Genomic DNA, 113,672 nt, shown 5'->3' with positions numbered 1-113,672 from the left:
TCCATGTCCGGCTCGTTGCGGGCTGCCACGACTTCCTGGCGGGCCGCATCGAGCGCAATGGTCTGCACGGCGATCGCGAGTTCGCGGCCACGCTTGCGTTTCTCCCCCACGCTTTCATTGCGGAGGCTGCCATCGAGCAGTTCAGCATGCAAGCGGGTCATTTTTTCCTTGACCAGCGCCACCTTTTCGGGTGGCAGCTCCTTCATGAGCTCGTTGTCCTTCAGCGCCGCGATAGCCGCCTGCTGCGCGCGTCCGGCCAGGACCCGGGCGGCGTCGCGTTCTTCCGAACCGTCCCCGGAAGCCTTGAGGACCCGCATCAGCCACGGAAGTGTCAGCCCCGGGAGCACCAGGGTGGCCAGCAGGACCGCGCAGGCGATCACGATCGGCTGGCCCTGGGCCGGGAACGGACTGCAGTCCTCCAGCGTCAGCGGGAGAGCCAGGGCCAGCGCAAGGGTGGCCAGGCCGCGCATACCGCACCAGGTGAGGATCAGGACTTCCTTGGCGGAGGTGGGGCGCAGCGAATCCCTCTTGGTGCGCGACAGGCCGGACATCATGGCCAGCCAGGCGAACCGGACCGCGAACGCCAGCACGCAGATCACGACGGCGGTGCCGATCATGTCGAATATGCCGGTGCCTTCGTCCCGGATAACCTGCCGCACTTCCAGTCCCACCAGGCCGAAGGCCAGCCCGGTGACCAGCAGTTCGACCACGTCCCAGAAGGCCGTCCGGGTGACCCTTTCGGCGGCATCCTGCGGCCTGGAGTGGCGCTGCATCTCCAGGGCGGTGATGACGACGGCGATCACACCGGAGGCGTGCACCTCTTCGGCCAGGATATAGGCGGCGAACGGCACCACGAGGGTGACGGCGCTGCGGGCCACCATGGACTGCACGAGCCGGGTGATCAGGCTGGTGAGCCAACCCATGCCGATGCCCACCACGACGGCGGTCGCGGCGCCAAGCGCAAACTGCAGGACAACGCCGGGGCCGATCTTCGTGCCGGAGACCGTGGCGGCCACCGCGGCCTGGAAGATGACGATGGCGGCCGCGTCGTTGAAGAGGCCTTCGCTTTGCAGCACGGTGATGAGCCGGCGCGGCATATGGACGCGCCCGGCGATCGATTCCACGGCCACCGGATCGGGCGGAGCCACCATGGCGCCCAGTGCGATGGCGGCGGGGATGCCGATACTCGGGATCATGAGCCAGGCCGCGCCGGCGACCACACCGTCGAGACAACACGAGGGCGACGGCCAGCATCAGCAGGCTGCGCCAGCGGACCCTGAAGACAGCCCACGAACTGCGCTGCGCGGTGGCGAAGAGCAGCGGGGGCAGGAAGATGGGGAGGATCAGCTCCGGCGAGATCTCCATCTCCGGAAACCCCGGAATGAAGGTCAGCGAAGCTGCCAGGATCAGCATCAGGACCGGGAATGGCAGCCGCAGCCTGTCCCCCACACCCACAGCCACCACCGTGGCCAGCAGCAGTCCTATGATGAGTGCCAGCTGGTCCATAAGCTCACTTTCCCCAGAAGTCATCGCGGCCGCCATGCGTTCCGGATGCGTCGACCGCCCCCGCCACTTTATCGGGAAGCAGGCCGGACCTTACCGGGGGCCGGAAGCAGCCCTGAGCTAGGCCAAGGCCTCCAAGGCCGCCGCGATGGGCAGGCTGCCGTCGCGGAATTCGATGGTGCGGCCAATGCTTACCTTCAGCCCGAGGACTGCGGCCGCGACGAGCGCGACATTGGCGCGCGCGGTGCCGGTGCCGTCGGAGGTGTCGGCCGGGTTGACGTCGATCAGGCCATTGCCGGGGCCGTCGGTGAGCGAGCCGGGGCCCAGGATGGTCCAGTCCAGGCTGGTGCCGCGGAGGTAGGCGTCCGCGGCGGCTTTGGCCTCGGCATAGGCGTAGAAACCGTTGTCCTGGGGGACACCGTGGTCCGGCCCTGCGCCGAGGTAGGACACCATGATGTAGCGTCCGACGCCGGACTGGCCCGCCGCGTCCATCGAACGGATAGCCGCGTCGCGGTCCACCGCGTAGGTTCGCTCCGGGCTTCCGCCGCCGGCGCCCGCGGACCACACCACGGCGTCGTGGTTCCGCAGGGCCTCGGCGATCTCAGCCGTCGTCGAGTTCTCAACGTCCAGGACATCCGGCGTTGCGCCGGTGGCCGCGACGTCGGCCGTATGGTCCGGGTTGCGGAAGAAGGACGTGACGTCCTGCCCGTCCGCCGCGAGGATCCTGGACAGTTCCAAAGCCACTTTTCCGTGGCCGCCGATGATTGCGGTTCGTGTCATGGGCCCATTCTGTCCCACTTCGCCCACGCTTGACCGGCAAACTCCTTCGCGGGAGTCCTACATTGCCAGCCGTCCAGCCGTTCAGGCGGCAGTCCAGGGACTAGTCAGGAGCCGGGGCAACCCAGTATTTCTGCACCTTGGCTGCCGCCGTCCTCAACTGTTCACCGGTCACGATGATGGATTCCTCCTTCATGCCGATGTCATCCCATTGCGCAACCACGCGCGTGTCCCCGGCCAGTGGCAGCGGCCAGAGCCAGAACTTGGTTGACGCGGAGACCTCGTCGTCACTGCCCGTTCCGCCGCCGCCGCCCGACATCATCAAGACGGGCCCGGTCACCTGTTCCGTGCCGTCAAACATCCCCGGGTACAACTGGGTCGTCGTCGCCTTCCGTCCATCGGGAAAGGCGACACCGAATCGAAGGGCACCGCCGCGGCCGTTTTCCGAATCCAGTCTGTAGCGGCCCCGGTTGAAGCACTGATCAGTGACCATGCTCCAGTCGCGGTCCGACTCGGTCCCCCGGCGGACAGACCAGACAACCTCGATCAGACAGCCCGTGGAAAAGACCTCGAGACTCTTCGCGGCCATGACCATTTCTGCGGACCGATGAATGAACTGCCCCAAGGAGACAACAACGGGTAGCTCATCCGATGGCGGGCCCGCCCAGACGGGCGGCACGTGCTTTGGCGGGCGTGGCCTGTCGGGCCGTTCCGGAAGATCATCAAAGAAGGACATTCCATCATCCTCGCACCACCGTCAACACCGGCCCCCTCCGCCGCAAGGGGCCTGAATGGTGCGCGGGCGGGGAAGGGCATACGTATGTGTCAGGCCCGGCGCCAGCAGTATGATGCGGCCATGAGGGAGAACGTCCTGGTGGCTGGAGCAGCGGCCCTTCTTATGCTCGCTTTGTCCTCGTGTGCGACGACGCCGCCGTCGACCGTGACAGCGGCGACGCCCGTGCCGACGGCTACAGCGGCAGTCGAGCGGGCGACACCGTGTCACGGCGCCTATGTTTCAGATGTCGACGCAAGCGTCCCGGGCATGGACACAAGCGTGCCGGGAGAGGCGACACCTGAAGCGGCTGCCGTGGCGTGGTCCACGTCGGTAGCCGCGCCTTCCGGCGCCCCCACCGTGGGATGGAAAGCAACCGACGAGTGGACGGTGCACAGTGGTGACTGGACCGTCGGTGTAAGCCGTACCGTTTCCGGCGGCTGGATTGTTTCAGGTTTGGGGTGCGGAGCCCCTCAGGGCTGACGCTATCCGGCATGACCCCTGCCGTGACCGGGCGCCCGGGGGTCAATGACGAAGAACTGCTGTGCCATGGTCCAGAGGTTGGTGGTGGTCCAGTAGATCAGGACGCCGATGGGGAAAATGATGCCACCGACGCCGAAGACCACCGGCAGGATGTAGAGCATCATCTTCTGCTGGCGCATGAACGGGCTGGCCGCGGCCTCCTCGGACAGGTTCCTGGCCATGATCTGCTTCTGCGTGATGAACTGCGATGCCGTCATGGCAACGACCATCAGGACGGTCAGCACCGTGACCGCAACAGAATCACCGCCGCCACCGTGAAGCAGGGACGCGGACAGCGGGGCGCCGAAAATGCTGGATTCGTTGAACTGCACCACTTGGTCGTGGCTCATCGCACCGATGCCCTGGCCCCTATCGGCCGCCGTCGTAATACCTGATAGCACGGTGAAGAGTGCGAAGAAGAACGGCGTCTGGATCAGCATCGGCAGGCAGGCCGAAAACGGATTGGTGCCGTGCTTCTTGTACAGGGCCATCTGTTCCTGCGCCATGGCCTGCCTGGACAGCTGGTCGGTCTTGCCCTTGTACTCGTCCTGGAGCTTCTTCAGGTCAGGCTGCAGGAGCCCCATGCGGCGCTGGGCTTCGATCTGCTTCACGAACACGGGAATCAGGCCGGCCCGGATGACCAGCACCAGCCCGATGATGGACAGGGTCCACGTCCAGCCGTTGGCAGCGGGCAGGCCGACGACGCCCAGACCCTCATGGAAGCCCACCATGATGGCGGACACAACCCACCTGAACGGAAACATGACTGTTTCAAAGAACTCCATACGATATCGCCATTCGTCGGTGCCGCAAAGCTACGGCGAAACGAGGCACTTGTCACGCGCTGGTGTTGCGGGATGTGAACTCTCCTTGCCGGGCGTCTCATACCTGGTGCCCGGGGACCCGGATGATGCGGCGCTGGGTTGCAGCAGCGATAGCTGCGGTGCGGTTGTCCACGCCGAGCTTGCCGTAGATGTGCACCAGGTGGGTTTTCACGGTTGCCTCGGAGATGAAGATCTGTTTTGCGATGGCGCGGTTGGACAGCCCGGTCGCCAGCAATTCGAGCAATTGGACTTCCCGCGGGGTGAGCGCGGCGGCGGGATTGCTGATCCGGTTCATGAGCAGGGCCGCTATTTTGGGAGCCAGGGCAGTCTGGCCCGCGGCGGCTGCCAGCACGGCCTGCCGGATCTGTTCGGGCGGTGCGTCCTTAGGCATGTAGCCGCTGGCGCCTGCCTCCACGGCGGCCAGGATGTCCGCATCCGTGTCGTATGTGGTCAGGATCAGGACCGGCGGGGCCGCTTCCAGCAGCCTGATCTGCGAGGTCGCGGTGACTCCGTCCATGCCGGCGCCCATTTGCAGGTCCATGAGCACGACATCCACCGGGTCGCCAAGGGTTTGTAACCGCTTGAGTTCCTTGAGTGCTGCGTCGCCGTCGGCTGCTTCGGCTGCTACTGAGATGCCATCGAATTCGGTGAGCATGGCCCGCAGCCCGGCCCTGACCACGGGATGGTCATCAACCAGCAGAATGCGGATGTCGTTCATTGTTCTTCCCTCTCAGGCACGTCGTCCAGGGGCAGACGGATGGCCACGACCGTACCCTCCCCGGGGGCTGATTCGAGTTCGAGAGAGCCTTTGAGCGCCGTCACCCGTTCCTGCAATGACCGCAGCCCGAAACCGCTCCCGTCCGTCCGGGCATCCATCTGGGCGGCCAACCCGGCGGGGTCAAAGCCGACACCGTCATCATAGATATCCATGGAGACTTCACTGCCCAGGAAAGCGGCGGTCACGACGGCGTTGCTGGCGTTGGCGTGGTCTCTGACGTTGGCGAGGCTGGCCTGGGCGGCTCGGAGCAGCGTCACCCGGTACGGTTGCGGCAGCTCGGCGGGGTCGCCGTCGAGTTCAAACCGGCATCGCAGCCCGACGCCCCGGGCCGCGTGTGTCGTGGATTTCCCGGGCCAGCCGTTCGCGCTCGGCCAGCACGCCGGCGTCGTGCTGGGATTCTGCCAGCTCCGCACGGGTCCGGCGGAGTTCATCGGCTGCACGGCGCTGGTTCTCCGCCTCGCGGTAGAGCGCGAGGTAGGCAAGCCCGGTGACGACAGAGAAGGCCGCACCGAACAGGGGACCTAGGACCACCGCCAGATGCGGGACGGTCAGTCCGCTGGCAGCCCACTGGGCGGCAATCACCGCCGCCGTCATGAACGCGATGGTCAGCAGTGCAATCCGTCGCCGAAGCAAGTGCTGGTGCAGGAAGAAGAGGGGGAATGCCAGCCAGGCGAAGTCGGAACTTCCGGCCAGAAGGACGGCCCACAGGGCGGTGACGAGTCCCAGCCACAGGAAACCGTAGCGGCGCGGATCGAAACCCGTGCTGCCGGCGGCGAAGCGCTTTTCCAGGATGGTGCCGGTCAGGTAAACCCCGGCCAGAACAAGCGCGGTCCCGGCCAAGGCATACCGCAGTGGGTCCCCGCCACCGGATACCAGCAGCCTCAGAACAGCCACACCCAGCAGGGCGGCGAAGCCGACGTGCAGCGTCACTCTCAGGACGCGCAGGATCGCAACGGAGGGCGCAGCGTCCAGGCCGCTGAGCGCGTCTCCGGGTCCGTTGAGACCGGCCTCGTCCGGGGGTCGGAGTGGTTCCGTGGCAGGCATTGGATCAGCTTATGCGTGCCCGTCCCCGGCGGGATCAACCAATTGGTTGACCCGGGGATCAACCATTCTTCCCCCGCGTATCAACCAACTGCGCGATGGCGCCGGCACCGGCCCGCGGAAGAGTGGACAAAAGAGCCTTTCGGCCGCCGCGCGTCACCCAATGAAAGAAGAACAAACGTGTTCCTTGCTATCCGCGATATCCGCTTTGCCAAGGGCAGGTTCGCCCTGATGGGCGGCGTCGTTGCCCTGATCACCCTGCTGCTCGTCATGCTCTCGGGGCTGACGGCCGGCCTGGGCGACCAGTCGACCTCGGCCATTGACAAACTCGGCGCCGTCAACGGCAGCGACGTCGACTCCAAGGCAGTGGACAGCATCGTCTTCGGCGCCCCCGGCGCCAACGAGCCCAAGGCCTCCTTCACCGAAAGCGAAATCACCGCCGCGCAGGTCCACAGCTGGAAGAACCGGGCCGGCGTACGAAACGCCGAAGCCCTGGGCATCAGCCAGACCCGCTTCCAGGCCGTGGCCGCAGGCAGCGGCGCGGCCACCGGCACCACCAACGTCGCGGTCTTCGGCGTCGCACCGGACGGCCAGATGGCACCCTCACACGTCACCGCCGACACCGTCGTGATCGGCAAAACGGTGGCCAAGGCCCTCTCCCTGAACACTGGAGACAGGGCCAGCGTCGGAGGAACCGAACTGACCGTCAGCGCCGTGGTCGAGGACCAGTGGTACTCCCACACCAGTGTCGTCTGGACCGCGCTTCCTACCTGGTCCAAACTCGCCCACCTGACCGACCCGGAGCAGCTCGGAACCGTCGCCGCCATCACCTACAAGGACAGCGCCACCGTTGACGAGGCCGCTGCCAACGTCGCAGCCCACACCGTGAGCGCTTCGCGCACCGGATCCTTCCAGGCACTGGGCTCCTATAAGAGCGAGAACGGTTCCCTGACGCTGATGCAGGCCTTCCTTTACGGCATCTCCGCCCTGGTCATCGTGGCCTTCCTTACCGTATGGACCGTCCAGCGGACCCGCGACATCGCTGTCCTGAAGGCCATGGGAGCCTCCGGCAGTTACGTCCTGCGCGACGCCATCACCCAGGCCGCGATCGTCCTGCTGGCCGGGGCTGGAATCGGCGGCGGGATCGGCATCCTCGGCGGCATCTTCGCAGCCCAGGCAGCCCCCTTCCTGGTCAACCCCGCAACGACAGTCCTGCCCATCCTCGGAATCATCGCCCTCGGCCTGGCCGGTGCGGCACTGGCCGTCCGCCGCGTCACCAAGGTCGACGCCCTGATCGCCCTGGGCGGGAACTAAAACCCACGGCAGCGAGCCGGTCCCGTCCGCGGCCGCGTCACAGATTCCGCCTGAGCACATTCTGAAAAGGAAGTAACACCATGTCCTCCACCCCCAGCCCCCTGAACCTCGTCAACGTCACCCTCGAATACCCGGACGGGGATGGAACCATCAAGGCCCTGGACGCCGTGAACCTCACCGTGCAGGCCGGCCAGATGATCTCCCTCGTCGGACCCTCCGGGTCCGGAAAATCCAGTCTTCTGGCCGCGGCCGCCACCCTCGTCCACCCCACCCATGGACTGGTGATCATCGACGGCACCGACGCCACCGGGCTTGGCGACAAGGCCCTCACCGCGCTGCGGCGGGAGAAGATCGGCATCATTTTCCAGCAGCCCAACCTGCTCGCGTCCCTGACCGCCGCCGAACAACTCATCATCGGCGACCACCTGCGCGGAAAACCCCTCAAGGCTGCCCGGTCAAAGGCCGTCGAACTCCTCGACGTTGTCGGGCTCAGCTCCAGCGCCGACAAACGCCCGCACCAGCTGTCCGGCGGCCAGCGCCAGAGGGTCAATATCGCCCGCGCCCTGATGGGCGATCCCAAGGTCCTGCTCGTGGACGAACCAACCGCAGCCCTGGACCACGAACGCAGCGACTCCATCGTCCGGCTCCTGGGCCGCGTCACCGATGACTTCATGGTCGCCACCGTCATGGTCACCCACGACACCGAATTCGTCCCACTGACCGACTCGGTCGCCACCATGCGCGACGGTAAGCTCACCGCCCCCGTGCTGACGACGGTCTGATACCCAGCATCCCCGCTGACGTCGTCAGTAACGGCGGCCCGTCAGCCCGCGGGCCCGTCCCTGAAGACTTCCGCCCCTCTCCCCCATTAACCCAAGGACCACCTCTCATGAAAAAGATCTATTACGCCTCCCTCTCCTACATGATCGCCGGCCTGGCGTCCGGGCTGTTCTACCGTGAATTCACCAAAGCCAACGACTTCACCGGCGACACCCAGCTTTCCCTGGTCCACACCCACCTCCTGGCCATGGGCATGCTGTTCTTCCTCGCCGTCCTGGCACTGGACAAGCTCTTCAACCTCTCCGGCCTGCGCGTGTTCAACGTGTTCTTCTGGACCTACAACGCCGGCCTGGCCCTCACCGCGGCCATGATGGTCCTCAGCGGCATCCTCACCGTCCAGGGCATCACCCCGTCAGCCGCGATCGCAGGCATCTCCGGGCTGGGCCACATCGGCCTCACCGCCGGCCTGATTCTCCTGTTCATCACCCTCGGCAAGCGCGTCTCCGGCAAAGAAACCGCCGAAGCCGAACTCACCCGGGCCAACTGACCCCACTGACCCTAAGTCGGCAGATATGATCCTGAACCTGGAAGCGCCGGCCGCCGGCACGCGGAAACGATGGATCGGCCCCGCTGTACTGGCCGCCGGGCTGTCCATGATCGTCATCGACGGCACCATGGTCGGTGTTTCGCTGCCGGCCATCATCGCGGACCTGAAACTGGACCTCTCCGACGCCCAAAGGGTGAACAGCCTTTACTACGTGGTTTTCGCGGCCCTGCTGCTGACCGCGGGAAGGCTCGGGGACCGCATCGGCGATGGCGGTATTTTCCACCGCGTGTTCCAGGACGGCTTTCATGACACCCATCAGGTAGCCCTCATAGGCGGCGAAGAGTGGTTTGCCGTGGACGGTGAGCAGGGACGGGTGAGGACGCCGGCTACCAAGCCGGCGGGCCAACCCTGGCGAACACGGGCACGGGCGGCGGGGCAGTCAACTTCCCCAACGGATCGGTGTCATCGTCGTCCGCATTCGGGATGCTGCTCGCAAGCCCACTGGCAATACAGCTTGCCGCGCCAAGCATTCAGCTGAGCGGCCTTCCCGCCATCAGCGGAGCAACACCCAACCTCTATCTTGATGGATCGAGCAACCTGAAGCGGATCATCTAGCGGTCCGTGTTGAACTGCGTGCACAGGTTCCGGCTGGCGTAGGTGGCGGCCGCCGTTGCGTTGTCGATATCCACTAGGCCCGGACCCGCCGTAGTCCCAATTTCCGACCGATTCTTACCCTCTGCGAAGAGCGTGCAGGAAGCGCCGCCGTCCTCCAGAAGCACCTCGTCCGACGGTATGTCCCCACGCCAGACCTTCTTCACGCCTTCAAGGTATTTCCTCTGCGCGGACTCGTCATTGAATTCCGGAGCTACGGACGCAGCGGGGGAGGGTGCAACGAGCAGCGGGCCGATCGGTTCCGAGGCCTCGGCGCTCACGGTCTCTGCAGATGACGACTCGCTTGCTGCCGGGGCGGGCTCCGCGAGCAGCGGGCCGATCGGTTCCGAGGCCTCGGCGCTCGCGGTCTCTGCAGGCGCCGTTTCGCTTGTTGCCGGTTCGGTTGTTGCCGTTTCGGTTGCCGCCCGTTCGGTTGCCGCCGGTGCTGAGCACCCAGTGATTCCGAGCAGAGCAACAAGAACGAGTCCCCCAAGTTTTCCCATGCCGAGAGTGTAGCGGCTGGATCCACGAATTAACACATCACGCCCAGGAGGCACCCATGCCGATAATCTCTGGCACGCTGCGGGAGCATTGCCGTCAAGCACACTGGCGGCGCGGCCGTTCGTGCGGGTAAAACCTCTTCATCGCTGGCCGTAGCCGTCCACCCGGTCCGCGGCAATACAGCCGGAGCCTCCATCGCGGCGGCCGGCAGAACCGCATTGTGAATGTGCGAACCGGCCGCGCCCGCGGAGTCGTAGGTAACCGACCCCGCGTGCAGGTGCGACCCGACAGCACCCGAGGAATCGTGGGGGAGCCGAGACCACCTCCCCCACGATAACCAGGAGTACGACCAGAAAAGTGGACGAGAGACGAAATCCCATAGGCCGCCCCACCAGGAACGCTGCACCCGGCGGCCTGCTGCGGCCAGCCCGGTGCCTGCCACCGGCCGGCACCGCGAGGAGGGAGATCAGCGAAGTGCGGCGCGGCCGGAAAGGAGCAACCGGGCGCCCATGACGCGAGTGCCTCCCCGGGGACCGGGTCACGGAGAGGGGGATCGGTGCTACGCAACGATCCATCTGCGCTCCTTGCGGCACTGGTCTTAGGTGACAAGACAGACGCTAGGCAAAGCAACTTGGGAAAACCTTGGATCGGCGGCGTCGACGCTGAGATTGCGCGCAGTGACGCGAAATTGGTCGTAGGGCATCCCGGAGGAACGCGCGGACCCAATCCCGCAGCTTTTTCACTGCTGTAACCAAAAGGCTCCGAGTGTCACTCCTGGTGCGAAAACTAGGCACTTTCCGAGCTCGGGTCGTCTTATCATCGCGTCCCGTATCGGCACGTGCTCTACGTTCAGTGCTCACATAGTGATCGCGTTCGGCTGAACACCCGTGGAAGTTCCGTATATTCCTCGATCCAGTTCTTCGGCGTCGCGAGCGCGATCTTCACCAATATTTCCAGCGGCGGTGAGTCCCTCATCGAACCGCTCGCGTCGTAGGCGCTGTCACGTCATTTCGGGGGGCCGGCGATGTAGTAGCCGGAGACGTCGGCGATGAAGTGGGTCGTTCCCGAGGAGCGGTTGAAGAGCGTGACCTTTCCGTCCGCACCTACGGGAACGGTCACCGAGTTCGGGACAGTCTGGCCCGTGGCGAAGTTCAAGTTGGAAGCATTCGGGCGCGCAGTGCCGGCGTAAGCGGCAGCGAAGCCGAAGGAACGGGGCTCGGTCACAGTGAGGTTGAACGTCACGGCCGAGACCTTCGCCGGGATCCCGCTCACGCCGCCGACCTGGAAGGACACCGTCGAGTCAGCACCGACCGCGGCGCGGCTGCGGGTATCCAACGCCCGGAACGGTGCTGTGGGCTTGAACGCACCAGCCGCCGTCGGGGTGCCCGCAATGTAATAACCGGAGACATCGGCGATGAAGTGTGTGGTACCCGAGGAGCGGTTGAAGAGCGTGACCTTCCCGTCCGCACCTACGGGAACGGTCACCGAGTTCGGGACAGTCTGGCCCGTGGCGAAGTTCAAGTTGGAGGCGTTCGGGCGCGCAGCGCCGGAGGCGTAGGCGGCGGCGAAGCCGAAGGACCGGGGCTCGGTCACGGTGAGGTTGAACGTCACGGCCGAGACATTCGCCGGGATCCCGTTCGCCCCGCCGACCTGGAAGGACACCGACGAGTCAGCACCGACCGCGGCGCGGCTGCGGGTATCCAACGCCCGGAACGGTGCTGTGGGCTTGAACGCACCAGCCGCCGTCGGGGTGCCCGCAATGTAATAACCGGAGACGTCGGCGATGAAGTGGGTGGTGCCTGAGGAGCGGTTGAAGAGCGTGACCTTCCCGTCCGCACCTACGGGAACGGTCACCGAGTTCGGGACAGTCTGGCCCCTGGCGAAGTTCAAGTTGGAAGCGTTCGGGCGCGCAGCGCCGGAGGCGTACGCGGCAGCGAAGCCGAAGGACCGGGGCTCGGTCACAGTGAGGTTGAACGTCACGGCAGAGACATTCGCCGGGATCCCGCTCACGCCGCCGACCTGGAAGGACACCGACGAGTCAGCACCGACCGCGGAACCGGTACGGGTATCCAACGCCCGGAACGGCGCTATTGGAATTTGTGTCCCTGGTTCAGCCTCAGAACCTGCCGTAATCCTGATCGTCGAGGCGACGCTGGGCACCCCGTTGGCGTCCATTGCGAAGAGCATATAGCTGCCCGGCACCAGCACGCCGCGGTCCGCCGGCAACGTCAGCGACGCGGTGTTGCCCGACACCGAGGTTGCGGTCAGCGGGATCCGCCGCTGGTCGGTGTTCACGGTGTGGGTCACGGTGCTCATCCGCATCAGGGAGAAGTTGGTGACGGGCGCTTTGGTGGTCACCGCGATCCTGCTGCCGGTCGCGGCGGTGGCCGGTGCGGTCACAATCGTCGGCCGGGTGCGTGCACTGCCGTCGGCGTTCAGCAGGTAGGGCGGCGTGAAAATCTGTCCGTCCAGATGGTTTGTCGTGCAGGTGTTGCACAGCCCGCCACCGCCGACGAAGACCCGGCCATCGGGAAGCAGCATGCCGACGCTGTGATACGTCCGGGGGATAGCCATCGGGGCCAGCGTGGTCCACTTTCCGGTTGCCGGGTTCCAGATTTCCGGAGCCATCCTGGCGCCGGTGTCGGTGAACACAACTGGTGTGGCCTGTCCTCCGACCACGAGCACCTGCCCGTCGGGCAGCGCGACCCCGCTCGCGTACGACCGGGTGACGGCCATGTCTGCGGTCCGGGCCACCTTCACACCGTTGTTGATGTCGATAGTGTAAGCCCGAGCCGTAGCCGGGACTCTGTCGTAGGCGGTCGAGCCGCCTACGGTCATAATCTTTCCGACGTCGTACATCACGGCGTCGCCGTTCATCGCGTCCGGGCTATCTGCGCGCAGACCGGCCGAGGTGATGCTGCCCTTGCCGGTGGTGGAGATCCAGTTCATCTGGCGGCTCGGCCCGGCGTGGAACACCCGGCCACCGGGGGCGGCAAACAACCAAGCGTGATTGTCGGAACGGTATCCGCCGCGGGGATCGTCGGTCAGGATGTTGTCCACCAGGACATTCGGCAGCGTTCGCCAGCCGCCGGCGGCGGACCACACCTCGCCGTTCTTGTTGCCGATACCGCCCGACCACGACCCGCCGATGGTGAACACCTCACCGGTGGAGGTGGTCACGTTGCTCTGGTAGCCCCGGGCGATCTTCATGTCCGGCCCCGAGGTCCAGGCGTTCGTCGCAGGGTTGTACAGGGTAGTTTTGGCGCTGTCGCCGCCGCCGCTGATCAGGATCCTCCCGTCCGGCAGCAGCGAAACCCCGGGGCAGAACATGTCATGACCGGTGTTGACCCTTTGGGCCGGGCTCACCGCACCGGTGGTGAGGTCCATGATGGAAATCTGGGTATAGCCCTTGTCAACGCCGTAGGCGACCGGCGAATAGGCGGACCAGGCCAGCAGCCGGTTGCCGGGCAACAGCGCCGCCGCGACCGGGACGATCGGGAAGCCGATCGTGGGACCCCAGGACCCCAGCGACGGGCCGGACAGCTGGGCGGTAGGAGCCGCGGTTTGCCCGGCGAGCAGGTTGATCTCGGCGGCAGGGGGTGCGGTTTGCCCGGCGAGCAGGTTGATCTCGGCGGCACTGCTCCACGGACCGCGGTTGCCGGCCTCAGCGGTCGCGGTCAGCCGGACGTACCGGGCGCTGACCGCAGTGAAGGTCACCGTCTTCTCCGCACTGCTGTCCGCCCAGGTCCCGTGAGCCACCGGGGCACTCCAGGTGGTGCCGTCGGCGCTCACCAGGATCTCGAAGCTGCCGACCCGCCCGTTCGCGAGGTCAGTACGCGGGAGATAGCGCAGCCCCGAGATGCTTCGTGTCGCCTTGGTGTCGATCGTGATGCTGTGCGCCAGCGGTGCCGCCGGCGCCGGGGACCACCTGCTGTGCCACATCGTGGCAGCACTGCCGTCGAGTACATTACTGGCGCGGCCGTTCGTGCGGGTAACCTCTTCATCGCTGGCCGTAGCCGTCCACCCGGTCCGCGGCAATGCAGCCGGAGCGGCCTCCATCGCGGCGGCTGGCAGCGCCGCATTGTGAATGTGCGAACCGGCCTCGATGGCCGTGTCGTCTGGGATTGCCCCCCTGTGCAGGAGCGACCCGGCAGCACCCAAAGCATCGCGCGGAGCCGAGACTACCTCCCCTACGAAGACCAGGAGTATCACCAAAAATGTGAAGGAGAGACTAAATCCGAGGGGCCTCCTCACCCTGAACGCTCGGCCAGGCGGTCCGCCCCGGCCGGCCCGGTGCGCGCCAGCGGCCGGCACCTGGAGGAAGGGCCTAATCAGCTGGGTGCAGCACAACCGAAAAATATCTGGAGCGAAGGCAAGCGATGATTGCCGCATTCCGGCGGGAGTTCTTGCGCCAGAAACCACCGACCAGCCAGTAGGCGGCAGCCTATGGCGAGCGCTGCCATGGTGGGCGCCGCTCATGGGGAAGTGACCCAATGTGCTATCCAACCAGCCATCTGCGTCTCCTTGCGGCAAGAGAACCCCGAATTAAGACAGACGCTAGGCCGAGCAGCATGGAGAAACCTTGGGCGGGCAAAAGCGGGTCTTGCGCCGAGTGCCGGGCACAAGGACGCTGCCGCCCGAACGCAGAAAAACCCCCGGAATCTCAAGGATTCCGGGGGTCTTGCCTGTAGCGGTGGGGAGGCTCGATCTCCCGACCTCACGATTATGAGTCGTGCGCTCTAACCAACTGAGCTACACCGCCACAAATGAGGAAAACCTGCGCTAAGCCGGTCAAAACCGCCTTGACACAGGCCCTCATTCAGAGCCCCCCACCGGAATCGATCCGGTGACCTCGTTCTTACCAAGAACGCGCTCTACCACTGAGCTAGGGGGGCAACGAGTAAATACTCTACCGGAAGATTGCCCGCTCAACAAATCGGCTCCCGGGCCGGACCGGACCCGCCGAAAACAGCGGATATCCGGGGCCCCAGGGGCCTCCGGTCGGCCTCCGGACGGCCCAGGAACGGACCCGGGAACGCCCTCCGGGGCGGATGTGACGAAGCGAACTTTTAAGCAAGGACGGGCCGGCTGGAAGCCGGCCCGTCCTCAGTTCACCTTAGAAGCAGTGCTTACCACTTGTTCCGGGGCTTGAAGCCACCTTCGGTACGCGGCTTGCGGGAGTCGGAGCCGACTCCACGTTCGGCGCGGTCGCTGAAGGAGCGTCCGCCACGGTCGGCGGAGGACCGCTCGCCGTCGGTCTTGCGGAATTCGCGCTTGAAGCCGCCGTTGCCCTTGAAGTTGCCGCCACGGTCGCTGCCGCCGGAGAAGCCACCGCGGTCGCCGCCGCGGCTGCCGCCCTGGTAGCCACCGCGGTCGCTCGCTGGTGAACGGCCCTTGTCCAGCTCGAGGTGGATCAGCTCGCCGCCGATCCGGGTGCGGGACAGTGCCTTCAGCTGGTCGGAGCTCAGGTCCGCCGGGAGCTCCACGAGGGAGTGGTCCGCACGGATGTCGATGCCGCCGATCTGGGCCGAGGAAATGCCGCCTTCGTTGGCAATGGCGCCAACGATGGAACCCGGCATGACGCGCTGGCGGCGTCCGACGGCGATCCGGTAGGTCGCGTTCCCCTCCGTCAGGGTGCGGGTCGGGCCACGTGAGCCGAAGCCGTCCTTGGCGCGCTCGCGCTTCTGGAATTCAGGAGCGGCGGGCAGTTCCTTGACCAGGAGCGGCTGACCGCCCTGGGCCATGACGGCCAGTGCGGCCGCGATCTCCGACGCCGGAACGTTGTGCTCTTCCTCGTAGGAGGAGATGAGGTCACGGAAGGCTGCGACATCCTCGGACTCGAGCGTCTCCGTGATGCGCTCGGCGAACTTGCCCAGGCGCAGCGTGTTGACGGTTTCGGCGGTGGGCAGGTGCATCTGCTCCACCGGCTGGCGGGTTGCCTTCTCGATGGAACGCAGCAGGTACTTCTCCCGCGGCGTCATGAACAGGATCGCGTCGCCGGAACGTCCTGCACGGCCGGTGCGGCCGATGCGGTGGACGTAGGACTCGGTGTCGTGCGGGATGTCGTAGTTGACCACGTGGCTGACGCGCTCAACGTCCAGGCCGCGGGCCGCGACGTCGGTAGCGACGAGGATGTCGATCTTGCCGTCGCGCAGGGCCTCGACCGTGCGCTCACGCTGCTGCTGCGGGATGTCGCCGTTGATGGCGGCAGCCTGGAAGCCGCGGGACCGCAGCTTGTCGGCGAGGTCCTCGGTGGCCATCTTGGTCCGCACGAAGGCGATGACGCCCTCGAACTCTTCGACCTCAAGGATGCGGGTCAGCGCGTCCAGCTTGTGCGGGCCCATGACCTGCAGGTAGCGCTGGCGGGTGTTGGCGCCCGTAGTGGTCTTGGACTTGACCTGGACCTCGGCCGGGTTGTTCAGGTACTGCTTGGACAGCCGGCGGATCTGGCTCGGCATCGTGGCGGAGAACAGCGCAACCTGGCGGCCCTCGGGGGTCTGCTGGAAGATCTGCTCGACGTCTTCGGCGAAGCCCATGCGGAGCATCTCGTCAGCCTCATCCAGCACCAGGTACTGGAGTTCGGACAGGTCGAGGGAACCCTTGGCGATGTGGTCGATGACGCGGCCGGGGGTACCGACAACAACCTGGGCGCCGCGGCGCAGACCGGCCAGCTGGGGACCGTAGGCGGAGCCGCCGTACACCGGGAGGACGGTGAAGTCATCGATGTGCTTGGCATAGGAAGTGAAGGCCTCGGCAACCTGGAGCGCGAGCTCGCGGGTGGGAGCCAGCACCAGGGCCTGGGTCTTGCGGGACGGGCCGTTGAGGTCGTGGAGCTCGGCCAGGCGGGAGAGTGCCGGTACTGCGAATGCTGCAGTCTTACCGGTACCGGTCTGGGCCAGGCCCACGACGTCGCGGCCTTCGAGCAGCAGCGGGATGGTTGCTGCCTGGATCGGGGACGGCTTCTCGTAGCCGACGTCCTGCAGGGCAGCGAGGACACGGCCGTCGATGCCGAGATCGACGAACTTGACGCCTTCATCTTCGGTGTCTTCGTCCCTGGCCGGAGCGGCCTTGGTCTCGGTGGCCTCTTCGGCAACAGGAGCCTCGGCGACAGCAGCTTCGGCAACAGGAGCTTCGGTGAAGGCAGGAGCCTCGGCAACAGCCGGAGCCTCCGTGAAGGCAGGAGCCTCGGTGAATACCGGGGCGGACTCGGCTGCGGGGGCAGCCGTTTCAGAAGTCTCGACGTCGCTCTGAACGGTTTCGGTGTCGACGGAGTTGTTCTGATTTTCGGGCATAGGTGAAATTTCCTCATCCATAGGGGCCAGGCGGCACAACCCGAGGTGAGCGGAGCCGCAGTACGCGTGACCAAAAGCGTGCCGGGCATACTTTGACCGGCCGGTCACATAGAAGTCCGGCGCTTTCGCAATCCCGTGGCAGGACTTCCCGCTGCATCTCTTGGCTGCTATCCCAGCAGTCTGTACAGCGTTTTCTTTAGCCGGCTCTCCCTATGAAAATGCCCGCATCACAATTTGCGGGCCCCAACACTTGCCAGTCCTGCCTCAAGAATTGGGCAGGAATAAGGGATTTCCGGAGTGGGGGATATTTCAAGTGTAGGGCATTGATCCGCGCAAGGGTAACCCGGGAGGCCGACGGCGGCGGTGAGCTTGCCCACATAGGCCGCCTGGCGCGGGCGTCCGGGACGGTCCGTCAGACGCCCAGCCGGCGCTGCAGCCGTTCAAATTCCTCGTGGTACTCGGGCTGGAGCCGGATCTGGCGGTCGGCGTCCGCGTCCCGCAGGGCCTCCATGTCCTCCACCGTAGGATCGCTGAACCACTTGCCGATCGTCACCCCGTGCGTCGGGACGAAGATCCGGTGGATGTGGTCCCCGGCCTGGATGCTCCCGGTGCGGACCACCCGGAGATAGGTGCCCACCCTGCCGGCCTCGCCGAATCTCTTGACCCACTCAGGCTCGTGCATCCGCCGCTGGAAGGTCGCGCAGGGCACGCGGGGCGAGGTCACCTCCACCTCGACGTCCAGTCCGATCTTCCAGCGTTCGCCGATGATGGCGTTGGTTGCATCGATTCCGGCGATGCGGAGATTCTCGCCAAAGATACCCGGCGGCAGCTCGCGCTGTAGCTCCTCCGCCCAGTAGTCTGCATCCTCCTGGGAGTAGGCGTAGAGCGCCTGATCCTCGCCGCCGTGGTGGACACGGCTGGCCTGGATATCCCCGTGCAGGCCGAGCTTGTGCACCCGGACAGGCCCGTCCACGGGTCGTTTGTCGATCGCGGTCACGCCGACGCTGCCGGGGTCAGTCAGCAGCTGGTGTACCCGGCAGACGGCAAGCAGAGATGCGGTGTCCATGCCACCAGTGTAGGCCTGCGCCCAGTGGCCGGTCCCGATCGCAGACAAGGGCAGCACTTTCCGTCGCCCCGGATCGGGAAGCCGGTTAGGCTGACGTCGGGAAGTCTTCCGCGGACAGGTACGTCCTGCGGGCATACGTAAGGGGGACGATTTGGGCAGGGATGAGCACCCGGACGAGCCGCGGCAGGACCGGAAGCAGCCCCCGTGGCAGGTCCCGCAGCCGGAACTGCGGCCCGAGCTGCAGAACCCTCCCGGTCAGCCCGCGCAGCCGGGACTTCCCGAGGACCCAACCCCGCCCGGCGCCGTCTTTGACCCCTTCGCCCGGGAACGGGAACGGGAACGCGAGCTGGCGGGCGCGGCGGCGCGGAAGAAACGATCGCAGCGCCGCACCGTCGTCGTCGGGCTGGGCGTCACGGCGCTCCTGGCCGGCACGATCACCGCCATGGTGGCCAGCAACGAGGCCGAGGCCGAGTACGCCCAGGTGTGCTTCAACGATGACACCGGCGAGCGCGTCGATGACACGCAGTGCGACAACAGCAGCACGGACGGCCGCAGCTCCGGCATCTATGCCTGGTACTTTTACTCCCGTGGCGCCAGCGTCCCCGGTGTGGGCCAGAACCGGGCAGGCTACCCCAGTTACACGAGGACTGTCCCGTCCGGGGCGAAGACGTCCACGGGGTACAGCTCCAAGGGCGGCACCGTCAGCCGGGGCGGCTTCGGCAGCAGCTCCAAGGGCGGAAGCACGGGAGGCTAGGGATGAAACGACTGATCTCCGCGCCGAGGCCGGACTGGAAAGAGCGGATCGAACAGCAGGGCCTGGTCTTTTCCACCACCGCGCTGCCCGACGGCACAAATGTCGAGTACTGGCACGAGGCCGCCTACTACGAATTCACCATGGACGAGGTGGAAACCCTTGAACAGACCGCCGAGGACATGCACCGCATGTGCCTTGAAGCCGCGAAGTTCCTCGCCACCGGAGCCATGGGCGCCATCGGGATCGGGCCGCAGGCACTGGAACTGGCGGCCGAATCACTGCAGGCCGGTGACGTGGACGTCTACGGCCGCTTCGACTTCGTCTACGACGGCCAGGGCGGGCCGGCCAAGATGCTCGAATACAACGCCGACACCCCCACGGGGCTCATTGAGGCCGCCGTCGCCCAGTGGTTCTGGCTGCAGGACGTCTTTCCCGAAAAGGACCAGTGGAACGGCATCCATGAGGCTCTGATCCGGCAATGGAAGAAGCTGCAGTACCGCACGGGCATGAGCACTCTCCACGTCGCCCATTCCGAGGCCGAGCAATCCGGTGAGGACTGGATGACGGCGGCCTACATGCGGGACGTCGCGAGCCAGGCCGGCTGGACCACCATCGGGATCAACATGTCCGACATCGGCTGGGACCCTAACCTCAACCGCTTCGTGGACCTGGACAACTTTATGATCAGCACCTTGTTCAAGCTCTACCCCTGGGAACTGATGATGAAGGAGCCGTTCGGGCACCGGCTGCTCCAGCGCGCCCACAATCCGCGCTGGGTGGAACCGGCCTGGAAGATGCTCCTCTCCAACAAGGCCCTGCTCGCGGCGCTCTGGCACCTCTACCCGGACCACCCCAACCTGCTGCCGGCATACCTGGACGGCCCCGGCCCGCTCAAGGAATGGGTGGCCAAACCGCTGCACGGCCGGGAAGGGGACAACATCAAAATCCACGCCGCAGGCATCAACCTGGAACAGCCCGGCGGCTACGGCCGGGAAGGCTGGTGCTACCAGCAGTTCCACGCCCTGCCCGATTTCGAAGGCAACCGCCCGGTGCTGGGGCTGTGGGTGGTCGACGGCGAATCCGTCGGCTGCGGCATCCGCGAATCCGACGGCCCCATTACCGACTACTTCTGCCGCTTCGTGCCGAACACCATCGACGCTCCGGCCCCCCTCTCCCCGGCCTCGAACCAGACTCACTCCAGCAAGGCAGGTATCGCCCTATGAACCCGGTGACACTATGAACACAGAGACGACGACGACGGCGGCCGGCGGCCCCGGGGGTCCGGCGGCCGTTCCCGCCAAGGGACTGCGCGCCGGGATCCTGGACCTCGGAGACTCCGTCATGCTGGGGCTGGCCTCCACCGCGCCGGTCTATTCGCTCGCGGCGACCCTGGGCCTGATCGTGGCCGTGAACGGCAATTACACTCCCTTGATCCTGCTGCTGGGCTTCGTGCCCGTGCTCTTCATCGCCTACGCCTTCCGTGAGCTCAACAGCGCCATGCCGGACTGCGGGACCACGTTCATCTGGGCCCGCCGGGCCTTCGGTCCGTGGGCCGGCTGGCTGGGCGGCTGGGGCGTGGCCCTGGCCGGCGTCGTGGTCCTGGCGAACCTTGCCCAGGTCGCCGGGCAGTACCTGTGGCTGCTGATCGGCGACGGTTCCCTGGCCGGAAACAGCCTCGTGGTCACCGCCACCGGCGTACTGTTCATCGTCTTCATGACCCTCGTGAACTACCGCGGCATCCGCCTGGGGGAGCATGTCCAGCGGGTTCTGACCTACGTGCAGTATGTCCCGCTGGGCATCTTCGCTGCCGCGATAATTTTTCGGATCGCGGGCGGCGCGCCCGGCGGGGCCACAACCGGCCAGGCCTTCGACCCCGAGTGGTTCAACCCGGCGGGCGCCTTCGCCGATCCGGGCGCCGTGGTGCACGGGCGCCCTGCTGGCACTTTTCATCTACTGGGGCTGGGACACCTGCCTCGCGGTGAACGAGGAGACGGAGAACCCCTCCACGACGCCCGGCCGCGGCGCCGTCATTTCGGCGTTTGTCCTCGTGGCGATCTACGTCTCCGTGGCCCTGCTGGTGATGATGTATGCCTCGGTGGGCACGGACGGGATCGGGCTGGGCAACGAGGCCAACCAGAGCGACGTCTTCCTCGCGATGAAGGACGTGGTGCTCGGTCCCTGGGGCTGGCTGATCGTCGTCGCCGTCCTGGCGTCGGTGCTGTCCTCGACGCAGACCACCATCCTTCCCACGGCCCGCGGCACCCTGTCCATGGGCGTGCACGGGGCACTGCCGCCGAAGTTCGGCGACGTCCACCCGCGCAACCAGACACCCGGATTCTCCACCCAGGTCATGGGCGCCGCGGCCGTTGCCTACTACGTGCTGATGAGCATCCTGAGCGAGAACCTGCTTGCCGACTCGATCAGCTCGATCAGCTTGTTCATCGCCTTCTACTACGCCCTGACCGGCTTCGCCTGCGTGTGGTACTTCCGCGCGACGCTGCGCAGTTCGGTCCGCAATCTCGGGTTCCGCGGCATCCTGCCCCTGCTCGGCGCACTCATGCTGACCGCGGCATTCTTCGTCTCGGCCGTGCAGATGTGGGATCCGGGGTACGGCGACACGCAGATCTTCGGCGTCGGCGGGGCCTTCGTCAGCGGCGTGGCTCTGCTGGCGCTGGGCGTCGTGCTGGCGGCCGTGTGCCGTTTCGCCCCGTCCACGCGGGACTACTTCCTGCAGCAGATGCCCGCGCCGGCCCGGATGTAGTCCGGGAGTACGGCTGCGGCCGTAGGATGCTGGCATGAGCCGTCCTTCTGAAGTTCCCGACGTTTCCGATGTCCTGGCGATCGATTCCCTGCTGAGCGCCGGGGAACTGGCGGTACGGGAGAAGGTCCGTGATTTCACCAACCAGCGGATCCGTCCGGGCATCGCGCGCTGGTATGACGAGGGTGTCTTCCCGCTGGAGCTGGCCCCGGAACTGGGCGAACTCGGCGTCCTCGGCATGCATCTGGAGGGTTACGGCTGCCCCGGCCGCACCGCCGTCGAATACGGCCTGGCCGCAATGGAACTGGAAGCGGGCGATTCCGGCATCCGCACCTTCGTGTCCGTGCAGGGTTCCCTCGCCATGACCGCCATCCACAAGTGGGGTTCCGAGGAGCAGAAGCAGGAGTGGCTCCCCCGGATGGCCGCCGGCGAACTGATCGGCAGCTTCGCACTGACCGAACCCGCCGCCGGCTCGGACCCCGCCTCGATGACGACTTTCGCCCGACGGGACAGCACGGGCGAGGACGCCGGCTGGATCGTGGACGGGGCCAAACGCTGGATCGGGCTCGCCTCAGTGGCGGACGTGCTGGTGGTCTGGGCGATGACAGACGACGGCGTCCGCGGCTTCCTGGTCCCTTCCGGAACCCCCGGCGTCACCGCGACACCGATCGGACAGAAGCTCTCGATGCGGGCCTCCATCCAGTGCGATATCACGTTCGACGGCGTCCGGCTGGGCCCGGAGGCGCTGCTGCCGGCGGCCCGCGGCCTTCGCGGCCCGTTCACCTGCCTCAACGAGGCGCGGTACGGGATCGCGTGGGGCGCGATGGGCGCGGCCCGGGATTCCTACGAGGCGGCGCTGAAGTATTCGCAGGAGCGGCTGCAGTTCGGCAAGCCCCTCGCCGGCTACCAGCTGACGCAGGAGAAGCTGGTCAATATGCTGCTGGAAATCCAGAAGGGCACGCTGCTGGCGCTGCAGCTCGGCCGGCTCAAGGACGGCGGACAGCTGCGGCCCGAGCAGATCTCACTGGGCAAACTGAACAATGTGCGCGAGGCGATAGCGATTGCCCGCGAGGCCCGCACCATTCTGGGCGCGAACGGGATCACCCTGGACTACTCCCCGCTGCGGCACGCCGCGAACCTCGAGTCGGTGCGCACCTACGAGGGCACCGACGAGGTCCACACCCTGGTCCTGGGCCAGCACATCACCGGGCTCGCCGCCTTCCGCTAAGACTGCCCGCGAGGGTCAAGCGCGGCTAGGCCGGGACCAGGACGGCTTCCCGCTTGCCGGCGTCCTTGCGGATGGTCGCGCTGATGACGGCGGCGATGGTGCACATCGCGGCGGCCCCGAACCAGGCGTAGGTGTACTGGCCCGTGGCGTCCCGGATGGCGCCTGCCGCCAGCGCCGCGGCGGCCGCCCCGAGCTGGTGGGCGGCGAACACCCAGCCGAACACCACGCTGCCGTCGGCTCCGAACACCTGGCGGCAGATCGCGGCGGTCGGCGGTACGGTGGCCACCCAGTCCAGGCCGTAGATCACCACGAACACGATCATGCTGGGCTGCACCGTGGCGCTGAGCAGCAGGGGAAGCACCAGCAGGCCGATCCCGCGGAACTGGTAGTACACCGCGAGCAGGATCCGCGGGTTGTACCGGTCGGTGAGCCAGCCGGAGGCGATGGTCCCGAGGATGTCGAAGATCCCGACGACGGCCAGCAAGCCTGCCGCGGTGGTTTCGGCCATGCCGTGATCGTGCGCGGAAGGGATGAAGTGTGTGCCGATCAGCCCGTTCGTCGTGGCGCCGCAGATGGCGAACCCGGCGACGAGGGCCCAGAAGGTCCGGACCTTGCTGGCCCGCTTGAGCGCCTGCAGTGCCCGCACGGCGGCGTTCCGGCGCGGTTCCGCGGGCTCCGCCGGGATTTCCGGCTCTTCCGTAGATGGTTCCCCGGCGTCTGGTTCCCCGGCGGCTTCCGACTCGGCACCGTAAGGCAGCACGCCGGCGTCGGCCGGTGAGTTCTTGAGGAATTTCAGCACGAGCGGGACGACGGCCAGCGCGCCCGCGGCGATCAGCAGCGAGGCCTGGCGCCAGCCCGGGTCCTGGGCGAGCATGGCGATGAAGGGCAGGAAGACCAGCTGCCCGGCGGCGCTGCCAGCAGTGAGGATGCCGATCACCAGGCCGCGGCTCTTGGCGAACCAGGTGTTGGCGATCGTGGCGGCGAAGACCAGTGCCATGGAACCCGTACCCAGCCCGATCAGCAGCCCCCAGGTGAGCAGGATCTGCCAGGACTGGTTGACCAGGACGGTCAGGGCGCTGCCGGCCCCGATCAGCACGAGCGCCACGGACGTGACGGCGCGGATGCCGAAGCGTTCCATCAGGGCCGCGGCGAACGGTGCCGTGAGGCCGAAGAGCACGAGGTTGATGCTGACGGCGGAGGAGAGCACCGTGGTGGACCAGCCGAATTCGTTCTGCAGCGGCACCATCATCACCCCGGGCGCGGCCCGGAAGCCCGCGGCGCCGACCAGCGCGAGGAAAGCGACCGCCGCGACGATCCAGGCCGGGTGCAGCCGCCGCTTGGGGACCTGCCGGGGGCGTTGCCGAGGGGTGGTTTTGGGCGCGCTCATGCCGCGGTTCCGTTCTGGGAGGGGGCCTTGAGGGACGTGACCGGGGTGGAGGTGGCGAGGGGTACGGGCTCGGTGGTGCGGGTGAGGCTGTGCCAGCTGGTGTTGTCCGCCGTGAGCCGTTCCCCGCAGGCCGTGCACGTGTCGGCGGAGGAGGTGCGGGCCCCGCAGCCCGAATGGATAACGAACATGTGGGCCTGCTCGGACGGCGCGGGGAGATGCTTTTCGGCCCAGAGAACGACGGCGTTGAGCACCGGCAGTGCGTCTTCGCCTTTGGCGGTGAGGACGTACTCCTGGCGGGTGCGGCCGCCGTCGTCGTAGGGCCGGCGGGTGAGCAGCCCGGCGCCGACGAGCGCCGAGAGGCGTTTGGTCAGCACGGAATCCGCCGCCCCCAGCCGCGCCTTGATGGCGTCGAAGCGGCCGTTGCCGAAGAAGATCTCACGAAGGACCAGCATGCCCCAGGGGTCGCCCAGGATGTCCAGGCCGCGGGCCATGCTGCAGTTCCGCGCGGACCAGTCGGATCGAAGTGCCATGCCGAAACCCTAGCTGACTACGTTCAAGAAAGCTAGACCCGAAGCCGAACGGACACGTCGCGCCCGACTTTTCCCGATTCGCGGGCGCGAACTGCCCGCTCGGGGTGGCGTGGGGAGGGGTGGCGTGGGGATGGGCGGGGAGGGGTGGGAGCGGCCGTGTCTACTGCGCCTGGCGCAGGGGTGTCCGGGAGGGCCGGTAGGCCAGCGCCCAGTAGGCCAGCATGGCGATGCCGCAGACCACGCCCAAGCTCGCGACGATGAGCTGCCACTGGGTCTGCGGATCCTTGCCCCACTCCTGCGCGCCGGCCATCACCGAAAGGTACTTGGGCGTCAGGTAGAACGCGACGGCGGTGGCGGCGACGATGATCCAGCCGGCCAGCCGCATCTTCCCGTCCCGGGACGGCACCCGGTGGATCGCGAAGCCCATCGACGGCAGCGCCACGGCCATCCAGACCCAGTGGTGGGACCAGGACACGGGGCTGACCAACAGCATCAGCACAGCAGTGGCGGACACGGCCACGAAGTTCTCGTCCGCGTCCACCGCCCACTTGACCACCAGCGCTGCCACCGCGGCCAGGGCCAGGGAGACCACCAGCCACAGGACGCTGGTCACGCCGGAGTCGGGCAGGCCCAGATGCAGCAGCAGGCCCTTGACGGAGAGGTTATCCACGTAGGCCGGTCCGCCGATCCGCCCGGTGTCCGGCAGGATCTTGGTCCAGAACGTGACCGAGGCCGTCGGCAGCAGGGCCCAGGCCGCCGCGATGGAGCCGAAGAAGCCGGCGGCCATCCAGCCGAGCGCCTTGAAGTCGCGGCGGACCAGGAAGTACAGCCCGAACGCGAGCGGGGTCAGCTTGATCCCGGCCGCAATGCCGATCAGCAGCCCGGCAGGCCAGCGGATTTCCCCGGCCCGGACCTTTCCGTGCAACGCGAAGTCGGCCAGGATCAGGCCCATCAGGATGATGTTGATCTGGCCGAAGTCGAAGGTGTCCCGCCAGGGTCCCAGCAGCAGGATCGCCGCGGTGCCGGCGAGAGCCATGGCCCGGAAGCGCCAGTCGGCCACCGCGTCCCGCCAGCGGCCGAGGCGGAAGTAGTGCCGTGCCAGCCACGCGGAGACAATCGCGGCGCCTAGCAGCGCCGTGGTGATGAAGACCAGGCTGCCCGCGTCCTGGCCGAGCGAGGCGAGCGCCGCGAACAGGAGCGCGGCGAACGGCGGATAGGTGAACGGCAGCCCGTCCCGCGGGGCATAGAGCTCGTTGACGCCGGTCTCGCCGGTCTGCAGCACCCGGCTGCCGCCGTAGAAGTAGACCTCGAAGTCGTTCATCAGCGGGGTGTAGGCGCTGTACAGCACCACCAGGGCGGCGACGACGGCGAGCGCGCCGGCCGCCGTCGCGAGCCAGCCGCGGGTGGTTGAGGACTTGGCCCTGGCGGTGGTGGTCACTGCTTGCTAGCTGCCTGACTCGAGGCCGGCGAGGGCCTGCTCGAGGTCGGCGATGAGGTCCTCGACGTCCTCGATGCCGCAGGAGAGGCGGATCAGGTTGACCGGGACCGCCAGCTCCGTGCCCTTGACCGAGGCGTGCGTCATTTCGGACGGGTAGTTCATGAGGGACTCGATGCCGCCGAGGGACTCGGCGAGGGTGAACACGGAGGTCGATTCGGCCACCTTGCGTGCCGCCGCCTCGCCGCCCTTGAACTGCACCGAGATCATGCCGCCGAACTTCTTCATCTGCTTTTTGGCCAGCTCGTGGCCGGGGTGCGAGGGCAGGCCCGGGTACAGCACGGCTTCCACCTCGGGGCGCTGCAGCAGCCACTCGGCCACGGCCTGGGCGTTGTCGCTGTGCCGGTCCATCCGGACGCCCAGGGTCTTGAGGCCGCGGGTGGTGAGGAAGGCGTCCATCGGGCCGGACACGGCGCCGACGGCGAACTGCACGAAGCCGATTTTCTCGGCCAGTTCCGCGTCGTTGACAATGATCGCGCCGCCGACGACGTCGGAGTGCCCGCCGATGTACTTGGTGGTCGAGTGCACCACGACGTCGGCGCCGAGGGCCAGCGGGGTCTGCAGGTACGGCGAGGCGAAGGTGTTGTCCACCACGAGGAGGGCGCCGGCGTCGTGTGCCAGCTTGGCGAGGGCCTCGATGTCGGTGATTTTCATCATCGGGTTCGACGGTGTCTCCACCCACACGAGCCGGGTCTTGCCGCCGTCGGATCCGCCCGCAGCAATGGCCTTGGCCACGGCGTCGAGATCGGACATGTCCACCGGGGTGTTGCCGATGCCCCACTCCCCCAGGACCCGGCTGATCAGCCGGTAGGTGCCGCCGTAGGCGTCGTTGCCGAGCACGATGTGGTCGCCCGGCCGGGTCAGGGCGCGGATCATCGAGTCCTCGGCGGCGAGGCCGGAGCTGAAGGAGAACGCGGAGGTCCCGCCTTCCAGCGCGGCCAGCTGTTCCTGCAGCGAGTCACGGGTGGGGTTGGTGCCCCGGCCGTATTCGTAGCCGGCGCGCAGCACGCCGATCGCCTCCTGGGCGTAGGTGGAGGAGAAGTGGACCGGCGGCACGACGGCGCCGGTGCGCGGCTCGAAGGCCTGGCCGGCATGCACGGCGCGGGTGTTGAAGCCTGTGTTTTTGGAGGCGGTGCTTTTTGAGGACGAGTTTTCTGCCAAAGACATGTGCGGTCCTTTCGGCCGGTGTCCGGGGCGCCCGGGAAGGGCGGGTCCGGGCTCCGGTTCAGTTGCGGAGGTCAGTTGCTGCGGTCAGTTGCTGAGGTAGGCGAGGAGGTCGTGGCGGGTCAGGATCCCCACCGGAGCGCCGACGAAGGTCACCATCAGGGTGTCGGTGTCGGAAAGGAGCTCGCGGGCCGTCGAGATCGATTCGAGCGAACCGATCACGGGCAGCCGCGGTTCCATGTGTTCGGAAATCTTGTCCGTCAGCTTCGCCTCGCCGCGGAAAAGCTTGGCCGTGAGGGTGCGTTCGTCGACGGCGCCGAGCACCTCGCCCATCACCACCGGCGGCTCCTGGGACAGCACGGGGATGTGCGAGACGCCGTACTCGTTCATGATGTTGATGACGTCGCGCACGGTCTCGTTGGGGTGGATATGCACCAGGTCCGGCAGTTCGCCGGTCTTGGACTTGAGGACTTCCCCCACGGAGGCTTCGTCGCCGCTGGCGAGGAAGCCGTAGGAGCGCATCCACTGGTCGTTGAAGATCTTGGCCAGGTAGCCCCGGCCGGAGTCCGGCAGGATCACGACCACGACGGCATCGTCCGGCAGGTCCTTGGCGACCTCCAAGGCGGCGACGACGGCCATGCCGGAGGAGCCGCCCACCAGCAGGCCTTCCTCGCGGGCCAGCCGGCGCGTCATCGCGAAGGAATCGGCGTCGCTGACGGCGATGACGGCGTCCGGAACGGATTTGTCGTAGTTGGCGGGCCACATGTCCTCGCCGACGCCCTCGACGAAGTACGGCCGGCCGGTGCCGCCGGAGTAGACCGAACCCGCCGGGTCGGCGCCGATGATCCTGACCACGCCGCCGTCGGCCGCGGGACGCGCGGCGGAGATTTCCTTCAGGTACCGGCCGGTGCCGGTGATCGTGCCTCCGGTGCCGGCGCCGATCACGCAATGCGTCACCCGGCCGTCGGTGTCCTGCCAGATTTCCGGGCCGGTGGATTCGTAGTGGCTGGCCGGGGCCGCCGGGTTGGAGAACTGGTCCGGCTTATACGCTCCGGGAATCTCCGTGACCAGCCGGTCCGAGACGCTGTAGTAGCTTTGCGGGCTGTCAGGGGGGACGGACGTCGGCGTGACCACTACTTCGGCGCCGTAGGCCTGAAGCACGGCCCGCTTGTCCTCGCCGACCTTGTCCGGGACCACGAAGATGCACCGGTAGCCCTTCTGCTGGGCCACGAGCGCCAGGCCGACGCCGGTGTTGCCGGAAGTAGGTTCCACGATGGTGCCGCCGGGCAGGAGCTTGCCGGTGCGTTCGGCTTCCTCGATCATCTTCACCGCGATGCGGTCCTTGATGGAACCGCCGGGGTTCAGGTATTCCAGCTTCACCAGGACCGTGGCCCCGATGCCGTCGGTAACGTGGTGCAGCTTGACGAGCGGCGTATTGCCGATGAGGTCCAGAACGGACTGGGCGTACTTCATAGGTACAAAGTTACCGTCTCCCCGGCCGCAGGCACGTTGCCGGCACTTCGCCGGCGGTCCCGCGGGCCGCGGGTGCGAGGATTGGGCGGTGACGAGCCGGCGCTGGCTGAAGAGAGTGAGAAGCTATCTGCTCCCCGTCGGCATGCTGCTGACCGGGGTCGCTGCGTTGGTTTCCGGCCTGTTGCCGGTGCTGGCGTTCCAGGAGCTGGCTGCCCGGACCGTGCCCGTGCTCGCGTTTGTGGTGGCCATGTCGCTCGTGACCGAGCTGGTCGACGACGCCGGGCTGTTCCGGGTGGTCACGGAGCGTCTCGCGGCGCTGGGCCGGGGCCGCGTGCTCCTGCTCTGGCTCCTCGTGATCGCACTCGCCACCGTGTCCACAGTGTTCCTGTCCCTGGACACGACGGCGGTGCTGGTGACACCCGTCGTCGTGCTGCTGGCCGTCCACGCCCGGATCCCGCCGCTGCCGTTCGCGCTGACCACCATCTGGTTGGCCAACACCGCGTCGTTGCTCCTGCCCGTGTCCAACCTGACCAACCTCCTGGCCCAGGACCGGCTCCGGCTCAGTCCGGCCGGGTTCGCCGGACTGGTCTGGGCCCCGGCGCTCGTGGGCATCCTGGTCCCGCTGGGGCTGCTTTGGCTGGCTTTCCGGAAGGACCTCCGCGGCCGCTACGGCCCGCAGCCGGTCCACAAAGTCCGGGACCGGGTGCTGCTGTATTCGGCGGCGGGCGTGATGCTGCTCCTGCTTCCGGCCCTGATCTCCGGTGTTCCGGTCCAGATTCCGGCCATCGCCGCTGCGGTGGTCCTGCTGCTGCTGTTCCTGTGGCGCCGCCGTTCCGCGCTTCGCTGGTCGATGATCCCCTGGCGGCCGCTCATGCTCACTGCGGGACTGTTCATGGTGGTGGAGGCCCTGCACGCGCACGGACTGACGCGTTTCCTCTCGGGCATCGCCGGATCCGGGGAACGCCTGCCGGCGCTGCTGCAGCTGGCCGCACTGGGCGCGGGTGCCTCGAACGCGGTCAACAATCTCCCTGCCTATCTGGCGCTGGAACCGGTGGGCGGCTCCCCGGCACGGCTCGCAGCCCTGCTGATCGGGGTCAACCTCGGGCCGCTCGTGACACCGTGGGCGTCCCTGGCGACGCTGCTCTGGCACGAGCGGCTCCGCACGCTCAACGTCGAGATCCGCTGGGGCGGCTTCGCCCTGGCCGGCCTCGCCGCCGTCGTGCTCACGGTGCCGCTGGCGGTCCTGGCGCTCTGGCTCGTGACGGGGATGCGCTGAGTCCCTCAGGCGCCGGGCGCGAGCAGCCCGCCCGGCACGGGCATCAGGCGCCGATGTCGTTCCCGGCGGCAGCGGTGCCGGCGGTGGAGGCAGCGCCGCCTTCAGGCACGGCGTTCTGCCAGAGGCCGACGATGTTGCCTTCGGTGTCCTTGAAGTAGGCAGACCACCCCATACTGCCCACTTCCTGCCGCGGCATGACCGTGCTTCCGCCCAGGGCATTGATCGACTCCAGCGCGGCGTCGATGTCGTCGACGTCCACAGTCACCACGGGAGAGGTGACGGTTCCTTGACGGCGGAACATGCCGCCGTTGATGGAGCCCGGAACGGAAGGCATGCCTGATTCGTCCGTCGGCGTTGTCTGGATCATGGTGTAGCTCAGCTCCGGCATCGGATTTACGGTCCACCCGAACGCCGAGCTGTAGAACTTCCCCGCGCGGACTTCGTCGTCGGCGGGGATCTCGAAGTGCACTACTCCTCGGGCCATTACGCTCACCTGATATTCCAAAGTTGGCCAGAAAGGCCAGGCGCGGGCGGTCCGCGCCACAACCGGAGTCTAATACCGGGCACCCGCGGAGTTAAGAGCCCTTTGGCCCACGCCGCCTGCCCGCGGATCCGGTGCCTGTCAGTCGTTCATGGGAACATGTTTGAATGACCATCGCAGACGTCCCCGCGGGCTTTGCCGCCGCGGCGGACGCTTCGTCGCGGTGGCATCCGGGCGGTCCTTTCGACCTGATGCAGACCCTCGGCACGCTCCTGCGAGGCCACGGCGATCCCTCCATCCGCACCGCCCCGGACGGGGTCTGGCTGGCGTTTACGACGCCGTCCGGTCCGGCCACGCTTCGTCTCAGCGGCGCCGGCCCGCGGGCGGACCCGGCCGTCGATGTGCAGGCCTGGGGTCCCGGCGCCGTCGATGCCGTAGATTCCGTACCGCGCATGTTGGGGCGCGACGACGACTGGTCCGCCTTTGATGAGCCCGCTTTCCACGCCACGCTGCCCCTGATGGTGGTTGAAGCCCGACGGCGGAACCGGGCCGTGCGGCTGCCCGCCACCGGCCGAATGATCGACTCGCTCGTGCCGACGATCCTGGAGCAGAAGGTCACTGTCATCGAGGCCCGCCGCGGGTACCGCTACCTGATGCACCGCTTCGGAACCCCCGCCCCCGGGGCCGGCACCGTCGCGCCCGCCAACTTGCTGGTCCAGCCAACGGCCGGGCAGTGGCTGCGCATTCCGTCCTGGGAGTGGCACAAGGCCGGCGTGGGGCCGCAGCGCTCGGCGGCCGTCATGCGGGCGCTGCGTTCCGCCGCCGCGCTGGAACGTCTCGCGGCCCTGCCGGCGGCGGAAGCGGGCGCGAAGCTGCAGACCATCCCCGGAATCGGGGCCTGGACCGCGGCCGAGGTGGTGCAGCGGACGCACGGCTGCCCGGATTCCATCGCTGTGGGCGACTACCATCTGGCGGCCTATGTGGGCGCGGCGCTGACCGGGCGCAGGACGGACGACGCCGGCATGCTGCGGCTGCTCGCGCCGTGGTCCGGCCACCGGCAGCGGGTGGTCCGGATGATCGGGTTGAGCGGCTTCCGGAAACCGACCTTCGGCCCGCGGATGACCATCCAGGACCACCGCGGCCACTGACGGCCGGCAGTCCCTACCCTCACAGCGGTGCTACAGGCCCAGTCTGGCCACGGCTTCCTGGCGCATGTCCACCTTACGGATCTTGCCGGAAACGGTCATCGGGAAGCTCTCGCGGACGTCGACGTACCGCGGGATCTTGTAATGCGCGAGCTTGCCGCGGCAGAACTCCGCCAAGGCGGCCGCGTCCAGCGGCGCTGCCCCGGGCTTCAGGATCACGCAGGCCATCAGCTCCTCGCCGTACCTGGCATCCGGGACACCGATCACCTGCACGTCCTGGATGTCCGGGTGGGTGTAGAGGAACTCCTCGATTTCACGCGGGTAGATGTTCTCGCCGCCGCGGATCACCAGGTCCTTGATCCGGCCCTCGATCACGAGGTAGCCGTCCTCGTCCATCCGGGCCAGGTCACCGGTGTGCATCCACCCTTCGGCGTCGATGGCCTCGGCGGTCTTGTCCGGCTGGTTCCAGTACCCCTTCATGACGGAGTAGCCGCGGGTGCAGAGCTCGCCGATCCCGCCGCGCTGCAGCACTTCCCCGGTCACCGGGTCCACGATCCGGTTTTCGAGCTGCGGCATGGTCCGTCCCACGGTCTCGGTGCGCTGGGCCATGGTGTCCACGCTCCGGGTCATGGTGGATACCGGGGAGGTCTCGGTCATGCCGTAACAGATGGCCACGTCCACCATGTTCATCTCCGAACTGACTCGGTTCATCACCTCGATGGGGCACAGCGACCCGGCCATCACACCGGTGCGCAGGGTGGAGAGGTCATAGGAGGCGAAGTCGGGCAGCGCCAGCTCGGCGATGAACATCGTGGGCACGCCATAGAGCGAGGTTCCGCCGAAGTCCTGCACGGCCTCGAGGGCCGCTGCGGGCGAGAATCCGCGTCCCGGGATGATGGCGGCGCCGCCGTGGCTGAGGGTGGCCAGGTTCCCGATCACCATGCCGAAGCAGTGGTAGAAGGGCACCGGGAGGACGACGCGGTCGTGCTCGGTGTAGTCCAGCAGTTCGCCGATCGAGTAGCCGTTGTTGAGGATGTTGTGATGCGTGAGCGTGGCCCCCTTGGGGAAACCCGTGGTTCCGGAGGTGTACTGCAGATTGATGGCGTCGTGCGGGTCCAGTTCCGCCATACGCGCCTTCAGGGCCGAATGCGCGACGTCGTCAGCCCGCTTGAGCAGCTCCGCGTAGGTCCGCTCCGCCTCGCTTTCCGGGATGCCGGCGGTGAGCCCGGCCAGTCCGGCGTCGGGCAGGAAGACCAGCTCACGCAGTTCGGGGCATTCGGCCAGCGCCTGCCGGGCCATGCCGGTGTAGTCGCTGTTCCGGTCCGACGGTGCCGCGACCAGCATGCGCATGCCGTTCTGCTTGACTACGAACTCCAGCTCGTGGCTGCGGTAGGCGGGGTTCACGTTGACCAGGATTGCCCCGACCTTCGCCGTCGCGTACTGCAGGATGGTCCATTCGGCGCAGTTCGGGCTCCAGATGCCCACCCGCTCGCCCGTGGCCACGCCGAGGGCCAGCAGCGCGCGGCCGACGCGGTCGACGTCGTCGTTCAGTTTGGTGTAGCTCCACCGTCGCGCTTCCTCACCCGGCACCGCGGCGGCCTCGATCAGGGCGTCGTGGAAGGGAAACCTCGCGACGATCCGTTCGAAATTCTGGCCGATGGTTTCCTCGAGCAGCGGGACGTCAGTGTCCCCGGCTGTGTAAGCAAGCATGGTGTGACGCTACCAACAGACCGGCGGCAAAAGAAGAGCGATGCTTGGAAGTCCTACGAAATGTTCCGGCGTGGATGCCACGGCCCGGTATTGTGAAAAGCATGAGTGCACCCGTTGACCTTCAGGCCATTTTCATCCCCAACGACGGCGAGTTCTTCCGCGTGAAGCTCGCGCTGGAAATCGCGATTGACGAGGTGGTGGCCGAACCGGGCTGCATCCGTTACGAGCTCACCGAGGCCAGCAACGACAAGCTGGTGCTGACGGAACAGTGGGCCTCGCAGGCCGACCTGGACACCCACTCCAAGGGCACCGCGGTCCAGGACCTCAACGAGTCCCTCAGCGCCCTGCTGGCCGAGCCTGTCAGGCTCGAGCGGCTCTAGCTAGCAGGGGCGCCCGGAAACCACGGAGCGGTGGTCGTCGCGCAGGCTGACGGCGACGACGATGACGTGGTGATCCCGAAGCTTCGTCGTTGGAGTAGTACTGGAAGGGTCCTAACTGAGGGGTGCTCAACCCGCTAGTGGTGTGTCTCAGTTTTGCTTGACGGTTTGGAGTGCGACGCGGCCGCGGGCGACTTTTTCGAGGATGGATTCCGCTGTCGCCGTCCACACCAAGGGCTTGGGCTCATCGTTGTGGGCGGCGAGGTATCCCTCGATCGCCGTGATCAGGTCCGGGACTGAGTGGAACGCTCCGCGCCGCAGGGCCTTGTCCGTCAGTTCCCGGAACCACCGCTCGACCAGGTTCAGCCAGGACGAGGAGGTGGGCGTGAAATGCAGGTGGAACCGGGGATGTTTCTCCAGCCAGGCCTTCACGTTGGCATGTTTGTGTGTCGCGTAGTTGTCCAGTATCAGGTGCACCTCCAGTCCGTCCGGGACTTCCCTCTCGAGTGTCTTCAGGAACGTCAGGAACTCGTTGTGCCGGTGTTTGGGCAGACAGGAACCGATGACCTTGCCGGTGGCCACATCGAGGGCGGCGAACAGGGTGGTCGTGCCGTTGCGCTTGTAGTCATGGGTCATCGTTTCGCCCCGGCCCTTCTTCATCGGCAGTGACGGCTGGGTCCGGTCCAGGGCCTGGATCGAGGACTTCTCATCCATGCACAACACGATCGCCTGCTCCGGCGGGTTCAGATACAGGCCCACCACATCGATGAGTTTCTCCTCGAACCGCGGATCGGTGGAAAGCTTGAACGCCTCCACCCGGTGCGGCTTCAGCCCCCGCGCGGCCCAGATCCGCTGCACCTGCGCCGGGGACACCCCGACCTTCGCGGCCATGGTCCGCACCGACCAGTGCGTATGCCCTTCCGGCCTGGAGTTCCGCGTCAGCTCAACGATCTCATCGATCTTCGACTGCGGAATCGAGGGCTTACGGCCCCGCCCGGCACGGACCTTCCCCAGCTTCGCCAGGCCCTCATCCTCGAACCGGGCCCGCCACGCACGCACCGTCCCCGGGCTTGTCCCGGCGACCTTCGCGATCGATTCATTGGCCGGCCCCTCCGCGGCCAACAACAAGACCTGTGCCCGCTGCACCTCACGATGGGACGCCGTCTGCGATTTCGACAGCACCTCCAACGCGGCACGCTGACCATCGGAGACCACCAAAGCAGGAGCTGGATTCGACATACCCCCAGTTTAACCCAGCACTCATAGACTATTTTGGAGACACACCACTAGCTTGACCTAACCAGCGTGAACGGACGGCGACGACCAGTTGCCGCCGGCGCCGCCCTAAAATGTCGGTGCCTCCTGAGATGCTTTCGGTATGGATAGCAGAACAGCCTGGAGTGCGGAAAGCAGGGAGGCCCTGGCGGCCGTCGCCGCGTCCGCTGCTGTGCTTGCTGCCTTCACCGGCGCCGGCGCGGACCGCACTGATCCGCCCGGCGCCGATCCGCTGCGAAACGCCGATCCGCTGCGGAATCTGGCGGATGCCTGCCTGGACGGTCTCGCCGAGGTGGCCCGGCTGGAAGCCCGGACCGCCGCGCTGAAGGTCAGGCTGGCCGCCGAATACGTGCAGGCAACCAGGGCCCTGGCCTCACCCGCGGCGTCCCCGCAGGAACACACCGCCCAGGAGATGGCCCTGGTCGCGGAGGTCGCCTGTGTCCTGACCGTCAGCGAACGGACCGCCGGAGCCCTCCTGTCCGAATGCCAGGCCCTGACGACGGCGCTGCCGCTGACCCTGACGGCCCTTCAGGCCGGGACGATCTCCTGGCAGCACGCCCGGATCATCGTCGACGAAACCAGCAGCCTGGATCCCGCCGGAGCGGCCGCGCTGGAAGCCCACTTCCTGGACCCCGGCGCCTCCAACCCCGCCCGCGGGTGCCGGGCCGGGGACCTCGTCCCGTCCCGGTTCCGCGCCAAAGCACGCGCCTGGCGGGAACGCCACCACCTGGTCAGCATCGAAAAACGCCACACCAAAAGCGCCGAGGACCGCCGGGTCGAATACATCCCGGACCGGGACGGCATGGCCTGGCTCTCCGCCTACCTCCCGGCAGACACCGCCGCAGGGATCTGGGAACGGACCACCGCCGCCGCCCGCGCCCTCCAGGGCCCGGCCGAGGCCCGGCCCCTGGCCCAGCTCCGCGCCGACACCACCGCCACCTGGCTCCTCACCAGCCACACCACCGGCACCGGCACCACCAGCGGCGGAACGGCCGGCGGCGGAACCGGCACGGGCGGGGGTGTGGCCGGGGGCGTGGCCGGGGGTGTCCCGTCCCCGCGGGCGCAGGTCCTGATCACCGTCCCGGTCCTGTCCCTCCTGGGCGCCACCGACGAACCAGCCACCCTGGACGGGTACGGGCCGATCCCGCCGTCGATGGCCCGCCGCCTGATCGCCGACGGCGCCGACTCCTTCCACCGCGTCCTGACCGACCCCCGCGACGGCGCACCCCTGGAAATCGGACGGACCAGCTACCGCGTCACGAAGGCCCAGCGTCAATGGCTCCGGCTCCGCGACGGCAAGTGCCCCTTCCCCGGCTGCAGCAACCACTCCCTGGACAACGAAGCAGACCACCTCCTGGCCTGGGCCGACGGAGGCAACACCGGCATCTCCAACCTCGGCCAGCCCTGCCCCAGACACCACCGCCTCAAACACAGCTCCGCCTGGACACCAACCGAAGCCAGCAAAGACAACCCACCAGGGTGGACCGCACCCTCAGGCCGGCACCACCCCAGCGAACACCAGGACTGGGAACCACCCCGCTGGCCACACCACACCCGACCACAGACCCAGGCCCGGACCCAGGCACGGACACCGGCCCGGACCAAGGCCTGCCCGCGGATCCAGGACACCATCCGGACCCGGCGCCAACCGGGCACCCCGGCCCGGACCCCGGCCAGGACCCCTGCCCGGATCCCGAACCGGAACTGCCCCCGGACCCCTTCCCGGACTGGCACCAATTCACGGCCTGGGACTCATTCACAGCCTGGCACCAGTTCCCCGCCGCAGACACGGACGATCCGGGCTGGCCAGCACCCCTCGACGACCCCTTCCCGGAATGGCTCCCGTTCCGGACGGCCTCGGACAGCGCCTAGCGTTCCTTGGGTCAGTAGCGGTTTGGCTGCTTGATGCTGCCAGGCCATAGGGATTGATCATTCCGCGTGGTTCGCACCGTTTTCCGGATGGAAGATGATTGCGGGTTCCAAGGATTTTCAGAGGAGCTTGAAGGGTCCCGAACCACCGTGCGACGGACCCATAGATTGTCAAGCCCTATAGATTGTCAAGCGGTGGTGAGATCGGTCGTCGTTGAAGACTTCACGAGCTGTGAAGCGTTTAGGGCAGCGGAGAACATCTTTCTTGGACAGGCCATCCGCGGTACGCCGGGCGAGATAGTCGATGGTTCGCGGATCGTAACGGAGCCGGCAGACCGCCATCAGGTGCAGGGCACGGTTGGCTTGGGTCACCGCCGCAGCGGAGGCGCATCCGGTGTGTCTTCCCTGAAATGACAGGAACGGGAGCAGCCCCGCAGAGTGTGGCAATGCGGCCTCGGAACCAAGCCGGTCAGGGTTCTGGCCGGCAGTGACAAAAAACTGGGTTGCGTGCCCGGGGCCGATGCCCAGCCGCGATAGGAGTGCCGGAGCGGGCTGTGCAACGCGAGGGTCGAGCTGGGTGTCGAGGGCGACGATCTCCTCACCCAGAGTATGGATCCGCCAGGAGAGGCTGCGCAGTGTCACCTTCGTGCCGTCGATGATCGTGGCGGCGGTGACGGCGCTCCAGCGGATCGAGGGCTGCCACCAGCCTCGCGCGTCTTGCCGTGCTCGGACGCAGCCGAAGCCCGATTACTATTCGGCGACGGAATCCAGCGGGTCCGGGCGTGGGCCTTCGATCGTCCCGCCGCGGCCCTCAGACATCAACGCCGCCCGGCGGACGCCCGTTCGACACCAGCCGCCTAGGCCTCGGGGATCTGGGTGCCGTCCTGCTGGTTTGCGCCGGCGGCAGTCTCGGCCTGCGAGCGGGCCACATGGGCGTGGACTTCTTCCATGTCCAGTGCCTTGACCGCGTCGACGACCTGCTCGAGCTGCTGGGCATTCAGGGCGCCGGGCTGGGAGAACACCAGCACCTTTTCGCGGAAGGCCATCAGCGTGGGGATGGACGTGATGCCTGCCTCGGCGGCGAGCTGCTGCTCGGCCTCGGTGTCAACCTTGGTGAAGACCACGTCCGGGTGCTTCTCGGAAATTGCTGAGTAGGTCGGGCCAAACTGCTTGCAGGGGCCACACCATTCTGCCCAGAAATCGACGAGGACAATGTCGTTGCCCTCGACGGTCGACGCGAACTGTTCACCTGTAATGTCTACGGTAGCCATGGGTCAACGGTACGCGAGCAGCCGCGCCTTGTCCCCCGTATTTCGCTGATGGCTCAGCGCGCGACGCCGGGGATGTGACGTCGGAGTCAAACCCAGGCGTGCGGCGCGGGACGGCGGGCGCCGGGCAGCGCGTTGGTTTCCCGCCATTCGTGGATCCATTCCGGCAGCTCGAGATCCGCCGGCGGCTCGCCGAACTCGCGCAGGATCTCCTCCTGGCTGACCGGCTTTCCTTTGCTGACCAGCCGGGTGGCGATGTAGGCGCGCGCATAGATTTCGCCGTCCACCACCATCCGCTGCTCGAAGTAGATGGCCTTCGCGTCGAGGCCGATGATCTTCGTTTCGATGGTGTACTGCTGCCAGAGCTGCAGCGAACGGCGGAAGGCGATGGTCTCCCCCGCAGCCACCGGACTCCAGCCGCGCCGGCGCATGGCCTTCCAGGTTCCGCTGCGGGCCATGAGATCGAAGCGGCCCAGATCCATCAGGGAGAAGTACATGCCGTTGTTGACATGCATGGCGATGTCAATGTCCGTGGGCAGGACCCGGAGGGGCAGGGATGAGGTGTCCCAGATGCTCAACGGGGTTCGCCGCGACGATGTGAACAGGAGGGCCAGGGTGCGGAGCAGCAGATGCATGCTCATCATGTTACCCACGAGTAACAACAGTGCCAAGGTCCTCCCGCAAGGTCCCCCGGTGTTGTCCGCTGTCAGGAAGCGGTCAGTGTCCACGGCCACCACTTGCCAGCCAGTCCGTTCACAACGGCGGCGACACCCCGCCCCGGCGTACTAGCCTTGCCGGATGGCGAACGAACTCTCAATCCGGCCCGCAGTTCCAGATGACGCACGGAGCATAGCCCTGGTGCACATCCAGGCCTGGCGCGAGAGCTACGCCCATCTGCTGCCGGCGGACATCCTGGCCGGCCTCGATCATGGCGCGCGGGAGAAGATGTGGCGGACCCTCATCGCAGCCGGCACTCCGGACGTCTGGGTCGCCAGCGACGGGGCGGAGATCATCGGCTGGGCCTCCGCCAGCGCCGGACGCGACGCCGACGCCCCCCGGCCGCTCGAGCTCGAAGGGATCTACGTGCTCGCCAGCCACTATGGATCCGGGGCGGGACAGTCGCTTCTGGACACCGCCGCGGGCGGCCGACCCGCCTATTTATGGGTCGCGGCGGACAACCCCCGCGCCTTCGCCTTCTACCGGCGCAATGGTTTCGTCCCGGACGGCGCAACCACGACGGCGGAGCTGGCCGGGGTTCCGGTGCGGATCATGCGCATGGTGCGGTAGCCGGCGGACGCGACTTCCCGCCCTGCCCTGCACTGCCCTGCCCTGCCCTGCCCTGCCCTCAGTACAGGATGCGCTGGTACAGGATGTGGTCCTGCCAGGCGCCGGCAATCTTGAGGTAAGCCGGCGCCATTCCGATTTCCTCAAAGCCGGAGCGCTTCAGGATCTTCTGCGACGCGGCATTGTGCTGCAGGGTCGCGGCCTGGAGCCGGTGCAGTCCCAGCTCCGTCTGCGCTGCGCCGACGGCGTACGCCACGGCCGCAGAGCCTATCCCGCGCGCGTTGTAGTCCTTGTCCACCCAATACCCCAGGTGTGCGCTGAGGAACGGGCCCCGGACAACACCGCTCAGCGTCATCACGCCGACGATGCGTCCGCCGTCCAGCAGGACCCACGGGACATCGGAACCGGCGATGAACATCGCCAGCTTGGACTCGATGTTGGCCGCCTGCCCTGCCACGGTGAAGAATTCCTCGGACCGCCGCGGCTCCCAGGGGGCCAGATGTTCCCGGTTGCGCCGATACGCGGCGCTCAGGCGCTCGGCGTCGGACACGTGCAGCACCCTCACGTGGACGCTGCCCGCCAGGGTTGTGCCGGATCCGAGAGTTTCCATGTCCTCAAGTAAAGCAAAGCCGGCAGGCGCCGGCGGCACTGGCAGAACCTTCCACTCCGGCCAACAAAGTGCCACAGTCGAAACATGAACAGGCAAGTCGACGGTCTGCTCCTGGAACTGAATCCAGTATTCAGCGCACCGCCGGAGCGGATCTTCGCCCTGCTGACAGAGCCGGACGGACTCGCCAGCTGGTGGGGTCCGCACGGCTTCACGCTGCCCGAAGCCCGGCTCGACCTCACGGTGGGCGGCCGCTACCGCTTCACCATGAAACCGGCCGACGGCGATCCCTTCCATCTCTCGGGAAGGTTCCTTGAGATCACTCCTCCACGCCGCCTCGCCTACACGTTCAACTGGGAGGAGCCAACGCCGGACGACCGGGAAACCACCGCCACGCTCACCCTCGACGTGGAGGGCTCCGTCACCCGCGTGGCGCTCTGGCACGGCCTCTTCGCCACCGAGGAGCGGCTCGCGCTGCACCGGGACGGCTGGTCGGAGAGCTTCCAGAAGCTGCGCCGGGTCCTTGAGTCACACGGCTAGGGCTCGCCGGCCCCGGGTTCACGATTCGGTGGCGGACACTTCGAGAATCGTTTCCAGACCGTCCTCGTCGTCCCACTGCTCCCCCACGGCCTGGAATCCGTACTGGTCCAGCAGCCGCCGGGAAGGAAGGTTGTCCGGGCGCACCGAGGCACGGACGACGGCGACTTCAGGGTGGCGATTTGCCGTCTCCAGCAAGATCACGAGGGCCCCGCGGGCGTAGCCCCGGCGGCGGTGCGCGGGATCGATCGAATAGCCGATCTCGACCATGCCGGCGTCGTCCGGCGGCCCGTGGTATCCGGCCCGCCCCACCACCTTGCCGGAGACCGAATCGATCAAGAGCCGCGTCACCCATGCCGCATCGGCAGGACTGCGGGCAATCTGGTCCCGCCGCATGCGCCAGACGCCGACGCATTCGGGGCCCGCGAGGTAGGGCGTGAGTTCCAGGGCGGCCGCGGCGCGGGCGGCGTCCAGGTCGCCGTCGGCGAGCGCGTCCAGCACCGCCGGGGCCACTTGCTCGAGTGCCAGGCCGGCGGCCGCTGCGGTCCCGGATGTCCACGGATCTTGCGTCATTCCCATCCGGCCATCATGGCAGAGAGCCCCCGTGCGTGCGGAGCGCTCAGCCGCCGGCCTTGAGCTTCCGCCAGCCGCCGGCCCGGTTGTTGGCGATGATCTGCCGGAACATCTCGATCAGGGCCGGAGCGTTGATGGCTTCGCCCTGCCGGAAGGCCACGGTGCGCGCGGTCTTGTTGTCATGCCCGGCGGTGATGATGCCCTCCGGGTCGGGGACGATTCCGCCGTCGTACATGAACACGTTGACGTGGTCCTTGGCGGCCAGCAAGGCGCAGATGTTGCCGTCCAGGACGAAGTACGGCTGCGTGGTGCGCTTGATGGTCTCCAGCACGTCGGGGTCGGCGGCATGGACCAGTTCACGGACCTCGCGGCAGATCGGCTGCTGCCAGCCGGGCAGTGCCGCAATGAAGGCGTCAACGCGCGGATCGGTGGCCGCCAGCTGCTCAGGCTGCATCGTCGTCATCCCCGTTGGTGTCCGTCCCCCGGACAATCACGCTTTCGACGCCGGGCAGGTCCATCAGGTGCGGAACGAGATTGCGTAAGGGATGGTGCCCAAAGAACCGGACATCCATCGAGACCATCGGCCTGTGCTCATCGCCGGTCCGCCGCGTGCGCAGGATCGAGGAGCTGAAACCCATGGTGGTGGCGATTTCGAGCAGCTGACGCAAGACCCCTTGGCCATCGGCATAGCTGATGTGCAGTACCCGGTTCCGGTCCACCGTGGGGATCTTTCGGACCGCAGGCGCAACGAGGAACAGCGTGATGAGGTGGAAGATGGTCAGCGCCAGGGCAAGGGAAACCATGCCCGCACCGCAGGCCATGCCAACAGCGGCGGCCACCCAGATGGTGGCGGCCGTGGTGAGGCCCCGGACGACGTCCCGGCCTTTGAAGATGACTCCGGCGCCGAGGAAGCCGATGCCGCTGACGATCTGCGCGGCAATCCGGGACGGGTCCATGGTCACGCCGGGGTCAAGGACGTAGGCGAAGCCGTAGGCCGAGACGAGCGTAAATGCACATGATCCAAGGCCCACGAGGACATGGGTGCGGTAGCCGGCGCTTTTCTGCCTGACCTGCCGTTCGATGCCGATCAGGGAGGTCAGGACGAAGGTGGCGAGCAGAAGCAGGAGTTCCACCAGGCTTGTCTCGGTGAAAAGTCCCAACATTCCGACCATGAGGTGCCCTTCCTGGCCGGGCAAGCAAGCAGGCCCGGCCGGTAGCAACTGCGTTACCGCCGACTCTAGCAACGTCCGCCCAGGGACACCGACATGTCCACCCGCTTCGACGAATTGCCGCCGCCGGGGTTTCACCCGGGATGAGGCTCCCCGGGCAACTCCCCGGCACCGAACCGTTCAAACGAGGCACTCTGCTGGGCCAGCCTGCGCATGGCCAACAGAACCGGCTCCACCAGCACGGTTCCAAGGACCACGTATCGCATCGCAGCCTCCGGCGAGTCCGTGGGAACACTTCCCACGTCGGCATCCGCGACGTCGCGCATGGCCTGCGCATAACGGTCCAGCACCGGCAGCGGCAGATCGAATCCGGCGCTGGAGAGTCCGGCCAGAGCCTCCACCAGGGCGGCCTGGGTATTGCGGTCGCAGGCCTGCTCCCCCCAGCCCCAGCGGCGCAGCAGCTCTTGCGCCGGCGCGAGGTCGACGTCGTCCGGCGCCGGGCGGGTGACCGCGCGGTGGGCCAGGCCGAGCGGGTCGTGCCCGGACTCCGGGGGGTTGTCGACGCCCAGAAGCAGTTCGCGGGCGGCGGCGACACTCAGTCCTGCCGTGCCGACGAGCGCGCGGATCAGCTTCAGCCGGCGGACATGCGAGTCGTCGTACCGCGCCTGGGTGGCCGAAGTCAGCACCCCCTCGTGGAGCAACTTCTCCCGGAGGTAGTACTTGATGGTCGCCACCGGAACGCCCGTGGCCGCCGCCAGCTGTGAAATACGCAACCGATCCTCCTTGACTTAGATAGTACTACTCCCCATTATTGGGGAGTATCAGTATCCAGTGAGGAGAAAAGTATGACACGCATGAATGCAGGCCGATTCACGCACCGCCATTCCGGTGAGCTGGTGGTCTTCCTGATCGGAATGAGAATCAACCGCCCCTGGCGTCCGGACCTGTGGCTACCGGTGTTCTTCGCCATGCCCAGGATGCTGGCCGAACTCCTGCGCGAACCCGGGTCCGGTCTGCTGGGTTTTCGTTTCACCGTTGGCGCAAGCGGTCCTGTGATCGTGCAGTACTGGAATTCGGCGGACAAACTGTATGCCTATGCGAGTGCACCGGCGTCGGAGCACAAGCCGGCGTGGACGGACTTCAACCGCCGGGCACGGAAGTCCCCCGGCGCCGTCGGCATCTGGCATGAAACCTTCCAGGTGAGCCGGGCCGAGAGCATGTATGTCTCGATGCCGGCGCAGGGACTGGGACAAGCCACCGAGCTGGTGCCGGTAGGGCCGCGGGGCGATCGGGCCAAGGACCGGCTGGCAGGCGCGCAGTAGGCTTCCGGCGGCACCGGATCGGTGCTTGGATGGAGGCGAGTGGCGGCGGTCCCGAGGAGGATTCCGTGGAAGATCCCTATGATCTTGAACGCTTCATCACCGCCCAGGACGAGGGCGGGACCTATCTTCAGGCCGTGTCGGAGCTTTCTGGGGGCTTCAAGCGCAGCCATTGGATGTGGTTCATCTTCCCCCAGCTTGCAGGCCTTGGGCACAGCCCGACTGCCAGGAGATATGCCATCTCCGGGCTGGACGAGGCGAAAGCCTACCTCCGCCATCCGGTGCTGGGTCCGCGCCTGATCGGAAATGCCGGGGCAGTGGCCGGCATCGCCGGACGTACCGCCGGGCAGATCTTCGGAAGCACGGACGAGCGGAAACTGCGCTCGTCGATGACCTTGTTCCTGCGGGCAGACCCGAAGGAACCCGTTTTCCAGCGGATTCTCGACCAGTACTTCGAGGGACTGCCCGATGCCTCCACAGACCAGCTCCTCGGTCGGCTTGGGTAAGGGCGGGCTAGACCGCTCACCGCCAGCGCGGTGATCATGCGTTCCATCCGCGCGAGGCCGTCCCGGAGTCGTCGACGGCGATCAGGGCGCCGGCCGCGCGGCCTCCGGAGGCGGACTACCCGATTCTGGCCGATCCGGAGCTGCCGCCCGTGCAGCCGCTTCGATCCTGGCGCGGTGCCCGGCCCACTCGGCAGGGGTCCGTTGCGAGAGGTTGGGATCACCCGGACCGCCGCAGGAGGTTCCGGGTCTCGCCGTCGGACGTGCGTTCGGTCATGACAACAGCATGGCGAGCCGCCGACGACGGGCCTGGGGCCATAGTCCCCCGGACTTTCAGGCGCCTTTCGGCGAGGACAAGTATCGACGGCTGGGCCGATACGGAGGAGGATTAAAGGGCAGTCACCAGAAGGAGGTCAGTGATGTGCTACCAGTACAACAGGGATTTCCGGCGGGACGTCCAGAAGGATGCCGCAAAGGAACCTGAAGTGCGCCCGGAGCCCCGGGTGGAAGCGAAGGACTTCAAGTTCTGGGCCTTCCCCCGCCGCAGCCGGGAATTCACGGTCGAGGAGCCGGCGATGGCTGACCGGACCAGTGAGAAGGTCTAGCCCCAGGAAGACCAGGGAAGGCTCCTCAGCGAGGGGCCTTCCGCTTGTGCCAGCCCTTGGAATGCGGGCGCGCCAAGTGCGGGAGACTGGAAGTCCCGATTACGAAGGCAGGATCCACATTGATCAATCTCCAGCAGGACGCCGATGGCTTCATCCGTATGAACCGGCACTTTCCTGGCAGCACCATCATTTCCATTACTTTCAGCGATGGGTCCTCGGAGGAATTCTTCGGCCATCAGCTCAACAAGGTCTATGACGAGGCACTGGCCGTCTACCGGGCCGAGAACCACCTGGATGCGAAGGGATTCTCGCGGGCCCCCAAGAAGACAGTCCATCCCGCGAACAAAATCGAGTTCGTTCCCGTTCATCCCGGAATGGCCAAGGAGACGCCGCAGACCCATTGACAGGGGCCCGATTAGCTGATCTACAACCAAATGGCTGTAGATCAGTTAAGTAATGCAGAGCTCGCCCGCCTGTTCCAGGCGTTCGCCGATGCGACGCGGCGGGACATTGTCGCGCGGGTGACTCCAAAATCACCTGAACTGCTCCGAGCGGCATACGCAGGGGGCTGAAAGCGGCACAGCGGAAGGAATGTCCCGGCGGGCAAGACTTCGCCCTGAGCTATGACGGACCTGAGCTATGACGGAATTGTTGGGCGGGCCAGCGCCTTGGCCTGTGGTCTGGTCTATTGCCCGGGGGCCCGGTAGGACGGTGTCTTCTTGGCTGCTTTATCGAGATCCTCCGGCGTCATGAGCGGTTTCAGATGCAGGTTCACGGAGCCCGTCGAATTGATCATGAGCGACAAGGCGGCGGCGTCGGCCTGTTCCGGGATGTCAAAGACCCCCAGGACGTCGGTCTCCCCGAAGGCGTAGTAGAAACTTTCGAGCGAGCCTCCTACGGATTTGAGGGCTTCGACAACCGCTTCACGGCGCTTTGTGCCGCCTTCGCGCATGAGGCCCTTAATTCCGTCGCCCACATAGTTCGCTTCAAACAGATATTTGGTCATAGCGTTTCCTGTCCCGTGATGTCCAGGACGTAGGCATCCGAAGATGTGCCCAGCACACATTGAGGGAAGGTCCCGGAGTAGGTCCCCGGAGTGGGGCTGTGCGCACATCGTAGGCCGTCCTCGCCGCCCTGACAACAGTTGCCAGCGAGCCCCCAGCAACAGTGAGCACGGTTTGAAGAGCCTTTGCCGGGCGAGCCCAAGAGCTGCCCCAACCAGACTGAACTTGCCGGCGTCCTGTCACCCCCGAATACTGACAGGACGCCATTGCCGGATTGGCATACGCGCTATTTCGCGGCAGGGACACCCAGGGCTGCCGCGTTTGTGGCGGCGCTTCGGCGGATCTCTTTGACCTTGTCGATCTGCGGGGCGATTTCCTGCATGCGGGTTGTCAGATATTTGTCCAGGACTTTGTCCAGCGCGGCGTGGAACCCGGCCTTATCCCGGCAGACAGCGTCGGTGACGGCGATCTTGATCTCCTCCTGGCCCCCGGCGCGTTTTCCGGCGTCGGTGGCCTGCTGGGTATTGGCGTAGGAGGGGTATGGGGTTTCGTTCATGCAGGCTTTCCAGTCCTGATCGGCTTTGGCTAGTCCAGGGTCGCGGCTGGCGGAGTCGGTGGCGGGGTAGAACGAGTTGTACGCGATGCCGGTGGCGAGCATGTAGTTTTCGGGACTGCCGTAGATCTGTGTCGTGGCTTCCCCACGGCACCCGCCCGAGGACGTCCCCTTGCCTTGCACCGTGGTCATTGGTGCGGTTCCGGCGGGGCCGGTGAGTGCGTTGTTAAAGGCCGGATCGGCGAACAGCCTGCCGTCTGCCGAATCCGGTGCCGGCTCGTGCGGCCCTTGTGGGCCGCTGCTGGCGTATCCTCTGGCTTTGGCAGCCTCGACCGTGAGCCGCTTGGATCCGATGGCTTCGTTGAGGTCCAGTGTCAGGTCCCACCGGGGCGGCGTGTAGTCGAAGCCGGCCCTGGCCATGCAGAGCCGGATGGCTTCCTGCATGCCCTGTTCGGCGACCGGATCGTCCTTGGCATAGGCCTCGGCCTGCCGGACGCTCCCTGCGACGGGCTCCGCTGACGGGGCGATCGGGCCGGCCGGGATGGCGGCCGCGGCGAGCGCGGCGCCGGTGCCGAGGACCAGCACGGCAGCGCCGAAGATCTTCCTCTTATTCATGTTGGCTCCTCAGGTTGTTTTGGGCATTGCGGTGGCGACCTTCCCTCTGGGAAAGCCTCTTTGGTTCGAGCGGTTGTTCGGGTGTTAGTTGAGTACGTTGTTTTCGTAGGCGAAGGCAACGATTTGGATCCGGTTCTTGAGTTTGAGTTTCGCCAGGATGCTGCCGACGTGTGACTTCACAGTGGCCTCGCTGAGCACCAGTGACGCGGCGATCTCGGCGTTTCCCAGCCCTTTGGCAGTCAGGAGAAACACGTCGCGTTCCCGCCCCGAGAGGTTTACCAGCGCGCCGTCGTTCCCGGTTGAAGGCGTGGTGTAGTCCCGCAGGAGTTCGTTGGTGAGGGCCGGGGCGATGACCGAGTGGCCCGAGTGAACCGTTCGGATGGCGGCCAGCAGGAAGTCCGGGGTGGTGTCCTTGGTCAGGAAACCGGCGGCACCGGCCTGAATTGCACGGACGACGGCTTCGTCATGCTGGATGGTCGTCAGGACAATGATCTTGGTTGAATTCCCGGCGGGGGTTTCCAGGATCTTCCTCGTGGCGGTGATTCCGTCCATGGCGGGCATCCGAATGTCCATCAGGAGCACATCAGGACGCGTCTCCAGCGCGAGTTTGACGGCGGACTCCCCGCTGACGGCTTCGCCGACGAGATCCATGTCCGGCTGGCTGCGCAGGATCATTTTGAGTCCGGCGCTGAACAGCGGCTGGTCATCGGCCAGGGCAATCCGGATTGGTACGGCGGTCATGGCGTAGCTCCTTCCAAAGCGCGGAGTCGCGGCTCTTTCGGGGCAGCCCCACGGTGCTGGTCACGGTGCTGGTCAGGGTGCTGGTCAGGACCTGCCGATGGGAGGAACGCCATAACTTCGAAGGTCTCTTCGCCCCGGACCGTTTCGACCCAGCCGCCCGCGGCTGCGGCCCGGGCTTTCATTCCTGCTATCCCTCTGCCCGACGTCGGGGCCTCCGGCTGCGCTGCCGGGCTGTTGAAGAGCGAGGAGCGGACACGGAGTTCAAGGGTCGTTGCAGTCCACACCAGATGCAGGCGTGTGCCCTTGCCCCGGTCCGCGTGCTTGAAGGCATTCGTCAGGCTCTCCTGCGCCAGTCGGTAGACCGTCAGGTGCTGCAGGGGGGTCAGGTGCCAGGGCTGGCCCGTCGTTTCGATCTGGACCGGCATGCCGCTCGAACTCAGACGGCCGGCGAGAATTACCAGGTTCTCGACTCTTTGCCCCGGCTGCTCGGTGATTTCAGTGGAGAAGCCTTCGATCAGCCGGCGCGTTTCGACTAATGCGGTCCTCGCAGCTTCGGCGATGACCGTGGAGGCTTCCTCGACGGACTCCGGTTCGGTACGGTGGATGAAGCGAATTCCATCGGCCTGGGCCACGATGACTGTCAGCGAATGAGCCAGGACATCATGAAGTTCCCTGGCGATTCTATTGCGTTCCTGTTCGAGGGCCAGTTCAGTCGCCGTTTCCCGCAGTCGGGCCTCCGCCGCGAGCTGGGCCTTACGGCTTCTCGAGACGTTGTTTACGGCCACACCAACGGCCCAGGCCGCGAGGTTCAACGCGGCGAACGCCCCGAAGATCAGAAAAGCGTACGTGAGGGTTCGCAGCAGTCCCCTGCCGTATAGCTGGTTGCCGAAGATGAAATTGATCCAGGTCTGGTCGGTAAACCAATTGGCGGTCGTGATGCCGGCAAATATGAGAGCCGCTGCAGGAAGGATCCAACGGTTCCGGGTTTTCCAGCCGATCACCGCGAAGAAGATCACGACGGGAACAGCTGCGTAACTCAGAACTCCCGATAGAAGCACCAGTGGGACGACCTTGAAGGTCTGCAGGACCAGAGCGACGAAAACCAACCCCAGGGCAGCTAAAGGCAGGATCTCGGCGACGGCGACACCGGTCAGGAGCGCCAGTAACAATGCACTGTTCTGGTCGAAATGCCGCTGTTCCAGGATCAGAAGTGTGCCCAGAAGCAGCATGGCCGTGGCCGGTGCGGCGAGGAGCCTCAGATGCGTGATCGTCTTGAACATGCTTTCACCCTAAGCGGGCCTTCACGCCGCTGCAGCGCATTTCCCGTGAGTTCCAACCCGATGATGAAGAAGTTCCCCCGGACGGATGACACGTCAGCCACGAGTTGACCACCCGACGGCGCTTCACCCGGAACGTCGTCACGACTTCGAGACCGTTTCTTCACATGGTCCCGAGCAAAACCGTCCCGTGGGCCGTCGCCGCACACCCTGCAGCAGGCAAAAGAAAGAGCCTCCGGAACCTGTTGGTTCCGGAGGCTCTTCCAAGGGTGGCAGATGAGGGATTCGAACCCCCGTAGGCGTTGCCAGCTGATTTACAGTCAGCCCCCTTTGGCCGCTCGGGTAATCTGCCGAACTTCAAGAGAAGATCACTCGCGGCTTCCGGCTTCAGAACGCCTGTTTCCAGTCCGTTCCGCTTCCAGCAACCGCGGGCAAGACAACTTTACAGAACTTCCGCCTAAGAATCGAATCGGCGGACTGTGGCGCCAAAGAGCCCGGAAAATCAGGCTTCCCCAAGGATACGGCCGGCAAGTTTAGACTCGAACTTCGCAGCTTGCTCCTCCGTGATCTGGTTCAGCTGCACGGCCCGTGCCAGATCGGCGTGGACGCCGTCCAGCCTCGAAGAGGCATCCGCGGCCGGGCTGAAGATGATCGAGGCCGCCAGCGTTGCGGCCGCCACGGACGTCGCGGCCGTGGCGAAACCGCCTGCGGCGGCTGCGGTGGAGCGGATGACATAGTGGACGGCCTTGTTCTGCATGAGCTGTACCTTTCGAGCGACTCTTTCAACTCCTGCAACTCTGCCACCCAAAACTTCGTTCCGGCCCTGACTCAGCTTTGAGCGGACTGTGAACAGGGACAACGCACCGCCGAGCTTCACATCAGGGGCATCCGTACTAGGCTGGATTGCAGACACTAGGGCCCTTCACGGGCACCCCCCAACCATCAGGAGGACAGTCATGGCAGGCGAATCCACATTCGACGTCGTCAGCAAGGTAGACAAGCAGGAAGTCGCCAACGCGCTGAACCAGGCCCAGAAGGAACTCGTCCAGCGCTACGACTTCAAGGGCGTCGGCGCCGAGGTCGATTTCAGCGGCGAGAAGATCCTGATGAAGGCCAATTCTGAAGAGCGTGTACTGGCCGTCTTGGACGTGCTGCAGTCCAAGCTCATCCGCCGCGGCATTTCACTCAAATCCCTCGACACCGGCGAGCCCTACGCCTCCGGCAAGGAGTTCCGGCTGGAGGCCTCCATCAAGGAGGGTATTGCCCAGGACCTGGCCAAGAAGATCAACAAGCTCATCCGCGACGAAGCGCCCAAGTCAGTCAAGTCCCAGATCCAGGGCGACGAACTGCGCGTGACCTCCAAGTCCCGGGATGACCTTCAGGAAACCATGAACCTGCTGAAAGGCTTCGACGAGGCCGACCTGCAGTTCGTGAACTTCCGCAGCTAGCACGACGACGCGCAAGGCGCCTTGCGACGCGCAAAAGGGCTGACGACACAGGGACTACCGGTATCGTCGGCCCTTTTGCGCGTCGCCATCCTTTTTCCGTGTCGGTGAACGTCCGACGGCGGCGCCCTGCGTTCCCGAATTGCTAGTCGCGCTGTTGGCCGGCCATCCGCTCCAGGCGTCCGATCCGCTCACTCATCGGCGGGTGCGTCGAGAACAGCTTCGCCATGCCGCCGCCGCGGAACGGGTTGGCGATCATGAGGTGCGAGGCGTTGACCAGCCGCTGGTCCGGCGGCAGCGGCGCAAGCTGTACGCCCTGCTCAATCTTGCGCAGAGCGGAGGCGAGCGCCAGCGGGTCCCCGGTCAGAGCGGAACCGTCCTCATCGGCGTCGAACTCCCGGGTGCGGGAGATCGCCATCTGGATCAGCGACGCGGCAAACGGGGCCAGCAGCGCCATGGCGATCATGGCGAGCGGGTTCCCGTTGCGCCGGTCCCCGCCGCCGAAGAACAGCAGCATCTGCCCCACCGAGGTGATGACGCCGGCGACGGCGGCCGCCACCGAGGCGGTCAGGATGTCCCGGTTGTAGACGTGCATCAGCTCGTGGCCCAGCACTCCGCGGAGTTCCCGGGCATCGAGCAGCCGGAGGATTCCCTCGGTGCAGCACACCGCCGCGTTCTGCGGGTTCCGGCCTGTGGCGAAGGCGTTCGGGGCCATCGTGGGCGAGAGGTAGATCCGCGGCATCGGCTGCTGGGCGCTGGCGGAGAGCTCCCGGACAATCTGGTAGAGCTGCGGCGCCTCGGCCTCCGTTACCGGATACGCCTGCATCGCCCGGATGGCGATCTTGTCACTGTTCCAGTACCCGTAGGCCGTGGTGCCCACACCGATCAGGGCCATGATCCAGATGGGAGCGGCACTCCGGGTTCCGGCGCCCATCAGGGCACCGAGCCCGAGCAGCACCGCCCACAACACGCCGAACAGGGCCGCGGTTTTCAGTCCGTTGTGATGCTGATGCACTGTTCCTCCCACGCCGTGCTCCCGGCTGTGGCGTTCCGGGAACTACCTCTACAGGAAAACGAACTGCTACGGGACGGGGTTCCGTGCGTCGTACTTCAGGAAGCCCGACTGCAAGTGCGCCACCGTCCATGCCACCGCGATGCACAGAATACCGCCCAGCAGCAGGACCCAGCCTTCAGTCAAGAGTTTAGTCCCGCCGCCTGCGAGCATGTCCCCCACCCGGGGGCCACCGGCCACGACGACGACGAACACGCCTTGCAGCCGTCCGCGCAGGTGGTCCGGGGTGGACGCCTGAAGGATGGTAGTGCGGAAGACAGCGCTGATCGAGTCGGCGATGCCGGCCAGTGCGCAGCACAGCGCCGCGGGCAGCAGCCACACCGTCACGCCGTCGTCACCGGAGCGGCCGGCGAGCACCACCACGAGGCCGAAGCCGGCAATCGACGCGCCCCAGCCCATTACGGACCATACGACGGCGGCCCCCTGCCGGCGCACCGCTCCCAGCGGCCCGGAGAACAGCCCGGACAGGAACGCGCCGACGGCGGTCGAGGCCAGCAGGATGCCCACCGTGGCTTCGCCGCCGCCGATCATCAGGGCTCCGATGGCGGGCAGCAACGCCCGGGGCTGGGCGAAGATCATGGCCACGAGGTCGATCATGAAGGTCATCCGCAGGTTCGGCCGTGTGCCCAGGAAGCGGAAGCCCTCGACGACGGACCGCAGTCCCGCCGGACGGGCGTGCTCCCCCGGCGGCATGGGCGGCAGCTTGAGCAGCGCCCAGAATGCGAAGGCGAAGCTGACGACGTCAATCGAGTACGTCCAGGCGAAGCCGATCCAGGCCACCAGCACACCGGCCAGCAGCGGCCCGGCCGTCATGGTCAGCCCGAAGCTCATCATGCTCAGGGCGTTCGCGGCGGGCAGCAGTTCTTTGCGGACCAGTACCGGGATGATGGCGCTCCGGGCCGGCTGGTTGATGGCCTGCGCGCCGCTCTGCACGGCAACCAGGACGTAGAGCAGCCAGACGTTCCCCAGCTGCAGCCAGGCCTGGAGCGCCAGGCAGACGGTGGTCAGCCAGAGCACCGAGGACGCCAGCAGTGCAACCTTGCGGCGGTCATGCGCGTCCGCGATCGAGCCTCCGAGCAGGCCGCCCAACACCAGCGGGACCAGCGCAAAAATGCTCAGCAGGCCCACATAGAGGCTGTCCTGCGTGAGGCGGTAGACCTCCAGGCTGACGGCCACCAGGGTCAGCTGGCTGCCCAGGGCCGAAACGGCTGAGCCCAGCCACAGGCGGCGGAAGGCCGGACTTTCGCGCAAGGGCGTCATGTCCGCCAGAAATTTCCCCACCCGGTCACTCTAATAGTGCGGGAGCGCTGCGCCGTGGCGCCGGCTTTGTGCCGCCCCGCGCGTCATCAGAGGCGTCACAAGAGCTGTCGTAAGCCATGCCTTATTGTGAACCAATCATAATAAGTGCTTGAATGGGGGTATGACGGATTCAGCGGGCACTCACGATGCATGGGCTGCCGCCCTGCGTGCCCATGGCCGCCGGGTGACCAAGCAGCGCCTGGCCGTACTCGCCGCCGTCGAACACCATCCGCACTCCCGCGCGGAGAGCATCCTTGCCGCCGCCCGCCAGGAACTGCCCGAGTTGACGGCCCAGTCCGTCTACGTGGTCCTGGGTGACCTGACGGATCTGCAGATGCTGCGCCGCTTCGAGCCCCCGCACTCCCCCGCCCTGTATGAGACACGCGTGGGGGACAACCACCACCACGCCGTCTGCATCGGCTGCGGCCGCGTCGAGGACGTGGACTGCGCCGTGGGCCATGCGCCGTGCCTCACCCCGCACTGGGACGAGGGCGCCAAGCCGATGACCATCCAGATCGCTGACGTGATGTACCAGGGCATCTGCCAGGACTGCCAGCGCACCCAAAAACTTCCCTCCGATCGAACCTAAGAAAACCCAACCAGAAGGAGAAAGATGACTGCGAACATTTCTGCGCCCGTCTCACCCGTATCCGCCCCAGCCCGGTCGACGACGCAGTCGGGCGCACCGGTCGCGTCCGATGCCCATTCCCAGACGACCGGCGCCGACGGCGCCATCATCCTGACCGACCACTACCTGATCGAGAAGCTCGCCCAGTTCAACCGCGAGCGTGTGCCGGAGCGCGTCGTGCACGCCAAGGGCGGTGGCGCGTTCGGTACCTTCACGACCACCGAAGACGTCTCGAAGTACACCAAGGCTGCCCTCTTCCAGCCGGGCGTCGAGACGGACATGCTCATCCGCTTCTCCTCCGTCGCCGGCGAAGCAGGCTCCCCGGACACCTGGCGCGACCCCCGCGGTTTCGCCGTGAAGTTCTACACCACCGAGGGCAACTACGACCTCGTCGGCAACAACACCCCGGTGTTCTTCATCCGCGACGGCATCAAGTTCCCCGACTTCATCCACTCGCAGAAGCGCCTCCCGGGCACGCACCTGCGTGACGCCGACATGCAGTGGGACTTCTGGACCCTCTCCCCCGAGTCCGCGCACCAGGTCACCTGGCTCATGGGTGACCGCGGCCTGCCCGCCTCCTGGCGCGAAATGCAGGGCTACGGCTCGCACACCTACCAGTGGATCAACGCCGCGGGCGAGCGTTTCTGGGTCAAGTACCACTTCAAGTCCAACCAGGGCGTCAAGTCCATGACGGGCGACGAGGCCGAGGCTCTGGCCGGCGCGGACGGGGACTTCTACATCCGCGACCTGCAGGAGAACATCGCCGACGGCAACTTCCCGTCCTGGGACCTGCACGTTCAGGTCATGCCGTACGAGGATGCCAAGACGTACCGCTTCAACCCGTTCGACCTCACGAAGGTGTGGCCGCACTCGGACTACCCGCTGATCAAGGTGGGCACCATGGAGCTGAACAAGAACCCGGAGAACTACTTCGCGCAGATCGAACAGGCCACCTTCGCGCCGTCGAACTTCGTGCCGGGCATCGCGGCTTCGCCGGACAAGATGCTGCAGGCCCGCATCTTCTCCTACGCGGACGCCCACCGCTACCGCGTCGGCACCAACCACGCCCAGCTCCCGGTGAACCTGCCGAAGAGCCAGGTCAACAACTACAGCCAGGACGGCGCGGGGCGTTACCACTTCAACGCCCCCTCGGTTCCGGTCTACACCCCGAACTCCCTCGGCGGCCCGGCTGCCGTGGAGCCGCAGAATGCGGCTGGCGGCTGGGAGAACGACGGCGCGCTGACGCTCTCCGCGCACTCCCTGCACGCTGAGGACGGCGACTTCGGCCAGGCTGGCACGCTGTACCGCGAGGTGTTCAACGACGGCGAGAAGGCCCGCCTGCTCGAGACCGTCACGGGCGCCGTCAGCGGCGTCAAGAACGCAGACATCAAGGAACGCGCCATCCAGTACTGGACGAACGTCGATGCCGAGTTCGGCGCCAAGCTGCGCGCCAACCTGGGTGCGGTAGGGGCAGGCGTTGTCACCTCGGACGCCGAGGCAGCCAACAAGATCGGCTAACTCCCGGTTACGTCTGCTGGACAAACAACACACCCCGTCGCGGATATCCGCGGCGGGGTGTGTTGTTCTTTCCACATACGCGGGCCCCCTCGCCATGACGCCGGGCGAGTCCCTAGGATTCATGCATGACCCCATTCGAAGGCATCCCGGATGCCGCCTTCCGGTTCTATGCCGATCTCGAACACAACAACAACCGCGACTGGTGGCTGACCCACAAGGCAATTTACGACGCCGCAGTGAAAGGGCCGCTGACCGTGCTGCTCGCGGAGCTGGAGCCGGCCTTCGGTGAGGCGAAGCTCTTCCGGCCAAACCGGGACATCCGGTTTTCCCTGGACAAATCGCCCTACAAGACCGCGCAGGGGGGATTCGCGTCGACTGCGGAGGGCGTGGGCTTCTACATCCAGCTCAGCGCTGACGGCCTTCTCATCGGAGGAGGCTGCCACACCCACACGCCGGCGCAGCTGGCACGCTTTCGCAACGCCGTCGATGCCGAGGCCAGCGGCGGAGTCCTGCAGGGGGTTGAGTCGGCCGGCTTCGCGGTAGAGGGCGAGAGCCTCAAAACTGTCCCGAGGGGTTTCGACAAAGACCATCCAAGGGCAGAGCTGCTTAAGCACAAGTCACTCACGGCGGGCGTAAACGTGGGCCAACCCGGCTGGCTCTCCACACCAGATGCAGCCCACGAAGTGGCCCGGCGCTGGGAGGAGCTACGGCCCCTGGTGGAGTGGATCGGCCGTTACGCCGCGCCCTGACGCGAGCCGCTATTGGCGTCAGACGTGCTGGGGGTCTCAGACGTGCTGAGGTCAATGTCCCGCACGGCCAAACGCCGAAATCGCCGGAGCCGTGCTAATTCGCCGGAAAGTTCCCTGGCGAATTCGCACGTCTCCGGCGACTTCGCTTTGCCGGGACCGGCTACTCCCCGATCAGGAGCGGCTGAGCGCGTCTTCGTCGTCGTCGGCTGCCTTCTCGGCATCCGCGCCGGCAGCCCTCTCGGACGGGCGGTTGACCGATGCCTTGGCCTCGGCGAACTTCTCGTTCAGCCGGGAGTGCCGCTGGCCGTAGGAGAAGTAGATGATGACACCGATCACGAGCCAGACGGCGAAGAAGATCCAGGTCTCCACCGCGAGGTTCGTCATGAGGTAGAGGCAGAGCACTGCGGAGACAATCGGGAGCACCTTGCCGAACGGCACGCGGAATGCCGGCTTCAGGTCCGGGCGCTTCTTCCGCAGCACCAGGATGCCCAGGCTGACGGTGACGAACGCGGACAGCGTGCCGATGTTAATCATTTCTTCGAGCAGGTCCACGTTTGTCAGCCCTGCTACCACCGCCACCGCGGCGCCGCAGATGATCTGGAGGCGGACAGGCGTCGCGCGGATGGTGCTGGTCCTGGACAAGGAACGCGGCAGCAGGCCGTCTCGGCTCATGGCCAGGACAACGCGGGAGAGGCCCATCAGGAGCACCATGATCACCGTGGTCAGGCCCACGAGCGACCCAAAGGCGATGACCTTGGCCGCGTCGGTGTTACCGACGGCCTCGAAGGCCGTGGTCAGGGTCGGGTTCTCGGCTTCAGCCAGCTTGGTATAGGACACCATGCCGGTCAGGGCCAGGGAGACCAGGATGTAGAGCACGGTCACGACGGCGAGGCCGCCGAAGATGCCGCGGGGCAGCGTCTTCTGCGGGTTCTTGACCTCTTCGGCCGAGGTGGCGACGACGTCGAAGCCGATAAAGGCGAAGAAGACCAGGGCGGCGCCGGCGAAGATGCCCATCGTTCCGTACTGTTCGGGAGCGGCTCCGGTGAGGAAGCCGAAGAAGGACTGCTTGAGGACGTCTGCCGTTCCGGTACCGCCAGTCGGTTCCGAGGCGGGCACGAACGGGGCGTAGTTCTCGAACTTCACGTAGCTGAAGCCCACAACAATGACGAAGAGCACGACGGCGATCTTGATCAATGTGAAGACGTTGCCAACGCGGGCCGATAGCTTGGTCCCGAGGACCAGCAGCACGGTGAACACCGCGACGATCAGGAAGGCGCCCCAGTAGAGGTCCACCCCGCCGAGGGAGATGGACGGCGGAATGTCGACGCCCATCAGAGCGAACACCTTGCTCAGGTAGATGCCCCAGTACTTGGCGATCACGGCGGCGGCGGTGAACAGTTCAAGGATCAGGTTCCAGCCGATGATCCAGGCGAGCAACTCGCCCATGGTGGCGTAGGTGAACACATACGCGGAGCCCGCCACCGGGATGGCGGTGGCGAACTCGGCGTAGCACATGATCGCGAGCGCGCAGGTGACAGCGGCGATGGCGAAGGAAATGGTCACCGCCGGTCCAGAGAAATTCGCGGCAGCCTTGGCCCCGACCGAGAAGATACCGGCGCCGACGGCAACGGCGACACCCATGATCATCAGGTCCCAGGAGCTGAGCGAACGCTTCAGCTTGCGTCCGGGTTCATCGGCGTCAGACATCGACTGCTCGATGGATTTGGTCCGGAATAAGTTCATTGGAAAGTCCACAATTTCGGTAGCTTGTTGGAAACAGACCTATCCAGATTAGTGTCCATCCACTGGACGGCCATTTTTGTCCCACATACTGAGACGAAAGGGGTCTGTGCAGGTCTCCCTGCACAGACCCCTTTCGGATCCGTCCTCCGGTTTAGACCGGCCAATCCATCAAAGTGGACCGGATCAGGAACCGCTTACCTTCGGGCGACTCCACCGAGAAACCGCTCCCCCGGCCCGGGACCACGTCCACGGTCAGGTGCGTGTGGCTCCAGTAGTTGAACTGCTCCTTGGACATCCAGAACTCCACCGGCTGGGGCCGAAGCCCATCCGAAATGTCGAACAGACCCAGCAGTACGTCCGAGTCCCCGGTAATCCCCTGCCGGATAACACATCGGCGAGGAACCGTCGCAGCAGCCGCCGGACTGATGGAACATCAGCGGTCCGTGCTGGATCCACATTTTGAGCAGAAGTTCCACCGCCTCCGGTGTGAGCGCCACCCGGGAGAAGTCCTCACCGGGGCGGGTCACGGCGGCGTCGAGCTTTGTCTCTGGCATCAGTGCCCTTTCTTGATCAGTACTTGATAACCACGCGGCCGTCGATCTTGGCGTGCTTCATTTCGTCAAGAACAGCATTCACTTCGGGGAGTTCCCGCGTGGAGACCGTGGGATGGATCTTGCCCTGGGCATAGAATTCCAGGGCTTCCTGCAGGTCCTGCCGGGTTCCCACAATGGAACCGCGGACTGTCAGGCCCTTGAGCACAATCTCAAAGATCGGCGCCGGGAAGTCACCCGGCGGCAGGCCGTTGAACACAATCGTTCCGCCGCGGCGGGCCATCCCGATCGCCTGGCCGAATGCTGACGGGTGCACAGCTGTGACCAGGACTCCATGGCAACCTCCGGTTTCGCGCTGGATGACTTCGGCGGGATCCGCGTGCAGGGCATTGACGGTCAGCTCCGCACCATGCTTCTTGGCCAGGGCGAGCTTGTCATCTGCAATATCCACCGCAGCAACTCGGAGGCCCATGGCAACCGCGTACTGGACGGCGATGTGGCCGAGTCCGCCGATGCCCGAGATGGTGACCCACTGGCCGGGCCGGGCCTCGGTCATTTTGAGTCCCTTGTAGACGGTCACTCCGGCGCAGAGCACCGGGGCCACCTCCACGGGGTCCGAGCCAGCCGGGATCCTGGCCGCGAAGCGCGTGTCCACCAACATGTACTCGCCAAAGGAGCCGTTAACGCTGTAGCCGGCGTTCTGCTGCGCTTCGCAAAGGGTTTCCCAACCGGTGCGGCAGTACTGGCAATCGCCGCAGGCGGACCAGAGCCACGCATTGCCGACGAGGTCTCCGAGGGCCAGGTCCGTGACACCCTCACCGAGGGCTACGACCTCGCCGACTCCTTCGTGGCCGGGGATAAAAGGCGGGGTCGGCTTCACCGGCCAGTCGCCTTCCGCGGCGTGGAGGTCTGTGTGGCAGACGCCGGTGGTCAGTACCTTCACGAGTGCCTCGCCGCGTCCCGGCACTGGAACGGGGAGGGTCTGGATCTGCAGGTCCTTGCCGAATTCGGTTACTACTGCGGCTTGCATTGTCGTCGTCATTGTCGTCGTCATGGCGAAATCCTTGCGTCATCAAGCTTGAGTGTGGCGATAGGGCGTGTACAGTGAGCCGGCGTCCGCCCGCGCTGGTGTGCAAATGGTACGGGCGGGACGGACCACTCCTTGATCCGCCCCGCCCTGTTTGGTGCGGCTTAGAAGAAGCCGAGCTTGTTCTCGTTGTAGCTGACCAGGAGGTTCTTGGTCTGCTGGTAGTGGTCCAGCATCATGGAGTGGTTTTCGCGTCCGATGCCGGAGGACTTGTAGCCGCCGAACGCAGCCCCTGCGGGGTAGGCGTGGTAGTTGTTGACCCACACCCGGCCGGCCTGGATCTCGCGGCCCGCCCGGTAGGCGACGTTGCCGTTGCGGGACCAGACGCCGGCACCCAGCCCGTAGAGGGTGTCGTTGGCGATGCCCATGGCGTCGTTGTAGTCGCTGAAGCGGGTCACGGAGACCACCGGGCCGAAGATCTCCTCCTGGAAGATCCGCATCTTGTTGTGGCCCTCGAAGATGGTCGGCTGGACGTAGTACCCGCCGGCGAGGTCTCCGGTCATTTCGGCACGGGAGCCGCCGGTGAGTACCTTGGCACCCTCCTGCTTTCCGATGTCGATGTAGGAGAGGATCTTTTCCAGCTGGTCGTTGGAGGCCTGGGCGCCGAGCTGCGTCTCCGTGTCCAGCGGGTTGCCCTGGATGATCTTCTCCACCCGGGCCACGGCATCGGCCATGAAGGAATCGTAGATGCCCTCCTGGACCAAGGCGCGGGACGGGCAGGTGCAGACTTCACCCTGGTTGAAGGCAAAGAGCGTGAAGCCCTCCTGGGCCTTGTCGTAGAACGCGTCATTGGTGTCCGCGACGTCGTTGAAGAAGATGTTCGGGCTCTTGCCGCCGAGCTCCAGGGTGACCGGGATCAGGTTCTGGCTGGCGTACTGGCTGATCAGGCGGCCCGTGGAGGTTTCACCGGTGAAGGCGATCTTGCGGATGCGGGGGCTGGAGGCAAGCGGCTTGCCCGCCTCGACGCCGAAGCCGTTGACGACGTTGAGGACGCCGGCTGGCAGCAGGTCGCCGATGAGTTCCATCAGCACCAGGATCGAGGACGGCGTCTGCTCGGCCGGCTTCAGGACGACGGCGTTGCCGGCGGCGAGGGCCGGTGCGAGCTTCCAGACGGCCATCAGGATCGGAAAGTTCCAAGGGATGATCTGCCCTACGACGCCGAGCGGCTCGTGGTAGTGGTAAGCGGTTGTGTCGTCGTCGAGCTGTGACAACCGGCCTTCCTGGGCGCGGACGGCGGACGCGAAGTAGCGGAAGTGGTCCGCGGCGAGGGGGATGTCGGCGTTGAGGGTCTCGCGGATCGGCTTGCCGTTGTCCCAGGACTCGGCGACGGCGAGCATCTCGGTGTTCTCGTCGATCCGGTCGGCGATCTTGTTCAGGATCGCGGCGCGCTCGGCGACGGAGGTCTTGCCCCAGGACGGTGCGATCTTGTGGGCGGCGTCCAGCGCCAGCTCGATGTCCTCGGCGGTGCCGCGGGCAACCTCGCAGAACGCCTTTCCGGTCACGGGGGTGATGTTTTCGAAGTACTGGCCCTTGACCGGGGCAACCCACTCTCCGCCGATCCAGTTCTCGTAGCGGTCCTTGAAGGTGACCTTCGAGCCCTCGGTACCGGGCTGGGCGTAAACAGTCATTGCTAGCTCCTTTGCTGTGCAAGATGGTGGCGGCCTGGTAGTGGCCGTCGCCGTTGCACCCAGCGTAGGAGCCGGGAGGTTGCAGTCAGGTTGCAACCGAAGTGATCCGGGTCACGCAGCACCCTCAGGCGCTGAGTTCGCTGTCCAACCGTTCCAGATCGGCGACGACGGCGGCCCGCTTGGGTGAGCGTGGCGGCAGCAGCCTCAGCGCCGCGCTGCGGACCTCGACGTCGTCCCTCGCCTCCGGCAGCCCGGCGTATTTCAGCAGCGATTCGGCGCTGCCGTCGGTCAGCACAGCCTCCCGCAGCAGGGAGGACACCCGGTTCCGCAGTTCGGCAATGCCCGGCGCTTCCGAGCGCGGCAGCACGGCACCGCGGTAGATCTCCAGCGCGATCCGGTGGGCGCCGCGCTGCAGGCAGTTGAGGACCTGTCCGGAGTCCGGCACCAGATCCATCGGCAACCGGTAGGGCCGGGATTCCGGAACCGCGTCCGGGTTGAGCTGCTGGAGGACCTTGCGCAGGCGCACCATCTCGGCCCGCAGCGTCATGGTGGAGGCCTCCCCGGGGTACAACAGGGTGCAGAGTTCCTCAGCGTTGAGCCCTTCGGGGTGGGTGCTGAGCAGTGCCAGGATTTCGCTGTGCCGCCCGGACAGGGCCACGGTGCGGCCATCGATGCTGAGCAGGGCCTGGTCCCGGCCGAGGAGCTGGAGGCTGTTGCGGTACAGGCTTCCGGCTCCCTTCTCCGGGCCGTCCTTCGACGAGGCGGACGCCGGGCTCCGCCGTCGGGACGGCGAGGACTGCCGGGCTGCGGCCGCCTGGAGGCGTTCCACCCGCAGATGAGCCTGCGCCGCGGCAACGGTCGCCTCGACGAGGGACAGGGTGTGCGGCGCGACGGCGGACTCGGTCCCGGTGATGTCGACGACGCCCAACAGGGCACCGGAATCGGGATCATGGAACGGCACGGCCGTACAGCTCCACGGGTGCACCGAGCGCTTGTAGTGTTCGGCGCCGGAGATCTGGATGCCGCGGCCGAGGGCCAGAGCGGTCCCCGGCGCGCTGGTGCCCACCGTGGCCTCGGACCAGTCGGCACCCGGGACGAACATCATGCCCTCGGCCCGGCGCCGCATGGCGGCGTCGCCTTCGACCCAGAGCAGCCGGCCCACCTCGTCGCCCACGGCCACCAGCATCCCGCTGTCGTGGCTCGGCAGGACCAGGAGCTTGTGGATCACCGGCATGATGGCAGCCAGCGGATGCTGCCGCCGGTACTCTTCGAGTTCGTCGCGGTCCATGGCCAGCGGGGCCTCAGGATTGTCCGGGTTGGCGTGCAACTGCGCCGAGCGCCGCCACGAGTCCTGGATCAGGCTGCTCAGTCCGGGGAGCTGCAGGTCTTCCGGGAACACGAGCCCCCTGGAGTCCAGCTGCTCATGGCCGGCGCTGGCATACTGCTGGCGCAGCTCCGCGGTGACTCCACCTACTGGATGGATCCGAGCTGCCGGATGGACCACTTTCCTCATTGAACTCCCACCTGACGGGCGCGACGGCGTGCTTGAAGCAGCCGCGTCCGGCCCAGTCTAGTGGGCGTGTCCGCTGCCCGCCAGAGCCGGAGCCGGAGCCCGACGACAAGGATGCCCGGGGTGCCTGGCCTGCAGCCCCCTCGTCACACCTGGCATCGAGGACACCGGCACCGGCGTGCAGCGGGACTAACTGCGGGAGATCTCGACCATGTCCTCGCGGGGCACCACCTTGACGCGTTCCCGCACGATGCCGCTGGCGTCCTCCGAACTGGACCACTCCTCGCCCAGCGCCAGTTCGTGGGCGTCGAGCTTGATCCAGCCTTCCCACGTCGTATACTCGATGCCCCGCTCCTCGAGGAGATCGATGATGGCCTGCGGGTCCGGGTTCTGCGCCGGCGGCAGGGTCAGCCGGTCCTCGAGCAGGAAGCCGATGGTCTCGAGCGCGTCGCCCTTGGTGTGGCCAATCAGGCCCACGGGTCCGCGCTTAATCCAGCCGGTGGCGTAGATCCCGGGGACCGGATTGCCCTCGGCGTCGAGCACGCGCCCGCCCTCGTTGGGGATGACGCCGCGGCGCGCGTCGTATTCCAGTTCGTCCAGCGGCGAGCCGTGGTAGCCGATCGCCCGGTAGACGGCCTGGACCGGGTAGTCGAGGAATTCGCCCGTGCCCTTGACGCTGCCGGTGCCGTCCAGCTGCATCCGCTCGAACTTGATGCCGGCCACCTTGCCGGGGTTGGCGGCGTCGTCGTAGATCTCGACCGGACTGTGCAGGAAATGCAGGTGCAGCCGGCGGGAGGACGGCTCCTCGGCCTCGGCGTGCTCCTCGACGAGCCAGTTCGTCAGCGTGTTGACCATGGTGCGGATCTGGTTGTTGCTGCGGATGGCCTCGTCGGAGGTTTCGTCGAACTCGAAGTCCTCCGGGTACAGGACGATGTCCACATCCCTGGCGTGGCTGAGTTCGCGCAGTTCCAGCGGGGTGAACTTCACCTGGGCCGGCCCGCGGCGGCCGAACACATGCACGTCGGTGACCGGGGAATTCTTGAGGGCCTGGTACACGTTGTCCGGGATCTCGGTGACGAGCAGTTCGTCCGCGTGCTTGACCAGCATGCGGGCCACGTCCAGGGCCACGTTGCCGTTGCCGATCACCGCGATTTCCTTGGCGTCCAGCGACCACTCGCGGGACACATCCGGGTGTCCGTCGTACCAGGAAACGAAGTCAGCCCCGCCGAAGGAGCCCTCGAGCTCGATGCCGGGGATATCGAGCTCCGCGTCCTTGATGGCCCCGGTGGAGAAGATCACGGCGTCGTAGAAGGCGCGGAAGTCGTGCAGGGTCAGGTCGTGGCCGTAGGTGACGTTGCCGAGGAAGCGGATGTCCCCGCGGTCCAGGACCTTGTGCAGGGCGTTGACGATGCCCTTGATCCGGGGATGGTCCGGGGCCACGCCGTAGCGGATCAGCCCGTACGGCGCCGGGTACGCCTCGAAGAGGTCGATGCTGACCTCGAAATCGCCGTCCTTGACTTCATTGGACTTCGTCAGGATGTCCGCGGCGTAGACGCCGGGCCGGTCCCGCGCCGACAATCGCAACGCGGAGCGGACGTTTGGACGTGGTTTCGGCCGGGTTGGACAACGGGAGCCCTTCTGAGTCTTAGCGGCAGCGCCGGTTGATGCAGCGCACAATCCCCTATTCTAAATGTCCGCAGGAACCCGTGGGGCCCTCCGTGACTGAGATCGCAGGGATCCGCGCCCTCCGCGGGAATAAAAGGCAGGAATAGGGGCACGGCAGGTGGTGTTATTGATCTTGTGCCTAAACCCGACGGATCCTCCTCCCCAACCACGCTGACCGCCCCGGGTGCGCCAGCACCCTCGGGAAGCCCGTCGCCGCAGCAACCGGCGGCGCTCAAGGCCGTGGACAAGGACACGACGGCGGGCGTCCTGTTCGGGATCGGCGCTTACGGGCTGTGGGGGCTGCTCCCGCTGTATTTCTTCGTGCTGGCACCGGCCGGCGCTGTCGAGATCGTGGCCAACCGTGTGGTGTGGTCGCTGCTTTTCTGCACCCTGCTGGTCACGATCACCCGGTCCTGGCGGGTACTCGGAGCCGCTTTCCGGAATCGCACGGTGATCGGCCCGCTCTCCATCGCGGCCGGGCTGATCGCGGTGAACTGGCTGACCTACACTTACGGCGTGACCACCGGCCAGGCCGTGGAAGCCTCGCTGGGCTACTTCATCAATCCGCTGGTCTCCGTGCTGCTGGGCGTCTTCGTCCTGAAGGAGAAGCTGCGCCGGCTGCAGTGGGCCGCCGTCGTGATCGGCTTCATAGCCGTCGGCGTCCTGACGGTCTCCTACGGGAAGCTGCCGTGGATTGCCTTGACCCTGGCGCTGAGCTTCGGCCTCTACGGCTTCGTCAAGAAGCGGGTGGGACCGCGTGCGGATGCGATCACCAGCCTCACCGTCGAGACCATCGTGCTGGCTCCGCTCGCCGCCGCCACCATGATCTTCCTCGGTGTCAGCGGAGCCGCGACGCTCGGCACCCATGGCGCCGGTCACTTCTGGCTGCTCGCGGCGTCGGGCATCATTACCGCAGTGCCGCTGCTGTTCTTCGGCGCCTCCGCCCGCCGCCTGCCCATGACCACGATCGGCCTGCTCCAGTACTTTGCCCCGGTCCTGCAGTTCATCGTGGCGCTGGCCGTTTTCCAGGAAACCATGACCACGGACCGCTGGATCGGTTTCGGCGTCGTCTGGCTTGCGCTGCTGGTGCTCACCGTGGACATGCTGCGGACCGCACGGAAGAATTCCGTCATCCGGAAGCTGGCCCGGGCTCGGGCCGCCGCCTGAGCCCCAGCACACCCCCCGCACACCCCACACAACCCCGCACACCCCCGGCGAACGTACATTTCGCACCCCGTTTTGGCTGAAAACCGGGCCTGAAGTGTCCGTTCGCGCAGTTGGGGTTCGCGCAGGGGTGGTTGGTCAGAGCTCCGGGCTGGCATCGACCCCTTCGTAGTCCCGCGGGACCACCACCATCGGAACCGGCAGGGCGCGCAGCACCTTGTTGGCGGTGCTGCCGATGAAGAGCTTGTGCTTTTCCGCCAGCCGGGACGAGCCCACGATCATGATCTCGCCGTCGTCCCACTCAAGGTCGTCGATCGCTTCCTCGATGGTCCTGCCGTGCGCGACTTCAACGTTCACGGGGTGCCCGGCTGGGAGCCGGTGGGAGGCGTCGGTGAGGACGGTGTTGGCGTGGATATGGGCAGCGTTGATGTTCTCGCCGCTGTCTCCTTCGGCGTCGAGCTCCACAAGAGAGACAAGCCGCAGCGGGACGCCGCGGCGTTCTGCGGATTTGATCGCGGCGCCGATGGCAGCCTCCGCGCCGGTGCGCTGGCCCACCGCGAGGGTCAGCCGCGTGATGGGCTCCGTGCGCCGGTAGCCGCGCGGCGCCAGTGCCACCGGCACAGGCGAGGCATGGAGCAGGGCGTTGGCCACACTTCCCACGCTGTACCGCTTGAACAGGCCGTTGCTCGCCGCGCCCACCACGATCAGGCCTGCCTTGTACTCCACTGCCGCATCAATCAGGCCCGCCGCGAACGACTCCGCCGGAAGGTCGTGGAACCGGGCCTCCAGCCCCTCCGGTACCAGGGACAGTCCTTCGCGCTCCACGCTGAGCACTTTCTGTTCAGCGGCGTCGACGCGGCTTCTCTCCAGACTCGGGGCGAGGGAGGGGGCACGCCGGTCCACCACATGAACCAGATCAAGGTCCGCCCCCAGGGCACGGGCCATGGCCGAGGCCAGGGCGACGGCGTCGGCCCCGCGTTCGTTGGGTGTATAGCCGACTACGTATCGCATGTATGAACCCCTTATGGGTCTGGGCAGAAGCCAGCTTTGCTCCGGGGATTCCGGGCGACGTCGGCCGGTCTCTGCGTTCCTGCAGTGGTAGGAACGACTCTAGCCCAGCGGCGCGGAATAGCCCGTGATAATTCGTGACTTTTGGCCCTGAGCAGGGGAATCTTCCACGCCTAGGCTGGAATGGTCGAGGGGAGCCCGCCGTGGGTGCGATCAGAGCGCAGAAAACCGCAGCAAGGAACGTCGGATTGGGGTTGCTGGCACTGCTGCTGACTCTCACAGCCTGTACCCCGTCCACACCACCACCCGGCGGAAGCAGCCAGGCCACGGGCTCCGCCTCGGCATCGTCTGCCGCCGCACCGTCTGCCGCGGCACCGTCCGCGACCGCCAGCGTGCCGGGCGACACCGACGAAACCGGGCCGCCGCAGACCGGCGATAAGGTGATTTCCTCCAAGATCGCCCTCGACTGGTCCTGGCCAGGCCCGGGACGGCCCTTCAAGGCCACGCATGAGAACCCGGTGCCGATTTCTCCGCCGCCAGCGGCCCCGCTGCCCACGCTCGCCGCGATCGGGGCAGGCCAGCATCCGGCGGAGACTCCGCCCTTCGACCAGCTCAGCTTCCGGTTTAGCGGCGGTTTCCCCAGCTACGACGTTGTGTTTGTTCCCGAACTGCTCGCCGACGGCAGCGGACTGCCCGTCCCGCTGCCGGGCACCGGCGCGATCCTCCGGGTCGTCTTCCGCGGCGCCCAGGCGCACACGGCGGACGGCACGGCGAGCACTGTCAAGAGCGCTCCGGCGCCCAACATCGGCTACAAGGCCCTCACCAGCTACGCCCCGGCCGGCGACTTCGAAGGCGTGCTCAGCTACGGAATCGGTGTGGGCCGTCCGATGGGAACCGTTCCGGAAACCAAGGTGCGCGTATACGAGGTCGAAAAGATCGAACAAGGGCAGCACCTGTATGTCGTGGCAATCCAGCTGGACTCCACGCAGTGGAAATAGCAGCAGTGGTGATAACAGAGTGTAAATAACACCGCGGGAATAACACCGCGAGATAGCAGAAGAGCCGCGGACCCAAAGCTGGTCCGCGGCTCGGCTGCTATTTCCGGCCTGTCAGGCGTTGGCCTTGATGGCCGCGGCCAGGACGTCGAGTCCGTCCAGCAGCAGCTCGTCACTGATGACCAGCGGGGGCAGCAGCCGGATGACGTTGCCGTAGGTGCCGCAGGTGAGGATGATGACACCCTCCTTGAGGCAGGCGGCGGCGACGGCCTTGGTCAGCTCCGGGTTCGGTTCCTTCGAGCCGGCCTGGACCAGTTCGATCGCGAGCATGGCGCCGCGGCCGCGGACGTCCCCGATCACGGACTGCTCGACGGCGAGCTCGCGCAGCTTGCCGAGGGCGATCTCCTCGATGCGCCGGGCGCGGCCGTTGAGGTCGTACTGCTCCATCGAGCCGATCGAGGCCAGTGCCGCGGCGCACGCCACCGGGTTGCCGCCGTACGTGCCGCCGAGGCCGCCCGGGTGGACGGCGTCGAGGAGGTCGGCGCGGCCGGTGATGGCGGACAGCGGCATGCCGCCGGCGATGCCCTTGGCCATGGTGATGATGTCCGGGACGACGCCCTCGTGGTTCACGGCGAACCATTCACCGGTTCGGCAGAAGCCGGACTGGACCTCATCGGCGATGAAGACGATGCCCTTGTCCTTGGCCCAGGCCGCGAGCGCCGGCAGGAAACCCTCGGCCGGGACAATGAAGCCGCCCTCGCCCTGGATGGGTTCGATGATGATCGCGGCCACCTGCTCGCCGCCGATCTGCTTCTCGATCATGGTGATGGCGCGCTTGGCGGCCTCGGCGCCGGTGATCTCCGGGTTTTCCTCGCGGAACGGGTAGCTCATCGGCATGCGGTAGACCTCGGGGGCGAACGGGCCGAAGTTGGTCTTGTACGGCATGGCCTTGGCGGTCAGCGCCATGGTCAGGTTGGTGCGGCCGTGGTAGGCGTGGTCGAACGCGACGACGGCGTTGCGGCCGGTGGCCAGGCGGGCCACCTTGACGGCGTTTTCCACGGCCTCGGCACCGGAGTTGAAGAGCACAGTTCGCTTCTCGTGGTCGCCCGGGGTGAGGCGGTTCAGCTGCTCGGCGACGGCGACATAGCCTTCGTACGGCGTGACCATGAAGCAGGTGTGGGTGAAGTGCTCCACGGCCTCCTTGACGGCGCCGACGACGGCCGGATCCGAGGCGCCGACGCTCGTCACGGCGATGCCGGAGCCGAGGTCGATGAAGGAGTTGCCGTCGACGTCGTGGATGATTCCGCCGTCGGCGTCGGCGACGAACACGGGAACGCTGGATGCGACGCCGGCGGCCACGACGGCCTTGCGGCGCTCGGTCAGGGCGAGGGACTTGGGGCCCGGGAAATCTGCCTGGACGCGGCGTTTCTGCTCAAGACGGTAGGTGATGTCATGTGCGGTGGTGGTCATGGGAAAGCCTTTCTAAGCGTGCGGGTTAGGCGCCTAAGTTATGCATCGGGGTTAGGCATCTGGGTCATGCGATTGGGTCATGCGACTGGGTTACGCGACTGAGTTATGCATCAAGTGCGGACATGACGTGCTTGATGCGGGTGTAGTCCTCGACGCCGTACATGGACAGGTCCTTGCCGTAGCCGGACTGCTTGAAGCCTCCGTGCGGCATTTCGGCGGTGAGCAGGATGTGGGTGTTAATCCAGACGGCACCGAAGTCCAGGTCGCGGCTGACGCGCATGGCCGTACCGTGGTCGGTGGTCCAGACGCTCGAGGCCAGGGCGTACTCGACGTCGTTGGCCAGCTCGATGGCCTCTTCCTCCGTGCTGAACTTCTGCACGGTGATGACGGGTCCGAAGGTTTCCTTCTGGACGATGTCGTCACTCTGCTTGGCCCCGGTGACGATGGTGGGCTCGAAGAAGAAGCCCTTGTCACCGGCGCGGTGGCCGCCGGTCTCGATCTTGCAGTTTGCCGGCAGGTGCTCGATCACCGAGGTCACGGCGTTGAAGTGGTTGACGTTATTCAGCGGGCCGAAGTAGTTGTCCTCGTCGTTCTGCGAGCCGGTGTGCAGGGTCTTGGTGTGTTCCACCATGGCTGCCACGACGTCGTCGTGCACTTCGTCCTGGACCAGCACGCGGGTGATTGCGGTGCAGTCCTGGCCGGCGTTGAAGAAGGCGAATTCGGCGATGGCCGCGGCGCTCTTCTTGATGTCCGCGTCCTTGAAGACGATGGCAGGGGCTTTGCCGCCGAGCTCCAGGTGCGCGCGCTTGAGACCCTTGGCGGCACCGGAGGCGACGGCGATGCCGGCGCGGACGGAGCCGGTGATGGAGACGAGTCCGGGGACCTTGTGGTCCACCATCATGGCGCCGGTCTCGCCGGTGCCGAGGACGACGTTGAGCACACCGGCCGGGAAGATCCCGCCGGCGAGGCGGGCCAGAACCAGGGTGGACTCGGGGGTGGTGTCCGAGGGCTTGAGCACCACGGTGTTGCCAGCCGCCAGGGCGGGGCCGATCTTCCAGACGGCCATCAGGAACGGGTAGTTCCACGGCGCCACCTGGGCCACCACGCCGATCGGCTCGCGCCGGACGTAGGAGGTGTGGCCCTCGAAGTACTCCCCGGCGGACTTGCCTTCCATGATGCGTGCGGCTCCGGCAAAGAAGCGCAGCTGGTCCGCGCCGGCGGCAACCTCCTCGGAGGCGATCAGGGAGCGGACCTGCCCGGTGTTGCGGTGCTGGGCCTCCACGAGCTCGTCGCTGTGCGCCTCCACGGCGTCGGCCAGCTTGAGCAACATGAGCTGGCGCTGCCCCGGCGTCGTGTGCTTCCAGCTCTTGAAGGCATCCCTCGCGGCGGTCATGGCGGCGTCGACGTCGGTCTGCACCGAGACGGGTGACTTCGCCACCACGTCACCGTTCGTGGGATTGACGATGTCCAGCATGCCGGTGCCGGCGGGCGTGACAAATTCGCCGTTGATGAAGTTCTGCAAGGTTTGAACCACGGTGTACAACCTCTTTCGCGCTGAAGGGCCCTAATTAGACTGCTCCGAGCCTATGCCAGGCCTGCGGGGCTGGGAATAGTCACCTGCACACCGTTGCCGCGATACTTTAGTGCGCTTGACCAGCCCCCGGCTATCCTGAATCCATGGCCATTTCACTTGCTGCCCTGCTGGGGGTTCCGTCCCTCAAACTGACCAAGGCGGGCCTCGCGGAAACCACCTCGCACCAGGACATCCTCTGGGTCGCCGTCACGGAACAGGAGGACCCGCAGCGGTTCCTCAACGGCGGCGAACTCGTCCTCACCACCGGCATGCGGCTCCGGAGCGCCCCGGACCAGCGCCGCTTCGTCCGTCAGGTCCAGCGGGCTGGTGCCGTGGGGATCGGCTTCGGAATCGGCCTGACGCACGACGACGTGCCGCCGGCCCTGATCGCCGAGGCCAACCGCTGGGGCCTGCCCGTCGTCGAGGTCCCCTACGAGACGCCCTTCATCGCCATCGGCAAGCTCGTGGCCGACGCCCAGTCCGCGGACCACTACTCCAAGCTCGAGCGGCTCATCGCCGGGCACCAGATCCTCGCCCGGGCCCTCCTCACCGGCGGCGGCCTCGCCGAACTGCTGAAGCACCTCGGTTCCATGCTGCGGACCGAGATTGTGCTGACCCAGTTCACCGCCCAGCTCTACAACAGTGTGGCGGGCAATCCCGCCCCCAGCACCGACGGCTGGGCCTCCTACCCCATCCCGACCGGCCGCCGCGATGCGTGCACCCTCTGGATCAAACAGCCCTTCGAGGACTCCGGCATTGTGGGCTACGCCCAGAACCTGATCAGCGTCGAGCTCAATAACATGGTCAAGCAGCGCCAGTCGCAGCGCGCCCTCGCCGGGCAGGTCCTCGAGGACGTGATCCACGGAACCCTGGATTCCAGCGAAGCCACCCGCCGGCTCGCCGGTATAGGCATCAACAGCACCCGCAAGAATGTGGTGCTGCTCGCCGAGTCGGCGGCGCACCACAAACAGCTCGGAAGCTCCTCACTGCCGCAGCCGCTGGACAAGGCGGTGAGCGCCGTCGTCGGGAAGGACCTGATCGCGGTGATCCCCGACGACGGCAGCGGCGCCAGCGGGCTGGCCCGCAGCCTCAGCGATCATCTGGCCGAAGCCGGCCTGCATGCCACGATCGGGATCGGCGGGTCGTACACAAAACCCAACGGGCTGCGCTGGAGCTATTTCGAAGCCCGCGACGCCGCCAGCCACGGCCTGCCCGTCAACGAACCCGAGCGGCTCAGCCTGACCTCGCTGCTGCTGGCCAGCGAGGATGTTCCGCTGGCGGATATGGCGAACGAGTCGCTGAATCCGCTTCGCAGCTTCGACGCCACGCACGGGGCCGAGCTCATGACCACACTAGAAAGTTACCTCAACAACAACGGCTCGGTAGCCGCCGTCGCCGAGGACCTCACGCTGCACCGGAACACCGTCCGTTACCGGCTGGCCCAGATCACCGAGCTCACCGGCTATGACCCTGCCCAGACGGCGGACCGTGTGCAGTTGTGGCTGGCGCTCGCCGTACAGCGGCTGAGCGCACGCCACCCGCACTGACAAACATCCCCATCCCGATTGGCCGTGGACACCGGTGCAACGGCTGTCCCTGGCCGAGATATTTACCACTTAAATCCGGATCTCAAACATCAAACGTCTAACCTTTAGGTATGGCTAGCAACACGGCGGAGTCCGCCCACCCCGAGACAGCACCCTCCCCCGGCACGGTCCGCGGGCGGCAGCGCGGCGTGGCGGTGGCCGGCGTCGTCGCGATCGTGCTGATCGGGCTCAACCTGCGGGCCGGCATCACCGGGGCGGCTGCCCTGCTTCACGACCTGCAGGCAGTGCTGGGCTACGGACCGCTGATCGGTGCCATCATCCCGTCGATCCCTACGCTGTGTTTCGCGGTGGCCGGCGCCGCCACGTCCTGGCTGACCCGGCAACTCGGACTCGAAAAGGCCATCCTGCTCTCCCTCGTGATGCTGGCCGCAGGACTGGTACTGCGGGGCATCCCGTCCACCGGAATGCTGCTCGCCGGCACTGTGGTGGGCATGTCGGGGCTGGCCGTGTGCAACGTGGCGATGCCGTCCTTCATCAGGGTGCACTTCGCGGACCGCACGTCCCTCATGACCGCCCTTTACACCGTGACCATGACCACGGGCGCCACGGTCACAGCCGTACTGATCGTCCCCGTGGCGCAGGCGCTCGGATCGCCCTCCGCGGGCGTAGGATCCATCGGCTTCATGGCCCTGTTCGCCTGCCTCGGCTTCCTCCCGATTGCAGTGCATGCCCACCGGAATGCGTCCGCCGTCAAGGCCGCCCGGGTTTCCCCCTGGCCCCTGCTGCGCACCCGGACCGGAGCACTGATCACCCTCGGCTTCACGGTCCAGGCACTCCTGGCCTACGCCATCATGAGCTGGTTCCCGTACATGCTCGTGACAATGGGGATGACCGCTTCCGCGAGCGGGCTCATGTTCGGGCTGATGCAGCTCGTCTCCGTCCCCGCCGGCATGGTGCTGGTGGCAATCGGATCCCGCCCGCGCAGGCTGCGGGGCGCGTTCCATCTGGCCACCGTGACTATGGCGCTCGGCGTCCTGGCGATGCTGGTCCTGCCGGTCGACTGGGCGCCCCTGACGGCGGTACTGCTCGGCTTCGGGCTCGGCATCTTCCCGCTGGTCATGGTGATGATCAGCCGCAGCGGCCGCACCACCGAGGAGACCACGGCACTGTCCACCGTGGCCCAGTCCGCCGGGTATCTGCTGGCCACCCTCGGGCCCTTCGGCATGGGCCTGCTGCACAGCGCCACCGGCTCCTGGACACTGCCGTTGATCCTGCTGCTGGCTGTGGCCCTCGGCCAGATCGCCGTCGGCCAGCTCCTCACGGACCGGCCCAAAACTCCGCAGTCCGCCGAAAGGACTCCGCGATGACCCTCACCGCTTCGCACCGGCCCCCGCTGGTGGACGAAATCACCGCCAAGCTGCGGGCGCTGATCCACTCGGGCGAGTGGCCGCTGCAGCAGCGCATCCCGGCGGAACCGGAACTGACGGCTGCCTTCGGCGTCTCCCGCGGCACCCTGCGCGAGGCCATCAAGGCGCTGGCCCACAGCGGAATGCTTGAGGTCCGCCGCGGGGACGGCACCTACGTTCGGGCCACCAGCGAGATTGCCGGTGCCACGCAGCGCCTGTATCTGGACCACTCCCAAGTGCACATCCTCGAGGTCCGGGTGGGCCTGGACACCCAAGCGGCCCGGCTCGCCGCCCGCCATGCGACGGCCGACGCCGTCACCGCCATGCGCGAGCTGCTCGCCGCTCGCCGCGTTGCCTGGCTGGCCGAGGACTACCCCGCCTGGGCCCGTGCCGAATGGGACTTCCACGTGCTGGTGGCACAGGCCTCGGCGAATCCCCTGCTGCATGAGCTGTACGTCAGCTTCGGCGTCGTATTCCACAATGATCTCCTCCGGCAGCAGCGCCGGGGAGGCTTCAACGGCCTGCCGCATGAAGGCCACGGCGAACTGGTGGAGGCGATCGCAGTCCGGAACGAGGCGGCCGCCGTCGAAAGCGTCACCCGGAACCTGAATTCCTGCGCGGACTGGCTCCGGGAGTAGCTGCCTAGGGTTTCTCCAAGGTCGCCGGATGATGCTCAGTCCCAGCGGTACGCCCCCGACCCAGACCTGCTGGCGGACGGCAATATTATCGGCCTCGTCAACGCCGAATCAGACGGCCGGCTCCTGCGCCCAGCAGCAGGGGCCCGGCACGACAAAGGCCTCCGGGCCGGAACCGACGTTCCGTCCGGAGGCCTTTGTGTTGCTCCAACGATCAGCGCGCGAGACCCTTGAAGGCGTTCCTGGGGCGCTGCATTTCGCCGTGCTTGGCGCCGAGCAGAGCACCCAACCGGCGGCCTCATTGTCTGCACGGCTGACTGGGGAAATATTGACCGGCGGGACGGCGGGCTGAATGTCAGATCACGAAACTGCCATCGGAGAAGCTGCCGACGCCGCCGAGGCGGCGTCCAACAGCACCGTGCTCGACGTCGTCGCGCGTTCGGGTTTTGCTGTGATGGCGCTGCTTCATATCGTGATCGGGGCCATCGCCGTCGCCCTGGTCCTGGGCGCCCCGGGCCAGGCCGAACCGACCGGCGCCATCGAACAGCTCGCGGCCAACGCCTGGGGTCCAGCCGTGATGTGGGCGGCGTGCATCGCCTGCGCCGGGCTCTCGCTCTGGCAGCTGAGCGAAGCGACCCTGCGGGCCCGCCATCTCCCGCGGGGCGAACGGCTGGGCAAGCTCCTTTCCTCCGGCTTCCTCAGCATCGCGTACGGCAGCGTCGGGCTGAGTTTCGCCGGCTTTGCGCTCGGCAACCGCGGCGATTCGGGTGACTCGACCCGGGATTTCAGCACCGCGCTGGTGCAGAGCCCGTTCGGGGTTCCGCTCCTGATCGGCCTCGGGCTGACCATCATCGGGATCGGGGTGTACTTCATCGTCAAGGGTGTCGGAAAGAAGTTCAAGGATGAGCTGCACCACTTCGAAGGGACGCACCGCGGACACCTGGTCAGTGCCCTCGGCGTGGCCGGCCACATTGCCAAGGGCGTGGCGCTGATCCTGACCGGGCTGTTGTTCGTCATCGCGGCGGCGACCAACAATCCCGGCTCGTCCACGGGGCTGGACGGCAGCCTGAAGGCCCTGTTGGGGCACCCCTTCGGCCCGTACCTGCTCCTGGCGATCGGGGCGGGGTTTATTGCCTACGGGGCATTCGCGCTGATCCGGGCTCGTTTCGGCCGGATGTAGCGGCGTCTCATCCTGCGTAGCTTCGGGCTAGCTCACGGCCTTCCGCAGCGGAACCACATCGCCTTCCTGGTACAGCAGGGCGCGGATCTCGGACTCGGCGGAATCCAGCCGTTTCGGGTCAATCGTCTCCCCCGCCGCGAAGTGGTCCAGCAACCGCGGGTCCACATAGCTTTTCCGGGCGATCGACGGCGTGTTGCCCAGGACCGCGGCCGCGTCCTGCATGGCGCGGCTCAGCGCACTTTTCCGGGCCGAGACTTTCGCCTGCGGGCCGCTCTGCGCCAGGCTGACGGCTGCCGCCGCCGTCCCCCGCAGGGTGCGGAAGTCCTTCGCGGTGAAGTCCTCCCCGGTGCGCTCCTTGACATACTCGTTGATGTCCGCGCTCGACACCGGGTGCCAGCTGCGGCCGTCCTTGTAGGCCAGCAACCGGGCGTTCCCGCCGCGCCGCTTGAGGAGCCTCACGACGGCGGCGAGGTCGGCGTCGTCGATCCGTGACTCCCAGGTCTTGCCGCTCTTGGCCGGAAAACTGAGCCTGAGCTCGTCCTTGCGGACCTTGACGTGGGCGCAGAGCATGGTGGCGAGGCCGCGGCTGCCGTTTTCGTTGGTGTAACGCTCCGAGCCGACCCGCAGCGATCCGCTGTCGAGCATCCGAAAGGCGGCCGCCAGTACCCGCTCGCGGCTCAGCCCTTCGGAGCGCAGGTCCATGGTCACCAGGCGGCGGGCGGCCGGCTCGGCCAGCTGGAGCGAACGGTCGAACTTCAGCCGGTCCTTCCGTTCGCGCCAGCTCGGATGGTAGATGTACTGCCGCCGGCCCACCGCGTCGACTCCCGTGGCCTGGATGTGCCCGTTGTCGTACGGGGCAATCCAGACGTCCGTCCAAGCCGGCGGGATCCCGATGCTCTCCAGCCGGTCCCGCACCGCACGGAGGCAGCGTCGACCCGCCCAGGTCCTTGTAGCTGAACCCGGTCCCGGCGGAGACCCTGCGGTAGCCGCGGCCGGACGCGTTGCTGTGACGGAGCCTCATGACGATAAGCCTACTGACCACCGGCGGTGAATGGGCAAGCGCGGCGTTTAGACCTCGACGGCGGCGCCGCGTGAGATCTCCACCATGTCCTCGCGCGGGACGACCTTGATCCGCTCGCGCTGCACGGGGACACCGTGCGAATCGCCGGCCGAAGTGGCCTTCTCGCCCAGGGCCCGCTCGTGCTCGTCCAGAGCCAGCCAGCCTTCCCAGCTGGTGTACTGCACGCCGCGGTTCGCGAGGAGTTCGACGACGGCTTCCGGAGCGGGCGCCGCGGCCAGCGGCAGGTTTTCCCGGTCTTCCAGCAGGTACGTCACGGTTTCCAGGGCGTCGCCCTTGGTGTGGCCGATCAGGCCCACCGGTCCGCGCTTGATCCAGCCGGTGGCGTAGATGCCCGGCACGTGGGAGCCGGAGCCGTCCAGGACCCGCCCGCCGTCGTTCGGGACAACTCCGTTGCTGTGGTCGAACTCGATCTCGGGCAGCGAGGAGCCGAAGTAGCCGATTGCGCGGTAGACGGCTTGGACCGGGTAATCAACAAACTCGCCGGTGCCGCAGGCGTTGCCCGTGCCGTCCAGTTCGGTGCGCTCGAACTTGATGCCGGCGACGCGGCCGGGGGCCTCGGCGTCGTCGTACACCTCAACGGGGCTGTGCAGGAAGTGCAGGTGCAGGCGACGGGAGGCGGTGAGCTCGGAGAGGTCCTCGGGCTGTTCGGCGATCCAGTTGGTCAGGGTGCCCACCATGGTCTTGGTCTGGTTGTTGCTCTGGATCTGGCGGTCCGATTCGGCGTCGAACTCGAAGTCCTCGGCGTAGAGGATGATGTCGACGTCCTTGGAGTGGGACAGTTCGCGCAGTTCCAGCGGGGTGAACTTCACCTGGGCCGGCCCGCGGCGGCCGAACACATGCACGTCGGTGACCGGGGAGGACTTCAGCCCGGCGTAGACGTTGTCGGGGATCTCGGAGACCAGGAGGTCGTCTGCGTGCTTGGAGAGCATGCGGGCCACGTCCAGGGCCACGTTGCCGTTGCCGATCACGGCGACTTCCTTGGCGTCCAGCGGCCATTCGCGGGATACGTCCGGGTGGCCGTCGTACCAGGAGACGAAGTCGGCGCCGCCGTAGGAGCTCTCGAGTTCGATGCCCGGGATGTTCAGGTCCGCGTCCTTGATGGCGCCGGTGGCGAAGATGACGGCGTCGTAGTGGGTGCGAAGGTCCTCCATCGAGAGGTCCGTTCCGTAGTCGACGTTGCCGAAGAATCTGATATCTCCCCGGTCCAGGACTTTGTGCAGCGCGTTGACGATGCCCTTGATGCGCGGGTGGTCCGGGGCCACGCCGTAGCGGATCAGGCCGTAGGGCGCCGGGTAGCGGTCGAAGAGGTCGATGCTCACGGTGAGCTCGCCGCTCCTGACGGCCTCGCTCTTGGTGAGGATGTCCGCGGCGTAGACTCCGGCGGGGCCGGAACCGACGACGGCGACGCGCAGCGGGCGGGCGGCGGTTCCTACGGGGGTGCTGATTGACACGGCTGTGTTCCTTTTGTTCGTTCCGTCCCAACTGGCTCGCATTTGTTGTCGTTTTGACGGCTCAGAACGACAACAACTGCCAGCTAGTTGGGCGGTGGGGCTTGGGCTGGGGCGGGCTATAGGGACAGGACGCGGGGGCTGTTCGGGGTGATGGTGCTGTAGTCGGCGGTCTTGAAGTGCGACGGCGCGAACGGGCTGACGCGGACCACGTCACCGAACACGATCACCGCGGGATTCGCGACGCCGGCGGCCTCCGCCTGGTCCGCGATGGTCTCCAGTGTTCCGATGGTCACCCGCTGGTTCGGCAGGTAGCCATTCTCTACGATGCCAACAGGCGTCTCCGGAGGCAAACCGGCGCGGGCCAGGGAGGCCGCGGAATCGCGCAGCTGGCCCACGCCCATGAGCAGGACCACGGTGTGGTCGGCGCGGGCGGGAACCTCTGAGAGTTCCTCGTGGCCGGTGACCACGCTGAAGCCTTTGGCGAGCCCGCGGTGCGTGACCGGGATGCCGGCGGCGGCCGGGACGGAGATGGCCGAGGTGACTCCGGGAACCACTTCGACCTCGACGCCGTGCTGCCGGCAGAATTCGGCTTCCTCGCCGCCGCGGCCCAAGACGTACGGGTCCCCGCCCTTGAGCCGGACCACGCGGTGGCCCTGCTGGGCTTCGTCGACCAGGATCCGGTTGATCTCGGACTGCGGGACGGGATGGTGGCCGGGGGTTTTGCCGACCTCGATGACGCGGACGTCGGGGGCCAGCTCGTTGAGGAGTTCACGCGGTCCGAGGCGGTCCGCCACGACGACGTCGGCCTGGCCCAGGAGCCGGCGGCCGCGGACGGTGATGAGCCCGGTATCGCCGGGGCCGCCGCCCACAAGGGCCACGGAGCCGGTGGCTGCACCTGTGCCGGAAACACGGTGCCGGCGCAGCGGCAGGTCGCCGGTTTCCAGGGCGGTGGCCACGGCGTCGCGCAGGGCCATGGCGCGGCGCGGGTCTCCGCCGGCGTTCACGGCGATCTTCACGTCATCCACCACCGCGACGGCGGGGGTCCAGGCGGCGGAGGACTCGTGGTCGGAGGCGTTGACGCACCAGATGCGCTGGGACTCGGAGTCAGCGGAGACTTGGGCATCCACCGCGGAGTCGCCGGTGGCGGTCTGGACGAACCAGACGCCGTCGACGTCGGACGGGCGGTAGGTGCGCGGCTCCCAGGCGAGGAGGCCGGCGTCGGCAAGTTCGGCCAGGGCCGGGCTGGCCAGGGGGGCGACGACGGTGACTCGGGCGCCAGCGTCGAGCAGTCCCTTGGCGCGGCGTGCGGCGACGGGGCCGCCGCCTACGACGAGCACGGGGCGGCCGAGAAGGCGCAGCGCCGTGGGGTAAATGTCCTGAATTGCCATGCATCGACGATAGGGCGGTGTCCCAGGGCGGAACAACGGTGCGGAAACACCCGTTCACGCAAGGTAACGCCGCGTCACATAGCTGGGGGCAGCTCCGGGGGCACCCTGGGTAGCGGTCCGGGGGCACTTTGACGGCCGAAGCACCACTTCGAGCTCAAATGACGGTGTGTCCGTGTCAATATGCCCCCGGACGGCAGGACCGCACGCCTGTGCCTACTTCACCGCGATGAGTTCGACCAGTTTGATGTCGGGATCCTTGGCGAGCAGGGACGGGCCATGCTCGCCGAGGGCTGCCGGGATGGCCCCGTTGAGGTGGGCCTGCCGGTCCTCCTCGGTGTCGAAGGTGTCGAAAATGCCGAAGGTGTTCTCGTTGACCCGGAACGCGTACCAGGTCCGCGTACCGGGCTCAGTCAGAACGATCTCCCGGCCGCCGTTGAGGAAGTCCCAGACCTCCTGCTCCTTACCCACTTTGGCCTCGACCAGTGCCAGCAGTCCGAATTTTGGTGCCACGGTTGTCTCCTCAGATTTGGGATGGATCGGCCGCACACCGGCCGGTAGGCGTGAGTCTAGGCCGGTCCCGGGGACCCGACAAGGAGTCCCGGGAGAGCTCCTCCCAAACGCAGCAGAGCCCGACGGCGGTAGTCGCCGTCGGGCTCTGCTGTCGGGTTGCGCCGGGGCGCCTAGCGGGTGCTGCCGGCGAGGAGGCCGCGGCGGCGCAGCAGCCGCTTTTCAATCGGTGCGAAGACGAGCAGTTCGATCAGGATGCCGACGGCGAGGATCAGCAGGATCGCGGACATCACGATGGTCATGTCGGACAGGTCCCGGCCCTGGTTCAGCATGGAGCCCAGGCCAAAGCCGATGGAGCCGCCGACCGCGATGATCTCCGCCGCCATGAGGGAGCGCCAGGAGAAGGCCCAGCCCTGCTTGAGTCCGCCCAGGTAGCCGGGCAACGCGGCCGGGAGGATGATCTGCAGCGCCAGCTGCAGCCGGGAGGCGCCCAGGACCGTGCCGACGCTGCGGTACTGCGGCGGGATCTGGTCCACACCGGAGATCAGCCCGTTGATGATCGAGGGGATGGCGCCCATGAACACCACGAAGTACACCGTGGCGTCGGTCAGGCCGAACCAGATGATGGCCGCCGGCACCCACGCCACGGAGGGCAGCACCTGGAGGCCCGAGATCAGAGGGCCGAAGGCGCGGCGCAGCGGGGCGACCTGGGCCAGCAGGAGCCCCACCGGGGTCGCGATGGCCACGCTGATCAGGAAGCCCACGAGTCCGCGCTGCAGCGAGGTCCAGACGGCCTCCTGCAGCTTGCCTTCGCCCCACAGGGTTCCCAGCTGGCCAAGGACATCCAGCGGACCGGGCACAAGGTCCTGCCGCTTGATCCCCAGCGACACATACCCCTGCCAGACGATCAGCAGGACCACAAGCGCGGCGACAGGAAGCAGGACCCGGCTCCAGTCGATGCGGGCCTTGCCGACCGCGTCGGACTGCAGTGAATCCAGCCCCGCCTCGAGCTCCCGCAGGTCGGCAGGGCCGGTGGAGGACCGGGTGAGGGCGGCGTGGACCTTGCGGGTCCCGGGGTCCGAGCCCGGGATGAGGGACGTCTCGACCGGCTCGGCGGCCTGCGCATAGTGGGACAGAAACTTATTTGGCATGGCGGCGGATCTCCTCGCGTAGCCGGGCGGTAATGACGCCGGTGAGCTGGCCGGCCAGTCCGGCGTCGGTGCGGTGTTCTTCGCTGACCTGCCATTCCTGCACCACGCGGCCGGGCCGTGAGGAGAGCAGGAGCACGCGCTGGCCCAGCCGGACGGCTTCGCGGACGTTGTGGGTGACAAAAACGATGGTGCGGCCGGTTTCCTTCCAGATCCGCTCCAACTCGTCATGGAGCAGGTCCCGCGTGATCGCATCCAAGGCGGCAAAGGGCTCGTCCATCAGGAGCAGCTGCCGGTCCTGGGCCAGCGAGCGGGCCAGTGCCACACGCTGGCGCATCCCGCCGGAAAGTTCGTGCGGGCGTTTGTCCCCCGCGCCGCCCAGGTGCACCAGGTCCAGCAGTTCGTTGGCCTTCACCTTGCGGTCGGCCTTGCCGACGCCGCGCAGCTTCAGGGCCAGTTCGATGTTCTCCCGCGCGTTCAGCCACGGGAACAGCGCCGCGTCCTGGAACATGAAGGCGGCGCCGTCGCTCGGCACCTCGAGGGCGCCCGACGTCGGGGCCTCCAGTCCCGCCATGATGTTGAGCAGGGTGGACTTGCCGCAGCCGGACGCACCGAGCAGGGCGACGAACTCGCCCTGCTCGATGCTGGCGTTGACGTCGTCCAGCACCGGGGCGCCGTCGCCGAAGCGCTTGCCCAGGTTTTCCAGTACGACTGGCATGGTCACGTCCTAACTTTTGTGGCGGGGTTGCGGGGAAAGCGGGCTAATCTTGGCCGAGTCCCTGCGCGGAGATCTTCTTCCCGGTGGCGCCCTCGCCGAGGACGCTGTTCAGTGCCGTGAGGTCAAAGATGCCGTTGAGGTCGGCCTGCTGGGTGGTGCCGGCGTCGACGCCGTCCTGGAGCAGTTTCTTGTATGTTCCGGCGAGCGGGTCGACGGTGAAGACGATGTTCTTGAGCGAACGGTCGATCACGTCCGCCGGCAGGGTGGCCCCGGCGGATTCCTTGAGCGCGGCGTTGAGGACCGAGGCCTTCTCCGGCCCCGGGGCGGCATTGAGCCAGTCCACGGATTCTGTGTGGCCCTTCAGCAGGGCCTTCACGGTGGCCGGGTGTTCCGCGGCGAACTTCTTGTTGACGATCAGGACGGTGGTGATGAATTCGCCTTTGTCCCAGAGGTCCTTCTCGTCGACGAGGACCTTCGCGCCGGCCTGGAGCACCAGGCGGGATGCCCACGGTTCCGGCAGCCACGCGCCGTCGAGCTTGCCGTCCTGGAACAGTTTCAGGGTCTGGGCGTTCTCGGTGGGGTTGATGGCGACGTCGCCGCTGCCGTCTGTGGAGGTCTTGTACCCCTGCTTGCCGAGCCAGGCGCGCAGGGCCACGTCCTGGGTGCCGCCAAGCTGCGGACTCGCGAGCTTCTTGCCCTTGAGATCCGCCGCCGAGGAAATCTCCGGCTTGACCACCAGCTGCGCTCCGCCGGACGCGGCGCCGGCGATGATGTTGATCGATTCGCCCTTGCTCTTGACGTAGGAGTTGATCGCCGGGTTGGGCCCGATGTACGTGGCGTCGATGGCCCCGGCGTTGAGCGCCTCAATCGCGGCCGGGCCGGCGTTGAAGACCTGGGTGCTGAGTTTGGTGCTTCCGAGGTTCTTGGCGATCAGGCCCTGGTTGACTCCGACAAGGGCCGGGGCGTGGGTGATGTTGCCGAAATAGCCGAGTTTGAGTTCGGCGGCCGGATTGGCGTCGGCGACGGCCGCGGCGGGCGCGGCGTCGCTGTTGCGGGCTACCGTCGACGCCACCGCGGCGCCGGCGCCGATCAGGAGGACAAGTCCGGCGGCCAGGCTGATCTCGAGGGTGCGTTTGCGTTTGGGTTTGCCCGACTCTCCGGCGACGATCCGGGTGGTGCCGGTCGCCGGCTTTTCGGGGTCATGGTGGGCGGGGCTGGGGTTTCGGGGTGTGGATGACATGCGGGAAGTCCTGTTCTGGGGAAGGCGGGTTGGCCGGGCGGGTGGTCAGCGCCGGCGACATCGCCCCCCGAAGATCCGCCGGAAGCGGCCGGAGAGGTGTTCAGTGGTTGTCATGGATTCACCATAGGGAGTGTCATCAACGCGGTTCAACGGTCCGGAAACCCGGGGTCACAGGGGTTCACGGAACGTCACATTCGGCCCAAGACAGCGGGGCCCGCCATCCGGGCTCTTGAGCTCATCAATCGCCTTTAACGTTGACGAGCTGCCGCAGCTTGTGTCGTATCTTGACGAGGTCGGCGGAGTCGCGCATCACCTGGTCGATGGGTTTGTACGCCGCCGGGATCTCGTCGATGAATGCCTCGCTGGGGCGGAATTCGATGCCCCGCATGGCGGCCTTCAGTTCGGCCAGCGAAAAAGTGTTCCTCGCGGCGGTCCTCGAGTATTCCCTCCCTGCCCCGTGCGGCGACGAGTTCAGGGACACAGGGTTCCCCAGCCCGACAACGACGTAGGACGCCGTGCCCATGGAGCCGGGGATCAGCCCGGCGTCCCCCGTTTCAGCCCTGATCGCTCCCTTGCGCGAGACCCAGACGGACTTGCCGTAATGCTTCTCCTGCGCGGTGAAGTTGTGGTGGCAGTTGATCCGTTCGGCCTCCCGGACAGGACCGCCTGTCCATGATTCAAACTGCCGGACCACGCGGTCCATCATCTCCTCACGGTTCAGCAGTGCGTAGTGCTGGGCCCAGCGGAGTTCCCTGATGTAGCGCTCGAATTCGGGAGTGCCCTCCTCGAGGTAGGCCAGGGCCGGATGCGGCAGGACGACGTGCCGCATCCGGACCACGCTCCGGGCCTCGGCGATGTGCCGCTGCGCGAGCTTGTTGCCCACGCCGCGGGAGCCTGAATGCAGGAACAGCCACACGGCGTCCGTCTCATCCGCGCACACCTCGATGAAGTGGTTGCCCGAGCCCAGCGATCCCAGCTGCAGCTTCCAGTTCGCGGAGTACTGGGCGGGGTCGAACCCCGCCTTCGCTGCCATTCGCCGCAGCTCGGCCAGCCGCGGTTCGGCGGTGGCGGTGATCCTGCGGTTGCACTTGCCGGCGGACAGCGGAATGGCGTGCTCGATACCCTCTCGCAAGCGTTTCCGGTCCTTGGGCAGATCCTTGAGGGCATACTGCGTGCGGACGGCAATCATGCCGCAGCCGATGTCGACGCCCACGGCGGCCGGGATGACGGCACCAAGGGTGGGGATGACGGATCCCACTGTGGCGCCCAGTCCCAGATGGGCGTCCGGCATCAGCGCCAGATGCGGGTAGATGATGGGCAGCTGCGCGGTGGTCAGCGCCTGCTCGCGGGTCTTGTCATCCAGGATCGACGCCCAGCTGATGAGCCGGTTATTGATGACTTCCACGGCACCCCCGTCCCGGCCCGCCGGGACCGTTTCGCCTGCAGACTACCTACCCGCGGGCGGCACGGACAGTGCCGCCGGCGGGTCAGTAGCGCTCAGATTGAGTAACGCTCGTCCTCGTGGTCGCCGGGGTGGTCGTTGACGAGGCCGGCTGCAAGGGTGTTGCCGTCCAGCGGGTCGATCACGAGGAACGCGCCGGTGCGGCGGTGGTGCAGGTAGTTCTCCAGCGGCAGCGGCGCGGCGAGCCGCAGCTGGGCGTGGCCGATGTCGTTGAGCTCCAGGGTGGAGGTGGGCTCGAGCTGGAAGTTGGCGAGGTCCAGCTTTCCCGTCACGTTCCGGACCAGGGCCTGGACAGTCCGGGTGCCATGCTTGATCAGCACCTTTGCGCCCTCACGGAGCGGTTTCGGCGAAAGCCAGCAGAGCGCGGCGTACAGGTCCGCCGAGGCCTCCCGGATGGTGCCGGCCGCCGCGATGGTGTCACCACGTGCCACATCGAATTCGTCCGCGAGGCGCAGCGCCACGGACTGCGGGGCCACGGCCTCGGTGAGCTCGCGCCCGGCAAAGTCGATGCCGGTCACGGTGGTGGTGCGCGGGGCCTGGCCGGGCGTGAGGACGCTGACCTTGTCCCCCAGCTTCACCGAACCTTCAGTGATCTGGCCGGCGTAGGCGCGGTAGTCCCGGTACTTTTCCTCGTCCAGTCCGGCCGCGACGGCGTCGGGAGCGAGCGCCCCCTGCGGCCGGATGACGAGCTGGACGGGGAAACGGAAACTTTCCAGGTGGCTTTCGAGTTCGTCCGCGGCCGGCAGTGTCTCCAGGACTTCGAGCAGCGCCGGGCCGTCGTACCAGGGTGTGCGGTCCGAGCGGTCCACGACGTTGTCGCCGTCGAGCGCGGACACGGGGACCACGAAAAGATCAGAGATCCCGCCTGCATTTGAATCGTCACGGCCGAGCCCGAGTTCGCGCCCCACCTGCTGCACGTCCGCTTCGATCTGCCGGAACACGTCCTCGCTGAAGCCCACGAGGTCGATCTTGTTCACAGCCACAATCACGTGCGCGACGCGCAGCAGCTGCAGCACGGACAGGTGGCGGCGGGTCTGTTCGAGGACGCCCTTGCGTGCGTCGATGAGCACGACGACGGCATCCGCGGTGGACGCGCCCGTCACCGTGTTCTTGGTGTACTGCACGTGGCCGGGGCAATCCGCGAGGATGAAGCTGCGGCGGTCCGTGGCGAAGTAGCGGTAGGCGACATCGATGGTGATGCCCTGTTCCCGCTCGGCGCGCAGGCCGTCGGTCAGCAGTGCCAGGTCAATCGCTTGCGTGCCGGTGGCCCCGGCACCGCCGAAGCCGCGGTCCGCGGAGGTGCGGGCGACGGCGTCGAGCTGGTCGGCGAGGATCGCCTTGGAGTCATGCAGGAGCCGGCCCACCAGGGTGGACTTGCCGTCGTCGACTGAGCCTGCGGTCGCGAAACGGAACAGCGTTGCGTTCGTCAGCGGGGCCTCGTCAAGAAGGGCAGCCGCGCGGGCCGTATCGATTTCGGTGCTCATTAGAAATAGCCGTCCTTCTTGCGGTCTTCCATGGCGGCCTCGGAGATGCGGTCATCTGCCCGGGTGGCGCCACGTTCGGTGATGGTGGAGGCGGCAACTTCGATCACGACGTCGCGCACGGTGGCGGCGGCCGATTCGACGGCGCCGGTGCAGGACATGTCGCCGACCGTCCGGTAGCGGACGGTCTTGGTGATGACCTGTTCGTCCTCGCGCGGCAGCGAGACTTCGCCGACTGCCCGCCACATGCCGTCGCGGGCGAAGACCTCGCGGTCGTGGGCGTAGTACAGGCCCGGGAGCTCGATGCCTTCGCGCTCGATGTAGCGCCAGATGTCCAGCTCGGTCCAGTTGCTGATCGGGAACGCGCGGACGTGCTGGCCGACGGTGTGGCGGCCGTTGTAGAGGTTCCAGAGCTCGGGCCGCTGGTTGCGCGGGTCCCACTGGCCGAACTCGTCGCGCAGGCTCAGGATCCGTTCCTTGGCCCGGGCCTTGTCCTCGTCCCTGCGCCCGCCGCCGAAGACGGCGTCGAACTTGTTGCGCTGGATCGCGTCCAGCAGCGGGACGGTCTGCAGCGGGTTGCGGGTGCCGTCGGCGCGCTCGGCCAGCTCGCCGCTGTCGATGAACTCCTGCACGCTTCCGACGACGAGCTTCAGGCCCAGCCGTTCCACGGTCCGGTCGCGGAACTCGATGACCTCGGGGAAGTTGTGGCCGGTGTCCACGTGCAGGACCGGGAACGGCACCTTGCCGGGCCAGAACGCCTTGGTGGCCAGGTGCAGCATCACCACGGAATCCTTGCCGCCGGAGAACAGCAGCGCAGGCTTCTCGAACTCGGCAACAACCTCGCGGATGATGTGAATGGCCTCGGACTCGAGGGTGTCCAGGCTGGAGAGGCGGGCCGGGGAGCTCAGGCGGGCCTCCGCCGTCGACCCCGATGCCGCCCAGGGAGTGGCATCGGGCCTGTCGGAGCCGCGCGCATCGTCCGAAGGACGTATGCCGCGCGGCGAAGGGGCGGGGGCGGCATCGGGGTCGACGGCCACGAAAGTCTCAACATTGCTCATACGTGTAGTCCGCATTCTGTCTTGTCGGTTCCTGCCCAGCGTCCGGCGCGGGGATCATCGCCGGGCGCCACCTTCCGGGTGCAGGGCTGGCAGCCAATGGACGGGTAGCCCTGTGAAAGCAGCGGGTTGACGGGGAGGAGGTTGTCGTCGGAGTACTGGACCAGCTGGTCGAAACTCCAGGCCGCGACCGGGTTGACCTTGACCAGTCCGTTGGTTTCGTCCCAGCTGACCAGCGGCGTGTTGGTGCGGGTCGGGGCCTCGTCGCGGCGGACGCCGGTGAACCAGAGTTCGTAACCGGCGAGGGTGCGGCGCAGCGGAGCCACCTTGCGGAGCGCGCAGCACTGGGCGGCGTCGCGGGCGAAGAGGTCCTTGCCCAGGAGCCGGTCCTGCTGTTCCACCGTGTTCTCCGGCAGCACGTCGACGACGTTGACGCGCAGGTTGGCGGCGACTTCGTCGCGCGTCGCGTAGGTTTCCGGGAAGTGGTAACCGGTCTCCAGGAAGAGCACGTCGACGCCGGGAAGCTGGTCCGCGACGAGGGCCGGCAGCACGGCGTCGGCCATGGAGCAGGCGACGGCGACTGCGGGCAGCTCGAAGTTCCGGGCCACCCAGGCGATGACCTCGCGGGCCGGGGCATCCCAGCCGAGCTCGGCGGCGCCCGCCTCGGCGATGGCTTTGAGTTCGTCGTGGGTGCGGAGGGCGGGCGCTGCCGGCGGCTGAGGGGTGCTCACTGAAGATCCCCCTCGTCGGCGGCAAAGGCCCATTCGGCGAAGGTCTGGCCCTCGGCGCGGTCGGCCACGAACTTCCGGACCACACGCTCCACATAGTCGGGGAGGTCCTCAACATAGACCTTCAGACCGCGGACGGTGCGTCCCAGGCCCGCTTCTTCACGGTCGGTGGACGCCAGCCCGCCGCCCAGGTGGACCTGGAAGCCCGGGGTGGGGTCGCCGTCGGGCGTTGGCAGCATCATGCCCTTGAGGCCGATGTCCGCGGTCTGGATCCGGGCGCAGGAGTTGGGGCAGCCGTTGATGTGCAGCGAGAGTGCCTGCGGCAGCTGCTTGCTTTCGGCGAGGTCAGCCAGGCGGCGTTCCAGTTCGGCGACGGCGGTGGCCGCCGTGAGCTTGGTTTCCACGATGGCCAGCTTGCAGAATTCGATGCCGGTGCAGGCGATGGTGCCGCGGCGGAACACGGACGGCTTGGCCGACAGGCCCAGGGCGTCGAGCTCTGCAACGAGCGGTTCCACCTGTTCCTTGGGCACGTCGAGGACCACGAGCTTCTGGTGCGGCGTGGTGCGCAGCCGGTGCGAGCCGCGGGCTTCCAGCGTGGTCGCCAGCTTGACGAGCTGGCTGCCGGAGAGGCGGCCGGCCAGCGGGGTGGCGCCGATGAAGAACTTGCCGTCCTTCTGTTCGTGCACACCGATGTGGTCACCCGGGGAAGAGGGCTTCGGGGCCGCCGGGCCGTCGGCGAGCTGGTACCCGAGGTATTCGTCCTCGAGGACCTGGCGGAACTTCACCGGTCCCCAGTCGGCCAGCAGGAACTTCAGCCGGGCCTTGGTGCGCATCCGCCGGTAGCCGTAGTCGCGGAAGATGCTGGTCACGCCGAGCCAGACGTCGGCGGCCTGGTCCGGCCGGACGAAGGCGCCCAGACGCTTGCCCAGCATAGGGTTCGTGGAGAGAGCGCCGCCCACCCAGAGGTCGTAGCCGATACCGAGTTCCGGGTGGACCAGGCCCACCAGGGCGACGTCGTTGATTTCGTGGACCACGTCCTGGCTGGGGTGGCCCGTGATGGCGGTCTTGAATTTGCGCGGCAGGTTGGCCAACTCCGGGTCGCCGATGAAGCGCTCGGCGAGCTCACGGATCAGCGGCGTGGGGTCGATGATCTCGTCCTTGGCGATACCGGCAACCGGGGAGCCCAGGATGACGCGCGGGACGTCGCCGCAGGCTTCCGTGGTGGACAGGTCCACGGATTCGAGGCGGCGCCAGATTTCCGGCATGTCCTCGACCCGGATCCAGTGCAGCTGGATGTTCTGGCGGTCGGTGAGGTCGGCAGAGTCGCGGGCGAAGTCCACGGAGATCTGGCCGATGACGCGCAACTGCTCGGTGGTGAGGGCGCCGCCGTCGATCCTGACGCGCAGCATGAAGTACTTGTCTTCCAGCTCGTGCGGCTCGAGCGTGGCGGTCTTGCCGCCGTCGATCCCGGGCTTGCGCTGGGTGTAAAGCCCCCACCAGCGGAAGCGGCCATGCAGGTCCGTGCCGTCGATCGAGTCGAAGCCGTGCTTGGAGTAGACGGACTCGATACGCTCGCGCACGTTCAGGCCGTTGTCTTCTTGCTTCCAGGTTTCGTTGGCGTTCAGTGGTGCGGTCCCGTCCACCTTCCACTGCCCGTGCGGCTTCGCGGCAGGGCGGGAGGCGGGTCGTTTGGTGCGGCCTTCGGCAGCCTGGTCCGGGGACGCTCCGGCTAGAGCTGTATCAGTCATGGATCGACTGTAGGGCCGGCCGTAATCCCGTCACAAAGGGTCAGAAACGGGAAGTCACCTAGGGCAACATTTCGTCACGAAGCCCCGGCGAGCCTTGAAGTAGCGTGGCCCGTGTGCATGAATTCCCGCGCACAGGGGCCTCTCTGGCGTTGCTCAGCCCCGCGCTGCGAGGGCTGCGTCGAAGCGCTCCAGGGCGATTTCGGCGAGCACCGGGGACGGCAGCAGAGGTGACGTGACGAGGTCCGCGCCAGCCTTGGCCAGCTGGTCGTGGAAGAAGCCCGGGGCGAGGAGATAGGAGGCGATGACGACGCGGCCGCCCAGATCCACTCCGCCTGCGGACTCCCCTGCACCGGCGCCGCCCGCTGCCTCCTCGCGGAGCATGGCTACGGCGTCGGGGACCGAAGGCTTCGCGGAGGCGCCGTACGCAGCCACGATGCGGTTGGAACGCAGCGTGCGCAACTGCCCGGCAAGCTCCTCGACGTTCTGCGCGGCGGTGGCATCGGAGGAACCGGCGGCGGCGAGGATCACGGCGTCGTCGTCGGTCACGCCGGATTCCCGGAGCCGCTCGTCGATCAGGGCCGCGAGCCGCGGATCGGGCCCCAGCGGGGCAGCCGCGAAGGTCTCCGGCCGGCTCTTCACCGCCCGGGCGATGTCCACCTTGACGTGGTAGCCGACGCTGAGCAGCAGCGGCACGACGACGGCGGTCTCGCCCGCCGGGAGGCCTGCCACCACGGCGGGCAGATCGGGGTCCTGGACGTCGACGTAGGCCTCGCGGACGTCGAGTCCGGGACGCAGCGCGGCGATGCCGTCCCGGAGCGCGTTGACCTCCGCGGCGCCGAGGGCGCTGGAGGTACCGTGGGCGCAGGCGATCAGGATGGGGCTATTCATAGCCGTTAGCGTAACCTTGGAGCCGCCCTATCCGCCCCCTTGCAATCGACCGGGACGCCCCATGACCTTCGCCTTTAGCCTTGTACTGCTCTGGCTGGACCTGGCCGGCGTCTTCTTCTTCGCGGTCTCCGGGTCCCTGCTCGCGGCGCGGAAGCAGTTCGACATCATCGGCTCCCTGCTGCTGGCCTCGGTGGTCAGCCTCGGCGGCGGCGTCATCCGCGACATCATCATCAACGCCGGCCCGCCCGCGGCCTTCACGAACCCCGCATACCTCGCCCCGCCGCTCCTGGCCACGGTGCTGGTCTACTTTCTGTTCTCCAGCGTCCAGCGCTTCACCTCGCTGCTGATCCTCTTCGACGCCGGCGGCCTGGCCCTGTTCTGCATCACCGGCACCCTCAAGGCCCTGGCCGCCGGGATGCACCCGGTTGCGGCGGTCCTGCTCGGGGTCACGACGGCGGTGGGCGGCGGCCTCCTGCGGGACATCACCGCCAACGAGGTCCCCCAGTTGTTCGACCCCAAGGACCTCTACGCCCTGCCGGCTTTCGCCGGGGCGTCCCTGACGGTGCTGCTGTCCCTCACGGGGACCTTCAACGCAGTGACGGCCAGTGCCGTGGCCGCCCTCGTTTTCACCTTCCGCGTGGCGGCCTGGCGGCGCCACTGGTACGTTCCGCTGGCCGTCCGAGGCTGGCACCGCCTCGGCCCGGACGCGGCGAAGAGCGGCAGCTAAGGATTAGCTAGGATGAGAGCATGACTGACATGTTCCTCGAGAAATTCCGCGCGCTTGTCCCGAAGTATCTCGAAGACGAATGGCAGGAAGAAGACGGCCTGGCGGCGGAGGAGTTGGATGGGGCCCTCGCAGAGCACCAGTTCCAGGTGCCGATGGTCCTGAGGGAGTTTTACCTGGCCCTCGGCGGCTGCGAGGACCTGATGGAGGCGTACCACTACTTCTGGGATCCCGAAGAGCTCGAGGTCGATGACGAAGGCTTCCTGATGTTCCTCGAGGACGAGGAAGAGCAGTTCACCTGGGGCTTCCGCATCGGTGACCTCAGCGTCCCGGATCCGATTGTGTACCGCCGCAACAACGCCCGCGGCCAGTGGAAAAGCGAAGAAGGAACCTTTTCCGAATTCGTCTTCGACATGTTCGAGTGGGCCTTCAACGACGAAGACGAGGACTGAGCCTCCCCTGGTGGCGGCACTCACGCCGTCCGGGAGCACATTGACACGGACACGCCGTCGCCGGACCTGGATGCCCGGATTCAGGGCTTCAAAGTAGCCCCCGGCGGCGGCCGCCTACTGGATTTCACGGGCCGCTCCCCCACGGCGCTGTTCGAGCACCGCGAGCACCTCGGCGACCATCCGCCCGGGGTGATGGACGACGTCGTCGTAGCCGTATCTGAGCACAAGGTGTCCCCCGACGATGGTAGCGTTGTTCCGCTTCCGGTCCTTCTTCACCTGCAGCGGCTCCAAATGTGTGCCGCCGTCGGTCTCCACCACGAGGCAGTCCTCAATCAGGAATTCCACTTCCCCCACACCCGGAATCTGCACATGTCGGCGGACATGCAGACCGGCCCGGACGAAAGCAACGTTGGCCAAGACTTCCAGCAACGAATCAGCCCGCGGAATGACCAGGTCCAGGACTGATCTGGCCCGGGCATTCCGGTTGCCACGAGGCTTTCCGAGCAGAAAATTGACGCTGATGTCCCCCGGCCGACGGCTGTCCTGCGGCAGGCCGTAGTGGCCCCGGCGGATTCTCACCAGAGTTCCGGCCGACAGTGCCGTGCTGATTCCGCTGCGGCCGAATCCAGCCCGCAGAAGCTCGGCTGCGGTGGCTGACCCGCCGCGCGAGGCCAGGAAGGTGGGAGGCTGCATTCCCCCAATCTGCCCTGTTCGCGGCGCCCGCAGACGTGCCCGGCGCTGGCATGTGGACAAGGTCCAAACCCGTCGAGGGGCACTTCGACACGAACACGCCGCCGTTCGGACGGTTGGGGTGTCCTGGCGAGCCTCGAAGTGGCCCCGGACAGCATCAAAACGCTGTGACAGATTGATTTACAGCGCCCCTAGACACTGTGACATTTCTGTCATAGGCTCATTCATGGGTTCGCCAATGACCTCCGGCGAACCTGATGCGAACGGAGAAATGGCCCCGGTTCGGCACAACGACTCCGACGTTGTGAGGAACCGGGGCCATTCCGTTCCTGCGGGTTTGGACCAGGCGGATCTGGACCGGCCGGGTCTGGACCGGCGGTTAGCTGCTGCGGTCCACTACGGCCCGCGCGAAGCTCGTCAGTGAGGACTTCACCACACCCTCGGGGAGCGGATCCAGTGCGGCGATGGCCTCGTCGGCCCAGGCGCGCGCCACCACCCAGGATTCCGCGGTGACCGGGTGCTCGCGGAGGCCCGCGACGGCCGCGGCCAGCGCCTCATCCGAGCTGAGGTCGCCGTCGATCAGTCTCAGCAGTTCGACGGCGGACTGGTCGCCGTCCCCGGCGGCCTTGCGCAGCAGCAGCACCGGCAGGGTCGGCACGCCTTCGCGCAGATCGGTGCCCGGGGACTTGCCGGACTTGACCTTGATGCCGGTGACATCAATGACGTCGTCGGCGAGCTGGAAGGCCACTCCGACTTTTTCGCCGTATTCCACCAGCAGCGGCTCGTAGGCCTCATCGGCGCCGGCGAAGATCGCGCCGAGCTGGCCGGAGGCGGCCACAAGCGAGCCGGTCTTGTCCGCAATGACGGACAGGTAGTGCGCCACCGGGTCCTCGTCGGGGCGCGGGCCCACCGTCTCGTGCAGCTGGCCCAGGCAGAGCCGCTCAAAGGTGCGGGCCTGGATGCCGAGCGCGCGGGAACCGAGCTCGGAGACCAGGATGGACGCCCGGGCGAAGATCAGGTCGCCGGTGAGGACCGCGACGGAGTTACCCCAGACCTCGTGGGCCGTGGGGGCGCCGCGGCGGAAGGGTGCTGAGTCCATCACGTCGTCGTGGTAGAGGGTCGCCAGGTGGGTGAGTTCGACTACGACGGCGGCCTGCACGACGGCGGGACGCGAGGCATCGCCCAGATGGGCGCAGAGCAGTGTCAGCAGCGGCCGGATGCGCTTGCCGCCGGCCTCCACGAGGTGACGCGACGTTGCGTCGGCCAGCGGATCCGAGTTGGCGATGGCTTCCCGGAGTTTCTTTTCCACACGCGCCAGGTTCGTGGTGATCGCGGGACCCAGTTCCGGGTCCCCCGCAATCGCCGCGAAGCCGGCCGGCAGCTGGAGGCCGGTGGCGATGGCGGTGGTGTTGAGATCGGGTTCAGCGCTAGGCAGGCCGTGCCCGGCGTGCGTCCAGCTTTGGTCTGCAGAGTTGGTCACGGGTTAACCCTAACTTTTTGTTGCGGAAACCGCTGATGGGTAGCTGGAAGGGGGCAAGGAGGTGTTGGACGTGGCGGGCACCAGCGCCTCCAAGAGCCGGATCACCCTGTCCTCGAATCCCATCGCACTGGCATCCGTGACGTTGGCCATCAGCCGGACCGCAAAGCGCATCAGCGCGGGGAGCGGCATGCCGGTCCGCAGCGCGAGCTTCATCACGGAAGGCCTGCCTATCGCCGAGCTAAAGGCGCGGCCTAGGGTGAAGTGGCTGCCCCACTGCCCGCGCACGTAGTCCGCATACCCCCTGAAGTGAAGGTCGGCGTCGTCGTTCGTCCACCGGGCGTAGGTCCGCTGCAAGGTGCCCGCATCGATGATGAACTCGGCCGCAAACCGGGCGGATTCCATGGCGTAGGAGATGCCTTCGCCGTTGAACGGGGACACCATCCCGCCGGCGTCGCCCAGCAGGAGGACGCCCGGGGAGTAGTGCGGGGTGCGGTTGAAGCCCATCGGCAGAGCGGCCCCCCGGATCTCCCCCACCTGGTTTTCGGGAGTGAAGCCCCACTCGGGCGGCATGCCCGCGGTCCAGTCCCGGAGGACCTGCCTGTAGTCGAGCTTGCCGAATTCCTTGGAGGAGTTCAGGACGCCCAGGCCCACGTTGGAGGTGCCGTCGCCGACGCCGAACACCCAGCCGTAGCCCGGAAGCAGCGCGCCGTCGTGGCCGGGGAGCTCCATCCAGCCTTCCAGCCAGTCGTCGTCGTGCCGCGGGCTGGTGAAGTAGGTGCGCACGGCGACGCCCAGCGGCCGGTCGTCGCGCTTCTGGAGACCCAGCGACACCGCCGTTCGGGAAGAGTTGCCGTCAGCGGCCAAGACGACGTCGGCATGGAAGTCGCGTGTCTCTCCCGTCTTGCGTCCGGACTCGTCAACCAGGGCGGCGCGCACTCCGACGACGCGGCCATCGTCCGAGCGCAGCGCTTCGGTGACGCTATGCCGTTCCAGCAGGACGGCGCCTTCCGACTGGGCATGGCGGGCGAGTTCCTCGTCGAAGCCCAGGCGCGTGCGGACCAGGCCGTACTGCGGAAAGTCCGCCAGCTCGGGCCAAGGAATTTCAATGGTGCGGCCGCGGGCAATCAGCCGGAGGCCCTTGTTGTGCCGGTATCCGTCTTCCTCGGAATGCGGGAGGCCCAGTTTCTGGATCTCGCGGACGGCGCGCGGGGTGAGGCCGTCGCCGCAGACCTTCTCGCGGGGGAAGCCGGTTTTCTCCAGCACCGTGACGTCAATGCCGGCCTTGGCGAGGTGGTAGGCGGCGGTGGACCCGGCGGGCCCCGCGCCGACGATCAGTACATTCACAGCGGCAGCAAGCTAACGCGCGGGCCGGGTGATGTTGCGGCGCAGCTTCGCCACGGGGCCAGTGTGGGCCGCGAGTGCGGTCGCGCCCGCGGCGGGGCCAGTTGCCGGGCCCGCCGGCTTCTGCGCGCGGTGCACCGCCACGATGCCGCCGTTGAGGTTCCGGTACGTGACGTTGTTCCAGCCGGCTTCCTGCAGCCAGGCGGCCAGGTGGTCCTGGTCCGGCCAGGCGCGGATGGACTCGGCGAGGTAGACGTAGGCGTCCGGGTTGGAGGAGACCTTGACGGCGATGGCGGGCAGGGCACGCATGAGGTACTCGGTGTACATGGTGCGCCACAGCGGCACGACCGGCTGGGAAAATTCGGCGATGACCAGCCTGCCGCCGGGCTTGGTGACCCGCAGCATCTCGGCCAGGGCCTTCTTCGGTTCGTTGACGTTGCGCAGCCCGAAGGAGATGGTGCTCGCGTCAAAGGTGTTGTCGGCGAAGGGCAGGCGGGTGGCGTCACCGGCGATGAAGTCGATGTCCGGGCGGCGGCGCTTGCCGACCTTGAGCATGCCGAGGGAGAAATCGCAGGCGATCACGTCGATGCCGGCGTCGGCATACGGCTCGCTGGAGGTTCCGGTCCCGGCGGCGAGGTCGAGCACGCGCTGGCCGGCCTTCACGTCCATGGCCTCGACCACCACTCGGCGCCAGCGGCGCGTCTGCCCCATGGACAGGACGTCGTTGACGACGTCGTATTTAGGGGCGACGTCGTCAAACATCGTCGCTACTTCGTCCGGACGCTTATCCAAGGATGCTCGGTTCACCATGACATTGTCTCAGACAAATTTGAGAAGCACTTTCGATGAGCCGGTACTGCGGTCCGCCGCCACAGCAAACGCCTCCGCAACATCACCCGCATCGAAGGTGTGGGTCAGCAGCGGTTCCACATCCAGGCCATCGGCCAGGTACTCCAGCGCCGTTGTCATCTCCCCGGCGAAGCGGAACGTGCCGCGGTAATCGATCTCACGGAACACCAATGCCGCAAGCTCAGCAGTGATGGGTCCCGCGGCCAGGTTCCCCACCTGGACCACCGTCCCGCCACGGCGCACGGCGGCAAGCACGCCGCCCAGAGCCCGAGATGCCCCCGACGCTTCAAACGCTACGTCCACCTCGGGCAGCGGTGCGGATCCAACGAGCACCACCTCGTCTGCTCCCATCTGCTTCGCGATCTGAAGAGAGGTTTCGGAGAGATCGCTGGCATAAATAAAGCGGGCTCCGGCACGGCGCGCGGCGGCCACCAGCAGCGCGCCGATTGGCCCGGCACCGTTGACCAGAACGGTCTTGCCGTCCAGCCCGCCTGCGCGGCTCACCGCATGGATCGCGACGGCGAGCGGTTCGGCCACCGCTGCCTGCCGGGTGGTTACCCCGGCAGGCAAAAGCCGCAGTTGACCGCCCGGGACGGCCTTGCGGGAGGCAAAAGCCCCGTCTGTGTGCGGACGGTGAGCTGCGCTGCCGTAGTAGGTGACCTGCGGGCACAGGTTGGTCCGCCCCGCCAGGCACTCGGTGCAGTCGGTGCAATGCACTGCCGGGTGGACAGTCACGGCGTCGCCCACCGCGAAGCCCTCCACGCCCTCGCCGAGCACGGAGACCCTGCCCGCAACCTCGTGGCCCAGGACCATGGGGTCGGCCAGGATGCTGAGCCCGGAGGCGCCGTGGCTGACGTAGTGCAGGTCCGAGCCGCAGATTCCGCCGTATTCGACGTCGACGATCACCGAGCCGGCCGGGCAGGCCGGGTCCGGACGGTCCTCGAGGCGCAGGTCTCCGGCGGAATGGACAACTACGGCTTTCAAACTGCGTCCTCCACGAGGGTCAGGTCGCGTCCCTTGGTTTCGGGTGCGAAGAAGGTGGCCACGAAGGCGATGGCGGAGTAGAGGACCATCATTCCGGCAACCGGCCACCAGGAGTTGGTGAACAGTGCCAGCAGGCCTGCGGCGATGATGGGGGCCAGGCCGCCGGAGAGCACGCCGCCGATTTCCTTGGCCATGGCCAGCTGGGTGTAGCGGTTGCGGGAGCCAAAGAGCTCGTTGACGTAGGCCGACTGCACCGAGAACATGCCCAGCACGGAGACGGACAGGCCGATGATCAGGGCGAGCGAGACCAGGAACGGGTCGCGGGACTGCATCATCAGGAGGGCCGGGATGGCGAAGAGCATCTGGAAGCCGGAGAGGGCACGGTACATGATCCGGCGGCCGAACTTGTCGGACAGCCAGCCCGCGAGCGGGACCGTGGCGAAGCCGAGGATCGAGCCGATGAGCAGCGCGAAGGTACCCACGCCCTTGTCCATTTTCAGGCCGGTGACGATGTAGCCGATGAGGAAGGTCTGGATCATGGCCGAGTTGCCGGATTCGCCGATCCGCAGGGCCATCGCCAGGAAGAACGATTTGCCCTTGCGGGCCACGGAAGCCTTGACCGCGGGCTGACCGGATGCTGCGGAGGCGAGATTGGCTTCAGCGGCTTCCTCGGCCATCTGCTGACGCGTCTCTTCGAAGACCGGGCTTTCCTTGAGGTTCCGGCGCATCCACAGTGCATACAGGGTGATGCCGATGCTGGCGATGAACGGCAGGCGCCAGCCCCAGCTCATGAGGGCTTCCTCGGGCAGGAGGGTCAGCAGGACCCACAGGCCGGAGGCCAGCAGGGTGCCGGAGTTGGTGCCCAGGCAGACGAAGGAGGCGATCAGGCCGCGCTTCTTGGGCGGGGCGTACTCGGCCAGCATGACCGAGGCGCCGGAGAGTTCGGCGCCGGCGCCGAAGCCCTGCGCCAGGCGGAGGACCACCAGCAGGATCGGCGCCGCGATCCCGATCTGGGCGTAACCGGGGAGGAACCCGATGAGCATGGTGGACACGCCCATCATCATGATGGTGATGACCAGGACCTTCTTGCGGCCCACGCGGTCACCCATGCGTCCGAAGAACCAGGCACCCACGGGGCGGGCCAGGAAGCCGACGCCGTAGGTGATGAAGGCGACCAGCAGGCCGACTACGGGGTCGAAGTTGGGGAAGAAGATTTTGGGGAAGATGATGGCTGCGGCCAGCGAATAGAGCTGGAAGTCCATGTATTCCATGGCTGTGCCGAGCCAGCCGGATACTGCTGTTCTGATCAAGTCTTTGGATGAGCGCTGCGTTGCGCCGATCTGGATTGTTGCCGTCATGAACCCCTCTGTTCCTTAGGCCCGTCATTGGGCGTGTCCAGCGCATCCATCATCGGACACGCCGGGGCAATTAACTGCCATTCAAGCACTGCCATACAAGTTAGTCAACAGTTTTTCCCGGATTGAATTTCTATGACGCGCCCACTAGGGTTGAGGCATGCCCGCCACCCCTGCCCTGCCCCGCACGTCCGCCCGGATGATGGCGTACGCGCAGATCCGGGACCGGATCATTACGGGACTTGACGCACCCGGGGCGCTCCTCTCGGAAAACGAACTCGCCCTCATCCTGGGCACCAGCAGGCAGCCTATCCGCGAGGCCCTGTTGCTGATCGCGCAGGAAGGGCTGGTAGAGATCCGCCCGCAAAGCGGCACATACGTGACCTATATAGATCCTCAGATCGTGGCTCAGGCGCAATTTATCCGTGAAGCCGTCGAGGTTGCGTCCCTGAAGGAATGCGCTCAGAACCTTACGCCAGATCACGTCGACGCACTGCGGGAGCTCCTGGACCGGCAGGACCGCTGCACTTCCCGGGATGAGTTCTACCCTCTGGATGAAGAGTTCCACCGGTCGCTGCTGGCCATCGCCGGACACGAGACGGCCTGGGCAACCGTGGCAAACGCGAAAGGGCATCTGGACCGGGCACGCTACCTTGGCCTGAGCGGATTCCGCGGAATCCCGGCTTACGCTGGAGACCACCGCGAGGTGCTGGACGCCCTGGTTGCAGGGGACCTCGGTGCTGCTGAGGACCGCCTGCGCCGCCATCTGCGTTTTATTCTGGAGGACGTCAACAGCATCCGCGAGTCCCGTCCGGAGCTCTTCGCCGCACCGGCGCAGCCGGAACGGCGGACGCGAAGGCCAGCCCGGGCATAGGTGCTGCGGCCCGGCCCTAGGCAGCCGGAACGGAAGTGTCCTCACTCCGGAGTATGGTTGTCCAATCATGACCAGCACGTTCCGCACCTTGACAGTCCCTCTGAATGGAGAATCAACTCCCGGGGGGCTGCCGTCGTTTCTGGTCAGAGACGACGTCCTCTGCTGGACCCGGCGCGAAGCCGGCCTGGTGGGCTTCGGCGAGATAGCACGGTTCACCGCCACCGGCCCCGAGCGCTTCCTCGAGGCGGACATCTGGTGGCGCCACCTGGTCCTGGAAGCGGACATCACGGACTCCGTGGAACGCCCCGGCACCGGACCCGTGGCCTTCGGCTCCTTCGCCTTTTCCAAGGTTTCCGCACACGAGTCGCGGCTGATCGTCCCCGAAATCGTGGTGGGGCTCCGTGACGGCCGCGCCTGGCTCACCCAATTGACGTTCGACGACGGCGACCTCACCGAAGCGGGCGCCCTCGCCGCCCTGGCACGCTGGCAAGACGCACCCTCCGGTGATGCCCACGCACCCGGCGTGCCCGCTGAGGCGGGCACCGCCGTCGGGCATTCACTGGCGCCGGCAGCCAAAGCGACGCTTCAAACAGGCTCCCTCAGTGAAGCGGACTGGATGGCCGCCGTGGCGGCCGGCGTCGAAGAGATCCGGGCCGGAAAGCTGCAAAAGCTGGTGCTTGCGCGGGACATCGTGGCCACCGTGCCGGACGGTGTCAACGCGGCTGAGGTGCTCCGGGAGCTCGCCGTCCGCTACCGCGAATGCTGGACCTACGGGGTGGACGGCCTGGTCGGTTCCACCCCCGAGATGCTGATCCAGGTGGAAGGCCGCACGGCGCAGGCCCGCGTCCTGGCCGGGACCCTGGACCGCCGCGATGCCGAGGGGATGGCCGGCTCACCCCTGGAGTTCGCGGAGCGCGTGCTGGCCGGATCCGAAAAGCAGCGGCACGAGCACGACATCGCCATCCAGTCGCTCACCACCCAGCTGGCCCCCTTCTCCGAGGCGATGAACGCGCACAGCGAGCCCTTCATCCTGGAGCTTCCGAACGTGTGGCACCTGGCCTCGGACGTGAAGGCCGAGCTGACCGAGGTCGAAGGCCACGTGCCCACCTGCCTCGCCCTGATCAACGCGCTCCACCCCACCGCGGCCGTCTGCGGCACCCCCACCACGGTGGCCGGCGCCCTCATCCGCAAACTCGAGCACCTGGACCGCGGCCCCTATGCCGGCCCGGTCGGCTGGCTCGACGCGGCCGGCAACGGCGAATGGGGCATCGCGCTGCGCGGTGCGGTCATCGAATCGCCGGAGACCGCCCGGCTGTACGCCGGCTGCGGCATCGTGGAGGGCTCGCTGCCCGAAGCCGAGCTCGCGGAGACCTGGGCGAAGTTCCGGCCGATGCTGGAATCCCTCGGCATCAGCAGCTGACATCCGGGATTAGAGACACTCCCGGGCGAAGAACCCTTGCATTTGACCCCCCATTTGTTATCCAATAGTGAAACTTAGTTTTCTGTGACGTACATCTCTTGTTCGGCGATACACTATAAACCGACTTAGTTACGCATCCCTCCTGCAACAAAAGGTAAGAAAATGCAGATTTCCCGCTCGCTGCTGAGCAACTCCAGGCTCAAGACCGCAACCGTTCTCGCCATCGGGGCACTGGCACTCTCGGCCTGCACCAACGCCTCCGAGACCGGCCCGTCCGGCGCGGCCTCGCCGTCCGGCAGCGCCAATGCCAGCTTTGACCCCTCCACAGTCCAGAAGGACGATGCCCTGGCGGCCCTGGTTCCCGCGGCCATCAAGTCCAAGGGCACGCTGACCGTGGGATCGGACACCAGCTACGCGCCGGCAGAATTCCTCGCCCCCGACGGCCAGACCCCCGTGGGTTACGACGTCGACATCGCCAAGGCGATCGGCGCCACCCTGGGCTTGAAGGTCCAGGTGCAGACGGCCGAATTCACCGGCATCCTGCCCGCTCTGGGACCGAAGTACGACCTCGGCATCTCCTCCTTCACGATCAACCCCGAGCGACTCGGCGCCGTGAACATGGTCAGCTACTTCAATGCAGGCACAGTCTGGGCCGTGCAGAAGGGCAACCCGAAGAAGTTCTCCCTGGATGACGTCTGCGGCAAGTCCATCGGCGTCCAGACCGGCACCGTCCAGGAAGATCCGGACCTGGCGGGACGCAACAAGAAGTGCGCCGCGGACGGCAAGCAGCCAATCAACATCATCACGCTCAAGACGCAGACGGACGTCACCACCCGGCTGGTCAACGGCAGCATCGACGCCATGGCAGCGGACTCGCCCATCATCGGCTACGCCCTGACCCAGACCGGCGGCCAGCTCGAAAAGCTCGGCGACGTCTACGACTCCGCCCCGCAGGGCATCGCCGTGGCCAAGTCCGACACCGCACTGGCCGACGTCATCCAGAAGACTGTCACGAAGCTCATCGAAAACGGTTCGTATAAGAAGATCCTGCAGGGCTGGGGCAACGCCGAAGGCGCCATCACCAAGTCCGAGGTCAACCCGGCGGCCGGATCTTGAGTCTTCCCGCAGCCGACCACAAATCAGGTGCGCAGATGGACCGCCATCAGGAAAACCACGCAGCACCGGTGCTGAATAAGGCAGTGCCGGTGCGGCATCCAGGCCGCTGGATCAGCGCCCTCGTCATTCTCGGCGTGCTGGCCCTGTTCCTGCAGAGCCTCGTCACCAACCCCAACTTCCGCTGGGACATCGTGGGGACCTACATCCTGGACACCAAGGTGGTCCAGGGTGTCGGCTGGACCCTGCTGCTGACTGTTGCCTCCATGGTCCTGGCGATTGTCCTTGCCATCCTCCTGGCGTTCATGCGCCAGTCGGAAAACCCGGTGTTCCGCTGGTCCAGCTGGGTCTGGGTATGGTTCTTCCGCGGCACTCCCGTGTACACCCAGTTGATCTTCTGGGGACTGATTTCCGTCCTGTACCCCAAGATCAGCGCGGGAGTCCCGTTCGGCCCGGAGTTCTTCAGCCTGGACACCAGCGCCGTCGTCACTGCCCTGGCTGCGGCGATCCTGGGCCTTGGCCTGAACGAGTCCGCCTATCTGGCGGAAATCTTCCGGGCCGGCCTGAAGTCCGTGGACCGGGGGCAGATGGAAGCCGCCGAGGCCCTAGGCATGGGCAAGACCAAGATCATGTGGCGGATCATCCTGCCGCAGGCCATGCGCGTGATCGTGCCGCCCACCGGCAACGAAACCATCGGCATGCTGAAGACCACGTCGCTGGTCCTTGCAGTGCCGTTTACCCTGGACCTGACCTTCGCCACCAACACCCTGGCCAACCGGACGTACCTGCCCGTACCGCTGCTGATCGTGGCAGCCATCTGGTACCTCGTCATCACCAGCCTGCTGATGGTGGGCCAGCACTTCATCGAGGCCTACTACGGCAAGGGCGTGGACAATCTGGTTCCCGCCGCCATGAACCCGGCGGCCGCCAAGGCCGCCGCCGCCGTGGCGACGAGCGCCGAGGCGGAGCCGGCCCTGAAGATGGACTTTCCCGAGGAGGAGGCAAAATGACGATCACCGCTGAGAAGCCGCTGGTGCGGATCGAGGGCCTTCACAAGTACTACGGCCAGCACCACGTGCTGCGCGGCATCGACCTGACCGTCAACCAGGGCGAGGTGTCCGTTGTGATCGGGCCGTCCGGTTCGGGCAAGTCCACCATGCTGCGCTGCGTGAACCTGCTGGAGACCATCAGCGCCGGACGCATTTCCGTGGGCGGTCAGCTGATCGGCTACCGCGAGGTCAACGGCAGGCTCCATGACCTCAAAGTTACGGAGATCGCCGCCCAGCGCCGCGAAATCGGCATGGTGTTCCAGCGGTTCAACTTGTTCCCGCACAAGACAGCCTTGTACAACATCATGGAGGCGCCCGTTCAGGTCAAGGGCCAGTCCCGGGCCGCAGCCAGGAAGAAAGCACTTGAGCTCCTGGACCGCGTGGGACTGGCGGACCGTGCCGACCACTACCCTTCGCAGCTTTCCGGTGGCCAGCAGCAACGGGTGGCGATCGCCCGGGCCCTGGCCATGGAGCCGGAGCTCATGCTCTTCGATGAGCCCACGTCCGCCCTTGACCCCGAGCTGGTGGGCGACGTCCTGAACGTCATGAAGGACCTCGCCAAGTCCGGCATGACCATGATCGTGGTGACCCATGAGATCGGCTTTGCCCGGGAAGTGGGCGACCGGCTGACGTTCATGGACGGCGGCGTGGTGGTGGAGTCCGGCGACCCCCGTGAGGTCCTCGCCAACCCGCAGCACGACCGCACCAAGGAGTTCCTCAGCCGGGTGCTCTAGCCCGGTCTACGCCTCGCGCCTGACGATGCGCAAATGCCCTGTCGCTGCCGGGAATTCCGCTAGCGGCAGGGCATTTGCGCGTCGTGGGGCGGGTTGAGCGTCATGGTTAGCCTGCGGAGCGGGTTCGACGGCGGGGCACACCGGGCGCGGTCAGCTTCCTGATGCTCAAAACGGTCGAATCGGTGATCTGCAGCCGGCCAGAGACTTCTTTTCCGCCCAGGTCGCTGCAGCTGATATGGCTGAGACCTGGGCCTTCTATGGTCGGACTGGATTCTTGCCCCTACAAGAGTTTGATGGCCCGGCCTTGATATGAGCGGCCGGCCTTCTCCGGTTTATTCCCGGACCGTGTCTGTTAAGGAAAGGTCTTCGACATTCACCCGGGCAACAGAAAGGTCCCGGTTCAACACATACGCCCGATTTTGGACATGGCTGAAGACAATTGCCTGGCGGGGTTCTTTGAAGCCCTCGAGTGTCTTCACGACCGTGTTTTCGTTGACGTCGATTACGTCAATGGTGTTGTCGGCCTTATTGCTGGCAATAAGAAGTTTGCCGTCCGGTGATAGGGCGGCACCGTACGGTTCGCGACCGACTACGATTTCGTTCGCCATATCTCCCGTCCGTAAGTCGACCACGGAGATACTGTTGCGCCCGCTGTTTGCGGCATACAGTGTGTTCCCGTCAGCGGCCACGGAGATTCCCCGAATCTTGGAGAATCCGGTCAGTTCGCGGATAATCTTCCTGCTGACGGCGTCGACAACGGTGACCTTATCGCCCTCGAAGTTCGTCACAAAGACATGCTTTCCGTCCGGAGATACCTTAATGCCTTGCCTTGGCTGGGAAAAACCGGTGATAACGTCGGTCGGTTTCCGTGACTCAAGATCGACGACCGTGACGGAACTATGTGCCTGGTTATTCACATATATGGTCTTTCCATCCGGACTTACCGCGGTTCCGAATGCTCCCGGTCCAACCACGACTTCATCCTGCAGCGTATAGTCCTCCGTGCTGTAAAAACGGAGGGTGCCGAGGCTGCTGTCAGAGACGACAAATTGCGAGCCGTCATTAATAAACACAATGTTCCGCGGCGTGCCAAAGCCACCGATCTTCTTGCGCAGCCCACCTTCGGCCAGGTCATAGATCAGGAGTGACTTTTCGCGGCTGTCCGAGACTACCGCGGTTTTCTCATCCGGGCTCACCGCAAGGGAGTTATTGGTAATATCGGCGTCAAATCCGGCTCTACTGTCTTCGGGAGCCGCCTGGGCCGAACTGCCCGTGGCACCGGTGGACGGGGATTTTGCGCCGCTGGCGGTATCTGTTGAGGCGTCGCAGCCGGTAAAGGCCAGCGCGATCAGGGATATCGTCGCCATGGTTGTACTGATTCGCTTGTTCATAAAGTGCGGCTCCTCTGTAGGTCTATTTTTGAGATCAGGACCGACGCGTCGCGTGAGGCACGTAGGATAATTCGGCTGACGTGACTGACCGATTCCGGAGAGAACGCATTCATGGCAACTCCCGGCTAAAGAACCAAACAATCGCGCCAGCAGCGTGGCTCTTCACGGTTCGTGGTGAAAACCCCGCTGGGAAGAATATTCCTGCCACCGTCCGGGAGGCACTGACTAACAGGATAGGTGCTTGATAGTTCTTCGCGTTCCGGAACCCGCGGCCAATGCGCTTGATGTTTTGACCATCGTGTTCGATGCCTCAACCTTGGCCGTGGTTACCCGCGTTTTGATCAATGTCTCGATCTCGGGCCACCATCGGTTAACCGTGGTCCACAGGCCCGTCGCAGACCGGCAGCAGACCTCCACCGGGCCCGGCCCGGGACCTGGCGGCCATTGCCGCCAGACCCGTTCCGGGAGCGGGCGCGCGCCGAAAGGCAAGAAGCCCAGCGGCGCTGACGCCATGTAAGGCCTGTCCTGACCGCCGACCCGGCCCGGTGGTGCCTTCGGCTCTTCTGCCGGCCGAAATCACGCCGCGGTTGCAGACCCGTGCAGCGTGTTCGCGGTGGCCAACAACAGCGTCGCGCTACTTGGGGTCGCCTGAAATGTGGAACGGGATGGTTGTGATCTTGGACGCGACTCCGATGGCTTCGAGATCTCGTGCATCAATCGTGCCATCGACGTTGGCGTCCGGCACGACGCTCGGGGCATCGTTGTAGATCCCGTCGTGGTTGAGGTCGGCGATCACAGCGACGGTCAGGATGCTGTCCACGTCCTGACCGGCAATCGGGGCGCCGACGATCCAGGAATCCCAAATTTCAGCGCCCTTTTTCGAACGGTCGGTCACGCCGGTGAGATTGAAAAGGTTGGCCAGATTCGTGCCGGGACCGGAGAAGCCCTTGATGGTGCTATTGGTGGTGGAGGCGAGGACAACGAGGCCCGGCAGACGATCATCCTGACCGGTGGAGAACGACCCGGGAAAGGGCGCCGTGTTCGCATGCGCGGCGGGCCCGGTGAGCTGCAGACCGGTGAAGCCTGCTGCGGCCAGGCCGCCGTCGTACCGCACACTCAGATCGACGAACCAGCCAGCACCAGCGATCCCGGCGTTATCGCCCTTTCCAGGGGCAAACACCTCGATCTCCACTGGATGCTTTTCCGATGCGGCAGGGACAGACTTCTCCGGCGTCGGACTCGCACTTGCAGCGCCGGCCACAATCGCGCCCAACACCCCCACAGAGCCAACAACAGCGGCAATTCGACGGTTACTGATTTTCATCATGATTCTTCCTCGGCTCGGCTTACAGATGGAGAAGTGAATATTGCGGCGCCAAAGACCGGCTCCAGCCATAACGACGAGGGATTGGGTCGGTTCGTTCACTTACAACCAAACTCTCGCCGCCGTACCCGGGCCAAACGGGCCGTTCAATGCGCACGGTGAACTCCGAAGGGGTCGACAAATCGACCGTTTCCGCTACAAACCGGCCGACTCGTTCAATGGATTCGGTGCGGCGGGGTGCCTCGCGAAAATCGTCGGGGCAGAGAAATGCCTCGGCCGCGGCGCTGACCCGCAGACGGTACTGCTCCCAAAACCTCAGCGCCCTCCACGCTTTCCCGTCAACGTAGTTCCCCTGACGCACGCGGACCAGCGCGCCAGACTTGCAGCGGGTGGCGAGCTCCTTGGGCGTGACTCCCTGTTGCACGTGGTCACGGGTCAGGATCAGCCGGGGTAACTCGTTCATGGAACGAAGATCCCAGCCACTGAACGCCGGCGCCATCCCTTGGCGCGGTGATGTGGAGAACTCTGACGATGCGCATTTCGTTCTGCGACGCGCAGATTTCCTTACGCGGCGGGTATTCCGAACGTGCGCATCGAAGCAGGGGCTAATCCGCTACCGGCAACCCGGCCACGGCCGCGCCCACGGCTGCCCTGATGCGGCCGTGCAGCTCCCGGAGTCCGTGCCGGTCCGTGTGCACCTCGATGATGCGGCGGCCCGCCCACGGCTCCGCCAGCGCCGTGGCGAGCTCCGCCGTCGTGCTGACGTGGCGGTGGGCGACGCCGTACGCCGCGGCGAGGGCGCCGATGTCCACGCTGTGCGGGGTGCCGAAGAGGCGTTCGACGGCGTTCCCGTAGCGGCCCGAGGAGTCGACGGCGCCGTGCTCCAGGAGCCCGAAGATGGCGCCGCCGGCGTCGTTGAGCACCACGATCCGGAGGCCTGGCTCGGCTTCCCCGGCGCCGAGCAGGAGCCCGCCGGCGTCGTGCAGGAAGGTGACGTCGCCCATCAGCACGGTGGTTTCCTGCCGGCCGCCGAGGGCTATGCCGGTGGCGGTGGCCAGGGTGCCGTCAATACCGGACAGGCCGCGGTTCGCAAACACGGTGGCCTGTGGCTCCGGTGCGGGCCCGCCGGCGAGGTCGACGTCGCGGATGCCGTTGGAGGAGCCGAGGACCAGCTGACCGCGCGAGTGTTCCCAGACCAGGGCGCCCACGGACGGCCCGGTGGCAGCGGCGGTTCCGGCCAGCACGGAATCGACGGCGTGCTGAGCGGCGGCCCCGGCCAGCAGCCAGGCATCCAGCCAGGCCGCGGAGCCGCGCCCGGCGAAGTCAGCCAGGTCCGCCAGGGTCTCCAGCGGCAGTTCGGTGCGGCGGCCGGGCTGGTACCAGGCCACGGGAACCGGCTGGTACAGGGCCGAGGGGACGTCGGAACGGGCCAGCAGGGCACTGACGGGCCGGGAGAGCGTGGGCCGGCCAAACAGCACGACGCGTTCGATCGGCTGCGCGGACTCCGGTCCGAAGTGCTCCAGCAGCAGCCGGTAGGGGCCCACTGCGTTCGGCCCGAAGCGGGCGTTGGAGGACGGTTCGGCGAGCAGCGGCAGTCGGTGGGCGCGGGCAAACGCCTCGGCGACCGGACCGGCGTCGTGCCCGGCCAGCACCACGGTGCGCCGTTCCGGCAGGCCGGTGTCCGCCGGCGGGAAGTCCAGGGCCAGGGGGCCTCGGGCGGTCCGGTACACCCGGCGGCCGGACTCGGGCGGGAGCCTCTCGCCCGGGGCCGGGACCAGGGGGTCGCGGAACGCCAGGTTGAGCTGCACGGGCCCGGGCGGGCTGTCCTCGAAGGCGCCGGTGGCCGCACTCAGAGCCGTCTCCACGGCCCGCTGCGGGTCGCTGCCGGCGGGGACGTCGACGGCGAAGCGCACGTGGTCGCCGAACAGGTCCAGCTGCGCCGTGGTCTGGTTGGCGCCGGTGCCGCGGAGTTCCTCGGGCCGGTCGGCTGAAATGACGACGAGCGGCACCGCGGCGTGGTTGGCCTCCATGACGGCGGGCAGGAGATTCCCGACGGCGGTTCCGGAGGTGGTGAGCACGGCAGCCGGCGCACCTGTTGCCAGGGCGAGGCCGAGGGCCGTGAACCCGGCGTCGCGTTCGTCGATCCGGACCAGCAGCTCCACCCGTCCGGCGGCATCGGCCTCGGCCAGGGCGTAGGCCATCGGCGCGGAACGCGAGCCGGGCGCCACGGCCACGTAGCGCACACCGGCGGTCAGCAAGGCCGCGACGGCGATGCGCGCGGCGTCCAGTGCGCCCAGCTCGTCCGTTCCGTGCGGCCCGGGATCGGCCGGACTCACATGTTCTCCGGCGTCTCGATGCCCAGCAGCTCCAGGCCGCCGGAGAGCCGGCGCAGCACCAGGGCGCAGAGGGCAAGGCGGGACTCCCGGACCGATTCCTCGGCCTTCAGCACGGGGCACTGGTCGTAGAAGGCGGTGAAGAGCTGCGCGAGCTCGAACAGGTAGGTGCACAGCCGGTGCGGCTCGAGCAGTTCACCCACCCTGCTCAGCGCGGCGCCATACTCCAGGAGGTGCAGCGCGAGCGCACGTTCGGCGGGTTCGACGACGGCGATCGCCGCCGCCGGCACGCCACCAACAGTGTCAGCACTGACGGTGTCGGTACCGACAGTGTCGGTTTCGGCGGCGAGATGGCGTTCCAGCACGCCGGCCTTGCGCAGGATCGAGCGGATCCTCGCGGCCGCATACTGCACATAGGGTCCGGTGTTTCCGCTCAGGGCCAGCATGCGGTCGAAGTCAAAGACGTATTCGGTGTCGTGCCCCACGGATAGGTCCGCGTACTTGACGGCCCCGATCCCGACCTGCCGCGCGGTCACGGCCCGCTCCGCTGCGGTCAGCTCGGGCCGGCCGGCGTCGATGACGGCGCGGGCCCGGTCCACGGCCTCCTCCAGCAGGGCCATGAGCTTCACCGGGGCACCGGAGCGGGACTTCAGGATCTTCCCGTCCTCCCCCAGCACGTTGCCGATCTGCACGTGCACCGCCTCGACGGTGTCCGGCAGCCAGCCGGCATCGCGCGCCGTGGCCATGACCATGCGCAGGTGGACGTTCTGCGGCGCGCCCACGACGTAGAGGATACGGTCGGCCTCGAGCTCCCGGACCCGGTAGCGGATGGTGGCGAGGTCGGTGGTGCCGTAACCGTAGCCGCCGTCGGACTTGCGGATGATGAGCGGCAGCGGCTGGCCGTCCCGGCCGGTGAACCCGGCGGGGAAGGTGCAGAGGGCGCCGTCGCTGACCCGGGCGATGCCGAGGTCCTCAAGTTCCTGGCACAGCTGTGCCAGATGCGCGTCGTAGGAGCTTTCGCCGGCGATGTGGTGGTCCGTGAGGCTGATGCCGAGCTTGGAGTAGATCGCGTTGAAGTAGCGCTTCGACTGGGCCACGAGCCGCTGCCAGACCGCGAAGGTCTCCTGGTCGCCGCTCTGCAGCGCGACCACGCGGAGCCTGGCCCTGGTGGCGAACCCGTCCTCGTCCGTGGCGGAGGCGTCGAACTTGGCGCGGGCCGCCTGGTAGAAGGCGCTGGGGTCATCCACCAGCAGCGCCGCCTCCGGCGAGTCCTCCCCGATCTCGAGCCAGTGCTCGATCAGCATGCCGAACGGGGTACCCCAGTCGCCGATGTGGTTCTGCCGGATGACGGTGTCCCCCAGCGCCTCGAGCACCTTGACGAGGCTGTCGCCCACCACGGTGGTGCGCAGGTGCCCGACGTGCATCTCCTTCGCCACGTTGGGGGAGGAGTAGTCGACGACGACGCGCCGGGGTTCGACGGCAGGCGCGGGCGCGACGCCAGCAGACGCGGCGGCACCGGCGGCCGTGGACGCCTCGTGGTTAAGCAGCTCCTCGATCCAGGTGCCGTCGAAGGTGAGGTTGATGAAGCCCGGCCCGGAGATCTCGACGGCGGTGCAGATGCCGTCCAGGTCCAGGGTCTCGACGATCCTCGCTGCGGCGTCCCGCGGCGGCATGCCGACCTTCTTGGCCAGCGCCATGGCGGCGTTGATCTGGATGTCCGCAAACTGCGAGGGCCGGACCACCGGATCCGTTCCGCCGTACTCTTCGCCGAACGCGCGGGCAATCGCTGCCTGGACTCTGGGGACAACCAATTCGGCCGGATTATTCACACTGTTCAAATTATCAGTTCAGCCCGTGCCCTGACGCTCCCCACCTCCCGCCGTCGGGCTGGCAGGAGGCGAGGGAGCGCCGGAGGGTCAGGCGCCGGTGCGGAACACCTGGACCACGGAGGGGCGCGGGGCACGGACCTGGCCAGGCTTCGGCGTCGTGCCGGCCGCCACGTAGTCCGGGAAGAAGGACAGCTGCGCGTCGAACGAGCCGTCCTCGCCCGGGTGCTGCACGGAGACGAACACGGTACGTTCCTCGTCATGGATGATCGGCCCGCAGGTCTCGCCGTCGCGCGGGACGGCGAGGAACTGTTCCACCTTTCCGCGCTCGGCACCATCGAGGGTGACCTTGAACAGGCCGTCCGCCTTGCCGATGCCTGACGGGGCGCCGTCCGTGGAGATCCAGAGGTTGCCGACGGAGTCGAACGCGAGGTTGTCCGGGCAGGAGATGGGCGAGACCTGGTCCGCCGGGAAGCCGGAGAAGTACGTGACGTCGCCCTGGGACGGATCGCCGCAGACCATCAGCAGGTTCCAGGTGAAGGCCGTGGACGTCTGGTCACCGGTCTCGATGATTTCGACGACGTGGCCGTCGCGGTTGTTGTTGCGCGGGTTGACCTCGGTGGCCCCTTCCTTGCCGAAACTGCCGCGGTCCGAGTTGTTGGTGCAGGCGACGTAGACCTTGCCGGTCAGGAGGCTCGGCTCAACGTCCTCGCAGCGGTCCATCTTGGTGGGGCCCACCTTGTCCGCGGCCAGGCGCGTGTAGACGAGCACTTCCTCCACCGACATGCCGGGCACCGCGGACTTGCCGTCCACCACCAGCGGCAGCCACTGGCCGGTGCCGTCGAAGCCGCCGTCGGCGGGGACATTGCCTGTGCCATCGAGCTGGAACGCCGGGGAGCTGCCCTCGAACCTGGCGACATACAGGTTGCCCTCGGACAGCAGGGTCATATTGTGGGCGCGGTCGGCAGCGTTTGTACCGGGACGGTACTGGTTCCTGGAGACGAACTTGTACAGGTAGTCGAAGCGCTCATCGTCGCCCATGTACGCGACCACGTGCCCCGAGTCTGCCACGATCACGTTGGCGCCTTCATGCTTGAAGCGGCCCAGGGCGGAGTGCTTCTTCGGCGTGGACGTGGGATCGAAGGGATCCACTTCCACGATCCAGCCGAAGCGGTTGGTCTCGTTCTCGTAGCCGGCGTTGTTGGTGTTGAAGCGCGGATCGTCGAGATCCCACTGGCGTGCGGTCGGCTTGTTGGTGAGTCCGTAGCGCTTGTCCGCGGCGGAAGTGCCCGGTGAGACAAAGTAGCCGTTGAAGTTCTCCTCGCCGGAGAGGACTGTGCCCCACGGCGTGGTGCCGCCGGAGCAGTTACCCAGTGTCCCGCGGATGGCGCGCCCGGTGGGATCGGCGACGGTCCGGACCAGGGCGGAGCCGGCAACCGGGCCCGTGAGTTCGTAGGTGGTGTCGTTGAGGTAGCGGCGGTTGAGCCGGGCTCCCTTGACGTAGCTCCACGGCTTGTTCCTGTTCTGGCGCTCGAGCTCCACGACGGACAGTCCGTGCGCGGCGGCGGCGACGGCACGGACCTCGGCTGCGGGGAGCGAGGCAGGGAACATGATGGCCTCGTTGGTGTATTCGTGGTTGGCGAACAGCAACGCGCGGCGGCCCTTGCTGCCGGGAACCTCGAGGATGTCCGTGTAGTCGTTGTTGTAGCCGAACTGCCGTGCCTGCGCCGCGGCGGTCTGGTTGTTGAGGTCGAAGTCCGGCGCGTCGCGGAAGATCGGGTCGCCCCAGCGGATGACCGGCTGCCAGCCGAAGCCTTGCGGCACGGTGAAGGCGTCGACGGCGGCGTCCACCGGCGCGATGGCCGTGAACTTGAGCTTGGATTTGCCTGCAACGGACTTGCCGAAGCCGTCCTTGGCGGCGGCCGCGAGGCCCGGACCGCCGTCGGCCACCGCGGGCTCCGCGGAGCCCAGCGAACCGCCGAACGCGACGGCGAGCGCGCCGGCGGCGCCGAAGCCCAGCGCGGCACGCCGGGACATGGTGGCGGAGGCGATGTCGCGGAAGTAGCTGTTGGTACTGGTGTTGCAGACCTCGCCCGAGCAGGCGTTGTCGCACTTCAGCGCGCACGTGACAGCGCTGCGTTTGCCTTTCGTGAGGCCGAGCATGGGGAGCAGGGTGGGCTTGCGTCCGGAGGTGACAGACATGGAGAGACCTTCCATGGGAGTGAGATGCGGTCCCGGCCACCCTGCCAGCCACGGGCTGCCGAGAGACGTCTCCCAGATGAAGACCCGGTGAACTCGCGGGCGGAACCCGCAAGACCCGAGGGAGCGTCAGCCAACCCCCTGCGGAACCTGAGGGAGCGTCAGCCAACCCCCGGCGGAACCTGAGGGAGCGTCTCAGGGGCGGGCCAAAGCCAGCACTGCATGGACCCGGCGCAGCCGGTCCAGCCACCAGTCCCGGCGCTCCGGCGCAGCGGCATGCTCGGCCAGCAGGGCCGGATCGGCGGCGACCTCGCGGACCCGGATAGAGCCGTCGTCGGGCACCAGCGAGTCCCGGGTGACATCGGCGGCGAGCAGGGACACGGTCCCCAGCCCGCACGCGTACGGCAGTTCGGGCAGCGCGGCGGCGAGCGCCAGTCCGGCGCGGATTCCCACGGACGTGTCCAGCGCGGAGCTGACGACGGCGGGGAGCCCGGCCTGCGCCACGATGTCCAGCGCGCGCCGCACTCCGCCGAGCGGTGCCACCTTCACGACGATCAGGTCCGCGGCGCCGGCGCGCGCGACCTTGAGCGGGTCGTCCTCCTTGCGCACGCTTTCGTCCGCGGCGATCAGCACCGGGACCCCGGCGGCCCGCAGCCGGCGGCGGACCTCGGCGAGCCCGGCGATGTCCGGCACCGGCTGTTCGGCGTATTCGAGCCCGACGCCGGACAGCCGGGTCAGTGCCTCGACGGCGGTCCGCACGCCCCAGCCGCCGTTCGCGTCCACCCGGATCGCGGCGTCCGGGAGCGCCTCGCGGACCGCGGCGACCCGCGCAGCGTCGTCGTCGAGGCTCTGCCCGGGTTCGGCCACCTTGATCTTGACGGCGTCCACCCGGCCGAACCGGGCCAGGATTTCCGGGACCCGGTCCGCGGTGACGGCGGGGATCGTGGCGTTGACGGGAATCAGCGAACGGACGGGTTCGGGGAAGCCCTGCCAGCCCGCCTCGACCGCGGCGGCGAGCCAGCGGGAGGCTTCCTGGTCGCCGTACTCCGGGAAGGGGCAGAACTCACCCCAGCCCAGCGGGCCGTCCAGCAGCAGGGCCTCGCGCTGGAGGATGCCGCGGAACTTCACCCGCATCGGCAGGCTCACCACATGGGCGCCGGCGAGGAGTTCCTCCAGCTCGGGCAACGCGGGCGGCAGCGGCAGCGGCGGGCTCGGGGGCGCCATCTAGCCGACCGTGGCGTCGGTCAGGTTGGTCATGTCAGCCAGCCAGGGAAAAACGACGTCGACCAGCACCAGCAGTACTCCCGCCAGGATCACCGCCGACAGAAGGATCCTCAGCCAGAGAGTCCCGGGAAGTTGCCGAAAAAGCCAAACGTACATGGTCTAACCCTTCCCCTGCAGTGCAGCGAGCTGCTTGGCGA

General features: G+C 66.8%; 99 protein-coding genes, 3 tRNA genes and 6 pseudogenes (2 of these 108 running past the window's edge). 35 read left to right on the top strand and 73 right to left on the bottom strand.

From position 1 onward, the window contains the following. The 6 genes and pseudogenes from ACVWZ8_RS12500 to ACVWZ8_RS12475 all read right to left on the bottom strand — a co-directional run. Positions 1-1,506: pseudogene (locus ACVWZ8_RS12500) on the bottom strand (Na+/H+ antiporter); it reaches 64 nt to the left of the window's first position. 117 nt (positions 1,507-1,623) lie between these two features. Further along, a complete protein-coding gene (locus ACVWZ8_RS12495; RefSeq protein WP_456504812.1) occupies positions 1,624-2,283 on the bottom strand; it encodes an NAD(P)H-binding protein in 660 nt (219 codons plus the stop codon). Positions 2,284-2,383: 100 nt separating this feature from the next. After that, positions 2,384-2,869 (bottom strand): hypothetical protein, encoded by a 486-nt coding sequence (locus ACVWZ8_RS12490; RefSeq protein ID WP_456504811.1) that lies wholly within the window; start codon positions 2,867-2,869, stop codon positions 2,384-2,386. Positions 2,870-3,537: 668 nt separating this feature from the next. Continuing rightward, on the bottom strand, positions 3,538-4,359 hold the full coding sequence (gene yidC / locus ACVWZ8_RS12485; RefSeq protein WP_456504810.1) for a membrane protein insertase YidC: 822 nt from the start codon (positions 4,357-4,359) through the stop codon (positions 3,538-3,540). 97 nt (positions 4,360-4,456) lie between these two features. Further along, complete coding sequence (locus ACVWZ8_RS12480) at positions 4,457-5,116, bottom strand: response regulator (protein WP_456504809.1); 660 nt, start codon at positions 5,114-5,116, stop codon at positions 4,457-4,459. Continuing rightward, a pseudogene (locus ACVWZ8_RS12475) lies at positions 5,113-6,220 on the bottom strand (sensor histidine kinase). The gene ACVWZ8_RS12480 and the pseudogene ACVWZ8_RS12475 overlap by 4 nt, the downstream one beginning before the upstream one ends. 177 nt (positions 6,221-6,397) lie before the next feature. Here ACVWZ8_RS12475 and ACVWZ8_RS12470 point away from each other — a divergent pair. From ACVWZ8_RS12470 to ACVWZ8_RS12455, 4 genes are all read left to right on the top strand, one after another. Next, entirely contained in the window at positions 6,398-7,531 is a 1,134-nt protein-coding gene (locus ACVWZ8_RS12470) for an ABC transporter permease (protein WP_456504808.1), read from the top strand. An 80-nt stretch (positions 7,532-7,611) separates the two neighbouring features. Continuing rightward, positions 7,612-8,313 (top strand): ABC transporter ATP-binding protein, encoded by a 702-nt coding sequence (locus ACVWZ8_RS12465; RefSeq protein WP_456504807.1) that lies wholly within the window; start codon positions 7,612-7,614, stop codon positions 8,311-8,313. Positions 8,314-8,420: 107 nt separating this feature from the next. Further along, positions 8,421-8,858 (top strand): DUF2871 domain-containing protein, encoded by a 438-nt coding sequence (locus ACVWZ8_RS12460; RefSeq protein WP_456504806.1) that lies wholly within the window; start codon positions 8,421-8,423, stop codon positions 8,856-8,858. Positions 8,859-8,883: 25 nt separating this feature from the next. Then, positions 8,884-9,396: an MFS transporter gene (locus tag ACVWZ8_RS12455; RefSeq protein ID WP_456504805.1), complete on the top strand. Its 513-nt coding sequence runs from the start codon at positions 8,884-8,886 to the stop codon at positions 9,394-9,396. Between the two features lie 73 nt (positions 9,397-9,469). On the opposite strand, the gene ACVWZ8_RS12450 is transcribed toward ACVWZ8_RS12455, so the two are convergent. From ACVWZ8_RS12450 to ACVWZ8_RS12425, 6 genes are all read right to left on the bottom strand, one after another. Beyond that, positions 9,470-10,012: a hypothetical protein gene (locus ACVWZ8_RS12450; RefSeq protein WP_426979060.1), complete on the bottom strand. Its 543-nt coding sequence runs from the start codon at positions 10,010-10,012 to the stop codon at positions 9,470-9,472. A gap of 1,003 nt (positions 10,013-11,015) precedes the next feature. After that, complete coding sequence (locus ACVWZ8_RS12445; RefSeq protein WP_456504804.1) at positions 11,016-14,222, bottom strand: discoidin domain-containing protein; 3,207 nt, start codon at positions 14,220-14,222, stop codon at positions 11,016-11,018. 476 nt (positions 14,223-14,698) lie between these two features. Beyond that, positions 14,699-14,772 (bottom strand) — tRNA-Met (locus tag ACVWZ8_RS12440). A gap of 61 nt (positions 14,773-14,833) precedes the next feature. After that, positions 14,834-14,905: transfer RNA gene (locus tag ACVWZ8_RS12435), tRNA-Thr, on the bottom strand. A gap of 234 nt (positions 14,906-15,139) precedes the next feature. Next, complete coding sequence (locus tag ACVWZ8_RS12430) at positions 15,140-17,302, bottom strand: DEAD/DEAH box helicase (protein ID WP_456504803.1); 2,163 nt, start codon at positions 17,300-17,302, stop codon at positions 15,140-15,142. A gap of 412 nt (positions 17,303-17,714) precedes the next feature. Further along, entirely contained in the window at positions 17,715-18,368 is a 654-nt protein-coding gene (locus ACVWZ8_RS12425; RefSeq protein WP_426979063.1) for an MOSC domain-containing protein, read from the bottom strand. A gap of 151 nt (positions 18,369-18,519) precedes the next feature. Here ACVWZ8_RS12425 and ACVWZ8_RS12420 point away from each other — a divergent pair, with 151 nt between their 5' ends. The 4 genes and pseudogenes from ACVWZ8_RS12420 (at position 18,520) to ACVWZ8_RS12405 (ending at position 23,108) form a co-directional block, all read left to right on the top strand. Continuing rightward, positions 18,520-19,122, top strand: a complete 603-nt coding sequence (locus ACVWZ8_RS12420; RefSeq protein ID WP_426979064.1) for a Tat pathway signal protein — start codon at positions 18,520-18,522, stop codon at positions 19,120-19,122. Between the two features lie 2 nt (positions 19,123-19,124). Continuing rightward, positions 19,125-20,345, top strand: coding sequence for a glutathionylspermidine synthase family protein (locus tag ACVWZ8_RS12415; RefSeq protein ID WP_456504802.1), 1,221 nt, complete (start codon positions 19,125-19,127; stop codon positions 20,343-20,345). Positions 20,346-20,358: 13 nt separating this feature from the next. Beyond that, a pseudogene (locus tag ACVWZ8_RS12410) lies at positions 20,359-21,883 on the top strand (APC family permease). 34 nt (positions 21,884-21,917) lie between these two features. After that, a complete protein-coding gene (locus tag ACVWZ8_RS12405) occupies positions 21,918-23,108 on the top strand; it encodes an acyl-CoA dehydrogenase family protein (protein ID WP_426979066.1) in 1,191 nt (396 codons plus the stop codon). Between the two features lie 25 nt (positions 23,109-23,133). Here the strand turns inward: ACVWZ8_RS12405 and ACVWZ8_RS12400 are convergent, their stop codons facing one another. The 5 genes from ACVWZ8_RS12400 to ACVWZ8_RS12380 form a co-directional block, all read right to left on the bottom strand. Further along, on the bottom strand, positions 23,134-24,495 hold the full coding sequence (locus ACVWZ8_RS12400) for an MFS transporter (protein ID WP_426979068.1): 1,362 nt from the start codon (positions 24,493-24,495) through the stop codon (positions 23,134-23,136). After that, positions 24,492-25,025, bottom strand: coding sequence for a winged helix-turn-helix transcriptional regulator (locus tag ACVWZ8_RS12395; RefSeq protein ID WP_426979069.1), 534 nt, complete (start codon positions 25,023-25,025; stop codon positions 24,492-24,494). The genes ACVWZ8_RS12400 and ACVWZ8_RS12395 overlap by 4 nt, the downstream gene beginning before the upstream one ends. A gap of 160 nt (positions 25,026-25,185) precedes the next feature. Next, positions 25,186-26,463: a glycosyltransferase family 87 protein gene (locus ACVWZ8_RS12390; protein ID WP_456504801.1), complete on the bottom strand. Its 1,278-nt coding sequence runs from the start codon at positions 26,461-26,463 to the stop codon at positions 25,186-25,188. 6 nt (positions 26,464-26,469) lie between these two features. Next, positions 26,470-27,687: a cystathionine gamma-synthase gene (locus tag ACVWZ8_RS12385; RefSeq protein WP_426979071.1), complete on the bottom strand. Its 1,218-nt coding sequence runs from the start codon at positions 27,685-27,687 to the stop codon at positions 26,470-26,472. Between the two features lie 84 nt (positions 27,688-27,771). Then, on the bottom strand, positions 27,772-29,157 hold the full coding sequence (locus ACVWZ8_RS12380; RefSeq protein ID WP_456504800.1) for a cystathionine beta-synthase: 1,386 nt from the start codon (positions 29,155-29,157) through the stop codon (positions 27,772-27,774). Positions 29,158-29,299: 142 nt separating this feature from the next. Here ACVWZ8_RS12380 and ACVWZ8_RS12375 point away from each other — a divergent pair, with 142 nt between their 5' ends. Then, positions 29,300-30,433 (top strand): ArsB/NhaD family transporter, encoded by a 1,134-nt coding sequence (locus tag ACVWZ8_RS12375; protein WP_426979738.1) that lies wholly within the window; start codon positions 29,300-29,302, stop codon positions 30,431-30,433. A gap of 43 nt (positions 30,434-30,476) precedes the next feature. On the opposite strand, the gene ACVWZ8_RS12370 is transcribed toward ACVWZ8_RS12375, so the two are convergent. After that, entirely contained in the window at positions 30,477-30,917 is a 441-nt protein-coding gene (locus tag ACVWZ8_RS12370) for a VOC family protein (protein WP_426979073.1), read from the bottom strand. Between the two features lie 164 nt (positions 30,918-31,081). On the opposite strand from ACVWZ8_RS12370, the gene ACVWZ8_RS12365 reads away from it, so the two are divergent. Beyond that, positions 31,082-32,062 carry a DNA-3-methyladenine glycosylase family protein gene (locus tag ACVWZ8_RS12365; RefSeq protein WP_426979074.1) on the top strand — a complete coding sequence of 327 codons (981 nt, stop codon included), beginning with the start codon at positions 31,082-31,084 and terminating at the stop codon, positions 32,060-32,062. A gap of 30 nt (positions 32,063-32,092) precedes the next feature. On the opposite strand, the gene ACVWZ8_RS12360 is transcribed toward ACVWZ8_RS12365, so the two are convergent. Then, positions 32,093-33,769: an AMP-binding protein gene (locus tag ACVWZ8_RS12360; RefSeq protein ID WP_456504799.1), complete on the bottom strand. Its 1,677-nt coding sequence runs from the start codon at positions 33,767-33,769 to the stop codon at positions 32,093-32,095. Positions 33,770-33,870: 101 nt separating this feature from the next. Between ACVWZ8_RS12360 and ACVWZ8_RS12355 the strand changes: the two genes are divergently transcribed. Next, the gene (locus ACVWZ8_RS12355) at positions 33,871-34,149 is read left to right on the top strand and encodes a putative quinol monooxygenase (protein WP_456504798.1); all 279 of its coding nucleotides are present in this window, start codon (positions 33,871-33,873) and stop codon (positions 34,147-34,149) included. Positions 34,150-34,296: 147 nt separating this feature from the next. On the opposite strand, the gene ACVWZ8_RS12350 is transcribed toward ACVWZ8_RS12355, so the two are convergent. After that, complete coding sequence (locus ACVWZ8_RS12350; RefSeq protein ID WP_456504757.1) at positions 34,297-35,385, bottom strand: IS630 family transposase; 1,089 nt, start codon at positions 35,383-35,385, stop codon at positions 34,297-34,299. Positions 35,386-35,524: 139 nt separating this feature from the next. On the opposite strand from ACVWZ8_RS12350, the gene ACVWZ8_RS12345 reads away from it, so the two are divergent. Continuing rightward, the gene (locus ACVWZ8_RS12345; RefSeq protein ID WP_456504797.1) at positions 35,525-37,327 is read left to right on the top strand and encodes a DUF222 domain-containing protein; all 1,803 of its coding nucleotides are present in this window, start codon (positions 35,525-35,527) and stop codon (positions 37,325-37,327) included. A gap of 134 nt (positions 37,328-37,461) precedes the next feature. Here the strand turns inward: ACVWZ8_RS12345 and ACVWZ8_RS12340 are convergent, their stop codons facing one another. The 3 genes from ACVWZ8_RS12340 to ACVWZ8_RS12330 form a co-directional block, all read right to left on the bottom strand. Continuing rightward, a complete protein-coding gene (locus ACVWZ8_RS12340) occupies positions 37,462-37,932 on the bottom strand; it encodes a hypothetical protein (protein WP_456504796.1) in 471 nt (156 codons plus the stop codon). Positions 37,933-38,147: 215 nt separating this feature from the next. Further along, positions 38,148-38,561, bottom strand: a complete 414-nt coding sequence (locus ACVWZ8_RS12335) for a thioredoxin family protein (RefSeq protein ID WP_426979077.1) — start codon at positions 38,559-38,561, stop codon at positions 38,148-38,150. Between the two features lie 86 nt (positions 38,562-38,647). Further along, on the bottom strand, positions 38,648-39,193 hold the full coding sequence (locus ACVWZ8_RS12330) for an acyl-CoA thioesterase (RefSeq protein WP_426979739.1): 546 nt from the start codon (positions 39,191-39,193) through the stop codon (positions 38,648-38,650). 163 nt (positions 39,194-39,356) lie between these two features. Here ACVWZ8_RS12330 and ACVWZ8_RS12325 point away from each other — a divergent pair, with 163 nt between their 5' ends. Continuing rightward, a complete protein-coding gene (locus ACVWZ8_RS12325; RefSeq protein ID WP_426979078.1) occupies positions 39,357-39,845 on the top strand; it encodes a GNAT family N-acetyltransferase in 489 nt (162 codons plus the stop codon). 58 nt (positions 39,846-39,903) lie between these two features. Here the strand turns inward: ACVWZ8_RS12325 and ACVWZ8_RS12320 are convergent, their stop codons facing one another. After that, positions 39,904-40,452, bottom strand: a complete 549-nt coding sequence (locus ACVWZ8_RS12320) for a GNAT family N-acetyltransferase (protein WP_426979079.1) — start codon at positions 40,450-40,452, stop codon at positions 39,904-39,906. Positions 40,453-40,536: 84 nt separating this feature from the next. Here ACVWZ8_RS12320 and ACVWZ8_RS12315 point away from each other — a divergent pair, with 84 nt between their 5' ends. Then, positions 40,537-40,989: an SRPBCC family protein gene (locus tag ACVWZ8_RS12315; RefSeq protein ID WP_426979080.1), complete on the top strand. Its 453-nt coding sequence runs from the start codon at positions 40,537-40,539 to the stop codon at positions 40,987-40,989. A gap of 18 nt (positions 40,990-41,007) precedes the next feature. On the opposite strand, the gene ACVWZ8_RS12310 is transcribed toward ACVWZ8_RS12315, so the two are convergent. The 4 genes from ACVWZ8_RS12310 to ACVWZ8_RS12295 all read right to left on the bottom strand — a co-directional run bounded on the left by ACVWZ8_RS12310 (position 41,008) and on the right by ACVWZ8_RS12295 (position 43,501). Continuing rightward, the gene (locus tag ACVWZ8_RS12310) at positions 41,008-41,565 is read right to left on the bottom strand and encodes a GNAT family N-acetyltransferase (RefSeq protein ID WP_426979081.1); all 558 of its coding nucleotides are present in this window, start codon (positions 41,563-41,565) and stop codon (positions 41,008-41,010) included. A 40-nt stretch (positions 41,566-41,605) separates the two neighbouring features. After that, a complete protein-coding gene (locus ACVWZ8_RS12305) occupies positions 41,606-42,022 on the bottom strand; it encodes a DUF1801 domain-containing protein (RefSeq protein ID WP_456504795.1) in 417 nt (138 codons plus the stop codon). After that, positions 42,003-42,731, bottom strand: coding sequence for an MgtC/SapB family protein (locus tag ACVWZ8_RS12300; RefSeq protein WP_426979083.1), 729 nt, complete (start codon positions 42,729-42,731; stop codon positions 42,003-42,005). The genes ACVWZ8_RS12305 and ACVWZ8_RS12300 overlap by 20 nt, the downstream gene beginning before the upstream one ends. Before the next feature lie 131 nt (positions 42,732-42,862). Beyond that, entirely contained in the window at positions 42,863-43,501 is a 639-nt protein-coding gene (locus tag ACVWZ8_RS12295) for a MerR family transcriptional regulator (RefSeq protein WP_426979084.1), read from the bottom strand. A gap of 72 nt (positions 43,502-43,573) precedes the next feature. On the opposite strand from ACVWZ8_RS12295, the gene ACVWZ8_RS12290 reads away from it, so the two are divergent. The 4 genes from ACVWZ8_RS12290 (at position 43,574) to ACVWZ8_RS12275 (ending at position 45,559) form a co-directional block, all read left to right on the top strand. Further along, complete coding sequence (locus ACVWZ8_RS12290; RefSeq protein WP_456504794.1) at positions 43,574-44,050, top strand: DUF4188 domain-containing protein; 477 nt, start codon at positions 43,574-43,576, stop codon at positions 44,048-44,050. A 65-nt stretch (positions 44,051-44,115) separates the two neighbouring features. Then, positions 44,116-44,553 (top strand): DUF1810 domain-containing protein, encoded by a 438-nt coding sequence (locus ACVWZ8_RS12285; RefSeq protein WP_426979086.1) that lies wholly within the window; start codon positions 44,116-44,118, stop codon positions 44,551-44,553. A 416-nt stretch (positions 44,554-44,969) separates the two neighbouring features. Beyond that, a complete protein-coding gene (locus ACVWZ8_RS12280; protein WP_456504793.1) occupies positions 44,970-45,155 on the top strand; it encodes a hypothetical protein in 186 nt (61 codons plus the stop codon). Positions 45,156-45,274: 119 nt separating this feature from the next. Further along, on the top strand, positions 45,275-45,559 hold the full coding sequence (locus tag ACVWZ8_RS12275; RefSeq protein ID WP_426979088.1) for a hypothetical protein: 285 nt from the start codon (positions 45,275-45,277) through the stop codon (positions 45,557-45,559). Positions 45,560-45,840: 281 nt separating this feature from the next. Here the strand turns inward: ACVWZ8_RS12275 and ACVWZ8_RS12270 are convergent, their stop codons facing one another. The 6 genes from ACVWZ8_RS12270 to ACVWZ8_RS12245 all read right to left on the bottom strand — a co-directional run bounded on the left by ACVWZ8_RS12270 (position 45,841) and on the right by ACVWZ8_RS12245 (position 50,102). Then, entirely contained in the window at positions 45,841-46,161 is a 321-nt protein-coding gene (locus tag ACVWZ8_RS12270) for a GYD domain-containing protein (protein ID WP_426979089.1), read from the bottom strand. 284 nt (positions 46,162-46,445) lie between these two features. After that, positions 46,446-47,327 (bottom strand): hypothetical protein, encoded by an 882-nt coding sequence (locus ACVWZ8_RS12265; RefSeq protein ID WP_426979090.1) that lies wholly within the window; start codon positions 47,325-47,327, stop codon positions 46,446-46,448. Between the two features lie 84 nt (positions 47,328-47,411). Continuing rightward, on the bottom strand, positions 47,412-48,068 hold the full coding sequence (locus tag ACVWZ8_RS12260) for a response regulator (RefSeq protein WP_426979091.1): 657 nt from the start codon (positions 48,066-48,068) through the stop codon (positions 47,412-47,414). Further along, entirely contained in the window at positions 48,065-49,348 is a 1,284-nt protein-coding gene (locus ACVWZ8_RS12255) for a sensor histidine kinase (protein ID WP_456504792.1), read from the bottom strand. The genes ACVWZ8_RS12260 and ACVWZ8_RS12255 overlap by 4 nt, the downstream gene beginning before the upstream one ends. A 267-nt stretch (positions 49,349-49,615) precedes the next feature. Beyond that, a tRNA-Tyr gene (locus ACVWZ8_RS12250) sits at positions 49,616-49,697 on the bottom strand. A gap of 150 nt (positions 49,698-49,847) precedes the next feature. Next, on the bottom strand, positions 49,848-50,102 hold the full coding sequence (locus ACVWZ8_RS12245) for a hypothetical protein (RefSeq protein ID WP_456504791.1): 255 nt from the start codon (positions 50,100-50,102) through the stop codon (positions 49,848-49,850). A gap of 199 nt (positions 50,103-50,301) precedes the next feature. Here ACVWZ8_RS12245 and ACVWZ8_RS12240 point away from each other — a divergent pair, with 199 nt between their 5' ends. Beyond that, positions 50,302-50,793, top strand: a complete 492-nt coding sequence (locus ACVWZ8_RS12240; protein ID WP_426979094.1) for a YajQ family cyclic di-GMP-binding protein — start codon at positions 50,302-50,304, stop codon at positions 50,791-50,793. 142 nt (positions 50,794-50,935) lie between these two features. Here the strand turns inward: ACVWZ8_RS12240 and htpX are convergent, their stop codons facing one another. Both htpX and ACVWZ8_RS12230 read right to left on the bottom strand, forming a co-directional pair. After that, the gene (gene htpX / locus ACVWZ8_RS12235) at positions 50,936-51,805 is read right to left on the bottom strand and encodes a zinc metalloprotease HtpX (protein WP_426979095.1); all 870 of its coding nucleotides are present in this window, start codon (positions 51,803-51,805) and stop codon (positions 50,936-50,938) included. A gap of 66 nt (positions 51,806-51,871) precedes the next feature. Further along, positions 51,872-53,143 carry an MFS transporter gene (locus tag ACVWZ8_RS12230; protein ID WP_456504790.1) on the bottom strand — a complete coding sequence of 424 codons (1,272 nt, stop codon included), beginning with the start codon at positions 53,141-53,143 and terminating at the stop codon, positions 51,872-51,874. A gap of 139 nt (positions 53,144-53,282) precedes the next feature. Here ACVWZ8_RS12230 and ACVWZ8_RS12225 point away from each other — a divergent pair, with 139 nt between their 5' ends. The 3 genes from ACVWZ8_RS12225 (at position 53,283) to ACVWZ8_RS12215 (ending at position 56,056) form a co-directional block, all read left to right on the top strand. Next, the gene (locus ACVWZ8_RS12225) at positions 53,283-53,750 is read left to right on the top strand and encodes a Fur family transcriptional regulator (RefSeq protein WP_426979099.1); all 468 of its coding nucleotides are present in this window, start codon (positions 53,283-53,285) and stop codon (positions 53,748-53,750) included. Positions 53,751-53,774: 24 nt separating this feature from the next. Next, complete coding sequence (locus ACVWZ8_RS12220) at positions 53,775-55,307, top strand: catalase (protein WP_426979100.1); 1,533 nt, start codon at positions 53,775-53,777, stop codon at positions 55,305-55,307. A gap of 125 nt (positions 55,308-55,432) precedes the next feature. Then, entirely contained in the window at positions 55,433-56,056 is a 624-nt protein-coding gene (locus ACVWZ8_RS12215; RefSeq protein ID WP_456504789.1) for a DUF2461 domain-containing protein, read from the top strand. 171 nt (positions 56,057-56,227) lie between these two features. Here the strand turns inward: ACVWZ8_RS12215 and ACVWZ8_RS12210 are convergent, their stop codons facing one another. From ACVWZ8_RS12210 to ACVWZ8_RS12185, 6 genes and pseudogenes are all read right to left on the bottom strand, one after another. Further along, a complete protein-coding gene (locus tag ACVWZ8_RS12210; protein WP_426979102.1) occupies positions 56,228-57,799 on the bottom strand; it encodes an APC family permease in 1,572 nt (523 codons plus the stop codon). A 151-nt stretch (positions 57,800-57,950) separates the two neighbouring features. Beyond that, a pseudogene (locus ACVWZ8_RS12205) lies at positions 57,951-58,353 on the bottom strand (DUF779 domain-containing protein). Between the two features lie 16 nt (positions 58,354-58,369). Further along, positions 58,370-59,392 (bottom strand): alcohol dehydrogenase AdhP, encoded by a 1,023-nt coding sequence (gene adhP, locus ACVWZ8_RS12200; protein ID WP_456505945.1) that lies wholly within the window; start codon positions 59,390-59,392, stop codon positions 58,370-58,372. A 149-nt stretch (positions 59,393-59,541) separates the two neighbouring features. Continuing rightward, positions 59,542-61,065 carry an acetaldehyde dehydrogenase ExaC gene (exaC, locus tag ACVWZ8_RS12195; RefSeq protein ID WP_354240515.1) on the bottom strand — a complete coding sequence of 508 codons (1,524 nt, stop codon included), beginning with the start codon at positions 61,063-61,065 and terminating at the stop codon, positions 59,542-59,544. Positions 61,066-61,189: 124 nt separating this feature from the next. Continuing rightward, entirely contained in the window at positions 61,190-62,578 is a 1,389-nt protein-coding gene (locus ACVWZ8_RS12190; RefSeq protein ID WP_426979105.1) for a GAF domain-containing protein, read from the bottom strand. Positions 62,579-62,764: 186 nt separating this feature from the next. Next, positions 62,765-64,202 (bottom strand): annotated as a pseudogene (locus ACVWZ8_RS12185) (FAD-dependent oxidoreductase). A gap of 164 nt (positions 64,203-64,366) precedes the next feature. On the opposite strand from ACVWZ8_RS12185, the gene rarD reads away from it, so the two are divergent. After that, positions 64,367-65,407 (top strand): EamA family transporter RarD, encoded by a 1,041-nt coding sequence (gene rarD / locus ACVWZ8_RS12180; protein ID WP_456505944.1) that lies wholly within the window; start codon positions 64,367-64,369, stop codon positions 65,405-65,407. Between the two features lie 135 nt (positions 65,408-65,542). Here rarD and ACVWZ8_RS12175 read toward each other — a convergent pair whose 3' ends face one another. Then, the gene (locus ACVWZ8_RS12175; RefSeq protein ID WP_456504788.1) at positions 65,543-66,415 is read right to left on the bottom strand and encodes a universal stress protein; all 873 of its coding nucleotides are present in this window, start codon (positions 66,413-66,415) and stop codon (positions 65,543-65,545) included. 200 nt (positions 66,416-66,615) lie between these two features. Here ACVWZ8_RS12175 and ACVWZ8_RS12170 point away from each other — a divergent pair, with 200 nt between their 5' ends. Beyond that, entirely contained in the window at positions 66,616-67,410 is a 795-nt protein-coding gene (locus ACVWZ8_RS12170) for an AMIN-like domain-containing (lipo)protein (RefSeq protein WP_456504787.1), read from the top strand. A gap of 111 nt (positions 67,411-67,521) precedes the next feature. Here the strand turns inward: ACVWZ8_RS12170 and gabT are convergent, their stop codons facing one another. Both gabT and ACVWZ8_RS12160 read right to left on the bottom strand, forming a co-directional pair. After that, positions 67,522-68,877, bottom strand: a complete 1,356-nt coding sequence (gabT, locus tag ACVWZ8_RS12165) for a 4-aminobutyrate--2-oxoglutarate transaminase (RefSeq protein ID WP_456504786.1) — start codon at positions 68,875-68,877, stop codon at positions 67,522-67,524. A 103-nt stretch (positions 68,878-68,980) separates the two neighbouring features. Continuing rightward, a complete protein-coding gene (locus ACVWZ8_RS12160; RefSeq protein ID WP_456504785.1) occupies positions 68,981-70,411 on the bottom strand; it encodes a gamma-aminobutyraldehyde dehydrogenase in 1,431 nt (476 codons plus the stop codon). Positions 70,412-70,554: 143 nt separating this feature from the next. Here ACVWZ8_RS12160 and ACVWZ8_RS12155 point away from each other — a divergent pair, with 143 nt between their 5' ends. The 4 genes from ACVWZ8_RS12155 to ACVWZ8_RS12140 all read left to right on the top strand — a co-directional run bounded on the left by ACVWZ8_RS12155 (position 70,555) and on the right by ACVWZ8_RS12140 (position 75,218). Beyond that, positions 70,555-71,997, top strand: coding sequence for a PucR family transcriptional regulator (locus ACVWZ8_RS12155; RefSeq protein WP_426979111.1), 1,443 nt, complete (start codon positions 70,555-70,557; stop codon positions 71,995-71,997). Between the two features lie 110 nt (positions 71,998-72,107). Next, positions 72,108-73,364, top strand: a complete 1,257-nt coding sequence (locus tag ACVWZ8_RS12150; protein ID WP_426979112.1) for an MFS transporter — start codon at positions 72,108-72,110, stop codon at positions 73,362-73,364. Beyond that, the gene (locus ACVWZ8_RS12145) at positions 73,361-74,041 is read left to right on the top strand and encodes a FadR/GntR family transcriptional regulator (RefSeq protein ID WP_426979113.1); all 681 of its coding nucleotides are present in this window, start codon (positions 73,361-73,363) and stop codon (positions 74,039-74,041) included. Before ACVWZ8_RS12150 ends, ACVWZ8_RS12145 begins: the two co-directional genes overlap by 4 nt. A gap of 349 nt (positions 74,042-74,390) precedes the next feature. Further along, positions 74,391-75,218 carry a DUF1206 domain-containing protein gene (locus tag ACVWZ8_RS12140; RefSeq protein WP_426979114.1) on the top strand — a complete coding sequence of 276 codons (828 nt, stop codon included), beginning with the start codon at positions 74,391-74,393 and terminating at the stop codon, positions 75,216-75,218. Positions 75,219-75,245: 27 nt separating this feature from the next. On the opposite strand, the pseudogene ACVWZ8_RS12135 reads toward ACVWZ8_RS12140, so the two are convergent. The 13 genes and pseudogenes from ACVWZ8_RS12135 to ACVWZ8_RS12075 form a co-directional block, all read right to left on the bottom strand. Then, a pseudogene (locus tag ACVWZ8_RS12135) lies at positions 75,246-76,239 on the bottom strand (DNA topoisomerase IB). A 47-nt stretch (positions 76,240-76,286) separates the two neighbouring features. Continuing rightward, positions 76,287-77,750 (bottom strand): FAD-dependent oxidoreductase, encoded by a 1,464-nt coding sequence (locus ACVWZ8_RS12130; RefSeq protein WP_426979116.1) that lies wholly within the window; start codon positions 77,748-77,750, stop codon positions 76,287-76,289. A gap of 116 nt (positions 77,751-77,866) precedes the next feature. After that, positions 77,867-79,138, bottom strand: coding sequence for a uroporphyrinogen-III C-methyltransferase (cobA, locus tag ACVWZ8_RS12125; protein WP_456504784.1), 1,272 nt, complete (start codon positions 79,136-79,138; stop codon positions 77,867-77,869). Positions 79,139-79,351: 213 nt separating this feature from the next. After that, positions 79,352-79,648, bottom strand: coding sequence for a putative quinol monooxygenase (locus ACVWZ8_RS12120; RefSeq protein WP_426979119.1), 297 nt, complete (start codon positions 79,646-79,648; stop codon positions 79,352-79,354). Between the two features lie 170 nt (positions 79,649-79,818). Continuing rightward, complete coding sequence (locus tag ACVWZ8_RS12115; RefSeq protein ID WP_426979120.1) at positions 79,819-80,796, bottom strand: ABC transporter permease; 978 nt, start codon at positions 80,794-80,796, stop codon at positions 79,819-79,821. Beyond that, on the bottom strand, positions 80,786-81,511 hold the full coding sequence (locus ACVWZ8_RS12110) for an ABC transporter ATP-binding protein (protein ID WP_426979121.1): 726 nt from the start codon (positions 81,509-81,511) through the stop codon (positions 80,786-80,788). Before ACVWZ8_RS12110 ends, ACVWZ8_RS12115 begins: the two co-directional genes overlap by 11 nt. A gap of 43 nt (positions 81,512-81,554) precedes the next feature. Further along, positions 81,555-82,751 (bottom strand): ABC transporter substrate-binding protein, encoded by a 1,197-nt coding sequence (locus ACVWZ8_RS12105; RefSeq protein WP_456504783.1) that lies wholly within the window; start codon positions 82,749-82,751, stop codon positions 81,555-81,557. A gap of 238 nt (positions 82,752-82,989) precedes the next feature. Then, positions 82,990-84,156 carry an RtcB family protein gene (locus ACVWZ8_RS12100; RefSeq protein ID WP_426979123.1) on the bottom strand — a complete coding sequence of 389 codons (1,167 nt, stop codon included), beginning with the start codon at positions 84,154-84,156 and terminating at the stop codon, positions 82,990-82,992. A 92-nt stretch (positions 84,157-84,248) separates the two neighbouring features. Continuing rightward, positions 84,249-85,697, bottom strand: a complete 1,449-nt coding sequence (locus tag ACVWZ8_RS12095) for a sulfate adenylyltransferase subunit 1 (RefSeq protein ID WP_426979124.1) — start codon at positions 85,695-85,697, stop codon at positions 84,249-84,251. Then, a complete protein-coding gene (cysD, locus tag ACVWZ8_RS12090; protein ID WP_426979125.1) occupies positions 85,697-86,752 on the bottom strand; it encodes a sulfate adenylyltransferase subunit CysD in 1,056 nt (351 codons plus the stop codon). The genes ACVWZ8_RS12095 and cysD overlap by 1 nt, the downstream gene beginning before the upstream one ends. After that, positions 86,749-87,513: a phosphoadenylyl-sulfate reductase gene (locus ACVWZ8_RS12085; protein WP_426979126.1), complete on the bottom strand. Its 765-nt coding sequence runs from the start codon at positions 87,511-87,513 to the stop codon at positions 86,749-86,751. The genes cysD and ACVWZ8_RS12085 overlap by 4 nt, the downstream gene beginning before the upstream one ends. After that, the gene (locus ACVWZ8_RS12080) at positions 87,477-89,225 is read right to left on the bottom strand and encodes a nitrite/sulfite reductase (protein ID WP_426979128.1); all 1,749 of its coding nucleotides are present in this window, start codon (positions 89,223-89,225) and stop codon (positions 87,477-87,479) included. The genes ACVWZ8_RS12085 and ACVWZ8_RS12080 overlap by 37 nt, the downstream gene beginning before the upstream one ends. 153 nt (positions 89,226-89,378) lie before the next feature. Further along, entirely contained in the window at positions 89,379-90,113 is a 735-nt protein-coding gene (locus tag ACVWZ8_RS12075) for a sirohydrochlorin chelatase (RefSeq protein ID WP_426979129.1), read from the bottom strand. Between the two features lie 61 nt (positions 90,114-90,174). Here ACVWZ8_RS12075 and ACVWZ8_RS12070 point away from each other — a divergent pair, with 61 nt between their 5' ends. Together ACVWZ8_RS12070 and ACVWZ8_RS12065 are read left to right on the top strand one after the other, a co-directional pair. Further along, positions 90,175-90,840, top strand: coding sequence for a trimeric intracellular cation channel family protein (locus tag ACVWZ8_RS12070; protein ID WP_426979130.1), 666 nt, complete (start codon positions 90,175-90,177; stop codon positions 90,838-90,840). A gap of 20 nt (positions 90,841-90,860) precedes the next feature. Further along, entirely contained in the window at positions 90,861-91,289 is a 429-nt protein-coding gene (locus ACVWZ8_RS12065) for a hypothetical protein (protein WP_426979131.1), read from the top strand. 114 nt (positions 91,290-91,403) lie between these two features. Here ACVWZ8_RS12065 and ACVWZ8_RS12060 read toward each other — a convergent pair whose 3' ends face one another. The 6 genes from ACVWZ8_RS12060 to ACVWZ8_RS12035 all read right to left on the bottom strand — a co-directional run bounded on the left by ACVWZ8_RS12060 (position 91,404) and on the right by ACVWZ8_RS12035 (position 97,991). Continuing rightward, the gene (locus ACVWZ8_RS12060) at positions 91,404-91,982 is read right to left on the bottom strand and encodes a DUF559 domain-containing protein (RefSeq protein WP_456504782.1); all 579 of its coding nucleotides are present in this window, start codon (positions 91,980-91,982) and stop codon (positions 91,404-91,406) included. 376 nt (positions 91,983-92,358) lie between these two features. Continuing rightward, complete coding sequence (locus ACVWZ8_RS12055; RefSeq protein ID WP_426979133.1) at positions 92,359-93,459, bottom strand: polyprenyl synthetase family protein; 1,101 nt, start codon at positions 93,457-93,459, stop codon at positions 92,359-92,361. A gap of 9 nt (positions 93,460-93,468) precedes the next feature. Continuing rightward, positions 93,469-94,803 (bottom strand): geranylgeranyl reductase family protein, encoded by a 1,335-nt coding sequence (locus ACVWZ8_RS12050; protein ID WP_426979134.1) that lies wholly within the window; start codon positions 94,801-94,803, stop codon positions 93,469-93,471. Between the two features lie 12 nt (positions 94,804-94,815). Continuing rightward, the gene (locus tag ACVWZ8_RS12045; protein WP_426979742.1) at positions 94,816-95,607 is read right to left on the bottom strand and encodes a demethylmenaquinone methyltransferase; all 792 of its coding nucleotides are present in this window, start codon (positions 95,605-95,607) and stop codon (positions 94,816-94,818) included. Between the two features lie 12 nt (positions 95,608-95,619). Then, complete coding sequence (locus ACVWZ8_RS12040; RefSeq protein ID WP_426979136.1) at positions 95,620-96,633, bottom strand: L-idonate 5-dehydrogenase; 1,014 nt, start codon at positions 96,631-96,633, stop codon at positions 95,620-95,622. Beyond that, a complete protein-coding gene (locus ACVWZ8_RS12035; protein WP_426979138.1) occupies positions 96,630-97,991 on the bottom strand; it encodes an MFS transporter in 1,362 nt (453 codons plus the stop codon). Before ACVWZ8_RS12035 ends, ACVWZ8_RS12040 begins: the two co-directional genes overlap by 4 nt. A gap of 157 nt (positions 97,992-98,148) precedes the next feature. Between ACVWZ8_RS12035 and ACVWZ8_RS12030 the strand changes: the two genes are divergently transcribed. From ACVWZ8_RS12030 to ACVWZ8_RS12010, 5 genes are all read left to right on the top strand, one after another. After that, positions 98,149-98,862 (top strand): GntR family transcriptional regulator, encoded by a 714-nt coding sequence (locus ACVWZ8_RS12030; protein WP_456504781.1) that lies wholly within the window; start codon positions 98,149-98,151, stop codon positions 98,860-98,862. 67 nt (positions 98,863-98,929) lie between these two features. Continuing rightward, positions 98,930-100,282, top strand: a complete 1,353-nt coding sequence (locus ACVWZ8_RS12025; RefSeq protein ID WP_426979140.1) for an isochorismate synthase — start codon at positions 98,930-98,932, stop codon at positions 100,280-100,282. Between the two features lie 162 nt (positions 100,283-100,444). Beyond that, positions 100,445-101,398: an ABC transporter substrate-binding protein gene (locus tag ACVWZ8_RS12020; RefSeq protein WP_426979141.1), complete on the top strand. Its 954-nt coding sequence runs from the start codon at positions 100,445-100,447 to the stop codon at positions 101,396-101,398. A gap of 35 nt (positions 101,399-101,433) precedes the next feature. Continuing rightward, a complete protein-coding gene (locus ACVWZ8_RS12015; RefSeq protein WP_426979142.1) occupies positions 101,434-102,405 on the top strand; it encodes an amino acid ABC transporter permease in 972 nt (323 codons plus the stop codon). Next, positions 102,402-103,178 (top strand): amino acid ABC transporter ATP-binding protein, encoded by a 777-nt coding sequence (locus tag ACVWZ8_RS12010; RefSeq protein ID WP_426979143.1) that lies wholly within the window; start codon positions 102,402-102,404, stop codon positions 103,176-103,178. Before ACVWZ8_RS12015 ends, ACVWZ8_RS12010 begins: the two co-directional genes overlap by 4 nt. A 332-nt stretch (positions 103,179-103,510) precedes the next feature. Here the strand turns inward: ACVWZ8_RS12010 and ACVWZ8_RS12005 are convergent, their stop codons facing one another. From ACVWZ8_RS12005 to ACVWZ8_RS11965, 9 genes are all read right to left on the bottom strand, one after another. Beyond that, the gene (locus ACVWZ8_RS12005; protein WP_456504780.1) at positions 103,511-104,569 is read right to left on the bottom strand and encodes a beta-propeller fold lactonase family protein; all 1,059 of its coding nucleotides are present in this window, start codon (positions 104,567-104,569) and stop codon (positions 103,511-103,513) included. Positions 104,570-105,203: 634 nt separating this feature from the next. Continuing rightward, positions 105,204-105,896, bottom strand: coding sequence for a hypothetical protein (locus ACVWZ8_RS12000; protein ID WP_426979145.1), 693 nt, complete (start codon positions 105,894-105,896; stop codon positions 105,204-105,206). Between the two features lie 19 nt (positions 105,897-105,915). Further along, on the bottom strand, positions 105,916-106,356 hold the full coding sequence (locus ACVWZ8_RS11995) for a hypothetical protein (protein WP_456504779.1): 441 nt from the start codon (positions 106,354-106,356) through the stop codon (positions 105,916-105,918). A gap of 142 nt (positions 106,357-106,498) precedes the next feature. Next, positions 106,499-108,229, bottom strand: coding sequence for a 2-succinyl-5-enolpyruvyl-6-hydroxy-3-cyclohexene-1-carboxylic-acid synthase (menD, locus tag ACVWZ8_RS11990; RefSeq protein WP_456504778.1), 1,731 nt, complete (start codon positions 108,227-108,229; stop codon positions 106,499-106,501). Then, positions 108,226-110,055: an arginine--tRNA ligase gene (gene argS / locus ACVWZ8_RS11985; RefSeq protein ID WP_456504777.1), complete on the bottom strand. Its 1,830-nt coding sequence runs from the start codon at positions 110,053-110,055 to the stop codon at positions 108,226-108,228. The genes menD and argS overlap by 4 nt, the downstream gene beginning before the upstream one ends. 87 nt (positions 110,056-110,142) lie before the next feature. Then, on the bottom strand, positions 110,143-112,254 hold the full coding sequence (locus tag ACVWZ8_RS11980; protein WP_456504776.1) for a PhoX family protein: 2,112 nt from the start codon (positions 112,252-112,254) through the stop codon (positions 110,143-110,145). A 192-nt stretch (positions 112,255-112,446) separates the two neighbouring features. Beyond that, a complete protein-coding gene (locus ACVWZ8_RS11975) occupies positions 112,447-113,475 on the bottom strand; it encodes an o-succinylbenzoate synthase (protein WP_456504775.1) in 1,029 nt (342 codons plus the stop codon). Beyond that, positions 113,476-113,631: a hypothetical protein gene (locus tag ACVWZ8_RS11970; RefSeq protein WP_456504774.1), complete on the bottom strand. Its 156-nt coding sequence runs from the start codon at positions 113,629-113,631 to the stop codon at positions 113,476-113,478. A 3-nt stretch (positions 113,632-113,634) separates the two neighbouring features. Next, positions 113,635-113,672 carry the final stretch of a class E sortase gene (locus ACVWZ8_RS11965; protein ID WP_456504773.1) on the bottom strand. 766 nt of this gene lie beyond the right edge of the window, so the window shows 38 of its 804 coding nt (coding positions 767-804); its start codon lies beyond the right edge, outside the window; its stop codon occupies positions 113,635-113,637.

The sequence above is a fragment of the Arthrobacter sp. UYCu723 genome (genome assembly GCF_054059215.1).
Note: the sequence above shows the minus strand (reverse complement) of the source record. Positions and strands in the feature narration are given on the sequence as shown.

Coding starts and splice junctions, on each gene's coding strand:
- ACVWZ8_RS12495 (WP_456504812.1), bottom strand. CDS start 2,283: ATGACACGAACCGCAATCATCGGCGGCCACGGAAAAGTGGCTTTGGAA.
- ACVWZ8_RS12490 (WP_456504811.1), bottom strand. CDS start 2,869: ATGGCCGCGAAGAGTCTCGAGGTCTTTTCCACGGGCTGTCTGATCGAG.
- yidC (WP_456504810.1), bottom strand. CDS start 4,359: ATGGAGTTCTTTGAAACAGTCATGTTTCCGTTCAGGTGGGTTGTGTCC.
- ACVWZ8_RS12480 (WP_456504809.1), bottom strand. CDS start 5,116: ATGAACGACATCCGCATTCTGCTGGTTGATGACCATCCCGTGGTCAGG.
- ACVWZ8_RS12465 (WP_456504807.1), top strand. CDS start 7,612: ATGTCCTCCACCCCCAGCCCCCTGAACCTCGTCAACGTCACCCTCGAA.
- ACVWZ8_RS12460 (WP_456504806.1), top strand. CDS start 8,421: ATGAAAAAGATCTATTACGCCTCCCTCTCCTACATGATCGCCGGCCTG.
- ACVWZ8_RS12455 (WP_456504805.1), top strand. CDS start 8,884: ATGATCCTGAACCTGGAAGCGCCGGCCGCCGGCACGCGGAAACGATGG.
- ACVWZ8_RS12450 (WP_426979060.1), bottom strand. CDS start 10,012: ATGGGAAAACTTGGGGGACTCGTTCTTGTTGCTCTGCTCGGAATCACT.
- ACVWZ8_RS12430 (WP_456504803.1), bottom strand. CDS start 17,302: ATGCCCGAAAATCAGAACAACTCCGTCGACACCGAAACCGTTCAGAGC.
- ACVWZ8_RS12425 (WP_426979063.1), bottom strand. CDS start 18,368: ATGGACACCGCATCTCTGCTTGCCGTCTGCCGGGTACACCAGCTGCTG.
- ACVWZ8_RS12415 (WP_456504802.1), top strand. CDS start 19,125: ATGAAACGACTGATCTCCGCGCCGAGGCCGGACTGGAAAGAGCGGATC.
- ACVWZ8_RS12405 (WP_426979066.1), top strand. CDS start 21,918: ATGAGCCGTCCTTCTGAAGTTCCCGACGTTTCCGATGTCCTGGCGATC.
- ACVWZ8_RS12400 (WP_426979068.1), bottom strand. CDS start 24,495: ATGAGCGCGCCCAAAACCACCCCTCGGCAACGCCCCCGGCAGGTCCCC.
- ACVWZ8_RS12395 (WP_426979069.1), bottom strand. CDS start 25,025: ATGGCACTTCGATCCGACTGGTCCGCGCGGAACTGCAGCATGGCCCGC.
- ACVWZ8_RS12385 (WP_426979071.1), bottom strand. CDS start 27,687: ATGTCTTTGGCAGAAAACTCGTCCTCAAAAAGCACCGCCTCCAAAAAC.
- ACVWZ8_RS12380 (WP_456504800.1), bottom strand. CDS start 29,157: ATGAAGTACGCCCAGTCCGTTCTGGACCTCATCGGCAATACGCCGCTC.
- ACVWZ8_RS12375 (WP_426979738.1), top strand. CDS start 29,300: ATGCTGCTGACCGGGGTCGCTGCGTTGGTTTCCGGCCTGTTGCCGGTG.
- ACVWZ8_RS12370 (WP_426979073.1), bottom strand. CDS start 30,917: ATGGCCCGAGGAGTAGTGCACTTCGAGATCCCCGCCGACGACGAAGTC.
- ACVWZ8_RS12365 (WP_426979074.1), top strand. CDS start 31,082: ATGACCATCGCAGACGTCCCCGCGGGCTTTGCCGCCGCGGCGGACGCT.
- ACVWZ8_RS12360 (WP_456504799.1), bottom strand. CDS start 33,769: ATGCTTGCTTACACAGCCGGGGACACTGACGTCCCGCTGCTCGAGGAA.
- ACVWZ8_RS12355 (WP_456504798.1), top strand. CDS start 33,871: ATGAGTGCACCCGTTGACCTTCAGGCCATTTTCATCCCCAACGACGGC.
- ACVWZ8_RS12350 (WP_456504757.1), bottom strand. CDS start 35,385: ATGTCGAATCCAGCTCCTGCTTTGGTGGTCTCCGATGGTCAGCGTGCC.
- ACVWZ8_RS12345 (WP_456504797.1), top strand. CDS start 35,525: ATGGATAGCAGAACAGCCTGGAGTGCGGAAAGCAGGGAGGCCCTGGCG.
- ACVWZ8_RS12335 (WP_426979077.1), bottom strand. CDS start 38,561: ATGGCTACCGTAGACATTACAGGTGAACAGTTCGCGTCGACCGTCGAG.
- ACVWZ8_RS12330 (WP_426979739.1), bottom strand. CDS start 39,193: ATGCATCTGCTGCTCCGCACCCTGGCCCTCCTGTTCACATCGTCGCGG.
- ACVWZ8_RS12325 (WP_426979078.1), top strand. CDS start 39,357: ATGGCGAACGAACTCTCAATCCGGCCCGCAGTTCCAGATGACGCACGG.
- ACVWZ8_RS12320 (WP_426979079.1), bottom strand. CDS start 40,452: ATGGAAACTCTCGGATCCGGCACAACCCTGGCGGGCAGCGTCCACGTG.
- ACVWZ8_RS12315 (WP_426979080.1), top strand. CDS start 40,537: ATGAACAGGCAAGTCGACGGTCTGCTCCTGGAACTGAATCCAGTATTC.
- ACVWZ8_RS12310 (WP_426979081.1), bottom strand. CDS start 41,565: ATGGGAATGACGCAAGATCCGTGGACATCCGGGACCGCAGCGGCCGCC.
- ACVWZ8_RS12305 (WP_456504795.1), bottom strand. CDS start 42,022: ATGACGACGATGCAGCCTGAGCAGCTGGCGGCCACCGATCCGCGCGTT.
- ACVWZ8_RS12300 (WP_426979083.1), bottom strand. CDS start 42,731: ATGGTCGGAATGTTGGGACTTTTCACCGAGACAAGCCTGGTGGAACTC.
- ACVWZ8_RS12290 (WP_456504794.1), top strand. CDS start 43,574: ATGACACGCATGAATGCAGGCCGATTCACGCACCGCCATTCCGGTGAG.
- ACVWZ8_RS12280 (WP_456504793.1), top strand. CDS start 44,970: ATGTGCTACCAGTACAACAGGGATTTCCGGCGGGACGTCCAGAAGGAT.
- ACVWZ8_RS12270 (WP_426979089.1), bottom strand. CDS start 46,161: ATGACCAAATATCTGTTTGAAGCGAACTATGTGGGCGACGGAATTAAG.
- ACVWZ8_RS12265 (WP_426979090.1), bottom strand. CDS start 47,327: ATGAATAAGAGGAAGATCTTCGGCGCTGCCGTGCTGGTCCTCGGCACC.
- ACVWZ8_RS12260 (WP_426979091.1), bottom strand. CDS start 48,068: ATGACCGCCGTACCAATCCGGATTGCCCTGGCCGATGACCAGCCGCTG.
- ACVWZ8_RS12255 (WP_456504792.1), bottom strand. CDS start 49,348: ATGTTCAAGACGATCACGCATCTGAGGCTCCTCGCCGCACCGGCCACG.
- ACVWZ8_RS12245 (WP_456504791.1), bottom strand. CDS start 50,102: ATGCAGAACAAGGCCGTCCACTATGTCATCCGCTCCACCGCAGCCGCC.
- ACVWZ8_RS12240 (WP_426979094.1), top strand. CDS start 50,302: ATGGCAGGCGAATCCACATTCGACGTCGTCAGCAAGGTAGACAAGCAG.
- ACVWZ8_RS12225 (WP_426979099.1), top strand. CDS start 53,283: ATGACGGATTCAGCGGGCACTCACGATGCATGGGCTGCCGCCCTGCGT.
- ACVWZ8_RS12220 (WP_426979100.1), top strand. CDS start 53,775: ATGACTGCGAACATTTCTGCGCCCGTCTCACCCGTATCCGCCCCAGCC.
- ACVWZ8_RS12215 (WP_456504789.1), top strand. CDS start 55,433: ATGACCCCATTCGAAGGCATCCCGGATGCCGCCTTCCGGTTCTATGCC.
- ACVWZ8_RS12210 (WP_426979102.1), bottom strand. CDS start 57,799: ATGAACTTATTCCGGACCAAATCCATCGAGCAGTCGATGTCTGACGCC.
- adhP (WP_456505945.1), bottom strand. CDS start 59,392: ATGACGACGACAATGCAAGCCGCAGTAGTAACCGAATTCGGCAAGGAC.
- exaC (WP_354240515.1), bottom strand. CDS start 61,065: ATGACTGTTTACGCCCAGCCCGGTACCGAGGGCTCGAAGGTCACCTTC.
- ACVWZ8_RS12190 (WP_426979105.1), bottom strand. CDS start 62,578: ATGAGGAAAGTGGTCCATCCGGCAGCTCGGATCCATCCAGTAGGTGGA.
- ACVWZ8_RS12175 (WP_456504788.1), bottom strand. CDS start 66,415: ATGCGATACGTAGTCGGCTATACACCCAACGAACGCGGGGCCGACGCC.
- gabT (WP_456504786.1), bottom strand. CDS start 68,877: ATGACCACCACCGCACATGACATCACCTACCGTCTTGAGCAGAAACGC.
- ACVWZ8_RS12155 (WP_426979111.1), top strand. CDS start 70,555: ATGGCCATTTCACTTGCTGCCCTGCTGGGGGTTCCGTCCCTCAAACTG.
- ACVWZ8_RS12150 (WP_426979112.1), top strand. CDS start 72,108: ATGGCTAGCAACACGGCGGAGTCCGCCCACCCCGAGACAGCACCCTCC.
- ACVWZ8_RS12145 (WP_426979113.1), top strand. CDS start 73,361: ATGACCCTCACCGCTTCGCACCGGCCCCCGCTGGTGGACGAAATCACC.
- ACVWZ8_RS12140 (WP_426979114.1), top strand. CDS start 74,391: ATGTCAGATCACGAAACTGCCATCGGAGAAGCTGCCGACGCCGCCGAG.
- cobA (WP_456504784.1), bottom strand. CDS start 79,138: ATGGCAATTCAGGACATTTACCCCACGGCGCTGCGCCTTCTCGGCCGC.
- ACVWZ8_RS12115 (WP_426979120.1), bottom strand. CDS start 80,796: ATGCCAAATAAGTTTCTGTCCCACTATGCGCAGGCCGCCGAGCCGGTC.
- ACVWZ8_RS12110 (WP_426979121.1), bottom strand. CDS start 81,511: ATGCCAGTCGTACTGGAAAACCTGGGCAAGCGCTTCGGCGACGGCGCC.
- ACVWZ8_RS12105 (WP_456504783.1), bottom strand. CDS start 82,751: ATGTCATCCACACCCCGAAACCCCAGCCCCGCCCACCATGACCCCGAA.
- ACVWZ8_RS12095 (WP_426979124.1), bottom strand. CDS start 85,697: ATGAGCACCGAAATCGATACGGCCCGCGCGGCTGCCCTTCTTGACGAG.
- cysD (WP_426979125.1), bottom strand. CDS start 86,752: ATGAGCAATGTTGAGACTTTCGTGGCCGTCGACCCCGATGCCGCCCCC.
- ACVWZ8_RS12085 (WP_426979126.1), bottom strand. CDS start 87,513: ATGGGCCTTTGCCGCCGACGAGGGGGATCTTCAGTGAGCACCCCTCAG.
- ACVWZ8_RS12080 (WP_426979128.1), bottom strand. CDS start 89,225: ATGACTGATACAGCTCTAGCCGGAGCGTCCCCGGACCAGGCTGCCGAA.
- ACVWZ8_RS12075 (WP_426979129.1), bottom strand. CDS start 90,113: ATGAATAGCCCCATCCTGATCGCCTGCGCCCACGGTACCTCCAGCGCC.
- ACVWZ8_RS12070 (WP_426979130.1), top strand. CDS start 90,175: ATGACCTTCGCCTTTAGCCTTGTACTGCTCTGGCTGGACCTGGCCGGC.
- ACVWZ8_RS12065 (WP_426979131.1), top strand. CDS start 90,861: ATGACTGACATGTTCCTCGAGAAATTCCGCGCGCTTGTCCCGAAGTAT.
- ACVWZ8_RS12060 (WP_456504782.1), bottom strand. CDS start 91,982: ATGCAGCCTCCCACCTTCCTGGCCTCGCGCGGCGGGTCAGCCACCGCA.
- ACVWZ8_RS12035 (WP_426979138.1), bottom strand. CDS start 97,991: ATGACGGCAACAATCCAGATCGGCGCAACGCAGCGCTCATCCAAAGAC.
- ACVWZ8_RS12030 (WP_456504781.1), top strand. CDS start 98,149: ATGCCCGCCACCCCTGCCCTGCCCCGCACGTCCGCCCGGATGATGGCG.
- ACVWZ8_RS12025 (WP_426979140.1), top strand. CDS start 98,930: ATGACCAGCACGTTCCGCACCTTGACAGTCCCTCTGAATGGAGAATCA.
- ACVWZ8_RS12020 (WP_426979141.1), top strand. CDS start 100,445: ATGCAGATTTCCCGCTCGCTGCTGAGCAACTCCAGGCTCAAGACCGCA.
- ACVWZ8_RS12015 (WP_426979142.1), top strand. CDS start 101,434: ATGGACCGCCATCAGGAAAACCACGCAGCACCGGTGCTGAATAAGGCA.
- ACVWZ8_RS12010 (WP_426979143.1), top strand. CDS start 102,402: ATGACGATCACCGCTGAGAAGCCGCTGGTGCGGATCGAGGGCCTTCAC.
- ACVWZ8_RS12005 (WP_456504780.1), bottom strand. CDS start 104,569: ATGAACAAGCGAATCAGTACAACCATGGCGACGATATCCCTGATCGCG.
- ACVWZ8_RS12000 (WP_426979145.1), bottom strand. CDS start 105,896: ATGATGAAAATCAGTAACCGTCGAATTGCCGCTGTTGTTGGCTCTGTG.
- ACVWZ8_RS11995 (WP_456504779.1), bottom strand. CDS start 106,356: ATGAACGAGTTACCCCGGCTGATCCTGACCCGTGACCACGTGCAACAG.
- ACVWZ8_RS11980 (WP_456504776.1), bottom strand. CDS start 112,254: ATGTCTGTCACCTCCGGACGCAAGCCCACCCTGCTCCCCATGCTCGGC.
- ACVWZ8_RS11975 (WP_456504775.1), bottom strand. CDS start 113,475: ATGGCGCCCCCGAGCCCGCCGCTGCCGCTGCCGCCCGCGTTGCCCGAG.
- ACVWZ8_RS11970 (WP_456504774.1), bottom strand. CDS start 113,631: ATGTACGTTTGGCTTTTTCGGCAACTTCCCGGGACTCTCTGGCTGAGG.